The following is a 115,343-nucleotide window of genomic DNA, read 5'->3' as shown; positions in this document are numbered from 1 at the left end:
AGTAAAGCCGTGTTTTTTTCAAGATTCTCAATAAATCCGATCCGCGGTCCTCTTACAAGAACTTCAGATTGCGGCTCTTCTACTTCTCTAAATTGAAAAAGATTCGTATGGAGCGCAAGCGCTTGAGCCGCTCCATCTACAAATAAAATAGCCCTGCCGCTATATAACTGCTCGATGGCAAGGTTCATATCATCCAGCACATCACTTTGAATGCCAAAGAACGTTTTTGAAAGGGAGGAAAGTGTAGCAGAACCAACCTCGGTGATGTCGAGTTCCTTTTGCATAGGTGAAATGATTTGCTTAGAAAGCATCTCAAATTCTGTGAGTCCTTCAACGTACACGAGACATGCAGAAATAGTGGAAGGACCAAATGAAAAAGAGTGGAACACGATATCATCACTTCTTCCGGCAAAGCTTTTGACACGCTTAATGACGGACGCTATATCTTGTTCAATACGACTTTTCATAATACCTCACCCTCATCACATGTTTTTTATAGAGTGACTCGGAAGGTGGAGAATTATGCAAATAGAAAAAAGAGAATCCCCTAATAGGAATTCTCTCGTATATTTATCTTGCAAGCCAGCCGCCATCAACAGCTAAAATGTGGCCGTTCATATAATCAGAAGCTGGTGAGCTAAGGAAAACAGCCGCACCGGCTAGATCCTCAGGTTTTCCCCAGCGCCCGGCTGGAATTCGTTTCAGAATCTCTTCATTTCGATTTTCGTCGTCACGAATGGCTTGTGTGTTATTGGTCGCAATATACCCAGGCGCAATCGCATTCACTTGAATATGCTGGCTCGCCCATTCGTTGGCAAAAGCTTTCGTCAGCCCTGCGACAGCATGCTTACTTGCTGTATAAGCAGGGACAAAGACGCCGCCTTGAAACGATAGAAGGGAGGCGATATTGACGATTTTCCCTTGCCCATTTTTCAGCATCTGCTGTCCAATCTTTTGTGTGAGGAAAAAGAGACTGTTGATATTCACATCCATGACCGTATGCCAATCTTCCTCTGAATAGTGAGCCGCCTGCTCTCTTTTGATCGTTCCAGCATTATTGATTAAAATATCAATCGTATGCTTCTTTAATATGGCGTCGACAGCCTGCTTTGCAGACTGAGGGTTAGAAAAGTCAACCTGAACCGCATGAAATGATCGGCCTGCCTGTTCGACAAGTGCCTTTGTTTCTTCAAGCGGTGTATGGTGATATGTGCCGATGATATCTGCTCCTGATTTGGCAAGCGCCACGGCAATGCCTTGCCCAATACCGGTTCCAGGGCCTGTCACAAGGGCTGTTTTTCCTTCAAGGGAAAAGAGGGACGCTGCATATGAAGTTGTCATCACTTTCGTTACCTCAGCTGATCCATTGGAACAAAGTCCATATCTTTGAATGTATAGTTTTCTCCCGCCATTGCCCAAATAAATGAGTAATTCGCTGTACCTGAGCCTGAATGAATGGACCAGGCAGGTGAAATGACTGCTTCCTCATTTCCCACAACAAGATGTCTTGTTTCAGATGGCTCCCCCATAAAATGAAAGACCCGTGCATCCTCTTCGATATCAAGATATAAGTACACTTCCATCCGGCGATCATGAATGTGAGCGGGCATCGTGTTCCATGTGTTATTGGTTTCAAGCTGAGTGATGCCCATCATGAGCTGACAGCTTTGGATGCCGTCTGCATGGATGACTTGATACAGGTTTCGAACGTTGGAAGCAGCTGCTTCCCCTAAGTGGTTTGGTGTTAATTCTGCGATGGCTGCTTTTTGCGTAGGATACGCCCTGTGAGCCGTGGCTGATACTAAATAGAACTTGGCCTGCTCGCCTGATGAACTAGCGAACTGTACATCTTCGTGACCAAGACCAATATATAAGAAATCTTTATGCTCCAGCACAAAGGCCTCACCATCAACAGTGACCGTTCCTTGTCCGCCGACATTTACAATCCCGATTTCTCGTCTTTCAAGAAAATACTCCGTCCGTAAAAAGTCTCCGGCATCTAGTGTGATCGGCTCTGCTGCCGGCATGGCTCCGCCAATCACCACGCGGTCCTCATGCGAGTAATAGAGCTTTAATTCACCACTGACAAACAGCGTAGGAATATGAAAATGACGACGAAGTTCCTCTGTTGTAAAACGTTTGACCTGCTCAGGATGTACAGCATAACGATTTTCCATTTGGATAAGCCTCCCTTTCCATCTGAAACAAATATTGATATTTATTTGGTATCGGTTTCAAGGAAAATTCTAGAGGAAAAAGAGAGCGCCGTCAACCGTTAATTTGAAATCGCTTTCTTTTTCTCTGGTTAGACAAATTTTTGCCATCATCATGCAAAAAAATCTTCTGAAATGCATTCAATTATGATATGCTTTTTTTAAGTTTATTTGAAATCGGTTTCGAACCAAATGAGAAGATCAATTGTGGGAGTTTTTTTGAATGAAAGAGAAAAAGCAAACGAAAGTCACCATTAATGAAGTTGCAGCTTATGCAGGGGTCTCAAAATCAACTGTATCCAGATATATCAATGGCAGAACAAATGAAATTTCTTCAGAAAAGGTAAAAAAAATCAAGAAAGCCATTGAGGAACTCCATTATCGTCCGAGTCAGCTTGCTCAAGGATTGAAAGTCAGAAAAAGCAAGGTCATTGGGTTTATTGTAGCCGACATTACGAATCCATTCTCTGTGGCAACACTTCGCGGGGTCGAAGAGATTTGTGATGAATATGGATACAGCATTATGGTGTGCAACACAGATAATCGTCCAGAAAAAGAACGGGAAATGCTCCTAAAGCTGAATGCACATTATATTGAAGGGCTCATCATCAATACGACAGGACAGAACAATGACATTCTGGAGGATTTTCAGAAAAATGGTGTGCCGATTGTTCTTGTGGACCGGAAGCTGCCTGAACTGAAAGTCGACACAGTGACCACGAATAACCGTGATATCACCATCCGGCTGCTTCAACAAATGTATGAGAAAGGCTATGATCATATCGCTTTCTTTACTGAGCCTGTCGATGGAATCAGCCCTCGTGAAGAACGAAAGGAAGCATATGAACAGACAGCTTTGAGTAAACAGAAGAAGCCGATCATTGCAGAGATTGATTTAAAGCAAAAGGAACAAATGCGCGAAGAGATTGTCCGTTTTTTACAATCAAACGAACAGAAAAAAGCGATTTTAGCCGGTAATGGATTACTCATGCTGAAGCTGATTAGTGAACTTGTAGAGCTTGGGGTGAAGATTCCTAAAGAGATAGGCATTGCAGGGTTTGATGATACAGAATGGTATAAGCTGATTGGACCTGGAATCACAACGGTTGCCCAGCCATCTCATGAAATGGGGAAAGCAGCCATGCAAAAAATCAAGACACGGCTAGAAGGGGATGAAAGTGCGCCCCAAACCATTCAGCTTGATGGAGAAATCATTGTGAGGAAATCTTTATAAACGATAGGCAGAGAAGAGTATACATACGTGCATGCTCTCTCTTTTTCAACTGATTTGAAACCGGTACCGAGGAAGGGGAGAAATGAGTGAAAGCATTGGATGCGGTCACATTTGGGGAATCAATGGCGATGTTTTATGCAGAGGAAGCCGGAGAGCTTCATCAAGTGCATACATTCCAAAAGGCGCTTGCTGGTGCAGAGAGTAACGTGGCTGTCGGCTTGGCGAGGCTGGGCTTTCATGTGGGATGGATGAGCAAAGTTGGAGCAGATTCACTTGGCACATTTATTTTAGAAGAGCTTCAAAAAGAGGGAGTCGATACAAGTGCAGTACTCCGTTCAAATGATGGGTCTCAAACGGGAATCTTACTTAAATCAAAAGTGATGGATGGAGATCCTGACGTCACGTATTATCGAAAAGGCTCTGCTGCGAGCACAATGAGTCCAAGCGACTTTCCCGCCGCCTATTTCAAACAGGCAGGCCATCTTCATATGACTGGTATTCCACCTGCCCTATCCAGTGGAATGAGAGCGTTTTCTTTTCGTGTCCTTCAAGAAATGAAAGAAGCGGGCAAAACCATTTCATTTGATCCAAATCTTCGGCTTCAGCTGTGGGAAGAGGAGGAAGATATGATTCATACGGTGAATCATATCGCTTCGCAAGTGGATTGGTTTTTTCCAGGGCTTGCAGAAGGGCAAAGGCTCACGGGTTATCAAGAGCCAGAAGAGATTGCAGATGTTTATTTGCAAAAAGGTGTCAAGCTAGTGGTCATTAAGCTAGGGGCAGAAGGCGCCTTTTATAAAAGTGCAGCCGGTCAGGGAATTGTGAATGGCTTTTATGTGCAGGATGTCGTAGACACAGTTGGAGCTGGTGATGGATTTGCAGTGGGGGTCATCAGCGGCTTGCTTGACGGCTTATCAGATGAAAAATCTGTGACAAGAGGCAATGCGGTTGGGGCACTTGCAGTGATGTCACCGGGCGATAAGGATGGACTGCCTACCCGGGAGGAGCTTCAGGCTTTTATGAAAGAAGCCAAGCGATATCAAAGGCGGGAGTACATGAAAGGGGATGAGAGATATGGGAAAGTCAGCAAGTTTGAGCGTTAAAAAGCAGCTAGCGTCTTGTAAATTGATCGCAGTGGTGAGAGCGGATAGTGAAGCAGAAGGTATTGAAATGATTGAGCGTTTAAAGAAAAAAGGAGTCCGTGCCATTGAAGTGACGTATACCACGCCAAATGCTGAACGCATCATCGCATCCTTCCAAGAGGAGCAGGACATCATTGTAGGAGCGGGAACAATTACGACGCTGGAGCAGGCACAATCAGCCATTGAGGCAGGCTCACAGTTTATCGTTAGTCCAGGATATCTTCCTATGATTGGTGAACATCTCTCATTTTACGACACACTCTATGTACCAGGTGTCCTCACCCCAAGTGAAATCATGCAGGCGAAAGCAGATGGCTACTGCTTGCTCAAGCTATTTCCAAGCGGCTCCTTCGGTTTATCCTATATGAAAAACCTGCAAGGTCCATTTCCAGAGATTGAATTTATTCCTACGGGCGGCATTCATCCAGCTGATGTTCCAAAGTGGCTCAAAGCAGGCGCGGTGGCTGTCGGTGTCGGAAGTCAGCTTGAAAGCAGTACAGCAGAGGAATTACAAGCAGTTCTTTCTTCATAAATACTTGTCAAACGAACAAACAACTGGCTCGTTGATGCCGGTTGTTTGTTCGTTTATCTGACATAACAGCAGATGAAATTTCAACTCTTCACGTACAATGTTCGTGAAGGAGTGATTGAAAATGTATATTCTACAAGATGAACTTACAGATGGACGAATTGACCAGCTGATCACCGCACATATAGAAGAGATGAAGGAGCATTCGCCGCCAGAAAGCATTCATGCCCTTCCATTAACTGATTTAAAAAAACAGGATGTCACCGTGTGGAGTGTGCGGGATGGAGAGGAGCTTCTTGGCTGCGGAGCGTTAAAGGAACTGTCAAGTAAACATGGGGAAATCAAATCGATGAGAACCGCAGCCCTCCATATGCGAAAAGGTGTAGCGAGGTATATGCTGAATCATCTTCTCCAAGAGGCAAAACGGCGCGGGTATACACGTGTCAGCTTAGAGACAGGGGCAATGGCTTTCTTTGAACCAGCAAGAAAACTATATGAGAGCGCTGGATTTCAGTATTGTCCGCCTTTTGGTACATATCAAGAAGATCCAAACAGTTTATTTATGACAAAGGAATTATAGAGGTCGAGAGAGTATGCTTATAAGCAGCTCTTTTTTTTATGCGGAAATAGTGGGAAGGAGGAGGACACGGTGAAATTATCTAAGTGGATCGGAATGAGCGCATTTCTCACATTTTGTGTGGTATCTGTCATCTTCTTAACGTTATTAGGTCAAGATTTATTTAAAATTGAAAGCGCTTCCGATGAAACGGCGTCAACGTATCAATACCATTTTGTTCTTGTACCGGAGGAACTTGATAACGAATATTGGCAGCTTGTACAAAAGGGAGCTGCGGATGCGGCAGACGTTCATCACGTATATCTAGAATATTTGGGCCCAAAACAGGCGGATGTAGACGATCATCTGAAAACCATTGATATGGCGATCGCTGGGCATGTTGATGGCATTATGACGCAGGGACTTGATGCTAAGAAATACAAACCGCTTTTTCAGAAGGCGAGGGAAAAAGGCATTGATGTCGTCACCGTCGATACGGATGCAGAGGGGAGCAAGCGTCAAGTGTATGTAGGGACGGACAATTATTATTCAGGTTTTATCGCAGGACAGGCACTCATCGCAGATACAAAAGGTGAACAGTATGTAGGAATTGTCACAGGCAGGCTGGATGCCATTCATCAAAAGCTGCGCGTCAAGGGCTTTCGAGATGCCGTCTCTGCTGAAAAACGCATTCATATTGCTGGAATAGAAGAATCAGCCATTACGAAGTCAGGTGCCTCAGGTGCCGCTTATAAACTATTAAACGATCATGCAAAGCTCACCTCATTTTATGGCACAAGTGCATTAGATGGTGCAGGCATCATCCAAGCAATTGCACAGTATCGATCATCCACTGATTTTTATGTGCTTGCATTTGACACATTGCCTGATACGATTCAGGCGCTTGATGATGGGACAATTGATGCCGTCGTCGTGCAGCATCCTTATGAAATGGGCTATCAAGCGGTTGAATCGCTTGTTCGTTTGCAGAAAGGTGAAAAAGAAGAACCGCTCCAGTACACGGGAACGAGTGTGATCCGGCGCGGGGATCTGCCTCTTCAGCAAACAGACAGAAAGCAGGGGATGCAGCCATGAGAAAGATTCGAAGTAAGCTGTTATTAGCATTTTTAATCCTTGTGCTTCTTGGCAACGTAGCCGCTTTTTTTGTCTACTGGAGCAGTTCAAAAATCACATCAGAATATAGCCGGAGCTTCCGTTCTTTTCTCTTGCTCAATGATATATCAACAGAGGCGAAAACGATGTATGAAAAGGTCAATGCCTATGCCATTGAAAAGGATCGGAAGTTTGCCAAAGAATATCTTACGTCAAAACAGAAAATGAAATCATACGATCAAGCGCTGCGAAAGGATGCCGGTCTTCATGCGGCAATTCCTTCTATTGAAAAATATCAATATATGATGCGGACGCTCATCAATGAAAGTGATGCGACCATGACACATGTGAAAGCAGGGAAAATCGAAGAATATGCTGCAAGTGTGAAGGAAGTGAGAACCGTCTCCTCCTATATACAAGAGCAGACGATGACCCTGCTTGATGATGAATTATCTGAGTATCAGATACTCTATCAATCTCTTCAAAAAAGGCATCAAACCTATGCGCTCTTTACCTTATGCCTGTTTACGTTATCAATCGGGGTCGCCTTATGGATGGCGTATATGATTGCTGGCGGGATCTCAAGACCCATCGTTCATCTGTCCCGAAGTGTAAAAGAAGTATCAGAAGGAAATTTTGATGGAGCGAATTTGCATGTTACCACAAAGGATGAAATCTCTGTTTTAAATGAAGCCTTTCAGCGAATGCGGCAAGAGATGAAAATGATGATTGAAGAGATCAAACAAAAGGCAGCATTAGATCAAAAAATCAAAGACATGAAGCTAAAAACGCTGCAAAACCAAATGAACCCGCATTTTTTATTTAACACATTAAACATCGTTTCACGGATGGCTTACTTAGAATCAGCAGAAGCCACATCGAGGTTGATTCAATCCGTTTCCACGCTGATGCGGTATTCGCTGTCTGCTCTAAGTACATCCGTTACATTGGAACAAGAAGTGAAAGTGGTGAAAGAATATTTTCATATACAAGAAACGAGATTTGCCGATCGTATTACGTGCAAAACCTCCATCGATGAATCATGTTTATCTGTGCATATCCCAAGTCTTACCTTACAGCCGCTTGTCGAAAATGCCTTCATTCATGGCGTTGAACCAAAGGAGGAAGAGGGACTTGTTGAGCTCTCGATCTATCAAGAAGGCGGCTATGTGATGATTCAGATTCAGGACAATGGAATGGGCATCAATGAACAGGAGAAAAGAAGATTGCTGTCAGAAAAAGAAGAGGAAGATCCGAACATACTGAGTAAAGGCCACTCGACAGGAATCGGTCTTCGAAATGTAATGTCAAGACTGCGCTTGTTTTACGGGGTGCAAGATGCCCTTCAAATTGATTCAAAGCCAAACGAAGGCACCACCATACAATTGGCTATTCCGATAAAGGAGGGACCGGCATGCTGAACGTGCTGATTGTCGATGATGAAAAAATAGAACGGCTAGCGATGCGGAAGTTCTTAACCGAATGGCTTCCAGAGTGTCATATAGCAGGAGAAGCGGAAAATGGAAAGAAGGCGGTTGAATTCGTGCGGTCTGAGCCCATTCATCTTGTGCTCATGGATATTCAGATGCCTGGCATGGATGGACTGACAGCGATCAAACAGATCAAAGCAAGCAGTCCTCATACAAAATTCATTATGCTGACAGCCTACGATACATTCGATTACGCCAAGCAAGCGATGCAGGAAGGGGTGAAACAATACCTCGTCAAACCAGCTGACAAGGATGAAACCATCGCAGCCATTCGATTTGTAGCAGCAGAGATTCAGCAGGAGGCGTCTCTACGGCAGGAGGCAGCGGCCGATCAGCAGTCAAAGTGGCTTGAAGCGCATGTCATGAACGGTCAATCTTATACCGAAATGGAGTTTCAACAACTATTTTCCGAATATGAAGCAGGTCTTATCATTGCTGTGCAACGGACAGAAGGAGATCAGCTGTTGATCGATTTACAGAAATCTGCACGATTTCATACGGTGCCGATTCAGATGGGGGGAGAACTGTTTACATGTCTCATTTATAGTCAGCAGGGACCAGGTCAGCTAAAGGCAGAGGTGCTGCAAGCCATTCGAGCTGCCATGACAAACGGTCAGCCTTCACCTGTCGTTGGCATAGGGCATCCAGTCTCAAACCCGCTTCATCTTCAGAAAAGTGCAGCAGAGGCGAAGCTTTCCTATTATCAGCGAAAAAAGAGTGGCGGCGTTGTTCGTTATGGCTTTTACCAAACAGAAGTGAAGCCCCGCCCATTGATTCATCTGCCGGAGCTTGCAGACAGCATGATGCAGGCGCTCGAGGAAGGGAGAAGAGAGGATGCGCTGGCTTTATTTGATGCCTTTGAATTAGAGGGGGCGGCGATTTCGCAGGTAAAAGAACTGCTGATTCTCTTCAAATCACGCCTCCGTACAGACCTATCGATATTGACAATCAGCACCGCTGCTGAATGCCGCCAGTGCTGTGAACACCTATTTGACGTGTATGAAGCGAGAACACAGACCATCAATGACATCGAGCGGGCAAAACGTTACATCAAAACGCATTATTGTGAACAAATCACACTTGAGCAAACGGCCGCTTATGTTGATTTAAGTCCAACCTATTTCACAAAACGATTTAAAGACGAGACGGGTCTGACATTTAAAGAGTATGTGACAGCCTGCCGGCTGGATAAAATCAAAAAGCTCCTCAAAGACAGTACGCTTAGCTTAAAAGAAATTACTTTTCAGGCAGGATATACAGATCCTAATTACGTCAGCCGTGTGTTTAAGAAGATGGTCGGCTGTTCACCGAAGGAATATCGAAAACAGGCCGTAAAAAAATGAAGAATTTCATAAAAAAGTGAAGAAGTTTGCCTGAAAATAAGCAAGGATCTGCCATTATACTTATTTTGATAACGCTTACAAAATAGGGATAGGGGGATCAATTATGAAGTTCAAATTAGGCTTTACACTGCTGGCACTCTGTATGCTTATCGTCACTGCCTGCAGCTCATCGACGAACTCAGAGGCAAAAAAAGAAGGCGGAGCGGAGAAGCTCGAAATTTTCTCTTGGTGGACAGGAGCGGGTGAGGAAGACGGGCTGAAGGCACTCATTCAATTGTTTGAAGAGGAGAATAAAGACATTCCAATTGAAAATGCAGCCGTCGCAGGTGGTGCTGGTACAAATGCAAAGGCTGTCCTGACTAGCCGGATGCAGGGAAATGATCCGCCTGCTACGTTTCAAGTGCATGGCGGGGCGGAGCTGAATGAGAGCTGGGTCGCGGCAGGCAAAATGGAGCCTCTGGATGATTTATATGAAAAAGAAGGCTGGAAAGACAAATTTCCAAAATCACTGATTGATCTTGTCAGCAAAGATGGGAAAATCTATTCCGTGCCAGTGAACATTCACAGGGGCAATGTGCTTTGGTATAACAAGAAAGTATTTGATGATGCAGGCTTAGAGCCGCCAACGACATTTGATGAATTTTTCAAAACAGCAGATGCATTAAAGAAAAAAGGAATCACACCACTTGCACTTGGAGATAAGGAGCCTTGGGCAGCGACTCATTTGTTTGAAAGTGTTTTGCTGGGTGTATTAGGGGCAGATGGTTATCAAAAACTTTGGGCTGGCGAGATGAAAATGGATGACCCGAAAGTGAAGGAAGCGGCAGACATCTTTGGACGTATGCTCGAATACGTCAATGACGATCACAGTTCACGTAACTGGCAGGATGCCTCACAGCTCGTGGCAAAAGGAGAAGCGGCAATGAATGTCATGGGCGACTGGGCGAAGGGGTACTTTGTGAATGATCTTGATTTGAAGGTGAATCAAGACTTTGGATACGCGGCGACTCCTGGAACGGAAGGAAGCTTTATGGTGATCACCGATACATTTGGACTGCCAAAGGGTGTGAAACAGCCAGAAAACGTGAAGAAATTCTTATCTGTTTTAGGATCTGTTGAAGGACAGGATGCGTTTAATCCGCTAAAAGGATCGATTCCAGCACGTGTGGATGCAGATGTATCAAAATATGATGAATACGGAAAATCGGCGATGAAGGCATTTAAAGAGTCAAAACTGGCGCCGTCTCTTGCTCATGGCTCAGCTGCTGAAGAAGGGTTTGTGACAAAAGCGAATCAAGCCGTCAATATCTTCGTGACACAAAAAGACAGCAGTCAGTTTGTTTCATCATTAAAAGATGCAATGAAATAAAGACGAAGGAGGCGGCGGCTAGGCACCGCCTCTTTTTTAAAAAGGAGTGTAGCTTCATGCGCATAGACACATCGCCGATGGCAAAAACACCTGTGCCCAAAGTTAAACGTATGCGGAAAAAACGGAATGGAGACCAGCTGCTGGCGCTGCTCTTTTTAGCCCCGTCAGCAGTATTATTATTCATCTTTGTTTACGGTTTTATCGGCTGGACAGGATATGTGTCATTATCAAACTGGACCACGCTTGTTCCTGATTTCTCTTTCGCAGGTCTTCGCAATTATGTCATGCTGTTTCAAGATTTCCGCTTTCAATCAGATCTTCGAAACACGGTCTTTTTCACTTTATTTTTTATTGGGGCTGTCATTATCTCTGGTCTTGCACTTGCGATTTTACTAGATCAGAAGATCAAGGGGGAATCTCTTTTTCGGAATTTATTCTTCTTTCCGATGGCCCTTTCCTTCGTTGTCACAGGAGTCGTATGGCAATGGATTTTAAACCCGTCAACTGGGGTAAATTTATTTTTGAAAACGCTTGGTATCCAGCCTAAGTGGTATACGGATACGAATATATTGGCCGGATTTGTCTGGGGGAAAATTGAGTTTGGTGTACCTGCGGCCATGATTGCTGTTGTGATTGCAGCTGTTTGGCAAATGACAGGCTTCTCTCTGGCGATGTATTTGGCGGGTCTGCGAGGAATTCCAGAGGAAGTAAGAGAGGCTGCTAGAATGGATGGTGCAACGGAGTGGCAGATTTACTGGAAAATCATTTTCCCTCTTTTAAAACCGATTACTGCAAGTGTTGTCATCATCATGGCTCACATTTCTTTAAAGATCTTCGATTTGATTTACTCGATGACAGGGCCGGGTGCGAACTTTGTCACGGATGTTCCGGGCGTGTATATGTTTGAAATGACCTTTAGAGGAAACCATTATGCAGGCGGTGCCGCCATTGCGGTTGTCATGCTGATCTCTGTTGCGGTCTTTATCGTGCCATATCTCCTGTCGAGCCGGAAGGGGGCTTCATCATGACAGCCAGATGGTTTGTCCGTCCAGTTCTTTATGCTTTATTGATTTTGTGCAGTCTCTTTTTTCTGATGCCTGTTTATGTCATGCTCGTCACAAGCTTGAAGCCATTAGGTGAAGTCACCCTTGAGCGAATGTGGTCGCTGCCATCTACTTTTGATTTTTCAAGCTATCAAATCGCGTTTGAAAAGCTGGCGCCCAATTTAATGAATTCTCTTTATCTTGTCATTCCTGCTACTTTATTGTCAGCTGTATTAGGTGCAATGAATGGCTATGTATTATCAAAATGGCGTTTCAAAGGATCAGAAGTCGTCTTTACGCTGATGCTGTTTGGGATGTTTATTCCATATCAAAGTATTCTGATCCCGCTCATTCAATTTTTGCGTGAAGTCGGATTGTATAATTCAATTCCAGGGCTTGTGCTTGTCCATGTCGTATATGGGCTTCCGATCACAACACTCATGTTCCGAAATTTCTATGTGAGCATCCCAGATGAAATGATTGAATCGGCGAAAATGGATGGCGCAGGGTTTATCGGGATTTTCAGACATATGATTCTGCCGCTTTCGATCACAGGATTTGTTGTGGTGGCCATTTGGCAGTTCACAAATGTGTGGAATGAATTCTTATTTGCAGTCACGATGACCACTGCGGAGCATCAGCCGGTGATGGTTGCCTTGCAAAATCTATCAGGCAGTCAAATTGTGCAATGGAACGTCCAAATGGCAGGGGCGATATTGGCTGCGCTGCCGACCCTGCTCGTCTATATACTTCTTGGAAAATACTTTGTCAAAGGGCTTCTCGCAGGCTCTGTCAAAGGGTAAAATATTTTTTGTGTTATCGTTTTCATTCGGTGTACTGAAAGGATTGACTTCTCTTTAGATAGCGTCATAATAAAAGTTGAGACTTACTAGTTTTCATCAAGCTAGGTAAGGATTATCAAAGGGTAGCAAAGGGAGGAGTCATCCTGAATGAAGCAGTCACCAATTTTTTTACTGCCTGAATTGAAGGAGAGAATATGGGGAGGTACAGCCTTAAGGGATCAATTTGGCTATGATATTCCTTCTGATCAAACGGGAGAATGCTGGGCAATTTCTGCTCATCCAAACGGGCCAAGTGTCGTGCAAGACGGTCCATATAAAGGGAAAACGCTGATCGAACTCTGGGACAATCATAGAGAATTGTTCGGGGGGATAGAAGGCGACCGCTTCCCGCTGTTAACCAAAATTTTAGATGCAAACCAAGACTTGTCCGTGCAAGTACATCCAGATGATGATTATGCGGAAAGACATGAAAATGGCGAGCTTGGAAAAACAGAGTGCTGGTATATCATTGACTGCAAAGAAGGAGCAGAAATGATCTATGGGCACAATGCAAGAACAAGAACTGAGCTTGTCACCATGATGAATAGTGGAGATTGGGAAGGTCTTTTGCGGCGGGTGAAGATTAAGCCTGGTGATTTTTATTATGTGCCAAGCGGTACCATTCATGCGCTTTGCGAAGGAACGCTTGTCCTTGAAACGCAGCAAAGCTCAGATACAACTTATCGCGTATATGATTATGAACGAAAAGATCAGGATGGCAATGAACGTGAACTTCATTTTGCGCAAGCGATTGATGTCACAACGGTTCCTCATGTAGACGGGTATGCAGATGAATCAGTTGAAACACGCCGGGGAGTGACCATTCGTACATTTGTCGAAGCAGAATATTTCTCTGTGTATAAATGGGAAATTGATCAAAAAGTAGAGCTTTCGCAGGATTATCCGTTTTTGCTATGCAGTGTGATTCATGGAGAAGGGTCTTTAGAGCATGACGGACACACATATCCACTGCCAAAGGGCGCTCATTTTATTCTGCCGGCTGAAACAGGAAGCTTCTCAATTGAAGGATCTTGTGAACTGATTGTGTCGCATATATAAGGAAAAGAGGACTTCGAGGGGGTCCTCTATTTTTCTATTGCATAAATGACTTGAAAGAGTACTTGTTTTTGTCGATAAAGAGATTAGTAGACTATTATGCAAAGTTAAGAGAGGGACAGGGAACGTGAAAAAAACCATCAAGATTATGTTACTCGCAGCTGCCTTTGGTATGACATTACACACGGGTAAAGAAGCGCAAGCAGCCTCCTATGTCGATCAATCCATTTATACGATGAACACCTCAAAAGTATTTACAACAGAAGCAGAAGTGAAAAAAGCAGTGGAAACACTGAAGAAAGACAAAAAGTGGACAGCCACTTATCAAACCTCAGGAAATACGTCGACCTATCAGCTCACTGCTTCAGGATATGATTCGCAAGCAGCAGCGAATGCAAGTGCAGCTGCATTAAAAAAAGAAGTAGGCATGAGCGGTACGGTGTCTCCAGTAGGTGACCGCCTTCCTTTACAAAAGGTCGTATCTGATCCAGTTAATGATGAAAGTCAGGCGAAAAAGCTTTCACTCGAACTAACGAAAACATCAGGGCTCAATAGCTCCTATGAAGTCATCAATCAAAGCAAACCTTCTTATCAGGTCATATCAGGAGCCATTGATTCTGAAACGAAAGTGAAAAATATTCAAACCGAGCTGCAAAAGCAGGCAGGCGTCACCAGTACATACCAAACCGAAACGAAAGCTGGCACTGTGTATCAGCTGATTTCAAGCGGTATTGTTGGACAAAGTAAGGCGAATACCATTCTGCAAGGCTTTCAAAAGGCATCCGGCTTAACAGCAGTGCTTCAAACGGTGACAGCAGGTAAGCCGTATTACATCGTCACATCCGCTGCACAAGCGAACCAGTCGAAAGCACAGACGCTTCTTACTCAACTGCAAAAGGAAGCAAAGATCAGCGGGAAGATTCAAAAGACAGGTGCTTTAAAAAATGTCTACAGCTTGGAATCAGGCTATTTTAAAGACAACAAACAAGCAGCTTCAGCTGCAGCTCAGATTAAGAAACAAACCGGTGCTGCAGGTACTGTGCAGCGCGTGGGAAAAACAAAAAATTATATCGTGAAGCTCAATCAATTGAACGATACAGCTTACGCCAAAACGGTAGCCTTTTTCAAGAAAAAGAAATGGCGCTACACGTCCAAAAAGATTTCTTCTACACAGCCATATCAAGTCGTGACGGGAAACCTTTTAGGAGATGACCAAGTCAAAAAAGCAGCGGCTTTCTTCCAAAAGAAAAAAGTATCTGCGACAACGAAAAAAACTGGCAAGGTATCAGACAGCACGTATCGACTCGTCGTCAATCAAGCAGTGGACCAAGCGAAAGTGAATAAAGGGGCCGCCTACTTAAAAACGCAGAAGCTGACAAGCAGCATAACCACAAGTAAGGGACAGGCTGTCAGCAAAACGTATAGTCTCAAAACAACACCTGTATTTGAACAAAGTAAAGTGAAACAGGCTCAAGAGATTATCAAAAAAAATGGCGTTGCCAGCAGTACAAAAATGCTGACAGAAGCGGTCAAGCAATACCGTATCACGACAGAGCCGACAGTGAATCAGACAAAACTGAATCAAGCACTCAGCTATTTGACGAAACAAAAAATGAAGGCCGCTGCTCAAAAAACAGGCGCAGCCGATTATGCTCAATATCAGATCAAAACAGGTGCCATCTCAACCGCTGCACTGCGTGACCAAGGCTTGGCATTTTTCAAAAAACGGAATGAAACCGCTGCGTATACAACCACAACGAAACCAGCTTACAAAATCAACATTACGCAGCAATTTACAGGATTAACAACTGTAAATGAAGCCATTGCTTTTGTGAAAAGCCAATATGGCTGGACCGCCACAGCCGTAAAAATTAAAAATGGCCCAATGGTTATGCAAACGAACTACAACCTTACTGTCAATGAGATGGTCAACAAACAAATGAAGGTGTCGCCACAGACAGATGGTGCGGCCTATGTCTATGCAGCATATGTAGACCAAGCAACATCGACAGTGAATACGGATGGCTTAAATGTCCGTTCTACACCTGATTCGAGCTCTGCAAGCAACATTGTGGCACAGCTCAATAAAGGAGCAAAAGTAAAACAGCTTGGGAAAGAAGGGAACTGGATCAGGATCAACCTCGGCTGGAGAAATGCAAGTGCAGCAGAGGTGCAAAAATATGTAGATCCAGCTAATATTGCAGAAGGCACGCAATCTTATTTTCAATTTCTGAAACTCTCTGAAGCTGCGAATCTCAATCCAGCAGAGGTCAATTCAAAGATTTTAGCAGGAAAAGGGATTCTTGCGGGTAAAGGACAGGCCTTTATTACAGCAGCAAAAACGTATCATATCAACGAAATTTATCTTATTTCTCATGCGTTGCTTGAAACGGGTAACGGAAGTTCCATTTTAGCGAATGGTACAATGTATAATGGAAAGAAAGTTTATAACATGTATGGCATTGGCGCATATGACAGCAATCCGAATTATCTTGGTGCAAAGTATGCGTATGAACAGCAATGGTTCACGCCAGAGGCTGCCATTATTGGCGGAGCAAAATTCATTGGCAACAGCTATATCAATAATGCCACATACAAGCAAGATACAATTTATAAAATGCGCTGGTCGGCTGCAGCGACTCATCAATATGCAACAGATATTGGCTGGGCTTCTAAGCAAGTCACTCGCATGTATAGTTTGTATAACCTGCTTGATGACTATACGCTGTATTACGATATCCCGGTGTATAACAAATAAAAAAACGTCCGTGCTTCCTAATGAGAAGCCGGACGTTTTTTGTGTAGGAGCAGCTGCTGTTCAATAAATGAGAGGAGCTGCTGACTTGATTGTCCCTTTGAATATTGGTTCCATTCCTCAGCAAAGGTTTTGATTCGTTCTTTATTGTTTAATGCGTTTAGGTGCAAAAGCTCCTGCAAGAGCATGTCTTGAGTGACGCAAGCCTTACCAGGAATGATGTCTTCATACCGGTCGACTAAGCCGCGTTTCTCCCGATAAGTGTCTAAGTCATAAGTGAAGAACAAGACAGGCTTTTCGAGCAGTGCATACTCAAACACAATGGACGAATAATCTGTCACCAGGACATCACAAGCACAAAGCAATGGATAGAGCGGCTGATCGGACACATCAAATATCCATTCACCGTCTGTTTCTGCTTTCGCTAAATGTTTGACCGCAGGATGAAGCTTGATGAGCAGAATGTAATCGCCATTCAGCTCAGTTTGCAGCTGCTCTTTTGAAAAAGGCAGCACAAGACCGTCCATTGCAAAGTCTCGATAGGTCGGTGCATAGAGCAGGATCTTTTTCCCTTTTGGAACATCATTCAGCTTCAAGGAAGGCTGGTGCTGTTCATAGTACACATCCGTCAGTGGTACACCAGTTGGTAAAAAGCGTTCATCTTTGACCCCAAACGAGGTCTTGAAAATCTCACGCATGTGATCTGAGCCTGTCACGATGTAATCGAAAGACGCATAAACACGTTTGAAGCGTTCGATGTCACGTGGACTCCGGCCAGAATTTGAAGCATCTTCAAGCCCGAACTTTTTCAAAGCCCCATTGGCATGCCAAACTTGAATACAGGTGGTAGAAGGCCGTTTTCTGAGTACACTCGTCATGAGAAAGTAATTATCCGTCACGACAACCTTGCTTTTAAACATCGTATACATACATTGAATGAGATGGAGAGGATTTTTTTCATGAAAATAGCGAAATGACAGATGAGGCCCGTCCTTTTCTATCGCAGAAGCATGCTTCGTATAGAGGATAGTGAGCTTCATTGTCATGTTCGCCTGTTGTTGATAAGTATGAATGAGAGCAGCCGCATTCTCTTGGAATGAAACAAGCAGCGTCACCTGGTTTTCACGAGGTTTCACGCCGCTCATCAGCCATCCAATGAAAGAAATAAAAGCTGCGTAACATGAAATCATCATTGAGCGTATATTCATCATTTATCAGTCTCTCACAGCTGCTTCGTCTGATCCTTTACCTGCTCAGGATAGTAACGTTTTTTTCCTTTGTTTTCTTTCAATACGGCAAAAGCGTACTTAGGAATATTGAGCATTCGTTTCCATCTCCATGGATTCACAATCAATCTGTACAGCCATTCTGTATTTGTTTTAATCATCCAGCGTGGTGCACGCTTCACCGTTCCGCTAAATACATCAAAGCTTCCGCCTAAACCGATGCAAACAGCCTGCGGGAATAAATGGCGGTATTCGTAAATAAAGTTCTCTTGATTTGGATAACCTAATGCAACGAACACCATATCAGGTTTCGAGCGCGCGATTTGCTTCGCTACGAAACGTTTATCGGCTTGATAGCCGTCACAGCTTCCGGCGAGGACCACATTTGGATATTCCGTATCAATTCGCTGTTTCACAGCCTCAAGCACTTCTTTTTTCGCACCATATAAAAAGATTCTTTTAGACTGCTTGTTTGCTAGGTCAAGCATAGACATGAAGACATCAAAGCCGGCAATTCTTGACTTAAGCGGACTTTGGGTCATGCGGGACATCAATACGACGCCTACGCCATCCGGCAGTACATAATCCGCAGATGAGACGACTTGATGGTACGCATGATCCTTCATGACGGCATAGCCTATCTCTGGATTGACAGTCGCAATCATGGCGCCTCTTCTCTGAGAAATATGATGCTGGTTCATATAGCTGATAAATTCATCTAAGTCGCCGTTTACATAAGAAAGGTTAGAGACCACTTCTGTTTGCATTGTTTAGACCTCCTTTTTATCTTGTTATCTATGAACGTTCATTGTAAATTCATTCTTCGCCTACTCATCATTTTATCACAGATGCTCCATGAAATATTAACAATAACTTTACAAACCTTTAAATTTCATGACATTTTCATCATTTCATCTCGACGATCCTTTGTGAAACATTGATTCCTCGGACTTTTCCTCCTGCGCCCAATAAATTGGAAATAGTTTGTCTTTACATCCGCTTAACGTTTGGTGGGCGCTGTGATATAATGAGGTTCCGAAGAGCGAATCGAATATCACAGAATTACGGATAAATTACTGCACGAATGCAGTCGAATAAGGATTGAAGAAAGGAGTTTATGTTTGCAATGAAGAAAGTTATTACTTACGGTACATTTGATTTATTACACTGGGGGCACATTAAGCTGCTAGAACGTGCAAAGCAGCTCGGAGATTACTTAGTGGTGGCCATCTCTACAGACGAGTTTAACTTACAAAAATCTAAAAAAGCTTATCACAGCTACGAGCATAGAAAGCTGATTCTTGAAACCATTCGTTATGTAGACGAAGTCATTCCAGAAAACAGCTGGGATCAAAAAGTCCGTGACGTGCAAGAGCACGATATCGATGTGTTTGTCATGGGAGATGACTGGGAAGGTAAATTCGATTTCTTAAAAGAACATTGCGAAGTCGTATACTTGAAGAGAACAGAAGGCATCTCGACAACACAAATTAAGGAAGAAATTGCGGGACTTTAATAGATCGAAAAAAAGTACTTCTTATCTTTTGGTGAGAAGTACTTTTTCATGTAAAATACAATGAGCAAGTCATCATTATTTTTAAGGAGAGCTTCCTTTGTTTCAAAATTGGATGAAGAAAAAAGTTGAAGACACATTGGATCAATCTGAACAACATGAAACAATGGCATCAATGGACGTGCCTGATATGGATTATTACTTTATTATGGGTGATGTGCCAAAACAGGATGAGAGCTTAACGAAATCTTTAAAGGCAAGAATTAAGCCTTTGGCTGATCAGCATAAACGTACTGCAGTTTTAACTTTAAATTACGATGCAAATGTGAAAGAACGTATTCACAGCTTGGAGGAGACATTTCCTAACCAAGTGGACATCTTGAATGTATTTGAACACTATATCTTACCGGAAAGCGGAAGTAAAAGACGTTACTCAGAATTTATTGCCGGTGAATCATCACATCAGATCAATGAAGCTACTTTTCCAGAAGGTGCATCCACGATTCAAGTGACGAGATATGAATTGCCTTCTTCTCCCATTTGTTATATTGATCAATATAATGAAGAGCAGCAATTAGTGAAGAGGGAAGAATACAATTGGCAGGGCATTTTGTGCAGAGTACAAAGCTTTGTTCCACATTCAGGTGCTCTATACTTAGAGGAATTAATCAATGACGACGGCAGCATCTATATGGAGATCATTTATCCTGGTGATGCAAAAAAGAATCCAGTTCGGCATATTAATTGGTATAAAAAAACAGGAATTCAAACATTTACAAAGAAGACGGATATTAAACAATTATGGCTATCCAGCATTCAATCACAAAATGACCGTTTGAAACTGATGATCACAGAGGACCGTGATCAAGACCGCCACCTGTTTAAAATCGATCAGCCTGAAACAACCTATTACGCTGCATTTGTGCATCACGCGCATTATAAGGAAGATCTGCATCAATTCAATTCTCAATATGGAGAATTATTTAAACAAATAAGAAAACAGCAAGTGGATGCTGTCTTTTTTGGGGATACTAAACATAAAGAAGATGTCGAAAATCTATTGGGAGAACAAGCCTATTTTTATCTTGTTCCTTCTGACGAAGAAACTGTTTGGAATACGGCGATTCATCATATGCTCGAAAATCGTGAGCATAAAGATGAACTGAGAGGGATCGTTGACAGCATGAAATGGGTCTTGCGTGATCTAAGCTCTGAGCATCATGTTCTTCACCTTCAACTCGAGTTAAAAGATGAAATGAGTCATGCGGATCATGTGCAAATTGATTTCGCAGGATATGATCGAGTGAATGGAGCTGAAATCATCTATCAAACAATCGATGAGAACCATCAAGTCAGCTTCCCAATCGGCCATTTTCAAACAAAGAAAAACATTGAAATCAACCAAACGAAATTTGTGGATTTTTACATTCGTTTTAAAACAGAAGAACTTCAAGAGGTTTTGCAAAGGGTAGAAGTAGAAGGAGAATTGCTTACAAATAAACCATCGTCCATCGATGGATGGTCATATCAAACGAAAAACGGATATTATTCATGGAAGATAGGTTGAAGAATTTTGAAAGCATGTGAAATTAAATTGAAAAAAATTCTAACGATTATGTATATAAGTATTTTTAAGTTCTTATTCAGGCTTGTCAGTAAGCTGCCTCATAATCAAAAAACGGTTGTTTTTGAAAGTTTTAACGGAAAACAATTCAGTTGTAACCCGCGTGGGATTTATGAGTATATGAAGGAACATCATCCTGAATATACGCTGATCTGGAGCGTTAAAAAGGGTCATGAAGCACCGTTTAAGGAAAAAGGCATCTACTATATCAATCGTCTGTCATTGAAATGGATCTTTGCGATGGCAAGAGCTGAGTATTGGGTTGTAAACAGCCGTTTGCCGCTATGGGTTCCAAAGCCAGATCACACAACATACTTGCAGACTTGGCACGGTACGCCGTTAAAACGGCTGGCAATGGACATGGACGAGGTGCATATGCCTGGAACAAACACGAAGAAATACAAAAAGAATTTCACAAAAGAAGCATCGAATTGGGATTATCTCATTTCTCCAAATGCCTACTCGACTGAAATCTTTACACGTGCGTTCCAATTCCAAAAGACCATGATTGAGTCAGGATATCCGAGAAATGACTTCCTTCACAATCAAAACAATGAAGAAACGATGAGAGCACTGAAACAAAAAATGAACCTGCCGTTCGATAAAAAATTGATCTTATACGCACCGACATGGAGAGACGATCAATTTTATAAAAAAGGACAGTACAAATTTGATTTAGACCTTGATCTGCATGAGCTGAGAGCTGCAATCGGAGATGAATATATCATCATTCTGCGTATGCACTATCTAGTTGCTGAAAACTTTGATTTAGGGCCGTATGAAGGCTTTGCCTATGACTTCTCTCATTACGAAGACATTAGAGACCTTTATATGATTTCTGACCTGCTCATCACAGATTACTCATCTGTGTTCTTTGATTATGCAAACCTCAAACGTCCGATGCTGTTCTATGTGCCAGACATTGAAACATATCGTGACAAGCTCAGAGGCTTCTACTTCGACTTTGAACAAGAAGCACCTGGACCACTTGTGAAAGAGACAGCAAGTGTCATTGACTGGGTGAGAGAAACAGAACAGCCAGACTTTACACTACCAGCTTCATTTGCACCGTTTTATGAGAAATTCTGTTACTTAGAGAGCGGGGAGTCGTCGAAACGGGTGGTTGAAGTGGTATTTGAATAAATAAAATAATAGGATAAAGGCTTACAGCTAACGGCTTGTAAGCCTTTTATCATGATATAAAGTGAAATATTCCTCAACATCTGTTACAATTATGAGCGGTGCTTTTTAAAAAAAGTAATTCCAAAAACTTATATCTAAGGAAGATTAGAATGAACGCAATGTTGACGATACTAAAGGAGCAAATCAGTTCATTTCCGCTGATTATGCGACTTGCTGTTTATGAAACAAAATCAAAATATCAGATGAATTATTTAGGTGTTTTATGGCAGTTTTTAAATCCATTGATTCAAATGCTGGCTTACTGGTTTGTTTTTGGTATGGGCATTCGCGGTGGGCAGCCAATTGTCATTGGCGGCGTTGAAATCCCATTTATCATCTGGATGCTTGCCGGGTTAATCCCGTGGTTTTTTATTAGTCCGACAATTCTTGATGGGTCAAACAGTGTGTTTAAACGCATTAATATGGTATCGAAAATGAATTTTCCGATTAGTGCGCTGCCGTCTGTGGTGATTATGTCCAACTTGTTCAGCTACTTTGTCATGATGGGTGTCTATCTGATTGTGCTGATTTCCTATGGCATCTACCCTGACGCGCATTGGCTGCAATATATATACTATTTTATTTGTATGATCGCGTTTATGTTCTCGTTTAGTTTGTTTAATTCCACGATTAGCGTACTCGTGAGAGACTATCAATTTCTTTTACAATCCGTGACACGATTACTTTTCTTTTTGCTACCGATCTTTTGGAATATTTCGGAAAAACTTACTGGAGATAAGGCGTGGATTGGAGATATTTTAAGACTGAATCCCCTTTTCTACATTATTGATGGTTTCAGAAATAGTTTGTTAAAGGGAGAATGGTTCTTCCATGATGTGAAATACACACTTTATTTTTGGCTGATCACGCTTCTTCTTTTAACAGTCGGTTCATTGCTTCATATGAAATTTAGGGATAAATTTGTCGATTTTCTTTAAAAAGTAAGGAGATTATACGATGAAACTAAAGGTTTCGTTTCGAAACGTATCCAAGCAGTACGTCCTATATAAAAAACAGTCGGATAAGATTAAAGGGCTGTTTTTACCTAATAAAAATGAAAAAGGTTTTTTTGCTGTTCGTGATGTGTCCTTTGATGTATATGAAGGCGAGACGATTGGTTTTGTAGGAATTAACGGGTCTGGAAAATCGACAATGTCGAACCTTCTAGCGAAAATCATTCCACCGACAAGTGGTGAAATTGATATGGACGGCCAGCCTTCGTTAATTGCCATTGCTGCAGGGCTGAACAACCAATTAAGCGGGAAAGATAACATTCGCCTAAAGTGCTTAATGATGGGGCTGACGAATAAAGAGATAGATGAGCTTTATGAAAAAATCGTAGAGTTTGCGGATATTGGCGACTTTATTGACCAGCCGGTTAAGAGCTATTCAAGTGGAATGAAATCACGTCTTGGCTTTGCTATTTCAGCGCATATCGATCCAGATATCCTCATTATTGATGAAGCACTGTCTGTTGGAGACCAAACCTTCTATCAAAAATGTGTGGACCGCATTACAGAATTCAAGGAACAAGGAAAGACGATCTTTTTTGTCAGTCACTCCATTAGCCAAATTCAAAAAATCTGTGATCGGGTGGCTTGGATGCATTATGGTGAGCTTCGTATGTTTGATGATACGAAAAAGGTCGTGAAGGAATATAAGGAGTTTGTTGATTGGTTTAACAAGCTTTCCAAGAAAGAGAAACAAAAATACCAAATGGAACATAAAGAAGGTAGAAAAGGTGTACAAAAGACGGAAAAGGTGTCTCGTTATCAAGAGAACGGAAAACGCCGCTCATTGTTCGGACCCGTATTTCAAGTGACAGTTTTAGCGGTCTTAACGATATTGCTAGCCTTATCAATGTTTTCAGATCGCCCGCTTCGTACACTGGCGACATTTGGTGCAATCCCATCAGATAAGACAGAAGCGCCTCAGTCGAAGCATCAGCAGACCAAGGGAGCGCCCGATATGAAAAAGGTGGATCAACAGCTGATAGTCACGGCAGATCCACTTACGGTTTACAAAGACCAAGCCATGAAAAAAAAGGCCGATATCACTTTGGTATTTGGACAAGAAGTACAGGCTGTGGCTGAAAATAAACAAACCGTTCAAATTAAAACTGCGTCAGAAACGTATTTTGTTAAACCTGCTGCGCTTCAAAATGCAGAGGATTTAAAGTCATTATCCATTGGACCAGGACAGTTTAATTCCTATGTATCACCTGCATCGGCAGGTTCGTATGAGTATTTACTGTCTTTCCTTGGAAAAGAAGAATCTGTGCTGAAACAGAGAATGCAAACGCTGAGTTCAGTGAAAAATGATCAAGGAGATACGATTGAGCGATTGACCACAGAGAAAACCGACTATGTCATTCAAAATGGTCAGGCAAACACGATTGTGTTTCGCGATATTATGCCAATCTCTCCTTCCACACTTGGGCTGACAGAACAAAATGTCTGGATGAATGAGAAACGAACAAAGTTCGCAGTGAAGGGCGAAAACAACCTGTTTGTCATTGATAATGAACAGCATACACTGACTATTTCAGTCATTAAATAAAAAAGCTGCCGATGCCGGCAGCTTTTTTTAATTCACTTCCTCTTTTTCGAGAAGCTGTTTCATAAATGGAATGAGTTTCTTTTTCAATTCTTCATCCTGAAGAGCAAACTCAAGCGTCGTTTCGATGAAGCCTTGCTTCTCGCCGACATCGTATCGTTTCCCTTCGAAATCATAGGCGAATACGCGCTGGATGTCATTTAGCTTTTGAATGGCATCTGTCAGCTGAATTTCTCCGCCTGCACCAATCTCTTGTTGATCTAGGTACATAAAAATCTCTGGTGTGAAAATGTAGCGCCCTAAGATGGCTAGGTTTGATGGTGCTGTTCCTTGCGGCGGCTTTTCAACAAAGTTTTTGACTTGGTAGCGGCGTCCTTCTTGTGTAAGAGGGTCGATGATCCCATAGCGATGTGTATCGCTGTCAGCTACTTGCTGAACACCGATGACAGAGGAAAGAGTTTTTTCGTATTCGTCCATCAGCTGGCGAAGGCCAGGCGTTTCGGCTTGAACAATGTCATCACCTAATAAAACAGCAAAAGGCTCATCACCGATAAAGTTGCGTGCGCACCAAACGGCGTGTCCAAGTCCTTTCGGCTCTTTTTGACGTATGTAATGAATGTCAGCAATGTTAGAGGACTTTCTCACTTTTTCTAAAAGCTCGCTCTTTCCCTTTTCCTCAAGATTGCGCTCTAACTCTGGTGCAAAATCAAAATGATCCTCAATGGCTCTTTTCCCTTTTCCAGTGACGATAATAATGTCTTCGATTCCTGATTCAACAGCTTCTTCAATAATATATTGAATGGTTGGTTTATCAACGATTGGAAGCATTTCTTTAGGCATTGCTTTTGTTGCAGGGAGGAAACGTGTTCCGAGACCTGCAGCTGGTATAATGGCTTTACGTACTTTTTTCAATGAACTTTGCACCTTCCTTACATATAGAAAAAATGATTTGACTTCATTTTTCATCTTTCATAAAGTGTAACTTACAAATGATAGAAATGACAAATGATTTACGATAAATGTATGAGCTGATTCAATTCTATTGTAATGAGTCTGTGTAAATTTTTATGTTGAAAAGAGTAAAGGCGATGTAAAAATTGAAAACAGAATGATTAGGATTCGTTTCTATTCTTTTGTATAATACACTTATAAATGAGAAGGAAAGAGGCATCGACTATTGAAAACATTACATGTAATGACTGTATTCGGGACGAGGCCTGAAGCGATTAAAATGGCACCCCTTGTCCTTGAGCTGAAAAAACATCCGCAAATCAAATCCTCAGTCACTGTGACTGCACAGCATCGGCAAATGCTTGATCAAGTGTTGAAAGCCTTTAACATTCAACCGGATCATGATTTAAATATTATGAAAGAACGTCAGACATTATCTGAAATCACATCAAATGCACTATTGAAACTAGATCAATTATTCCAAGAGGAGAAACCTGATATTGTCCTTGTTCATGGAGACACCACTACAACCTTTGCAGGAAGCTTGGCCGCATTCTATCACCAAATTTCAGTCGGTCATGTTGAAGCGGGTTTAAGAACACATAATAAGTACTCACCGTTTCCAGAAGAATTAAACCGTCAAATGACAGGAAGCATTGCAGATATTCATTTTGCGCCTACACATGAGGCTAAGCAGAATCTTTTAGTTGAAAATAAAAAAGCAGAATCTATTTTTGTAACAGGTAATACAGCAATTGATGCATTGCAAACAACGGTTACAGATCAGTATCAACACCCTATTTTAGAGAAAATAGGCACAGATAAAATGATCTTGTTAACGGCCCATCGCAGGGAGAATCTCGGCCAGCCGATGAAGAACATGTTTAGAGCGATTAGGCGTATTGTAGAAGAGTTTGAAGATGTTCAGGTTGTATATCCTGTACATTTAAACCCTGCTGTTCGTGATGCGGCTCAGACAGAATTCAGTGATCTTGACCGTGTGCACTTAATTGAGCCGCTCGAAGTCGTTGATTTCCATAACTTCGCTGCTGCCTCATACTTTATATTAACGGACTCCGGCGGTGTACAAGAGGAGGCGCCTTCTTTAGGGAAGCCAGTATTAGTGCTTCGCGATACAACAGAGCGCCCTGAAGGCGTGGAAGCTGGCACGCTTAAGCTCGCAGGTACTGATGAAGAGACCATTTACAAGATGGCAAAACAGTTGCTAGTCGATCAAAAAGAGTACGACAATATGTCGAAGGCATCTAACCCTTATGGTGATGGACGAGCTTCGAAACGAATTGCTGAGATGCTTCTTTACCAATATGGCTTAACGGATGTCAAGCCACTCTCATTTCTAAAAACTGATCGTTCTACCAGCTAGAGGACAATTTTCGACAGGTGTTACATTTTCTAAATCAAAATGTGGTATTATAATGGCATATATTAAGATATGAGTGGTTTTTTTGTAATATAATTTACAATCCATTCATATTGAAATATTGCCATTTTTTTATTTGACATGATTGAAAGGGGTATTAAGTATGATTTATGCAGAAATATTAGCTGGTGGGAAAGGCTCTAGAATGGGTAATGTAAATATGCCAAAACAGTTCTTGCCATTAAATAATCGCCCTATCATAATTCACACTGTTGAAAAATTCCTATTAAATGATCGTTTTGAAAAAATTATCATTGTAACTCCCAAAGAATGGATCAACCATACGAAGAATATACTAGAAAAATACATACATGCTGATGATAGACTAGTAGTAATAGAGGGCGGAATTGATCGAAACGAATCGATTATGAGTGGGGTTCGTTTTATTGAAAAAGAGTATGGACTAAATGACGACGATGTTATTGTGACACATGATTCAGTGCGCCCATTTTTAACCCATAGAATTATTGAGGAAAATATCAATGCCGTTCTAGAACATGATGCTGTTGATACTGTTATACCTGCTATAGATACCATTGTGACTTCAGAAGATGGAACAAATATCACTGATATTCCAGTACGTGATGTTATGTATCAAGGTCAAACACCTCAAAGCTTTAAGATATCGCTCTTAAAAAGGCTTTATAGCGAGTTGACAGAAGAACAGAAAAAGGTACTTTCAGATGCTTGTAAAATTTGTATTTTAGCAGGGCAGAAAGTGAATTTAGTCCGAGGCGAGGTATTTAATATAAAAGTAACGACACCATACGATTTAAAAGTTGCGAATGCTATTTTACAGGAGAACATAAAAAATGATTAATCAAACATATCGATTGGTTTCTGCTAGACAATTTGAAGTGACTTATAAGGATAAGGAGTTTACATCTGGACAAGTCGTTATTAGACCAACCCATCTGTCAATATGTGCTGCGGATCAACGCTATTTTACAGGAACAAGAGGTAAGGAAGCAATGGACAAAAAGCTTCCAATGGCGCTGATTCATGAGGGTGTAGGAAAAGTAATGTATGACCCTACTGGAACGTTCAAAGTCGGAACACATGTAGTGATGGTTCCAAATATCCCAAATGAAGAAAACGAATTTATTGCAGAGAACTACTTGCGCTCTAGCTATTTTAGATCAAGTGGTTTTGATGGATTCATGCAGGATTATATGTTCATGAATCCGGATCGTCTTGTAGCTTTACCAGAGCAAATGAATCTTCATGTTGCGGCTTTTATTGAATTGATCACCATTGCAGTTCATGCAATGAGTCGATTCGAAAGAGTGGCTCACCAAAAGCGAGATGTTTTTGGGGTTTGGGGTGATGGTAATCTAGGATTTATCACCTCTTTAATACTAAAAAAACGTTATCCATCTTGTAAGGTGTACGTTTTTGGAAAGAACCAATATAAACTAGAGCATTTCTCTTTTGTTGATGAAGTTTACCAAATTAATGACATTCCAAAAGAAGTTCGTGTTGATCATGCATTTGAATGCGTCGGTGGACGTGGCAGTGAAAGTGCGATTGAACAAATCATTGATTTCACTCAACCAGAGGCTTCTGTGGCATTATTAGGTGTTTCAGAATATCCCTTGAAGGTTTCCACAAGGATGGTTCTAGAGAAAGGAATTATTCTCATAGGAAGCAGTAGAAGCGGCAGCAAAGACTTTGCCAATACAGTAAATCTATTAAATGAATTTCCTGAGATTACAGATTATTTGGAGACATTGATTGGCACAGTCCATATTGTGAGAAGTATAGAGGACATTGGAAAGGCATTTGAAGAAGATCTGACTTCTTCTTGGGGAAAAACAATAATGAAATGGGAAATCTAACAACGATGCACATGACAAAAATGGTGAAAATTTTTTTCCGAATAGTCTATAAGATTTTTTCTAAATTGTTTCAAGTGAGCCAGCAAAAAATCGTGATCGCTTCTTATAGAGACAATGAAATAAACGATAATTTCAAAAATGTTTATAAAGAATTAAGAAGTCAATCCAATTTGAAGATTATTCTCTTATTTAGAAAATCGGAAAGTGGCTTTCTAGGAAAACTTTTCTATATCATTTATTTATTAAAATCTCTTTATCACATTTCTACTTGTAAGGTGCTCTTATTAGATGATTACTATTATCCTCTTTATTTAATTAAAAAGCGGCCGGAAACAAAGGTAGTTCAAATTTGGCATGCCTGTGGTGCATTTAAAAAATTTGGGCACAGTATTAAAGACAAACAGGGAGGACCTTCATCAGAATATTTAAAAGTAGTGCCTGTTCATTCAAATTATGATTATGCAATTGTGAGCTCTGAAGAAGCAATTGGTCCATTTTCTGAAGCGTTCGATATGCCCAAGGAAAAAATATTAGCAACAGGTGTTCCAAGAACTGATTTTTTCTATTCTGAAGATCAAATATATGAAGTGAAAAAGAGGTTTGACAAGGAATATCCCGAATTGAAGAATAAAGTGAAAATATTGTACGCTCCAACTTATAGAGGAGGAGTAAATAAGCAATATGGCGAGCAATTTCTATTGAATCAAGAAACACTTTTCAAACATTTGAGCCGGGAGCATTATGAGTTGCTCATTAATGTGCACCCTTATATGCGAAAAAGTGTTTTTGGAGATATAGATTTATCTAAAAAGTTTTCTTTGTATGAACTAATGATTATTTCTGATGTATTGATTACAGATTATTCTTCAGTCATTTTTGAATATAGTCTTTTGAATAAACCAATGTTTTTCTATTGTCCAGACTTAGAGAACTATATGCAGGAGAGAGATTTTTATTATTCATTTCCAGAGTTTGCGCCAGGACCTATAAGAACGAAAATAGAGCCTCTCATTGAGGATTTGAAGAATATAAGGTTGAATAAAAAACAAATCAATTACCATTCATTTTCAAATCGGTTTATGAATCGTTGTGATGGAAATTCTACAGAGCGAGTTGTTTCACTAATACTAAGCTTAATAAATGAAACAATGAATGAAGGAGAGAGAGTTTTTGAAATTTAAACTAGGGACACTATTTAGGAAACGGAGTGTTCAAAAAAATCTTGACCATGTAGATGAAGTAAGTGAAGAAAAATTATTCTCACTTTTCGATAAAGCAGAAGATGTCATCGTGAATAAAAATATTCCCCAAAGAGAAATAACACAATTTCAATGGAACGAATCATTTTTAACGATCGAGGGGTATATGTACATTGATGGTATCCCCTTGCAAAGAGAAGATACGGTAAGAAGAAAGTTATTGATCGTTCAAAAAGGGGCTATTATAAAATCTATTCCTCTAAAGAATCAAAGGTTAAACGAAACAAATAGACAACAACTAGGGCTTTCTGAACAATATGAATGGGCTGGTTTTTATCAGGAAATAAACTTCTCAAAGGTAAATGGTGGCAAGCCATTACCACAAGGAAACTTTCATTTATATTTAGAATTAGAAGTATTAGATGGGAATAATCTCAAGTACCATGAGACTCATACGCTGGGCAATATAAACAATTTCCTGAAGCAGGATATCTATGCAACGAAAATGGAACATTTTTCAGCTAAGAAAAGAGTGAAATATAATTTCATTGTCACATACGATGAAGAGGAAAAAACTGCACATGTATCATCACACAAACTCCAAGAAATTGACCAGGGTGCAATAGAGACTACTATGAAAAATGAAAATCGAATCATACGTAAAATGAAGCGTGTTATGTTTCAAATCTTATATCAACTATTTTGTTTCCTGCCAGTAAAACAGAAAAAAATTACTTTCGCATCAGATAGTCGCACTGACTTATCAGGGAATTTTGAATTTGTCTATCAAGAGCTTTTAAATAGAGAAGAAACGTTTGATTTTCAATTTTTCTTAAAAGAAAGCATTAATACGAAAAAAAGTATAGCAGAATATGTACGAATGGCCTATCATTTTGCTACAAGTAGGCATATTTTAATTGATGATTTCTATCCGATCATCTATCCATTGAAAATTCGTAAAAATGCGGATCTTGTCCAGCTGTGGCATGCAGTGGGCGCATTTAAGACGTTTGGTTATAGCCGTATTGGTCTGCCAGGTGGACCGTCACCAACATCCAAAAATCATAAGAATTATACGAAGGTCATTGTCAGTTCTGATCATATCCGGAAGCATTATGCTGAAGGCTTTGGAGTAGATATTGAAAATGTCATTTCCACAGGAATACCTAGAACAGACTTCTTTTTCGATGAATCAAAAAAAGAAGAAGTCAGATCAAGGTTGTATGAAGAATTTCCTTTTTTAAGAGGGAAAAAAGTGATTTTATTTGCCCCGACATTTAGGGGAAATGGTCAGCAGTCCGCTCATTACCCGTTTGAAGTATTAAATTATGATCAGCTTTATCAAGAGCTGAGTGATGAATATATCTTTTTGTTCAAGATACATCCATTTGTTAAGAATCAAATAAATATTCCTTATCAATATAGTGAATTTTTCTATGATTTTTCTGATTTTAGAGAGATTAATGAGCTGCTTTTAATTGCGGACGTTCTTGTAACTGACTATTCATCTGTTTGTTTCGAATTTGCACTTTTGCAAAAACCAATGATTTTCTTTAGCTATGATGTGGACGAGTATATTCGGACTCGTGATTTTTATTATGAGTATTTCTCCTTTATTCCGGGACCACTTGCTAAAACATGTAATGAGCTGGTGTCAATTGTTAAAAATAATCAATACGAATTTGAAAAATTAGATGCGTTTGTACAGTATTTCTTTGATGATTTGGATGGTCTTTCGAGTAAAAGAGTAGTAGATGCCATCTTATTAGAGCAAAGTGAAGATGATAAAAAAGAAATTCAGTAAAAAACACCTTTCATGGAGAAAGGTGTTTTTTTATTAAGAGGCTTCCAAACTTTCCTTCAATTCCTTCTTCACATTCGCAAGACTGCTGTCATCAAGCTGGTAGTAATAAATGTTATTGATACGTGTGCCTGATCCTTTCAGCTCGTGCTGCTCCACATGCTGTCTTGCATCACGATAATCATTCATCATCATCCACATATCGTCAAATGACATGTTTGTCTTCATATTATTTTCCACGACTTTGAACATATCGCCGAATTTCGTAATAGATGAAATGTTGGCACCTTTTGCAATGATGCCTTCAATGACCTGGCGCTGTCTTTGCTGACGTCCGAAGTCACCCTTTGGATCTTGCTTTCTCATTCTTGTGTAGGCAAGGGCTTGATCGCCATTCAGGTTAATTTCTCCTGTACCAAATGAATGGCCGTCATAACTAAATGCAAACGTGCTATTTACTGTAATACCGCCAAGTGTATCAACAATATCCTTGAAGCTTTCCATATTGACTTTAACGAAGTAATCAACAGGTACATCAAGCAGTTCCTCTACAGTATCTGCTGCCATTTGTGTACCGCCAAATGCATAGGAGTGGTTGATTTTATCCATTGTGCCTTTTCCGACAATCTTCGTATACGTATCACGCGGGATGCTCACCATCTCGGTCGTTTTTGTTTTCGGATTTACTGTCATGTATATTAATGTATCTGCACGGCCTCGGTCATTTTTTCGTTCATCGACACCCATGACTAAAATAGAAATCGGGTCTTTCTTACTTAAATCGACATCTTTGTCACGCTTATCTGACTTCTTTAAATTTTCTTGAATGCCTGCGACGGTCGATGCTGCTGTGTTCCAAAGATGATATGCGTATCCGCCAGTTGCTAATACGAATAAGCCAATAATCGATAAAACAATCCAAAGAACCTTTTTCTTCTTTCTTTTTCTTTCAGCTCTCATAATGTCCCTCACCTTTTCTATGATTCTTCCATGATTATAGGTTTACGAATCTTGATAAACAAGTTATTTTTTTACTCTGAACCTAGATATAGACGTTGTAACAAAAAAAAGGTTTCAAAAAACCTTAAATTTACCTTAAAATAATAACTTATAAGACGATACAAAGACATGAGGTGAAAAAAATGAAGAAAATCGTCGTTTTACCGTTCTTAATACTGCTACTAGGTATCGTGCTCACAGCATGTGGAACGGCCGAGCAGTCCTCAGGAGAAAACAAGACAAGCAGTTCAACTCCTCAGGTACTGGAAGAGAAAGCTGAATTTATTGGAATGGCTGATGCACATACAGTCGAAGTGAAAAAAGTGAATACGACCCTAAGCTATGAATTTACGGATAATTTTAAAGATGTGTTAAATGAATTTAAACCAGGAGACACAGTAGAAATCTCTTACTTTATTAATGACAGTGGTCAAAAGGAAATCCAGAAGATTGAAAAACAGAAGTAAAAAAGATGGGCGGGATGAACAAAATTGAAGAAAACAGGCGTTACACTAATCGTTCTCATGATACTGACTCTACTAGTTGCACCCTTTCAGTCTGCCATGGCAAGCTCGGCAATTTCAGTGAAATTGTCTAATTATATCGGAAACAAAACAAGTATGGATATCTCAACAACTGGGGAATACAAGCTATCAGGATCAAATGTTGCTGTGACGAAAAGATATGACGGCAAAAATAGATACGAAGTAGCCAACAGTATTGCAACTGCAGGGTGGAAAAATCCATCAACTATCGTCGTTGTAAATAAAGATGCTTTTGACCATGCAATGACCGTTTCTCCATTGGCTTACAAGCTAAATGCACCTATTCTTTACTCTGGTGCTGCTAAGCTAACAAAAGCAACTGAGACCCAAATTAAGAAAATGAAACCCGATAACATTCTAATCATTGGAAATACACAGAGTATCTCATCTACAACTGAAAAAGCTTTAAAAAAGTACGGAAAGATTAAAAGAATTAGTGGGAAAGATAAATTTGAAATTTCCCAAAAAATAGCTAAAGAGATGGGGAGCTATAAGCAGGCAATTGTTGCTGGTGGGGCTTCTTTTATGAATGGAACATCCATGATCTCTTATGCAGCTAGAAAAGGATATCCAATCTTATTAACAAAAAAAAGCTCACTTCCGTCTTATAAGATTCCTAGTAAGGTCATTGTTGTAGGAAGTACAAAAAGTATTAGTGAAAAAGTTGAGAAACAATTAAAAAAGACATCACAGGTGACAAGAATCAGTGGTGAAAATCGTTATGAACTTTCAGTAAATATCATTAAAAAATTGAAATTAAATGTTGATAAAGTTTACATTGCTAAAGGTTCAAGCTTTAAATATGCAATTCCTATGTCACTTTTAGCTGCGAAAAACAATCGTACTATGATTTATGTGAAAAAAGACTCTATCTCTTCTTCTTTAAAGAAGCTTTTGAAAGATAACGGCACACATACATATCATATTGCAGGCAGCTCAAGTGTGCTTTCAGATACACTAAAAAATTCATTAGCCAAACAAGTTTATCTGAAAAAAAATCAAAACTACCAATTGAATATTTCTAACGGAAAAATTTCATTAAAAGGCATAAAGACGTATAACACAGTAAGAGTTGTTCCTGAGAAATATTCAACAAAAAATGTCCTTCAAATTGCAGGAAAGCCGTATTTAGGCAGCGTAAACTTTGCAATTGAATCAGGGTATATCAGGCCGACTCTCGAAAATATTCCATTTGAAGACTATTTAAAAGGTGTAGTGCCAAATGAAATGCCTGCAAGCTGGAATGTCGAAGCGTTAAAAGCACAGGCGGTTGCTGCTAGAACGTATTCGGTGAAAAGTATTGGAAAAGTCGTCCCTGATACAACAGCCTTCCAAGTATATGGAGGATATAACTGGTATACAAATTCGACAAAAGCTGTCGATGCCACAAAAGGAAAGGTTCTGAAATATAACAATCAGCTCATTTCAGCAACCTATTACTCTAGCAATGGCGGTTATACAGAGGCAAGTGAAGAAGTATGGGGAAATGCACTGCCATACTTAGTGGCCAAAAAGGATCCAAAAGATCCAGTCAATCCATGGACACTGAAACTCTCTAAAAAACAACTAGGCACGACATGGACTGCTAGCACAGCAGCATCTGAGTGGTCTAAAGCAAAAGAGACAAATGCAGCTGACCTTGCCGGCTTGAAATCATGGCTGCTCAAAAACAAAGAAACTGCTGCATCTGATATGAAAATCGCATCGATCTCAAGCCTGACGTTCTCAGGGAAAACAAAAGGACAGCGTGCGAAGACGGTATCGATCAAACTGACATACCATCTGAAAAACAAAACAGGCACATATTCGGTAAACAAAAGCACAACGGCAAGTATGAAGATGACCGAGTTTCGATCAGTCATGGGCGCAACAAAGGTGAAAAGCACGTTTGCGTCAGTCAAAAACAATACAAATGACTTCACGATTTCAGGAAAAGGATATGGCCACGGCATTGGTATGAGCCAATACGGAGCAAAAGCGAGAGCTGAATCTGGAAACTCATATTCTTCCATACTCTCGTTCTACTATCCAGGTACAAAACTAACAAACTATTAAAGGGTAAAAGGAGGACATAGAAGATGCGCTCAATGATGAAAACAGCCATCCTCAGCCTCATCGCCATATTCATTATTGTTCCAACAGCTTCAGCGGACAATTCTGTATCACGAATAGATGGGGGCAATCGATATTCTTTATCTGTCAATGTGGCGAAAAAAGGTTGGGGAACAGCTAATACAGTTGTGTTAATAGGAAAGAAAGCGTATGCTGATGCAACAGCAGCTGTCCCATTAGCATATCAACATAATGCCCCGGTTCTTTTTACAAATAGTAAAAACCTTTCGTCAGAAACGAAGAAAGGATTAACGTCTTTAAAAGCGAAAAATGTGATTGCAATTGGTACGACAGCAAGTGTTTCAAATAATGTAATCAATCAAGTGAAAAAACTAGGTATTTCAACAAAACGAATTACCGGAAAAAACAGATATGAAATTTCTACGAATATTGCAAAGCAAATGAAAAGTCCTGCTGGTGTAGTGGTTGTAGAAGGTCATTCATATGCGCATGGGATTGCGATTGCGCCGTATGCGGCACAGAAAGGTTTCCCAATTCTATATACAGATAAAAAGGGACTTCGTTCTGAAATTTCATCTTTCGCAAGATCTAGTAATATTAAGCAAACAATTGTGATTGGCGGCGAATCATATGTCACCAAAGCCGCATACAGCAAGCTAAAGTCACCAACGAGAATTAAGGGTGCCAACCGCTATGATATTGCTGCAAAAATCGTGAATAAGTATAAACTGAGTACGAGCAATACGTATGTTGCTAGAGGCTTTGGTTATGCCTCTGCCCCTGCAGCTGCTGGAATCGCAGCTAAAGAAAAGAAAGCTCTTTTATTAACAAATGAGAAAACCTTACCAGTTCATACTAGATCCATTATTGGCAGCAAAAACATTTCGAAGTTTACAGTGGTAGGAAATTCTACAACGGTCACCAATACTGTAGCATCTCAATTAAAGAACCCGGTTGTAGGAAAAAACATATTCATTGATCCAGGACACGGTGCTCATGATTCTGGTGCTGTAGGATATGGTCTTTATGAGAAAAATTTAAACTTAGATGTAGCGAAGAGACTCAACACTAAACTGAAAAATGCAGGTGCACTCACTACTATGTCAAGAACATCAGACACATTTGATAGTCTTCAAACACGAGTGAGCAAAGGTGCCTCAGCGAATGCAGATATCTTTATCAGTGTCCATGCGAACTCAAATGATAACAGCAGTGCAAATGGAACAGAAACGTATTATGACAAAACCTATGCGGCTGCAAACAGCCTGAAGCTGGCGCAAAACATCCAGCCTAAAATGGTCAGCGCACTAGGTACAAGAGACCGTGGTGTGAAAACAGCTGGCTTCTACGTCATTAAATATTCTAAGATGCCGAGCGTTCTTTTAGAAACTGGTTTTGTTTCCAGTCCAGTTGATTCAAACATCTTGAAATCTGCTACGTATAAAGATCGATTAGCGTCAGGCATTTCAAGCGGTGTGTCAGGTTATTTTAGATAAGAAAACACAAACCTGAGGGGTGCCTCAGATACTCCTCTTAGGCTGCTCGAGAACGTACTCGGCAGCCTTTTTTCAAAAGTTCATGAAGCTCCTGGGTGAAGAAGGGTTCAAACCAAGGAGGTTGACTTCATGCGTTTTGATATCAAATGTATGTTACTGATTGCTGTTTCACTATGTTTATATACACCATCCGTTTTTGCCCAGCACGCTGTAACGAGGATAGAAGGAAGCAATCGATATGAGGTGGCTGTAAATACCGCGAAAAGGGGCTGGCAGGAAGCGCCTGCCGTTGTTCTTGTGGGCGGTGATGCTTATGCAGATGCCCTGAGTGCTGTGCCTTATGCTTACCAGCAAGGGGCCCCAGTCCTGTTAACGAATGCTGGCAGTCTTTCAGGTGCTGTAAAGACAGGGTTGCAGCAGCTGAAAACGAAGCGTGTAACGATTCTTGGCGGGACTGCGAGTATTTCTGAAAACATCGTGAAGCAGCTAAAAGCGATGAATCTATCCGTTTCCCGTATTCAAGGAAAGAACCGCTATGAATTGGCGGCAAATGTGGCTAAGCACATGAAGAGTGCTAGTGCAGCTGTCGTCGTGAATGGTTCTGCTTATGCTGATGCTGTCGCGATTGCTCCGTACACTGCCAAACAAGGCTATCCCATTTTATTAACAGATGAAAAAGGATTGCGCCAAGAAACAGCCAATCTATTAAAAAACAAAGCGGTCAAGCGGACCATTGTGATCGGCGGAGAAGCAAGTATCAATAAAACTGCTTTTCAAAAGCTTCCCTCACCAGTCAGAATAAGCGGAGCCAATCGGTATGAGGTGGCTGCCCAAATTGCTAAAACGTATCCAATGAAGACAAGTCACACATTTATGAGTCATGGGTATGCCTATGCAGATGCAGCCGCTGCGGCAAGTATAGCAGCGAAACAGGGACAAACCCTTCTTCTCACAGATGCTCAAACGGTGCCGGATGCTATCAGAAAAGTCATTGGGGCCAAACAGATGTCAGCATTTTCTGTGGTAGGCGGAACATCAACCATTCAATCAAATGTCATCACACAGTTGAAAAATGCGGTGTTAGGCGAAACAATTTTTATTGATCCAGGTCATGGTGCGCAAGATGCTGGAGCGATAGGGAATGGGCTGCTTGAAAAGAACATCAATTTAGAAGTAGCATTAAAGCTGCGGTCGAGACTTCACCAAGCGGGTGCCCTTACTGTCATGTCAAGAACTTCTGATACATTTGACTCCTTGCAGACTCGTGTCAGTAAAGGAGCCCAGGCAAGTGCTGATATATTCATCAGTATCCACGCCAACGCAAATGATAACAGCGGTGCGAATGGGACAGAGACGTATTATGATACGACATATGAGGTTGCTAATAGTATCAAACTGGCACAACAGGTTCAGCCCCGGATGGTCAGTGCCCTTGGAACGAGGGATCGAGGAGTGAAAACAGCAGGGTTCTACGTCATCAAATATTCTAGAATGCCGAGTATTTTGCTAGAAACCGGCTTTGTAACAAGTCCAATCGATGCGAGTATTTTAAAATCTACCACTGCAAAGGATCGGCTGGCTTCTGGAATTACAACGGGTGTGTCCAATTACTTTGACGCAAAATGAACCGATAAAAGAAGTGTCAAGTTAAAAATACATTTCATTTTTGGTTATGTTTGTTATAATTGAAACATAGAAGGTGAATGGTTTACACATAAATCTTCAAACGACAGCAAACCGACAAATCATGAAGAGGTGACGATTTTGAAAAAATTAATCACAATGCCGTTTCTAGTATTGCTTCTAGGAGTATTGCTCACAGCGTGCGGCACAACAAATCAATCAAGCGATAACAAAAAGGATGACAGCAAAAAAGAAACAACTGAAGCAGCCGATCAAAACAAAGATAAGGCTGCGGACGAAAAATCAGAAGATCAATCATCAAATGAAAAAGCAGATGATCAAAGTAAAGAAACAGCTGCTCAAAAAGAAGAGCCGGCAAGTCAATCTGATGAAGAGGCAAAAGACAGCTCAAGCAAAGAAATTACAAAAGAAGAACCTGCTAAAGACCAATCAAAAGCTGACTCAAAAGGTGACTCTAAAACAAAGAAAGAATCAACGACTAGTAAGAAAAATGAAATCACCAAAGAAGGCACATATGTCGGTTTGGCTGATGGACATACAATTGCTGTCAACATTGATGGAAAAGAAGTAGCTATTCAATTCGGAAATACATTTTCTAAACAAGTGAACAGCTTAAAAGAAGAATCAAAAGTAAAAGTAACCTATACAAAAGATGCAAACGGAACACTTCGATTAAAAACGATCGAATCTGTAAAAGCAAAATAAAGAAAAGACCCGGAGACCCGCAGAATTGCGGGTCTTTTTTACGTTCAAAAGGGCATAACTTGATATAAGTGCACATTCTTAACACAGTTTTACAAGACTTAACAGCGCATTTACATTTGCTTAATGTTGCTCTGCTAAACTGACTTTCATAGAACATCTCTTTACACAACAACTACTTTGAATGGTGAGGTGCAGGTCAGTGAGTGCAGAGAAAGCGATGAATCTTTACAGAGAATATGAAGTGAGACGAAATCACTCTTTTGCCTTAACAGAACATATGGTTCGTTATTTATTTGCAAAACGTTTCATAGATTTAATGTTCTCGTTCATCGGATTGATGTTGAGTACGCCAATCATTTTGCTGTTTGCTCTTTTGATTAAGCTGGAAACACCAGGGCCAGCCTTTTATATGCAGGAAAGGGTCGGGAAAGACGGTGTTTACTTTAAATTATGGAAGCTCAGATCGATGAGAATTGACGCAGAAAGCGGAGGAGCGAAATGGGCGCAAAAAAATGACCCGCGTATCACCAAAGTGGGGGCATTCATCCGTAAAACAAGAATTGATGAACTTCCGCAATTTATCAACGTGTTAAAAGGAGAAATGAGTATCGTAGGTCCTCGTCCAGAAAGACCGATGTTTACCGCAGAATTTAATCGGACGATTCCAGGCTTCACAAAAAGATTGGCTGTAAAGCCGGGGCTGACAGGTCTTGCTCAAGTAAATGGCGGATATGAAATGAGTCCAAGTGAAAAATTAACACACGACTTACAGTATATTCAAAACTTGACATTTTCTCTCGACACGAAGATTATGGTAAAAACGTTAAAAGTCATCATGACTGGTGACGGAGCCAGATAAGTAAAGTAGGGAAGAGAAATGGCAAGTATGAAAAAACGCATGCTAGGCGGGGCAAAATGGACAAGCTTGTCCGCATTGATCATCACCATTATCCAAATCGCACAGTTCGCCTTTTTAGGGAACGTGATGTCACTCAAGGAGTTTGGACTTGTTGGCATGATCACAACTGTCACAATATTTACGCAGATTTTGCTTGATCTAGGAATTGGGGCAGCAATCATTCAAAAGGAACAAACGACAGAACGTCAATTATCTACATTATATTGGATTAACCTGCTCACAGGGATTATCTTGTTTTGTCTGCTCATTCTGCTAAGCCCAATGATAGCCGCTTTTTATAACCGGCCAGAGCTAGAAGGTCTGCTCAAGCTATTATCGATCATGTTTCTGATCGCACCGATTGGCCAGCAGTACCAGTATATGATGCAAAAAGACTTAGCCTTTAAAACATTAAGCACCATTGAAACCATTGCAACCATCATATCGCTGCTCGTTTTACTCGTTTTCGCCTTCTTCATGAATCCGATTATCGCCTATGTCATTTCTCAAGTGCTGCTGCAATCAGGAAAAGGTCTCATGTATGCAGCGGCTTATTGGAAGAAGTGGCGTCCAGCACCTGTTTTTGCATTAGGAGAGGTGAAGGAATTTTTCTCATTCGGTGCATTCCAGCTCGCATCCAGACTGGTCAACCGAGCAGGATCGAATATCGACATGATTTTAATCGGCCGGTTTCTTGGAGCGGAAGCGTTAGGTATTTACAGCTTGGCGTATCAAATTGTAACAATACCCGTGCTGAAGATAAATCCGATTGTGACGAGAGTGGCTTTCCCAGTTTTCGCAAAAAGTCAGCGGGATCACTCCATGCTGCGAGAGGGCTTCCTAAGTATGACGAATATGCTCGCATTGGTTAGTTTTCCATTATTAATCGGCCTTGCTGCCGTATCAGACAGCTTTATAGAAGTCGTGTTTGGAGAGAAATGGCTAGTAGCGGTTCCGGTTCTAAATATATTGTGCATTGTCGGCTTGCTGCGTGTGCTGATGAATCCAAACGGTTCAATACTTCTTGCAAAAGGGAGAGCGGACTTAGCCTTTTATTGGGATACGGGAATGCTCATCGTGTATGGCTGCGCATTATATGCAGGTGTGACTACAGGCAGTCTGCTCACAGTAGCTTGGATCTACTCAGGTGTCAGCCTGCTCAACTTTATTGTCGGCAGATGGCTCATGGCATATGTCATTCAGCTTGATATGAAGGTGTATTTAAAATCACTTGGAAAACCTGCTGTCATGACGCTGCTCATGGCTGTCTGTGCGGTAGCTTTACATCAAGGGATGAAGCTGACGACAGCAGATATTTCACTTCAATTACTACTGACTGTTTGTGTCAGTGCTGCATTGTATGGCTTGCTGCTCATCAAAATGTATCCGCAGGCTGCAGGCAAATTATTGAGAAGAGGTCGTTCGTCATGAAGGTGCTATGGCTGACAAGTGTATATCCTAGTGAAAAACATCCGAGTGAGGGCGTGTTTCATGAAACGCAAGTGCAGGAGCTGCTCAAACAAGGAATAGAAGTGACTGTCATTTGCCCAAATCCAGTGAATCCGCCGGTTTTACGGATGCTGAAGGCATCCTATCGGCAGAAAAGGGATCTGCCTGAACAGGAAGTGAGAAGCGGAGTGACGGTTTACAGACCGCCTTATCCAGCGCTCCCAGGACAGCTGAAATGGGCGCAGCCGAGTAAACGAATAGCGGCTTCCGTTCTCAGAGCAATGCAGCGTCATCAACTGTCACCAGATTTTATCCATGCGCACTTTGCCATGCCGTCTGGCGGAGCGGCGGCTGTTATTCAGAAAGAAACGAAAATCCCTTATCTTCTGACCTTGCACGGCAGTGATGTGAACGTATATCCGAGCTATAGCAAAGGGGCGAAGGCAGCCTTTGAAACGGCGGTGAGGCAGGCATCTGCTGTTCTGACAGTGAGTGAGGAGCTGGCTAAAAAGACAAATGAGATGACGAAGGTAGAAGCAAAATGTCTTCCGCTTGGTATTCCGCTCCGATCATTTTCCAGAACGGAAGAAGGTCAAGAAGGCATCAGAAAGCACTTAGGTTTACCGCTTCAAGATAAGCTCGTTGTTTTCGTCGGGCGTTTAGTGAAAGAGAAGGGCTTGCTTGAATTAGCTGATGCTGTCAGCAGCATGGATGGAGTGAAAGCAGTCTTTGTTGGAAAAGGCCCCCTTGCAATGGAGCTCACAGAACGGGCGGGAGCATCTATTATACTCCCAGGCCAGGTGCCGAATGAGCAGGTGAGAGACTACTTAATGGCAGCTGATCTGTTTGCACTCCCTTCCTACAGTGAAGGAATGCCAACCGTCGTTCTAGAAGCGCTCGCTTTAAAGGTACCTGTCATTGCAACAAGGGTTGGTGGTCTCCCATCCTTATTTTCAACCTATCAACACCTGCTCGTTGAACCGCGTTCGACGCGTCAGCTGAAAGAGGCGATTCACGCCTGCCTTTATGAAAACAGCTGGAATGAAGAAGTGAAGAACGTTCTTCATGAAATAGTTCATACAGAATATTCATCAGAACATAATACGAAGCATCTCATTCAGCAATATGAGAAGGTGCTCAATCAATCAACATCCATCGTTTAAACAAGATGAAATGTGCAAAGAATGATAGATAGATAAACAGCTTGGAACGGACAATATGCTTTTACTGAGAGGATGAAAAATGTTGAAGAAAATTGCTGTGATTGGAACAGGTTATGTCGGGTTAGTATCGGGTACTTGTTTTGCTGATATCGGAAATCGTGTCATCTGCTGTGACATTGATGAATCAAAAATCAACAGCTTAAAAAGTGGTGTCGTTCCCATTTATGAACCAGGTTTAAAGGAATTGATTGAAAAGAATACAGAAGAAGGAAGACTGTTTTTTACAACGAATATTCCTGCAGCTATTAGGGAATCAGAGATTATCTATATTGCCGTAGGGACACCGATGACACCACAGGGGGAAGCAGATTTAACGTATGTGAAGGCTGTCGCTCAAACGATCGGTGAACACATGAATGGATATAAAATCATCGTCAATAAAAGCACAGTTCCCGTTGGAACAGGCCGTCTCGTTCAAGCCATTGTGGAAAAGGCATCGCGCAGCAAATATCCTTTTGACGTCGTATCCAATCCAGAGTTTCTCCGAGAAGGCTCAGCGATTCAAGACACGATGAATATGGAGCGGGCGGTCATTGGTTCGACTAGCACTCATGCCTCTACCATCATCAAAAGACTGCATGATCCGTTTCAAACAGAGGTTGTAGAGACCAACTTAGAAAGTGCTGAAATGATTAAGTATGCTGCAAATGCCATGCTTGCCACAAAAATCTCATTTATTAATGACATTGCAAATATTTGCGAAAGGGTAGGTGCTGACGTTGAAAAAGTCAGTGAAGGAGTTGGATTAGACAGCCGAATCGGGCATAAATTTTTAAAAGCAGGCATTGGATTTGGAGGTTCTTGTTTCCCGAAAGACACGATGGCTCTTCTCAAAATTGCCGAAACATCCGGATACCGGTTCAAGCTGATCGAATCTGTCATTGAAACGAACAACAACCAAAGAGCCCACCTTGTCAGCAAATTGATGAGTGTGTTCGGTGATATTAAAGGAAAAACCATTTCTGTCTTAGGCCTCGCCTTTAAACCGAATACGAATGATATGCGTTCAGCGCCTGCACTAGATATTATCCCAATGCTGAGAGAGCTGGGGGCTTTTGTGAAAGCCTATGATCCGATTGCTTATGTAGAAGCTGAACGTGAGCTTGGTCCGCAGGCGATCTTCAGCAATGATCTGTATGAAACAGTAAAAGATACGGATGCCTGTCTCATCCTAACAGAATGGGATGACGTACAGAAGATGGATAAAGACCAGATCAAGCAGCTGCTTCGTTCACCGATTGTAATTGATGGAAGGAATTTGTTTGATCCAGCAGAAATGAAAGAGAGAGGATTTATTTACCAATCTATCGGCCGCCCGAGTGTATGGGAAGCAGAATTGGTATCGAAGGCACAATAACAGGGGGAGCTTGGATGAAGAAAGTATTGGTTACTGGGGGAAGCGGATTTATTGGATCACATACGGTCGAGGCTTTACTAGAAAAAGGCTATGAGCCCATCGTTCTTGATAACTTTTCAACTGGATCTCGAGAAAATATTGCCCATCTTTCCGTGCAATGCATGGAGGCAGATGTTACAAAGCCAGCGACGATTGATTTGATCAAACAAATCGCACCGGATTATATCATTCACCTTGCAGCACAAGTAAGTGTAGCCGTTTCCGTTCAGGATTTCGTATATGACGAAGAAGTTAATATAAAAGGATCTCTGCACGTCATAAAAGCCGCGGCTGAAGCAGGAGTGGAGAAAGTGATCTTTGCCTCATCAGCAGCTGTCTATGGAGACCCGGTGTATCTGCCAGTGGACACCGCTCACCGGCTGAAGCCTGGTTCACCATATGGCTTAGCAAAACTGACAGTAGAGCGCTATTTAGAAATGGCAAAATCACTCTATGATGTGGACTATTGTATTCTCAGATACAGCAATGTATATGGTCCGCGCCAAGACGCACTTGGAGAAGGCGGTGTTGTCTCTATTTTCTCTGATAAGTTTGCAAAGGATGAGGCCCCTTTTATCTTTGGAGATGGGGAACAAACAAGAGACTTCATCTATGTGGGTGATCTAGCGGCAGCGAATGTTGCGGCTTTAACAGCCCAATCAAACGTTTGTTTAAATATCTCGTGTGGTGATTCCATCACTGTAAATAAACTGTTTCAAACGATGAAACGGGTAACGAGATCACAGCTTGAACCGATTTACAAGCCGCAGCGTGCAGGAGATATCGTGCATAGTACATTGGCAAATGGGGAAACGAAACAAGTCTTAGCATGGGAGCCTGTTGTGAGTTTACAGGAAGGTTTGGCTCGTACCATTTCCTACTATAAACAGGAAGTCAAGGCTTAATCCCTCAAATCGGATGGGTTGCTTAGGAGGAAAATGGGTATGAGTGTGAAACAAACAGCATGGCAAATCATGATCGGTTGTATATTATTTGCAGCAGGGCTAGGACTTGTACAAATGGCGTCTGCGCAGCCCGCCGGGTTAAAAAAGATCGTCGCCATTCCGGTCCTGCTTTTGGTTCTGACAGCTTTTCTCGTGTTAATGAAGCTATACATGAACGGTGAGCAAGTGTTCATGTCAGCCATATATCTTTTAATTGCATTGACCTTTCTCAACAACGCTTTCTTTTCAATTAGTGCCGGGTTCTTTAGTCTTTTTCTCTACCGTATCATGCTCATTGCCGCCTTTGCTTTATTTATATGGCGGATGAGAGATAAGGGAACGTACATATCGCAGTGGCAGCAGATTCGTGTAAAAGGCATTCTTGGTTTTTTCGCTGCATGGTTTCTTTACGGGCTCATCTCACTGCTGTGGGCTCACTCGGTGACAGACGGTCTCAAATATATGTCCCTGCTTGCTATGGGGATGGGATTTGTCTTTCTTGTGGTCATGTACATTCAGCGAATGGATCAAGTGATCACCTTTTACAGCATTTGGCTCGTCATGACTGTATTTGTCATGGGGATAGGGTTTTATAATCACTTTACTTTGAACCATTTACCGAATACTTCACTGTATCTTGGGCCGGCGTATAAACAGCACTATCCTACAGCTGTCTTTTTTAATCAAAATGACTTTGCGACGTTTTTATCGATTAGCTTTTTCTTGTATTTAGCGTGTATGCGGCAAATGAAAAATGGTTATATCAAAGCATTTGGATTATTTGGCGCCATCGCAGCACTGTATCTCATTTTGTTAACAGAATCCCGCGCGAGCCTGCTTGGCATATTTGCAGGAGCGGCCATCTATGTGTGGCTGCTCATGCCGCGCTTTCTCAAAAAGTGGTCACTCATCGCAGCAGGCGGACTTGGTGTCATCTGTATCGCTGTTTTTTCAGCCAAGATTTATTCAGTCTTTTATGACTTGTTTCTCGCTTCTCAGGTCGCGCATTCTTTTAGTGAACCACTCCCATCCAACATTGCGAGAGCGAATTTGATCAAAAATGCATGGCATTTCTTTACGGATTCATACGGGTTTGGTGTCGGAGCGGGTAATGTGTCTTACTACTTAGCCCACTTTTCGATCTTTGATACAGATCAAGTCGTTGAAGTGCACAATTGGCTGCTGGAAGTGATGACGAACTTTGGATTTGCGGTCATGCTGGGCTATATCTCCGTCTACGCTTATCTCATGTTCACGCTGTATAAACAATACCAATGGGCGGACACAAGATCAGCAAAAATGATCATTGAAGGTTTGTTTGCTGCCATGCTGAGCTTTCTCGTTTCAAGTATCAGTCCTAGTTCGGTCTCGAATTTATATTTCCACTGGGTCTTTTTAGGACTCGTAATCGCAGCGGTGAATATGTTGAAAAACAAACAGCTCTTGGTAAACCGTGTGTGATGCTGCGCTGGTATGGCTACACTAATGAAAAAGCAAATACGTCAATGTTGGGAGAATGAACATGTCTGGTTTCATATCTAGAATAGGGAATCGAATCAAAAAGTATATCGTATGGCTCGTGCTGCTGCCTGTCGTATTAGGCGCTTTTGGATTCTTTTTTGCCAAAGGAACAGCGCAGCAGTCTAGTTACACAGCTGCCGTTACCCTCACACTTGGTAAATATGATGACGGAGTGTATAACAATATCGCAGAAGTGACATCTCTATTAAAAAGCGATGCATTTTTGAATGAAGCGCTCAGTGATGTTAAAGAAGAAGAAAGGCAGGATGTGAAAAGCCGCATCATCCTCACCAATCAATCAGATACACAATTACAGCTGTCTTTCACAGATGCTGATAAGGCTCATGCTTTAGCTGTCGTGAAGCAGGTGTCGGATACATTTCTGAAGCAAGACAAAGCATTATTTACAAAAAGGCAGCAGGTGATTGAAAGTAGACTATCTGCTCTAGAAGATGAATCTGTCAGCAACGATTCCAAAGTAGATAAAGAACGATTTTTATATGAATTGGAGTCTACAAAGCTTGGAATGAAGCAGGCGAAGATTGTTGATCCTGCCCAAGTTCTTGATGAAGGCAATAAAGGCATGTCAGCGAAAAAGCGGACACTGCTTGGACTTGTCATTGGCTTTAGCATCTCGCTCATGTTTGTGGTCTTACCCGAAGTGTTCAAAGAATCTTAATGATGAACTGGAGATGAGTCTTAGGTGAACAATCAACCGTTAGTATCAATCATTACACCGGCCTATAATGCGGAACGTTATTTAACGGATACAGTTCATTCCGTCCTTGCCCAAACCTATTCTAATTGGGAACTGATCATCGCAGATGATTGTTCAACAGATGGAACAAGGAAGCTGCTTGGGGACTTAAGTGAAGCAGACGACAGAATCAACGTCATTTATTTAGAGCAAAATGGGGGAGCTGCCATCGCCAGAAACGCAGCCATCAAACAGGCAAAAGGCCGCTTTATCGCTTTTTTAGACAGTGATGATAAGTGGAAAGAGACGAAACTCGAAAAGCAGGTAGACTTCATGCTGACAAACGATTATGCCTTTACATTCACGGCATATGACATCATTGCAGAAAATGGAGAACCGTTAGAAAAAACCGTCACTGCACCAACAAGATTAACTTATGATGAAGCTTTGAAAAATACCATTATCGGCTGTTTAACGGTGATGCTTGATGTACAGAAGATAGGACATATAGAAATGCCGAACATCCGCACAAGACAGGATTTAGCTACATGGCTGTCCATATTAAAAAGAGGATTTACAGCCTATGGAATGAGTGAACCGCTCAGTGAATACCGCATCGTTGGAAACTCGATCTCTAGTAACAAGTGGAAAGCAGCGAAAAAAACGTGGTTCGTCTACAGAGAAATTGAGCAGCTTCATTTTGTCAAAGCATCTTGGTGTTTTATGCACTATGCGACAAATGCTGTGAAGAAGCGCTTATAAACAGAAGGGAAAAAAGGTGATAAAGGTGAAAGCAGACTCGATCATACATGTTATCGTAGCGACGGGAGAATGGGGACAGGACGGCCTGAGGTACAGACGGCATCGACTGGCGGAATTTCTAGCATCTGATCCAGAAACGAAAGAGGTCATCTGGGTATGTCCATCTGCATCCCGTCACACAGCTCCCTTTCAGCCCATAACCGATCGAATGAAGCAATTGACCATTCCTGATGTGCTCAAGAGCAAATTTTTCCGCTTTGGCCGATATCAAGACATGTTCTATATTCATAAATTGTCCCCTCTTCTTGAGCATTTGCGGCAGGAGGAAAAGAAGGGAATCGCTGTTTGCTTATGGTATACGTTTCCGGGTTTTCCGCTCTTATCTTCTTTATTTGAATGGAAACATATTGTCTATGATTGCAGTGACCTGTGGGGAGAGCCGATAAGCGGCAAAAATAATTTGCTTTCTTATATGAGGCAGCGTGTCATTGTGAAAGCAGAAAATCGAATCATCAAATACGCACACAGCATTACATGTTCTTCTCAATACTTACACGATCAAATCAAAAAGCGTCTCATGGGTGAACCGAAAGATGTCTTTACAGTTGAAAATGGCGTCGAGTACGATGTGTTTGCAAAAAGCAATCTTCCATGTAAGGAGGATGTGCTGCAAGGTAGAGAAGGAACTGTTCTTGGTTTTATTGGAGGCATCAAGCCGAAGCTCGATTTTGACATGATAGCAGAAGCTGCCCGCATGCAGCCTGATTGGACATTTTTATTTGTCGGTCCGGATGGAACAAATGGTGATCCATCTTTTCAGCATGCACTTAAACTGCCGAATGTGATTTGGACAGGTGCTGTTGCACCAGAAGAAGTGCCTGCGTATATGAAGCTGATTGATGTAGGCATGATGCCATACAAACAATCTCCTTACAATCAAGCCGTGTTTCCGCTCAAGCTATATGAATTTTTAGCCGCAGGAATACCGGTTGTAGGTTTAAATCTTCCGTCAACGGAAAGGCTAAAAGAGAATGATGTGTATGAATATTTAGAAGGCGAGGATCCTGCGCTCTTCGTAGAAGCCTGCCAAAAAGTGATCAGCAAAAAAGACGACATGACCTATAGACATCTAAGACAAAGCCGTGCGAAGAAAAAAGATTGGCACGCGCTGTTCACAAACATGGTGGAACTAACGAATATTAAAGAAAACGCATAATTCATCAGGGATTGTGCGTTTTTATTTGTTTCTTCTTCACAGGGGGAGCTTGTGATCATCCTCTATTCAATTGTATAATGGAAAGAGCGGCCAATATACAAAATACAGATTTCAATTTAGAAGGAGACTGACCTATGGATTACGAACGCGCCTTATTAGCGTTTTTTGTCTCTCTGGCTACAGTTTTAATTGTGACACCAATCGTCAAAAAGTTTGCAATTAAGATTGGTGCAGTGGACCAGCCGAATAAACGAAAAGTTCATGATAAAGTAATGCCTCGAATGGGCGGTTTGGCAATTTTTATTGGGGTAGCGGCTGGAGCATTAGCAGGCGGGCTGTTTCTACATAATAAAATTACAGCAATTTCAGTTGGTGCCGTACTTATCGTCATTCTAGGTATATTTGATGATAAATATAATTTAAGTGCAAGATTTAAATTTCTCGTACAAGTTCTTGTTGCTTGTCTGATTGTAAGCACAGGCTTAAAAATGGACTTTTTCTCTGTTCCTTTCTTAACAGATCGAATTGAGTTAGGCTGGATGGCATATCCCCTAACCGTGTTATGGATTGTCGGAATCACAAATGCCATTAATTTAATTGACGGCCTTGATGGACTGGCTGCCGGTATTTCTGTCATCGGTTTATCAACTATTGCCGTGATGGCATTTTCAGCTGATAAAATTTTGATTCTTTCATTATCCCTTGTTGTCATTGGCAGTACCATCGGCTTTCTCTTTTACAACTTTCATCCAGCGAAGATTTTTATGGGTGACACCGGTTCGCTTTTTTTAGGCTATATGATTTCGGTACTGTCACTATTAGGGCTGTACAAAAGTGTCACTTTGTTTAGTGTTGTTGTCCCAGTGATCATCTTAGGTGTCCCTATTTTCGATACCACTTTTGCCATCATTAGACGAATATTAAACAAACAGCCGATTTCAGCACCTGACAAATCTCATATTCATCATAGACTGATGGCCTTTGGCTTGTCACATCGCATGGCTGTCATCGTGATTTATATGATTGGCTTAGTCTTTAGCTTAAGTGCGATTTTGCTGACGAGCGCCACCATATGGTTATCACTGATTATTATCTTTTTACTGGTCATGTTCATGCAAGTGATTGCGGAAGTCACAGGCTTGGTGAATGAAGAGTTTAAACCATTTACGAAATTTTATAAACGAATGGTCAAAAGACAGTAAAAAACAGCCCGTTCCTAGGAACTGGGCTGTTTTTATTATTGTCCAGGTGTGCTGGTCGAAGAGTTAGGTGTATCACTTGTCCCCGTTTCACCAGAGGACGGATTGGTTTGTGAATCTGTTTCAGTTGAAGATTCAGCAGGCAGCTTTAAATGCGTGCGTAATTCATTTTGTACGTTAGCTAAATTGGTCGGATCTGGCTCAAAGTAATACGTGCGATTTGGCCCTAAATAAAGGTCTGATCCCTTAATAGAAAGAGTTTCTGTGTCGTCTCCTTTAAATCCGCTGTAGATTTGCTGAAGCGCAAGACCTTCTGTGATACGGAAATTGGTCGTAATGTGATCACTGACTTCTTTCGCAATGTTATCGACGTTCGCAATGTTATTTGGCTTCGCCATTTGATCAATCATTGCACGTAAAATTTGTTTCTGACGATCGTTACGTCCGAAATCACCGCGTGGATCTTGTTTTCTCATCCGTGCGTAAGCAAGTGCTTCTTCCCCGTTTAAATGCATATTGCCTTTTTTGAAGTAAATCTTTTTCGATTTTTTAACATCACTTTTTTCATTGAAGTCAAATGGAACATCGATATCAATTCCGCCGACTTCATCAATGACATCCTTGAATCCGTCAAAATCAACGGTTGCATACTTATCAATCGGAATATGCAAGAATTGTTCGACAGTTTCGATCGTTTCGTCTTTACCACCTTTAGCAAATGCTGCATTGATCTTTTCTTTACTTCCTGTTGTATCACTTGCAAGCTGTACGCGTGTGTCACGAGGAATACTAACCATTTTCATCGTTTTGTCTTGAGGGTTAATCGTTGCGACAATGAGTGAATCTGAACGGCCATGATCACCCTTTGTGGCATAATCCTCAATTCCGACAAATAGTACAGAGAAAGGTTTTTTCTTAATATCAATGACAGCATCACGAAGATTCGATTTCTCTCCACGGTTTAGTTCATCATATGTTTTGTCAGCAGCTTGAAGAGTATTGACGATTTTATATACTGCAAATCCGCCCATGCAGATGATAAGAAGCAAAAATAAGACCAGAATACGTTTGATAATTCTCTTCTTCTTACTCTTTTTCTTTCGTACACGCACTTTTACTCGTTGTGCCATTCATCTGTCTCCTTTATCGGACCAATGTCCTTTTCTAAATAAATAAGTTCGCCTTCTTTTGTAACACTCTTTCCATTTGTCAGCTCAGTCATCCACTCAATGAACTGCTCTGTTTGTGTTTCTTCGACATATGTCTCAAAAATAACATCTTCTGCATAATGGATTTCTTTTAGCTGAAAAGATGAGGCTCTAAGCTCATTCTCTACCTTTCCAAGCCATGTATAATCTATTGTTGTGTGCATTGTACGCATTAAACAGCGCTCTACCATTCCAACATGGTTGATAGCTTCTGATACAGATTTTCCATAGGCACGAATCAATCCACCGGCACCAAGCTTGATACCGCCGAAATAACGAGTGACCACAACGACTGTATCTTTCAGCTTCCGTTTTTTTAGCACTTCAAGCATTGGCACACCTGCTGTACCGCTTGGTTCACCATCATCATTCGCCTTTTGAATCAGGTCATGTTCACCAATGAGATAGGCTGAACAATTATGTGTGGCATTCCAATGTTGTTTTTTAATGGATTGTATAAATGCTTGTGCTTCTTCTTCTGAGACAGCACGCTGTATATGACAAATAAAACGTGATTTTTCAATGACGATCTCATGCTCGCCACGACTTTTTACTGTAAGATAGCGATTCAGCAAAAGACATACCCTCCTGACAAGCAAATTGTAAGACTAGTGAAAATTTGCATTGGTTTTAGAATTTTACAGCGTATTTTGTTATGATGATAGGAGCGGAAAAAGGGTCGTCATAAAAACTTCATGATTATACGCATTCTTTCATTATAATTCGACATAAAATGCAGATCAATGACATTTATAATAAAAAAAGATGACATCACTGTTACGGGAGGGAAAAGCCATGACAACACCCAAAATGGATCCGAAATTATTGGATTCAATCATCATGAAAATGCTAAGTACAGTTGATGGCAGCAAGGACGAAGTATTTAGAATAGGCGAACAGTCCCGTCAACAATATGAAAGCCTAGTAGAAGAGCTGAAGCAAATCAAACAGCAAGTAAACGAAGTAATTGATTTTGGGGATAAGCTGGAAGTCCATACAAGACATGCTAGAAACCGCTTATCTGAGGTCAGCAGAAACTTCAACAAATTCAGCGAAGAAGAAATACGTGAGGCCTACGAAAAAGCACATAACTTGCAAGTGGAACTCACCATGATCCAGCAGCGTGAGAAGCAGCTGAGAGAAAGAAGAGACGATCTGGAAAGACGATTATTAAGCTTACAAGACGTCATTGAACGTTCTGAAACGCTTGTGAGTCAGATTACAGTGGTTCTCAACTATCTCAACCAGGATTTACGCCAGGTCGGCGTTTTACTTGAAGATGCTCAGGCAAAACAAGATTTTGGTCTCAGAATTATTGAAGCCCAAGAAGAAGAACGCAAAAGAGTGTCTCGGGAAATTCATGACGGCCCTGCTCAAATGCTGGCAAACGTGATGATGCGTTCCGAATTAATTGAACGGATTTTTAGAGACCGCGGTACAGAAGAAGGCTTTAAAGAAATTAGAAGTCTCAGACAGAATGTGCGAAATGCACTGTACGAAGTGAGAAGAATCATTTATGATTTAAGACCGATGGCTTTAGATGATTTGGGACTGATTCCGACACTGAGAAAATACTTAAACACAATTGAAGAATATGATGGAAAAACCAAAATTACGTTCCAATGCCTAGGTGATACAGAAAGCGAAAGAATTGCTTCTCAATTTGAAGTAGCACTGTTTAGACTAGCCCAAGAAGCTGTCACAAATTCATTAAAGCATTCTGAAGCTGAAGAAATCTCTGTCAAAGTAGAAGTAACGAAAGACTTTGTGACCTTAATTATTAAAGATGATGGAAAAGGCTTTGATATGAAAGATGTGAAAACAAACAAAAACAAATCCTTCGGTTTACTTGGCATGAAAGAACGCGTAGACTTACTGGAAGGTAAAATGACCATAGACTCAAAAATAGGTCTAGGGACATTCATCATGATTCGCGTGCCATTAACATTGCAAAATAAAATTGTAAAATAGAGTCAAAAGACATATTGACCATAAAGTTCAGGTGTAGAACAATAAACATGGGGAGGCGTAGCTTGTGACTAAAGTAAATATTGTAATTATTGATGACCACCAATTATTCCGTGAAGGTGTCAAACGGATTTTAGATTTTGAACCTACTTTTGAAGTAGTTGCAGAAGGAGACGACGGTGACGAAGCTGCACGTATCGTAGAACACTATCATCCGGATGTTGTCATTATGGACATTAATATGCCGAATGTAAATGGTGTTGAGGCTACAAAGCAGCTTGTTGAGCTTTATCCCGAATCAAAAGTCATTATTCTATCTATTCATGACGATGAAAACTATGTAACACATGCATTGAAAACAGGGGCGAGAGGCTACCTGTTAAAAGAAATGGATGCAGACACACTCATCGAAGCAGTGAAAGTTGTAGCTGACGGAGGCTCTTATTTACACCCGAAAGTCACTCATAACTTAGTAAATGAATTCCGACGCCTAGCGACTAGCGGCGTTTCAGCACATCCACAGCACGAGGTATATCCTGAAATTCGCAGACCACTTCATATCTTAACTAGACGTGAATGTGAAGTTCTTCAAATGTTAGCTGACGGAAAGAGCAACAGAGGAATCGGTGAATCGCTCTTTATTAGTGAGAAAACAGTCAAAAATCACGTGAGTAACATTTTGCAAAAAATGAATGTAAACGACCGTACACAAGCTGTTGTTGTAGCTATTAAAAATGGCTGGGTAGAAATGAGATAGTGTTCCGGACAAGTACTCCTTTTTCGCCTGTTTTTATTCTCTCACATTTTAAGTGAAGGGAAATGATAGACAGGGGAAGGATTCTTTTTCGGATATAGAGGGCTTGCCTATTGATTAGGCAGGCTTTTTTGATTACTATTATAAATCTAATGAAAAAATGATCATTCTTTTAAAATAAAAAAGAGTAACTTAACGAATAAGGAAGGTATTTAAGAATGAAAATAGCCGTTGTAACAGACAGTACTGCTTATCTACCACAAGAGCTGCGTGATAAACATAATATTCATATGATCCCCCTTAACGTCATCTTCGGCAGTGAATCATACCGTGAAGAAATAGAAATGGACTGGAAGACATATTATGAAGAAATCAAAAAACATAAAGATCTTCCAACAACCTCTCAGCCTGCTTTCGGTGAATTAATAGCCTTATATGAAAAACTAAGTGAAACATACGACGCCGTGATTAGTATCCACCTTTCAAGTGGAATTAGTGGAACGTATAATAGTGCGGTCTCAGCGAATGATCTAGTTGACGGGATTGATATTTACCCGTTTGATACAGAAACAAGCTGTATGGCACAAGGTTTTTATGTGTTAGAAGCTGCTGAAAAAATCCAAGAAGGTGCTTCTTTAGAAGAAGTGTTAGCGCATCTAAATTACCTGAAAGAAAGTCAGCGGGCGTATTTTATGGTAGACGATTTAACTCATTTGCAAAGAGGCGGCAGATTAAATGGTGCTCAGGCTTTTATTGGAAGCCTCTTAAAGGTAAAGCCCATTTTGCATTTTGACAACAAGCTAATTGTTCCTTTTGAGAAGATTCGCACACGTAAAAAAGCCATTTCACGTATTTTTGAATTATTTGATGAAGATGCATCACGTGGTGTTCCGATGAGAGCAACACTGATACATGGTAATAGAGAAGAAGAAGCAGAAGAATTAATTGCGCACTTATCAGAAAAATATCCTCATGTTGAATTTTATAAAAGCTACTTTGGTGCCGTGATCGGCACCCATCTAGGTGAAGGCTCTTTAGCCCTTGGCTGGGTGATTAGATAATTCCTAAAAAACCTCTTTTCGTATGGAAAAGAGGTTTTGTTTTTTGATTTTACCTGTTGGACGAAAGGTCATGTCTTTGCGCATAATAGCCAAACATCAATTGAAAGGTGTTTGGTGAAGATGAATATGGACAAAGCAATGGAACTAATGCGGCAGCTGCATTCACGCCATCTGCTCACCGTTGAAACAAAGTGCCCGCAGTCCAATTTAGATTGGCTGGAGGAGAAGGGCTTAGTCAATCGGTCTCCAGCCATTGAGAGGAAAGCAAATGGTTTTACATGCTGCCGGTGCGGTGTATCACACAAGCGGTATTTCGCTCATTCTCCATGTGAAGTGTGTCAAAAGGATTGTGTGTACTGTAGATCATGCATCATGATGGGAAAAGCAGCAGAATGTGGGTTTCTCTATGAATGGACAGGTCCACAAATGGTAGAAACAGGTCGAGCCGAATTAACATGGCAGGGAGAGCTGTCTAAAGGACAAAAAAGAGCGTCAGAAAGAATGATTGAAGCTATTAAAAACAAATTTGATCTACTTGTTTGGGCGGTTTGCGGAGCAGGGAAAACGGAAGTGCTTTTTCACGGAATCGAATATGCATTAAATCAAGGAATGAGTGTCTGTATTGCGACACCTAGAACAGATGTTGTGCTTGAACTCGAACCGCGGCTTAGAAAAGCATTTCAAGGGGTGATAATTACCGTACTTTATGGAGGCAGTTCTCAAAGGTTTCAAATAGCACCGCTTGTGATCACCACAACCCACCAGCTGATGAGATACAAAAATGCTTTTGATGTGCTCATTGTAGATGAAGTCGATGCCTTCCCTTATTCAATGGATGAGCGACTCCAATTTGCTGTTCTAAAGGCGATGAGAAAGAACGGAGGGGTTAGGATTTATTTAAGTGCGACACCCTCTAAAAAAATGACGAGAGAGGTTTCTCGCGGAAAACTGGAAGCGATAAAAATTCCTTTGCGTTTTCACGAGCACCCATTACCCGTACCGACCTTTCATTGGATCGGACATTGGAAAAAGAAATTAAAAAAGAACCAGCTGCCCCCTAAAGTGATGAATTGGATGCAGAGACATATTGCAAATAAGAGAAGAATATTACTTTTTGTTCCTTCAATTGCTGTCATGAAGAAGGTAACGAAGATTCTTCGAGAACAATCCTTAAACGTGGAGGGAGTATCTGCCGATGATCCGGATAGGAAACAAAAGGTTCAGCACTTTAGAGATTACGTATACGATGTACTAGTTACAACCACTATTCTAGAAAGAGGCGTAACCATTCCAAATGTTCAAGTGGGGGTACTAGGTTCGGAATCTACTATTTTTACAGAGAGTGCACTTGTTCAAATTTCTGGACGGGTAGGCAGACATCCGGATTATTGTACAGGAGATGTTTTCCTTTTTCATTTTGGTTTAACGAGAAGTATGAAACAAGCAAAGAAGCATATCGCAAAAATGAATGATACGGCTGCAAAAGAGTTTTCTGAAAAACAGTGTGGGTTCAACTAAATCATGGTACATTATATTCACAATACACAAATGGCAGGAGAGACAAATATGCTACTCAATGCAAAAGAAATACTACTCAAGGAAATTCTCAATCAATATCTCAACCAATTAAACATGATTTGTCATTGTGAAAAGTGTATGGAAGATGTATTAGCGATTTCACTGAATCAAGTGAAACCACAATATATAACAGATATCGATAAAATATCTTACAGTAAATCTGAGATGGTGGATAAACAGAAGAATACTGCGATGCTGGTCATTCTGACAGAAGCAGCTTCCAAGGTTTCCGCATTTCCAAGGTGTGAAAATCGTCTGCTGCTGAACAAGGAAACCAATTGATTTGTCAAATTTGCGAGGGACATTTTGTGCCTGCTTTTACATGGAAATCATTCCTACTATTAAATGATGATCGTCTTTGTGTAGCATGTAAGAATCACTTAGTAAAGATTGAGCGTCCTATTTGTCCAACATGCGGAAGGGCGCAGTCAAATGACCAATTATGCCAGGACTGTAATAGTTGGAATGAACGCTCTGATTCTATTAAAGTCCTTGTAAAAAATAGGTCAGTTTATACTTACAGCGAGTTGATGAAAGATGTCCTTGCCCGCTTTAAATTTCGGGGTGATACGGCTTTAGCTGAGCTGTTTAAAAGAGATGTACAAGCAGCATTTAAACATTCCTTCTGCATAAAAGACCCATTGCTGATACCGATCCCTTTAAGTCATGAAAGACTAAAAGAAAGAGGATTTAATCAGTCCGTGATAATCGCTTCTTTGCTAGATAAGCCAATATTGCAGCCACTCGTGAAAATACATCAAAGTAAGCAGTCTAAAAAAAAGAAAAATGAACGCCTAGATCAAAAAGGATTGTTTCAAATCAAGCAAACAGATGCGATTGTTCAAAGGGATATTATATTAGTTGATGATATCTATACAACGGGAGCAACCATCTATGATGCGGCAAGAATTTTGAAAGACGCAGGTGCTAAAAGTGTTTCTTCTTTTACGTTGATACGTAGTTAAAAATCATGATAATTAACCGATAATAAGAAAAGAAAATAACGTAAGGGGTTTTGGTTATGAATCAATTGGCAAACTGTCCACAATGTAATCAGCTATTTTTAAAAACCACCATCCAAACGGTTTGTAACAAATGCTTTGAAGAAGAAGAACGTTCTTTTGATATCGTATATAAATTCTTGAGAAAACAAAGTAATAGACAATCAACGATCGCTGAAATAGTAGAAGCAACAGACGTTGATGAAGAATTAATCTTGAAATTTATTCGTTTGAAAAGACTGCAAATTAGTCAATTTCCAAATATTAATTATCCTTGTGAAAGATGTGGCAAAGCGATCAGGAAAAACAAGCTATGCAGCCAATGTGAACAGGATATTCATTCGCAAATCAGCCAAATGAACCAAGAAGAGGAGCGTAAAAGGGAGATTGAATCTAGGAAAAAAGACACCTATTATGCCATTAATCCTAAAAACGACTGATTCCCTAAACTAAGTTGCAGTTTGGTCGATAAAATGGATAGAATCAAGACAGACTGTAACGGAAAGCGAGAGGAATCCCGTGAAAATTAATCGATATGGAACACAACCAGTAAATCCTTACAAGAAAACATATGAGAAACAAACGTTGCAATCGAATCAAGCTAAATCAACTGATAAAGTCGAAATTTCTAAAAAGGCAATCGAAATGCAAAAGGTGCCGAATATTATGAGAGAACGCCAAGATAAAATTGACCAAATTAAAAAAAGCATTGAAGCCGGAACATATCAAGTAGATACAAAAGGCATTGCAGATAAAATGCTGAATTTTTATAAACAACAATAACAAAAGGGAGCAGCGTGAATGTCAGTTAAAATAATTATTGAAGAACTGCATCGTCTCTATGGATTGCATGAACAGCTTTTAAAGTTGTCTAAGGATAAAACAGAAATGCTGAAAAGCAATGAGATTGATGCTCTTTCAGAGGTCCTGAATTTAGAGCAAAAGTATATTCAGGCCATTTCTCAATTAGAAGAAAAACGAATTGAAGCGACCGTTCAATTTTTACAAAGTGATCAATCACCAACCATCACTGCATGTATCGAAAAGGCTGAAGGTACAGATCAAGAAGAGCTCATTTCATTATATGAGAAACTAAATGACATCATGGTGGAACTAAAAGATGTAAATGAACTGAACAAGCAGCTTATTCAGCAGTCACTTCAATTTATTTCACTGACATTCGATCTCGTTAACCCTAATAAAGAAAATATGAATTACGGACAAAATGGTCTTGAGAGTTCAAAGCCTAAACAGCAAAGGGCTTTGTTTGATTCAAAGGCGTAAACAAGGAGGATACCAATGGGTTCTACATTCATGGGACTAGAAACGGCAAAAAGAGGCATCACAGCCCAGCGTGCAGGGCTTTATGTCACATCAAACAACGTCTCCAATGCAAATACGGAGGGCTACTCAAGACAAAGAGTGACCTTTAAAGCAGAAAATCCTTATCCAGTCATTTCTGTTTATGACGGCAAGACGTATGGCCAAATGGGGACAGGTGTACAAGTTGGAACGGTTGAAAGAATTCGAGACAGCTTTTTAGATCTACAATATAGAGATCATAACAACAACTTGTCTTACTACTCAACGAAGTCAGATGCCCTTTCACAGATGGAAGGGGTTATGAATGATTTGACGGATGAAGGCTTGAACAGAGCTTTTGATAACCTATGGAAATCATTACAGGTCTTATCGGAATCAAAAAATGCTGATACGGCTTCTGCACGTACAGTTGTTAAAACAAGTGCACAGGCTTTAGTAGACCAATTCCGTCTGCTCAATTCCTCTTTAACAACGATACAAAAGAATTTAAAAACGGAACTCGATTCAACAGCCAAAGATGTAAACACTCTTTTATCTCAAATAGATGAAGTGAACAAACAAATTGCAGCAGTTGAGCCAAATGGATATCTTCCAAATGATCTTTATGATACACGTGATACTTTGGTCGACCAATTATCCTCACTTGTTGATATTAAGGTCAGCTACAATCCACCTGGCGGTAATGCACTCAAAATTGCTGAAGGAACTGTCAACATCGACATTATCGGTGCAAATGGACAATCTGCTGGAAACATTTTGAATGGTATTACGAACGAAAAGTCTGAACTGCAAATCTCTTACGATAATACAACGGGACTTGTTAACTCACTTCAATTCGGAACAACAACAATTGCAGCGGATCAATTACAAGTGAACGGTAAAGTAAAAGCACTTGTTGAGGCTTATGGCTACATGTCAAACGGTGCTGAAAAAGGCATGTATCCAGATATGCTTGCAGAGCTGGATGAAGTAGCAAAAGTATTCATGGATACATTTAACGATGTACATAAGCAGGGGTACACGTTAAATGGTGCAAGTGGACAAGACTTTTTTGATATCGAAAATAACAATGAGTTGAATAAAGGTTTGGCAGCTCGTATTAAAGTGAGCGATGTCATTTTAGCATCAACAGATAATATTGCTGCATCTCTCAATCAAACACAAGGTGACGGTTCGAATGCTACGAAATTAGCTAATATACAAGACTTAAAGTTACCAATCGGTGGAAATACAACGACAATTCAGGATTATTACCAAAATGTGATTGCTGAGATGGGGGTACAAGGGAAAAAGAACATGACGCTTGAAAGCAGTTCAGCTGCTCTTGTCAATTCAGCCAATGAACGTAGAATGTCGACTAGCGCTGTCTCCATTGATGAAGAAATGACGAATATGATCCAATTTCAGCATGCATATAACGCGGCTGCGAGAATTATGACATTACAAGATGAAGTATTGGATAAGGTCATAAACGGCATGGGTGTCGTAGGAAGGTAGGGATAACAGATGCGAGTCACACAAGGTATGATTTCTCAAAACTCACTTCGAAATATTAGTAAAAGTTATGAAAAACTTTCTAAAATTAATGAGCAGGCACAAACAGGCAAACGTTTTACAAAAACGTCTGATGATCCTGTTGCAGCAGTAAAAAGCCTTCAATATAGTACTGCCTTGTTCCGAAATGAACAATATAAAAATAACTTAAATGAAGCACAAAACTGGATTGATACATCTGAAACAAGTGTCACTGAAATCATTGATATTATGTCAAATATACGAGATAAAGTGCTTGATGCGGCAAATGGAACAAAGCAGCCCGAAGATTTAGCAGCTATCGGAGTGGAAATTGGCCAGATGAAGAATCAAATCATTGATGCAATGAACACTCAAATGCTAGGTAAGTTCGTATTTAATGGGACAAATACAAATGTTAAACCAGTTGTTGAGAATGCAGACGGAACGTATACATTTAACTTCGAAAATTATACAGATGCGAATGCTGTTCAAGCGAATATTTCTGATGGTATCACTTTAAATGTAAACTCAAATCCAATCTCAGCGTTTGGCGGACAGGCTAACGGTCAAAATGTCATTGAAATGCTGACTGATTTAGAAAACTCATTGAAAAATGGAACGTTTGCGAATTCTGATGATGCATTAGGAAGTATCGATCAGTTTAAAGAAGTAATGAGTGCTGAGCGATCTGACCTAGGAGCGCGTTCGAATCGTGTTGACTTAGTAGGAAGTCGTTTGACTTCACAATTTCAAGTACTGAAAAATGCTAAATCAGATAATGAAGATGTTGAAAGTGAAAAGGCAATTCTTGATCTTCTTCAACAAGAGACGGTGAATAGAGCTGCTTTAGCGACAACAGCGAAAGTCATTCAGCCATCCCTTGTAGATTTCTTAAGATAATAAAAAGCATCCGATGGGTGCTTTTTTGCATCATGGAGGTGAACATATGCAAATCCCTAGATTGTTAATGCAGCAAACCTATGCAAAGCTTCAAATGTCGACAACTCCTTCCCGGCAAGAAGTAGAGCAGCCACAAGCTGATCTTGAGATTCAGCAGCCACGAGCTGTCATGAATATCAAAAGGACACCGTCGAAATTAACCATTGATCAAACCGAGGCATTTGCCGATATGGACATCAAGTCAATTTTTAGACGTTCTGAGGAATGGGCAGCTGAGGGGAAGCGTGCTGTTGGAGAAGGAATGGGTCGAAGAGCGGAAGAAGGAAGTGAACTCATCAAGATCGAGAATGGTGGGAATGCGATTACTGAGTTTGCCAAAATCAATGGCAGTCCCCCAGCAAAACAATTCACCATTGGTGTGATACCTTCATTCTTTAGTGTGAAAATTCACTATCAGCCTTCTGAGCTTCAAATTGATGTGGAGCCGCAAAAAGCTATCATAGAGGCCACACCTCATAAACCAATCGTTAACTACCAGCCAGGTAAGGTCAATATTGATATGTTACAATACCCAGAATTAAAAATAGAAGTTGACGAAACGGGCCAAAATGGTGATAAGGTATAGTTAAGAAAAATGAAAAAGGTCGTGAATTATGATCATTCAAACAAAATACCATGGTGAAGTGACAATCAAAGAGGAGCAAATCATTCACTTCTCTAACGGGATACCAGGATTTCTGGATCAAAAACAGTTTGTCATTTTGCCTTTATCAGAAGAGTCTCCATTTTTAGTTCTTCAATCATTAAATAACTCGGCATTAGGTTTTATCGTCAGCAGCCCGTTTTTATTCTTCAATCAATACGAATTTGATTTAGACGAAACGGTTGTAGACATTCTGGAAGTAGAAGATGCTAATGATGTGGAAGTAATGGTTATTTTAACAATGGAATCATCTATTGAAAAAACAACAGCCAATTTAAGAGCGCCTATTATTGTGAACCGGAAAAACATGAAAGCCAAGCAGGTGATTTTGCATGATTCAGCCTATCATACAAAACATTTGTTAGAGGTGGCATCCTCATGTTAGTGCTGTCTCGTAAATTAAACCAGTCGATTCAAATAGGCGATGATATTGAAGTCAAGATTATTTCAATCGAAGGCGATCAAGTGAAAGTCGGGATTGAGGCTCCTAAGCACATCGATATTCACAGGAAAGAAGTGTACCTGTCAATTCAAGAAGAGAACAATCGTGCTGCTAGTTTATCCTTAGATCTCCTCTCTCAATTATCCTCACAAAAAAAGTGAGGATTTTTTTATCGCATTCAGCTGTCCTTCTCCGTGTGAAAGCGTTTCGATACAGATGTTCATGATCTATAGGAAACTTTAACAAATCGGTCCATCTATATTTAATTTGCAAATTCAAAGCCGATATAAAAGATAGATTAAAGCACAGGAGCTGAATAACTATGTCTGTTGGTAAGTTGACATCGCTAGAGCCAATTATCGATGCATTTCAAACCCGTGTTTCTAATAGCCAGAATGACAATGTAAACTCTGACTCACAAGCAAATGGCAGGGCTGTTTCAAAAGAAGAAATTGAAAAAACGCTTCAAGGGGCAAACAAGCTGATTGAACCTACTCAATTTCATCTTCAATTTGAATTACATGAAAAACTCAACGAATATTATGTCAAAGTCGTAGATAACCAAACAGATGAAGTCATTAGAGAAATTCCTTCCAAGGAATGGCTTGATTTCTATGCAGCAATGACAGAAATTGTCGGTTTATTTGTAGATAAAAGAATGTAAATGAAGGGAGAACATAAATAATGGTCAATCGTATTACTGGATTTTCAAATGTGTTCGATATTGATGAAATCGTATCAAAGCTGATGAAAACGGAGCAAGCACCACTTGATACAATGACGCGTCAGAAACAAACACTTGAATGGCAAAGAGACAGCTATCGCGAGGTTAACTCGAAAATTAAAGAATTAGATGATTTGATTAACAGTTTAAACTTAACGCGTCCAAGTACATATGGCGCCAAAAAGGTGACAAGCTCTAATGAATCTGCTGTCACAGCAACTGGATCAACAAATGCGACCTCTGGCTCTATTCATGTCACTCAGCTAGCGACAGCTTCAGTCTTCAAATCCTCTGGTACATCTGGATTTACACCAACAAACGGAACGTTTACGTTTGAAGTGACGACACCAGATTCGACAAAACCAAAAACGGTGACAATCAATACTTCTGATACCGATACAATTGATGACATCGTGAAAAAGCTGAACAGCGCGCAATTAGGTGTGACGGCTTACAAAGGCCAAATCTCTGATGGCACTAACTACGTGGATACCATCGCTCTTACTTCTCGAACAACGGGTGAAGGCGTCAGTATTAAAGCAGCTGATGGCAATTCGGCTTCATTTTTAACGCAATTAGGCTTCCAAGTAGATGGAGATAACAAATTAGTTGCGACCACTCAAGGACAGAAGGCGCAATACGAGATTAATGGTCTGAAAATGGAAAATAACAACAATACATTCACGCAGGCTGATATTACGTACGAGCTTAAAGCAACCACAGATAAGCCCGTCAGCTTAAACGTTTCAACAGATGTGGATGCAATATATGATAAAATTAAACAATTTGTTGATAAATATAATGAACTCGTTGAGCAGATTAATGGAAAAGTCAATGAAAAGAAAAACAGAGACTATCATCCATTAACGGCTGAAGAGAAAAAAGCGATGTCTGAAAAAGAAATAGAGCTATGGGAAACGACCGCGAAGTCTGGCTTGCTGAGAAGTGATTCCATTTTACGATCTGGTGCCTCTAAAATAAGAAGTGATTTGTATGCTAATATTACGACAAGTGATGGGAATAAAATTCACCTCACACAAATCGGTATTGAGACATCATCCAAGTATAAAGATGGCGGAAAGCTGGAATTTAGTAAGGATATAAATGGAGTAGAGAAATTAAGAAAAGCCATTGAAGAAGACCCAGAGAAGGTCAGACAAATGTTCATATCGGGTAGTTTAAATGTGGATTCAAAGGATAAAGACAAAGCGCAGCAGCAATATCAAGAACAAGGAATTATCTATCGTGTCAAAAATTCCTTATCAGACTTTTCGAAGAGCATTCAAAAAAAGGCTGGCAGCACAACTATGGAATTAAAGGAATATGGACTTGGTAAGGACCTTGACTCTTTGACAAAACGAATGAGTACATTCCAAGATCGTTTAAAAATGGTTGAAGCCCGTTACTATACGAAGTTTAACGCCATGGATAGTGCGATTCAAAAGCTAAACAACCAATCTGGCTACCTTTCTCAACTGCTTGGACAATAATTGGAGGTTTATAACATATGGCAATACAGAACCCTTATGCCGCCTATCAGAAAAATTCTATTGAGACCGCAACACCTGCCGAGTTGACGCTTATGCTTTATGAAGGTTGCTTAAAGTTCATCAGAATAGCGAAGCATGCCATTCAAAAAGAGGATGCAGAAACGAGAAATGTGAACCTGAAAAAGGCTCAAAACATCATTCAAGAATTAAATGTCACCTTAAATCGTTCCTATGACGTATCAAAGAGTATGGCAAGTATGTATGATTACATTTATCGCAGACTGATAGAAGCCAATCTTCAAAATGACGAAGAGATATTGAATGAAGTAGAAGAGTACGTAACTGATTTTCGTGATGCGTGGAAGGAAGTCATTCAAACCGATCGAAAAGGCCGTCACCACTCTATCGGGGGCTCTCTATGAGTATTGTGGACCAGCTGCACGATCAAACATTAAAAATGGCAGCCGAAATAGCGGAAAATCCGCAAAGTGAGACACTTGTTGAAGACTTTGATGCCTTTTTAATTGAGAGAGACGAATTAATGAGAGATATACAGCATGAATTGACGGATCAAGAAAAAGAGAAAATCCGCGAAATCATCCAAACAGATCAACAGATGGCGAAGCAATTAACGGTTATCCAAAATGGAATAAAGGCAGATATTCAAGCCATACAAAAAAAGAAAACAAAACAGCTGAATTATCAAAATCCATACCAGCCCATAACAAGTGACGGCGTATACTACGATAAACGGAAATAAATAGGTGAGACCTGTGGCGTATCGTTCAAATGACTATATTTTATTAACCACATATTATGAACTTCTATACACGATAGAAGAGAGTCTAAACTATTTAGATGAAATTGAGAAGGATTTTGACAAAACAGAAGGGGATCGGATCTTTAATGATCTGATCCATGCCTTCTTTCATTTAGACACAACACATCCCCTTCTGCTTTCAATTATTGAAAATGATCACTTTGCCAAAACGATTCGTTCGTTTGATCAAATATTTTTAAGTTTTGATGTACTAGCTTTCTATACATTCCCTTCAAATCACTTCCAATCATTCCTGAAAACATACTTTATACCTGAATATAGAAAGTGGATGGATGAAATACATGCCTGTATGAGGCCGTATGTCATTCATTAATTTTTGTCCAATTCAGACCATTCGGAGGAAATTATGAGACTAAAAAATCAATTTTTATTTGGGCTTATTGTCATATGTGTATTGTTTGTCAGTATGTTAGGATTCTCAAGCTTTCTCTATTACAAAACAGATCAATCCTATAAAGCGCTATTAAGCAAGGAAGTGAAGCTTTATCAGACATCGCTGGAATTAGAAACCCTTCTGCAAAAGCAGGAAGCACAGATTAAAACATATGTCGTCGTGCAAGATGCTGAAAATTTGCAGAAAATTGAGCAAACATATGAAGATATTAATAAGAAAACAGCAGAAGCTTCTAAAATGAGTACGGTCAAACAAGCAAAAAATCTATTAGATCAAATCTCAGAAAAAAATTATCTCTACTACACCTCAACAAATCGATTATTTAATTCATTAAATATGCAAAATCAAAAAGAATTCAACACCCGCCTCAGTCAAGAATTACAACCTATCGAACAAGAAATACATACCTTTACAAAAGAATTCGCTCAAAATCAGCTAAAACAACGTGATCAAAAAATCAATCAACTCAATCAAGATAGTAATCAATTATTGCTTACACTCATTTTGGTCAGTGCAGCGATTATTGTTGGCCTTTTGGTGATTGGGATCAGATTTGTTCATCGCATGACAAAACCAATTGTTTCTGTCACAAATGCCGCAAAAAGGATGGCAGATGGTGATCTTACCCTTGAAGAGATTGAAGTGACCTCTAAAAATGAGATTGGTCAACTCGGCACAGCCTTTAATCAAATGACGGCTCATTTGCGTCAGCTTATTTTGCAGGTGCAAAGCGGATCAAGACAGCTTGCTGATTCTGCTGCTCAATTTGAGGAAACCATCAGTCAAACGATATCGGCTAGTGAGCAGACATCCAGCTCGATTGAACAGGTCAGTGAAGCTTCACGTGAACAATCAGATGCGGTCGGAAAAGTGGCATCCGCCATTCAGGAAGTGTCGACTGGCATGCAAAATGCAGCTGTACACACGTCCGATGTTTCGGGTCACTCAATTTCAGTGACTGAAAAGGCTGAAGAGGGTGCCGCCCTTATTCAACAATTTGTGCAACAAATGAGTTCTATTAAAGAGTCTGTGAATGAACACCATTCCACAATGGCCCATGTGCAAGCGCAGTTTACAGGCATTCAAGATCTGTTAGGTCATATCCATGCCATTGCTGACCAGACGAATTTGCTTGCTTTAAACGCAGCTATAGAAGCAGCAAGAGCGGGAGAACATGGAAGAGGCTTTGCAGTTGTAGCAGATGAAGTGAGGAAACTGGCAGAAGAATCTAGTCAGTTGACAGATCAAATTAGTCAATTACTCGAGAATGTGAACAAAGATACAGAAAGGTCATCACAATCAATGACGAAGGTTGAGCGGGATGTAGCAGAGGGTGTAAAAGTATCACAATTATCTGAACAAAGCTTCCATGAAATATTGGAATCTATTCGTGATATTTCAATGAAAGCAGAAGAGCTGTCAGCCACTGCAGAACAAATTTCTGTTAGTACAGAGGAAATTTCTCAAACGGTTGGTTTCATTGAAGAAGGTGCGAAACGAAACTCAGAAGAAACAGAGTACATGTCTGCTGCTGTTGAAGAATCATTAGCGGCCAATGAAGAGATGAAAGCGGCTGCGGAGGATCTAAAATCCTTATCTCAATCGCTGAAAACATCGATTTCATCTTTTACCATTTAATGTACGCTGGTCTTTTTCAAGAATTAGCCGAATATATATTCATCACCTATCAAGCAACAGTTGAAGCACCGTAAAATTCGACAAATTTCAATAAATATTCACATTTTTTTTACGTTTGAGCAGGAGAAAAGGAGGGAAAAGTAGAAATAGGTTTACATATCCTTAATTTTAAAGGAGGCGTTCTTTACATGAATTACAATGTCAGAGGAGAAAACATCGACGTAACACCTGCACTAAGAGATCATGTCGAGAAAAAAATTGGAAAGCTGGAGCGTTATTTTGAGACAGATGTAGATGCTTCAGTCAACGTGAACTTGAAGTTTTACAACGATCAAGAATCTAAAGTTGAGGTTACCATTCCAATGACTGATCTAGCACTTCGAGCTGAGGTGCATAATGAGGATATGTACAATGCAGTAGACCTAGCAGCCAGTAAATTAGAACGTCAAATTAGAAAGCACAAAACAAAAGTAAACCGTAAATTCCGCGAGCAAGGTGCCAAAAAGCACTTATTTGCTGGAGGAAATGGTACGGCTGAAGTAGCAGTTCAAGATGACGAAGAGATTGATGAAACAGAAATCGTCAGACAAAAACGTTTCAACTTAAAGCCGATGGATAGTGAAGAGGCCATTCTCCAAATGAACATGTTAGGTCATAGTTTCTTCGTTTTCACAAATGCTGAGACTAATTTGACCAATGTGGTTTATCGCCGAAATGACGGTAAATATGGACTCATTGAGCCAAACGCTTAAATATCAGTTGATGCTGATTCAAAAACAACCTAAATAAAGTAAACCCGTTCCCTTCATAAGGGGCGGGTTTTTTGTGCGAAATTATGGCAAATTCTTTGGAAATGAAAGAAGGTATGGTATGATAAATGCAGGTAAATATGGACCTGTCAAACTTTTGGACATGCCGAAAAATTGCATGAAATAGAGGAGCGTTATTATATGCTTGGAATCTTAAACAAAGTGTTTGATCCTACGAAACGTACGATCAGCCGATATGAAAAAAAGGCAAATGAAATCGAAGCTCTCGCTCAAGATTTTGAAAAATTATCTGACGAGGCTTTACGAAATAAAACGATTGAATTTAAAGAAAAACTTGAAAAAGGACAATCGGTGGATGACCTGCTGGTTGAAGCGTTTGCAACGGTTCGCGAGGCATCCCGCCGCGTAACAGGAATGTTCCCGTTTAAGGTGCAGCTCATGGGGGGGATCGCGCTTCATGAAGGTAACATCGCTGAAATGAAAACAGGTGAAGGTAAAACATTGACATCAACAATGCCTGTTTATTTAAATGCTCTTTCTGGAAAAGGCGTCCACATCGTGACAGTCAACGAATACTTGGCAAGCCGTGATGCGCAGGAAATGGGCAAAATTTTTGAGTTTCTTGGTTTAACAGTCGGCTTAAACTTAAACAGCTTAGACAAAGATGAAAAAAGAGAAGCGTACGCCGCTGATATCACGTATTCAACAAACAATGAACTCGGCTTTGACTATTTACGGGATAACATGGTGCTTTACAAAGAGCAAATGGTTCAGAGACCGCTTCATTATGCCGTGATCGATGAGGTTGACTCCATTTTAATTGATGAAGCGAGAACACCTCTTATTATTTCTGGACAAGCTGCGAAATCAACAAAGCTTTATGTACAAGCCAATGCATTTGTCCGCACATTAAAAATCGAAGATGATTTCACGTATGATATTAAAACAAAAAGTGTGCAGCTGACTGAAAGCGGAATGACGAAGGCGGAAAAAGCATTCGGCATTGAGAACCTGTTTGATGTCAAACATGTCGCGCTGAACCATCACATCGCTCAGGCGCTGAAGGCACATGTTGCGATGCAAAAAGACGTGGATTATGTAGTAGAAGAAGGCCAAGTAGTCATCGTTGACTCCTTCACAGGACGTTTAATGAAAGGACGCCGTTATAGTGAAGGTCTGCATCAAGCCATCGAGGCAAAAGAAGGTCTTGAAGTGCAGAACGAAAGCATGACACTAGCAACAATTACGTTCCAGAACTACTTCCGTATGTATGAAAAATTATCTGGTATGACTGGTACAGCAAAAACGGAAGAAGAAGAATTCCGTAACATTTACAACATGCAGGTTGTCTCAATCCCGACCAACCAGCCAGTTGTTCGTGATGACAGACCTGATTTAATTTACCGCACAATGGATGGTAAATTTAAAGCAGTGGCTGAGGATGTTGCGCAGCGCTATATGACAGGGCAGCCAGTTCTTGTCGGAACAGTTGCAGTTGAGACATCTGAGCTTATTTCTAAGCTGCTTAAAAATAAAGGCATTCCTCATCAAGTGTTAAACGCAAAAAACCATGAGCGTGAAGCACAAATTATTGAAGAGGCTGGTCAAAAAGGTGCTGTGACCATTGCGACAAACATGGCAGGGCGTGGTACAGACATCAAGCTTGGCGAAGGTGTAAAAGAACTTGGAGGTCTGGCTGTTATCGGGACAGAGCGTCATGAATCCCGTCGTATTGATAACCAGCTTCGCGGACGTTCTGGACGTCAAGGAGACCCAGGGATTACCCAATTCTATCTCTCCATGGAAGATGAATTGATGCGCCGATTTGGTGCAGAGCGGACGATGGCGATGCTTGACCGCTTTGGCATGGATGACTCTACACCAATCCAAAGTAAAATGGTGTCTAAAGCCGTTGAATCATCTCAAAAACGTGTAGAGGGGAACAACTTTGATTCCCGTAAGCAGCTTCTGCAATATGACGATGTGCTTCGTCAACAGCGTGAAGTAATCTACAAACAGCGTTTTGAAGTCATCGATTCTGACAACTTAAAATCAATTGTCATCAATATGATCCAATCTTCAATTGAGCGTGCGGTGGGATCTTATACGCCAAAAGAAGAGCTGCCTGAAGAATGGAAACTAGATGGTCTTGTTGAATTAATCAACACGAACTATTTAGACGAAGGTGCCATTACGGTCAAAGATATCTTCGGTAAAGAAGCAGATGAAATCACAACCTTCATCATGGATCGTATTAAAGAAAAATATGATGCAAAAGAAGAAACATTTGGCGAAGAACAAATGCGTGAATTTGAAAAAGTCATCGTTCTTCGTGCGGTGGATTCGAAGTGGATGGACCATATCGATGCAATGGATCAGCTGCGTCAAGGTATTCATTTACGTGCGTACGCACAAACGAATCCGCTTCGTGAATACCAAATGGAAGGATTTGCGATGTTTGAGCATATGGTTGCTTCAATTGAAGATGATGTGGCCAAGTATGTCTTGAAATCAGAAATCCAAAACAACCTAGAACGTGAAGAAGTGGTTCAAGGTCAAACAACGGCTCATCAGCCGCAAGAGGGTGATGAGGAGAAGACAGTGAAGAAGAAGCCGGTACGTAAAGTCGTAGACATTGGACGAAACTCCCCATGTCATTGCGGAAGCGGCAAGAAATATAAAAATTGTCATGGGAAGACAGAATAAGTAATGGAAAGAGGTGAAAACCTCTTTCTATTCATGTCAGCCCCCATACATCTATGAGGTGAAGGATATGGAATTAGTAGAAATTAGACAAGAGCTTGAAAATATGGCTAGCAGGCTAGCTGATTTTAGGGGGTCTCTTTGACTTAGAAACAAAAGAGGCCAAAATCGCAGAGCTTGAAGCGACGATGTCAGAGGCTGATTTTTGGAATGATCAGCAAAAGGCTCAAGGCGTTATCAATGAAGCCAATGCACTGAAGGATTCTGTGAATTCCTATCATGAGCTCAGTGAATCGCATGAAGAGCTGCAAATGACGCATGACTTATTAAAGGAAGATTATGACGAGGAGCTTCATGCAGAGCTTGAAAAAGAGCTGAAGAACTTAACGAAGCAGTTTAACGAATTTGAGCTGCAGCTTCTCTTAAGCGAACCTTATGATAAAAACAATGCCATTCTGGAGCTTCACCCAGGTGCAGGCGGTACTGAATCACAGGACTGGGGTTCTATGCTTCTGCGAATGTACACTCGCTGGGCAGAGCGCAGAGGCTTTAAGGTCGAAACGCTTGATTACCTTCCAGGTGATGAGGCAGGGATTAAGTCTGTGACTTTGCTCATCAAAGGGCATAACGCGTACGGTTACTTAAAAGCTGAAAAAGGTGTCCATCGTTTGGTTCGTATTTCTCCTTTTGATTCTTCTGGCCGCAGACATACATCCTTCGTTTCCTGTGATGTCATGCCGGAATTCAATGAAGAAATTGATATTGATATTCGGACAGAGGATATCAAGGTAGATACGTACCGTGCAAGCGGAGCAGGTGGCCAGCACGTTAATACGACGGACTCTGCTGTTCGTATCACACACATTCCAACGAATGTCGTCGTGACGTGCCAAACAGAAAGATCACAAATTAAAAACAGAGAACGTGCGATGAAAATGCTGAAATCGAAACTTTATCAAAAACGGATCGAAGAACAGCAGGCAGAATTGGATGAAATCAGAGGAGAGCAGAAAGAAATTGGCTGGGGAAGCCAAATCCGCTCTTATGTATTCCACCCTTATTCTCTTGTGAAAGACCATCGAACCAATACGGAGATGGGAAATGTTCAAGCGGTGATGGATGGAGATTTAGATTCATTTATCGATGCGTACCTACGTTCGAAATTATCATAAAAACTCGGCTTCTTGCCGGGTTTTTTTAATTGTGAGAAAATATAATGAATATAAAGGTATATATACGACATACTGATTCTATATCCTTTGTATGATGAAATTAGCAAATAAAGGGGGAAATATTTTGGGATTAACACCATTGCAAGAAACGTGGGATTTAGATGCCTTTTTTAAAGGAGGCAGTTCTTCACCAGAATTTAAGACATACCTGCAAAACATTCAGCAGCTACTAGATGAATTACGACAAAAGGTGGATGCCTTTTCAAAAGAAGATACACACATTGAAAGCCAATTAACGTCTGTCCTTGACGCGTATGAAACTACATATAAAAAATTGTCTCAAGCAGGTTCATTTGTATCCTGCCTACAAGCTCAAAATACGAAGGATATGAAGGCAGGCAGCCTTCGAGGTACGATTGCCAACCTAGAAGCTGATTTAGGAACCATCCTTGCACTGTTTGATCAAGCGCTAGCTGCTATCCCTGCAAACAAGTGGGAAGAATTGATGAATTCAGCAGCCTTTTCAGATGTCCGCTACATATTAAATGAGCGAAGAGACCGTGTGAAGGATCAATTACCTGTTGAACAAGAAACGCTGATTCAAAAGCTGGCTGTAGATGGGTACCATGCGTGGGATGAGCTTTATTCCAGCTTAGTCAATAAAATTACCATTCCGTTTGAACAGCATGGAGAAACGCAGATGATCTCTGTAGGCCAAGCAGAAAATGCTATGGATGATTCAGATCGTGAAGTCAGAAAGGCCGTTTATCACAACCTAGAGCATGCATGGAAGCAGGATGAACATTTATTTGCTAGTACGCTCAATCACCTTGCTGGTTTTCGTTTGCAAGTGTATGAAGCAAGGGGCTGGGATCACATTTTAAAAGAACCGCTTGAAATTTGCCGGATGAAACAAGAAACCCTTGATGCAATGTGGTCTGTGATTGATGAACATAAGCAGCCATTCATTGATTATTTACACCGAAAAGCTGACATGCTTGGAGTGGATAAACTGAGCTGGTTCGATGTTGGGGCTCCTATCGGCAGTGAGACCAAAATCTATCCTTATCAAGAAGCAGCTGCTTTTATTGTGAAACATTTCGCAGGATTTGGAGAAGAGCTCGCTGCTTTTACAGAAAAAGCCTTTAATGAACGCTGGGTAGAAGCTGAGGACCGTCCAAACAAACGGGTAGGCGGCTTTTGTACAAATTTCCCTGACAGCGGAGAATCACGTATTTTTATGACTTTCTCAGGAAGTCCATCCAATGTGGCGACACTAGCGCATGAGCTTGGTCATTCGTTTCATCAGGAAGTGATGCAGGATGTTCGCATACTGAATCGCAAATACGCAATGAATGTAGCTGAAACAGCGTCGACATTCGCAGAAATGATTGTAGCTGATGCCTCATTAAAAGAAGCCGCAAATGAAGAGGAGCGGCTCAGCCTGTTAGAGGATAAGCTGCAGCGCAGTGTAGCTTTCTTCATGAACATTCAATCTCGTTTCTTATTTGAACAGCGCTTTTATGAAGAGCGTAAACAAGGAGAAGTGCCGGCTGACAGATTGAATGAATTGATGGTCGAAGCGCAGAAGGAAGCGTTCGGTGACTCATTAGATGAATACCATCCGCATTTCTGGGCTTCTAAGCTGCATTTCCATATCACGAATGTTCCATTTTATAATTTTCCATACACCTTTGGATACATGTTCTCGTTAGGAATTTACGCAAAAGCATTGCAGGCTGGTACATCGTTTGAAGAGAAATACATTGCATTATTAAAGGATACTGCTTCAATGACAGTAGAAGATTTAGCCAAAAAGCATCTAGGCGTTGACCTTACCCAAAAAGCATTTTGGGAAGAAGCCATTCGTTTGGCTGTAGCAGATGCTGAAGAATTTTTAGAGGTGACAAAAAAATAAAAAATGAAAAGCTCCTATTATGGGAGCTTTTTTGCTGGCTTCAGCCAGTCAAGCATTGTCTGGATGAGATCATTTTGCTGCGACAGGGCTGGAATGTCCGCTGGCTGATCCCCTTTTTGTTTGCCATACATGCCAAACTGCGCATGATTTCCGCCTTTTATTTCATGAAAAACGGTTTGAGACGGCAGATTTGTTTTCGATTTTTTGATTTTTTCTTGTGTTGCCAGCCCATCCTTTTCACCTGAAATAGAGAGGATTTTTAGTGACGATTGTTTCAGGTCATCTGATGCTGGATAAGATGCTAGGAAAAAGAGTCCATCGAGCTTGCTCTGATTTTTTTCTGCAAACATAGCGGCAGCTGCCCCGCCAAGTGAATGTCCGCCAATATACCAGTGTTTGATCGATTGGTGATCTTTGATGATGTCCTGCGCTTTGTTTGGATTGAAGATCGCAAAGGAAAATGGCATGTCAGGGATAAAGACAGAGTAGCCTTTTTTCATCAGCGTATCCCCGATATAGGCATACGCAAGTGGTTCCACCTTTGCCCCAGGATAGAGAATGATGCCAGTATCACTTTTTGATGCTTCAAATGTATAAACATTGTTTTTATGTTCCACTTGCTCCATGTTTACTTGTTTTTTTAATGCTTCTGATGGTCCATATGTAAAGCGGCTCCATGTATAGAAAGCACCAAAAGCTAAGATGATCAGTGCAAGTAATGTCATACCTGTTATCTTCAGTATTTTCTTCATCGCATGCCCCTTCTTTCTCATGTACATATTAAATATACCATCAATTCATCCTATGCCAACCGGCAAGTACGCTATTCCGTCTGTGTGATAAAGTATTAATCCATTAGCACTGCATTTGGCTGTTATTTACAATCGTTTTAAGAGGGATTAAAATAGGTGTGCATTCAGAAGTAACGGAGGAAGAAAGACATGAAGCAGGGACATTCACAATTTTGGATCGAAGTGAAAAATTATTTGTTCATTTTAATCGGATCTGCCGTCGTGGCGATTGGTTTTAATACGTTATTATTACCGAATCAGATTGCAGCAGGCGGTGTGAGCGGCATTAGTACCATTATGCAGTCATTCGGCTTTGAAGCGGCGTATGTGCAATGGGGGCTTAATATTCCCCTGTTTATCGCTGGCTTTTATTTATTAGGCGGTACATTTGGAGTGAAAACACTCGTTGGCTCGATTTTTTTACCTTTCATGGTGTTTGTCACAAGACATATTGCACCTGTCACACATGAAGCACTGCTGGCGGCTATATTTGGCGGTGTGGTCATTGGGATCGGAATAGGGCTCGTGTTCCTTGGGAATGGATCAACGGGTGGAACAGCACTCGCTGCCAAAATCATCAATAAGTACACAGGACTCACGCTAGGCACCTGTTTAGCGATGATGGACGGCTTGATTGTTCTGGCTGCGATGACGGTCTTTGGAATCGAAGAGGGGCTGTACGCGGTCATTGGTGTGTTTATTTCTAGTAAAACGATTGATGTGGTACAGGCTGGCTTCAGTCATTCAAAAATGGCAATGATCATTACAGGGCATGAAGATGAGGTCAGACAGGCGGTTTTTGATCAAATTGACCGCGGTGTGACGAAGATCTCAGCAGTCGGAGGATATACCGATCATGACCGCCCAATTTTGATGTGTGTCGTTGGGCAGTCACAATTCACAAAGTTGAAACAAGTGGTGAAAGCAATCGATGCATCAGCATTTGTCATTGTGATGGATGCAAAAGAGGTGCTTGGTGAGGGTTTTAAAAGGGCATAAACAAGGATATAATAGCGTTGACCAAATGATTGTAAGGGAGGGAAATAGATGAAAAAAAGCGGATTAACGATGCTGTTTGCAGCGATGCTTCTTGTTCTCGCGGCTTGTGGAGGAAATTCAAGCAGCAGCGACAAAGAAGGCAGCAAAAGTGCATCATCTGTGAGCAGTGGTGAGGAGATCTATCAGCAAAACTGTATTGGCTGTCATGGGAAAGACCTATCTGGCGGAGGCGGTCCAAGCCTGAAGGAAGTAGGGAAGAAATATAATGAAAGCCAAATCGCAGATATTGCGCAAAACGGTAAAGGCTCTATGCCAAGCGGTATGGTAGATGAGAAGCAGGCAAAAGAAGTAGCAAAATGGCTTGCAGAGAAAAAATAAAACCTTTGTCTAATCGACAAGGTTTTTTTGTTTTTTTATATGTAGAAAAAGACTTTTGGATAGTATGAAAACGCATTATATTAAATTTTATTTAAAAAATAAGGGTATAAAGGCATGTTTTTTGGTTTTGGTTGTTCTATTTACCTTTTATTTATAAGTTTTGAAATATAAATGTAATACCATTGCGTCGATTCATGACGTATAATTGGAGTTGTTGAAATTTAGACGATTCAATTTTTTCATCTTTTTGGATGAAAAGGACATAAATTGTTAGTAAGTATCGAAGGGTATGTGCGTGACCATACATAACGTTTTTTGACGAGAAGTGTCAAAACATCATGATAAGCTGTTAGTCAGCGAATAAGAAAAGATTAGGTGATTACATGATTCAAATGAAGGAAGTCTACAAGATCTATCCTAATGGCGTAAAGGCGATCAATGGAATCAATGTCTCTATCCATCCAGGAGAGTTTGTGTATGTTGTTGGTCCCAGTGGTGCTGGTAAATCCACTTTCATCAAAATGATGTATCGTGAAGAGAAGCCAACCAAAGGGCAAATCTTAATTAATAACAAAGATTTAGGCTCAATGAAGGAAAAAGAAATACCTTACGTAAGAAGAGAAATTGGCGTAGTATTCCAAGATTTCAAGCTGCTCCCAACTCTTACTGTGTTTGAGAACGTAGCATTTGCTCTTGAAGTGATTGGTGAACAGCCTCATATCATTAAGAAAAAAGTGCTTGATGTTCTCGATCTGGTTCAGCTAAAGCACAGAGCGCGTCAATTTCCTGACCAGCTGTCCGGCGGTGAACAGCAGCGTGTGTCTATCGCCCGCTCGATTGTTAATAGCCCTGAGGTCGTCATTGCAGATGAGCCGACAGGAAACCTTGATCCAGACACTTCTTGGGAAATCATGAAGACGCTCGAAGAGATTAATAACCGCGGAACAACAGTGGTTATGGCGACACACAACAAAGAAATTGTAAACACCATGAAGAAACGCGTCATCGCAATCGAAGATGGAATGATTGTGCGTGACGAAGCAAGAGGGGAGTACGGAATTTATGATTAAAACTCTCTCGCGGCATTTACGTGAGAGCTTCCGTTCACTTGGAAGAAACACGTGGATGACATTTGCATCAATTAGTGCGGTTACTGTCACATTGATTTTAGTTGGGGTTTTCCTTGTGATTATGCTCAACTTGAATAACATGGCATCGAACGCTGAAAAAGAAGTAGAAGTAAAAGTATTAATCGAATTAACGGCGAATCAAAAGCAGCAGGATGAATTAAAAGCAGAAATTGAAAAGATTCCTGAAATCAGTAATGTGAAGTACTCATCTAAAGATGACGAACTGAAAGCACTGATTAAAAGCTTCGGAGAAAATGGACAATCCATGGGACTTGTTGATCAAGAAAATCCATTAAACGATGCGTTTATTGTGAAAACAACAGATCCTCACGATACACCAAAAGTAGCAAAGAAATTAGAAAACCTAAAGGGTACATATAAAGTAACCTATGGAAAAGAAGAGGTCAGCCGACTCTTCAATGTAGTTGGAGTAGCGCGTAATGTCGGCATTGTGCTCATTATTGGGCTGTTATTTACAGCTATGTTCTTAATCTCCAATACGATCAAAATTACGATTTTTGCTAGACGTAAAGAAATTGAGATTATGAAGCTGGTAGGTGCAACGAACTGGTTTATCCGCTGGCCATTCTTCATTGAAGGATTATTGCTTGGTGTATTTGGTTCCATTATACCAATTGCCCTATTGCTTGGCACGTATCAATATGCAGTTGGCTGGGTCGCACCGAGAGTACAAGGCTCATTTATTTCAATGCTTCCATACAATCCGTTTGTCTATCAAGTATCACTGGTCCTGCTAGTGATCGGTGCAATCATTGGTGTATGGGGAAGCTTAACGTCTATCCGTAAATTCTTAAAAGTATAAATATATTTTGATGGCAGCATTCGAGGATTCTATAGAAGATGTGACCGGTTGACCCGATTCATCCGGTCGGCTCTTCATGTCGACAGTTGTCATGGGAGGGGAATATCGTTTTGAAAAGAAAGCTGATGATGGCTGGAATGGCAGCGTTTATTGGAACAACGTGGCTATACATTCCAGGGAACGAGAATCGTGCATTCGCATACGAAGACCTAGATCAAAAACGTCAACAAATCGAAGAGAAAACATCGAAGACTGAATCAAGCTTGAAGAAGAAGCAGTCAGAGCTGGCAAAGCTTGAAAAGAAAGAATCAAAGCTCAAGAAAGAAATTGAACAAATTGACCAAAAGGTAAGTACTGCAACTGAAAAAGTCGCTGAAAAAGAGAAAGAAGTTAAAAAAACGAAGCAAGAAATCAAGAAGCTAAAAAAAGACATTCAAGTCATCAATGAGCGAATTGAAAAAAGAAAAGCCATTTTCAAAGACCGAATTCGTTCAATGCAAAAAAGCGGCGGTACGATCAACTATTTAGATGTGCTGCTAGGTGCTCGCAGCTTTAGTGATTTTGTCGGTCGTGTTGGGGCTGTCACAACGATTGTCGAAGCAGACAAAGACATGATTACAGAACATGAAAATGATTTAAAGCTGGTGGAGCAAAAAGAAGCAGAGCTAAATAATCAGCTAAGCGGACTTGAAACATCTCTGAAAGAGCTAGAAGCACTGAAAAAAGATTTATCTAAGAAGCACAAAGAAAAAGAACACATTTTAGGTGATGTGACAGATAAAAAAAATCATGCGCATGATGAACTAGGCAAGCTTGAGAATGAACAAGAAATCCTAGCGAATCAAAAAGCGGCTGTGAAATCTGAGGAAGCACACCGACAAAAGGAAGAAGCGAAGAAAGCAAAACAAGCAGCTGAAAAAAATGCACCTGCACCTCACAGCGGCGGCTCAGATCAAGTATCTGATACACCAGCAAGCAGCTCTGGCTTTATTAAACCAGCTGCAGGGCGTTTCTCATCTGGCTTTGGCGGACGTTCTGGCGGAAACCACTTCGGATTAGATATTGCAGCAAAAGGCACAGTTCCTGTCTATGCAGCAGCATCTGGAACAGTCACGAACTCCAGCTACTCATCGAGCTACGGAAATGTTGTGTTCATTACGCACAATATCAATGGACAGACATATCAAACTGTATACGCCCACCTGTCTACAAGAAGTGTGTCAACAGGACAGAGAGTCGAACAAGGACAATTCCTTGGATATATGGGAAATACCGGCCAATCGCATGGTCAGCATCTTCACTTTGAAATTCATAAAGGATTATGGAATGGCGCAAAATCAAATGCAGTCAATCCAGCGCAATATATCCGCTAATCAAAAAGCCGATAACATGATGTTATCGGCTTTTTTGACCTAGATAGAATTAAAATAAAAGCAGTAATCCAGCAATAATAGGTGTTAACAGAACAGCTGATTTCAATAAGAGCTTAGGTGCAAGGCGTGTGAATTTCGCGCCGATAAATGCGCCTAATACGGTGCCAATTAATATTTGGATCAGCAGGATAAAATCAACATAGCCCTCTGAAATATATCCAATTCCACCGCCGATGGAAATCGGAATAATGACAAGCATGGTCGTGCCAACGGCTTGCCTTATCGACAGCTTCAGTAAAATCAAAAGTCCTACTTGAATGAATGGTGCAGACCCGATACCAAACATGCCTGACAGCATCCCAGACACAAGGCCTAAAATAATGCCTCTTGTCATCAGCTGACGAGAAGAAAGCGGCTGCTGCTCAGCCTCTTCATTAAGAACAAATAGTTTGATCATCATAAAAACAGCGGATAAAAAAAGCATCCCTGCTGTTAAATAGTGCAGACTCTCTTCTGGAATAAAAGGAGCAACCTTAGCCCCAGCAAAAGAAGCGATACAAGCAAGTGCCCCGACAATCAAACCAGATTTCAGCTGAATGTTCCCTTCCCGGTAGTGGCTGTATGCACCTGATAGTGTCGTAAATGCCATAGCGGCTAATGACGTCCCGAGTGCGGTATGAATAGGGATATCAAAAATTAATGTAAGCAATGCGATGACAAATCCTGCCCCGCCTGCTCCTACAAAACCTAATAAAATTCCTAATAAAAGCATCGTCAAGATAATATACATAGCGAAGACTCCTTCTCAATCATAACAAAATAAAAATTACACCTAATAAAATGATTCGTCAAGCCTTCACGGGAGAATGTCTTTACATGAAATCCCTTCTTCTGGCATATAATAACTCAGGTCATCAGGAAGAGTTGAAGAAGGAGGCCAAATATGAAAAAACAAATCGCATCTATTATGGCAAGTGTCGTTCTCTTAATAAGTGCAGGTGTGATGACGCATAAAGAGGGAACTCATGCGGAGTCACCGCAAGCAGCAGCTGCAATGGCTGGACAAGCTCAATCAAGTGATAAGGCAAAAGAGAATGGGATGGAAAAGATCGAGAAAGCCTATGACCTTATTTCAAATGAATATGTAGAGGAAGTGGATCGGCAAAAGCTGCTTGAAGGCGCGATCCAAGGAATGCTTTCGACGTTAAACGATCCGTATTCAGTATACATGGACAAGCAAACCGCAAAGCAATTTTCTGATTCGCTTGATTCTTCCTTTGAGGGAATTGGGGCAGAAGTGGGGATGGATGAAGGAAAGATCATTATCGTCTCCGCCTTTAAAAAATCCCCTGCGGCAAAAGCAGGTCTAAAGCCGAAAGATGAAGTCATCAGCATAGACGGTGAGCCGATGAAAGAAAAAAGCTTAAACGATGCTGTACTGAAAATAAGAGGAAAAAAAGGAACGTCTGTCGCCTTAACAATCAAACGAAACGGGATTGAAAAAGAGCTAACGTTCCATATCAAACGAGAAGAAATCCCGCTTGAAACAGTGACTTCCTCTGTAAAAGAGGTAAATGGTCATAAAACAGGCTATATTGCGATCTCCAGCTTCTCTGAAGATACGGCGAAGGATTTCACTTCAAGCTTGAAACAGCTCGAGAAAAAGGGCATAGAAGGCCTTGTACTGGATGTGAGAGGAAACCCTGGCGGCTATCTGCAAAGTGTGGAAGATATTTTGAAGCATTTTATTACGAAGGATCAGCCTTATATTCAAATCGCAGAACGGAATGGCGACCGGAAACGATATTTTTCAAAACTGAAAGAAAAAAAGCCTTACCCAGTCAATGTCTTAATTGATAAAGGCAGTGCTTCCGCTTCGGAAATACTTGCTGGAGCCATGAAAGAAGCTGGAAAGTATGAAGTCGTCGGTGATGTCTCCTTTGGAAAAGGAACTGTGCAGCAGGCGGTTCCGATGGGAGATGGAAGTAATATTAAATTAACGCTGTATAAATGGCTCACGCCAAAAGGCAATTGGATTCACAAAAAAGGCGTCGTACCGACAATTGCGATTCATCAGCCGGATTACTTTACCGCAGGTCCGCTTCAGCTAAAAGAACCGCTTCAGCGTGATATGAACAATGAAGAAGTGAGACAAGCGCAGACGCTGTTAAAGGGATTGTCATTTGACCCTGGCAGAGTAGATGGATACTTTGATGAAGAAACGAAAAAGGCCGTACTTGCCTTCCAAAGCACATACAATCTCGATAAATCAGGTGTCATTGATTTGAAAACAGCGGAAATGATGAACAAAATGGTGGATGAAGTGAAATCATACGAAAAAAATGACCTTCAATTACAGACTGCACTAAAAGCACTATATCTTAAAAAATAAAGAGGCGAATAATAGCCTCTTTTTTTTGGTTCATAAGTGTCATGAACATGTAATAATTTATGATTAAAAATAAATTATATCGAGAAATATATTCATTTATTTTACAAAAAACATAACATTCCTTCAATTTTACCCGATAACATATGTATATAAGAGACTTTCTGTTGATTTAAACATGTCATGAAAATGAAACTTTTGAAAGTTGTATGTTACATAAATAATTCTTACAATAAAAAGTAGCACTCATTTTAAATATTTTATTTTTTGCGGATATTCAGCTTGAGCATGAAGCTGTACCGAGGTTTGCGCTTTTCTTAAAAGAACTAGTAAATGGGGGTACACAATTGAAAAGGGCAAGTATTGTGAGAGAGAAAAAATATTACGAGTTGGTAGAGGAACTTAAGAGTCGTACGAAAGATGTGACGTTTTCCGCTACAAAGGCATTAAGTCTGCTCATGCTGTTAAGCAGGTACTTGGTCAATTACACAACGGTAGAATCAGTCGACGAAATCGATGAAGACTGTGCTGAGATATACTTCAATTATTTAATGGATAATCATAAGAGACTTGGTATAAACTTAACCGACATCAAGAGGTCGATGCAGCTGCTCGGCGGCATACTAGATGTAGATGTCAATCACTACTTAAAAGATTTTTCACTGTCGAATGTCACACTTTGGATGAATCAGGAGAAATAAACCTGATGTCAAGCATCGATTTATTTGATAGAATAAGAGAAAATGCTTGACTTGGGCGGTGAACGATAATGAGCTCGGAGTGGATGGGAGCTGGATTAAAAGCGGTCGGTCTGTTTTTAATCCATCCTCTTTTTTATTTCATGATATTAATCAGCCTATTGCATGGCTACATCCGCGTAAAGCGGGAGAGAAAAGCGTTTCAAACAAGAATAGAAGATGTATACGATGAACTTAAATTTACATATTCAAAGGGATGGATTCTAGGGATTTGCCTATCCGTTATTTCAGTAGGCTTAGGGATTGCCCTCCCCCCTGGATTCATCGTGCTGATTGCAGCGATGACCATCGTTTTCTCTTTATTCTTTAAGGCGAGTGCGCTTTCGTCTGCATACACACTCGGTTTCAGTTTTATTGCGGCACTTGGACTGATGCATTTCCAAGTGAGTCATTCTTGGCTGCCGCAGCTCTCAATGATGAATGCATCAGCCGTTGTCATTCTGCTAGGACTTCTATTAATGACGGAGGGGATTCTAGCCTATCGAACGGCGCATTTACGTACATCGCCTGCTATGGTGATGAGTGCGAGAGGACTTTTAATTGGTCAGCAGCGGGCAAACCGTCTGTGGCTTTTACCGCTTGTTTTGCTGATGCCGGCAGGTGAATTCACTTCTTCTCTGCCATGGTGGCCGGTGCTTCAAGTACATGATCAAAGCTTTTCATTTATTTTGATTCCATATATCATCGGATTCGGTCAGAGAATTCAAGGCTCACTGCCAATTGTTAGTATTCAAATTACAGCGCGGCGTATTCTCATGCTCGGACTCGCTGTCGCCTTATTAGGTGCTGCAAGTATTTGGTTTGAACCGATTGCTTGGGGAGCTGTATTGATTGCGGTGATAGGAAGAGCCTTTCTCTCATGGAAACAGAGGGTCAATGACAATGCTGCTCCGTTCTACTTCTCTAAGCGTAATCAAGGGCTGATGGTGCTGGGGATTATTCCAAATACACCAGCGGCTGATTTAAAGCTTGAGATCGGAGAAGTCATCACAAAAGTGAATGGAATTGAAGTCAAAACCGTTTCGGAATTTTATGAAGCCCTTCAAACCAATCGTGCTCTAACAAAGCTCGAGATCATTGGCTTAAATGGTCAGACAAGATTTGAGAAACGTGCTTCTTACGAAGGGGAGCATCATCAGCTTGGCATCCTGTTTGTAAAGGATGATCCACAGCAAGAGCCAACGGCAATTTCATCTTAAAAAAAGCTGCTAGAGATGGCAGCTTTTTTCTTTTGGGCGCGCTTCTCTCCCATAGGATTCGCCCCATTCACGCATGGCGAAGATGATAGGCTTTAATGTATTTCCGAGAGAAGTGAGTGAATATTCGACACGAGGGGGGACCTCCTCATAGACTTCTCTATGAACAATGCCGTCTTGTTCAAGCTCACGCAATTGCAGTGTGAGGACACGCTGAGAAATTCTTGGCAGCAGCCGGCGCAATTCATTGTAGCGTTTTGGTCCGCAAGTCAAATGATAAAGGATGACTCCTTTCCATTTCCCTCCGATGACACTTGTCGTCACTGAAACGGGACAGCCATGATTGACAATACTGACTGGATTGGATGGTGCACTCATCTTAACACTCCTTTCTAAGACAAATTTGGTGATACACGAACAAGATGGTACCTAACGAACAAAAATGTGCGTACTTGAATCACTCGAAGCTTTTCTTATACCATAGGGATATCACATCACACATTCGGGCTGTTGTTTTTTTATCATAACAATTTCTATATGGGAATGGAAAGAAATTGGATTGATGAAACTAACGCCCTAATTGGTTAATAGAAAGGATGAATACAATGCAAGACAAAGAGCAATTAAAAAAAGAAATCATTGAGGCGTATGAGTTCCGCCATGCGACAAAAGAGTTTGATCCAACGAAAAAAATATCAGAGGATGATTTTGCATTTATTTTAGAAACAGGAAGACTTTCCCCAAGCTCTGTAGGATTTGAGCCTTGGAAGTTCCTCGTTGTTCAAAATGAAGCATTTAGAGAAAAATTAAAAGAGTATACATGGGGAGCGCAAAAGCAGCTTCCTACTGCCAGCCATTTTGTGATCATCTTGGCAAGAACAGACGCCCGTTATGATTCAGCATATGCAGAATACATCAACAAGCAAATCAAAGGAATGTCAGACGAAACGTTCGAGATGGTGAAGGGACGCTACCAAGAATTCCAAGAGAATGATCTTCATTTGTTAGAAAATGAACGTACGCTCTTTGACTGGGCTTCAAAACAAACGTATATTGCCCTTGGAAACATGATGACAGCTGCTGCACAAATTGGTATTGATTCATGCCCGGTCGAGGGATTCAGCTACGATGAGATTCATCGCATTCTAGATGAAGAAGGGCTGCTTGAGGATGGTCAGTATGATATTTCTGTCATGGCAGCCTTTGGTTATCGTGTCACCGAGCCAAAGCGCGGCAAAACGCGCCGTCCGATGGATGAAGTAGCTGTTTGGATTCGTTAAAAGAGAATGTCTGAAAAAGGATGTTGACAATTGCGTGGTTAGTCAGTATATTTAAAAAATAAAATCTTTGATGAATATACAAATTGACTATAAACGCTTTGACTTGAGAATAGTAGATGAACATCCGTTTTTTTAAGAGAGCTGCGGGTTGGTGCAACGCAGTAAAACGAATCATTGAACTCGCTCAAAGAGCGGTAAGACTGAATGAATAGTAAGTCTTTACGTGTGACCTCCGTTAACGGGTTTTAAGTTGGATTCAGCTATGGCTGAATCAATTAGAGTGGTAACGCGGTTGCAAGGTCAGTCGTCTCTTCAAGGAGATGACTGGCCTTTTTATATGTTTTTATCCTATATTTGTCTGAAGATTCAAATTTAAAGGAGCTATAGAAAATGGAAAAGGAACATGTGCAGTTAAAACGAACAATGACGTCAAGGCATATTATGATGCTCGCACTTGGTGGTGCAATAGGTGCTGGTCTGTTTAAAGGAAGCAGCTCTGCTATTGATATCGCAGGTCCTGCTGTCATTTTGGCATATATGATTGGTGGTCTTATTTTATTATTTATTATGCAAGGACTTGCCGAAATGACAGTTGCACGACCTGGCGCAAGAACATTCCGTGATTTAATTGAACCGGTGTTAGGGAAATATCCGGCTTATTTCTTAGACTGGATATACTGGAAAATGTGGGTGCTGAACATTGCAGCAGAAGCAATCGTATCTGCGATCTTTATTCAGTACTGGTTCCCACAGGTGCCGATTTGGATACTTGTGTTAATCATTTCACTTGTTGTGACATTGATCAATGTTTGTTCTGTTAAAATGTTTGCTGAGACGGAGTACTGGTTAGCTTCTATTAAAATTGCTGTCATTATTTTATTTATTATCATTGGGTTAACCATGCTGTTTGTCTCATTTGGTCAGCATGCTGCACCGGGATTATCCAACTTAACCGACCACGGAGGATTTTTCCCGAATGGAACAGGCGGCTTAATTGCGGCCATGCTTGTGGTGGTGTATTCATATGGCGGGACTGAAATGATCGGGGTCACATTAGCAGAAACAAAAAACCCTGAAAAAGTCATCCCAAAGGCCATTCAAAGTACATTTGTACGAATCATCGGTTTCTATGTACTGCCGTTCTTCATCATCGTCAGCTTGATTCCCTGGAATCAAGTAAACAATGAGCAAGTGAGTCCATTCGTCACCGTGTTTGCAACGATTGGCGTGCCATACGCAAGTGACATCATGAACGGTATCATTTTATTAGCGATCTTGTCTTCTATGAACTCTGGGCTGTACGCATCCTCAAGGGTACTTTATACGCAAGCGATGGATGGGCGTGTATGGAAGGGCTTCTCAAAGCTATCAAAACAGCAGGTGCCTGTCAGAGCGATCCTAGTGTGTACATCTACATTGTATGCCGCTGTGTTGATTTCTCTTTTTGTAGGAAGTCAAACCTTTAATTATTTAATGGGATCTTTAAGCTATACGGTCTTATTCATTTGGTTTATTATTGCTGTCGGGCATTTGAAATCTCGAAGTGTAGCAGAACCAGGAGGATATCGTGTGAAGCTGTATCCTTTCACAACATGGTTTTCTGTGATTGCGATCATTGCCATTTTCATCGGCGTTGTGTCAACAACTCCAATTGTCCAAACGATGGTCACAATGGGCATTTATCTGATTATTACTCTTTCTTTCTTCATCAACAGAAAGCGGTTTGAAACAGCTGTTTGATTTAAAAGCGTGCAGGACGTTCTCAAGAAGGTCTTGCACGCTTTTTTTGTGATAGTATTTCGTGAATGAAGCATTCAGCTCTCCCTTTTGAAAAATAGAATATGTTATGAAAAAGGGATTAAAAATAGTGGTTGTTAAGAAGACTGTTCAAATGTAGACAGCTGATTCTCATAGATAGTCTTCATCTCATTTGTTATTTGGTTGGCACGTCTTCAGTGAAAGGAGTATTTGGCAGCTGAATGATGGCTGTCGTACCAATGCCAGGCTCAGATTGAATGTCGAATGTTCCATGATGTTTTTTGATGATTTGATAGACAACGGCTAGTCCAAGGCCAGAGCCGCCATCCTTTCTTGTTCGTGCTTTATTTACACGATAAAATCGCTCAGAAACATGTGGAAGATCTTCTTTTGGAATACCGCTGCCTTCGTCGGTCACTTTCAATTCAGCAACACCTTGGTGAACTTGTAATTCAATCGATATTGATTTCCCAGATGGCGTGTAATGAATGGCATTGTCCAGTAAATTACGTATCACTTGTTGGAGACGGTCGCTATCACCATAAACAATACAATCCTCTTCTAGCGTTCGTTTGAAAATAATGCTTTTTTTGTCAGCGATGAATGCCATTTGATCAAGAACATCGTGGATGAGCTGTGCAAAGACGACTGGCTCCATCGTAAGTGGATAAGAGTCACCTTCTAACTGTGCAAGATCTAAAAGGTCGTGCACAAGCCGGCTTAAACGTGTGGCCTCATCTTGGATGATTTGCATCCCCTTTTTTTGATCAATGACCCCTTCTTCAATTCCTTCTGCATAGCCTTTCATATAACTTAAAGGCGTTCTAAGTTCGTGAGAGACATTCGCAAGAAATTCCCTGCGGTGCTGCTCAACTTTTTCGAGGGTTGAAGACAGTTTATTAAAGGAGCGGCTAAGCTGGTTTAACTCGTCTCCTTTTTTAGTTACGGCCATTCGTTTTGAGAAATCGCCAGATTCCATTTCCATTGCAATTTTTTTCATTTTATTTATTGTCTGTACAATGTGATTGGAGCTCTTATATCCGATTAAAAATATCAGGAGCAGAATCAATGAGATGGATATACCCAGCGTCAATCTAATTTGGACAAAGGGTTCATATACATCTGATAATGGCATGGAGAGGAAAATAGTTCCCGATAGATCATCATTGCTTGAGAAAACAGGGATGGCGATGCCAAGAATATCTTGGTGAAACTGTGGGTGTTCTCTAATTAACACGACGGTTTCACCTTGAAGGAGCTTTTGGCGTTCCTTGAACGTAATGAGATTATCATTTGTGTTCGTATCAAAAGGAAGACCACTTGAAAGCTCCATTGGATCATCTGTAAAAATAACGTTCGCCTGACTTGAGTCATTTGCCCATTTCATTCTGTCGGTAAAATACTTGTCTTTCCCGTGTGTGTGATAGATTTCTGCAAGCTTCTTACCTTGCAAACTTAAGGAATCAATCTGTTTATCAATATATAAGTGCTGGTATAAGTAAAAGGTAAGGGCAAGCGCTGAGGCTGCAACGATTCCGATCACTGCAAGAATTAAGAAGAGTACTTTCTTTTTAATCGATAATGGCTTCATTCTTCCTCCTCAAACTTATAGCCGACACCCCAAACGGTTTTAATATATCGTTCTGCTTCCTTTAACTTTAGTCGCAGCGTTTTGATATGTGTATCGACTGTTCTTAAAGAGCCGCTCATTGAATGTGATTCCCACAATTTTTGATAAAGGTGTTCTCGTGAAAACACTTGTCCTTGGTTGAGCAAAAGAAACATGAGTAAATCAAATTCTCTTCTTGTTAAATTAACGGGCTGTTGATGGAGGTAAACTTGTCTGCCATCTTGATCAATCTCCATGTCACCAATCTGTATTCGGTTGCGCTTTAGCGAAAGACCTCTAATTCGTCTCAGGGTTGTTTCAATTCTTGCTGCAAGCTCACGCAGACTGAAAGGCTTCATGATGTAGTCATCCGCTCCAATTTCAAGTCCTCTAATACGGTCCTCTTCATAACTCCTCGCTGTTAAAAATAAAATCGGTATTTGAGATGTTTGTCGAATACGCTGACAGACTTCAAATCCATCCATGTCAGGCATCATGATATCTAATACAACAAGATCAACAGATTCCTTTTCAAGCTGATGCAAGGCATCTTTTCCATTATTCGCAGTGATAATGTGAAAGCCATGTCTCTTTAAAAAAGATCCGATTAACTCAAGCATATCAAGCTCATCATCTACGATTAAAATACGCATTTGTTCCTTCATTTCTTTTCCTCCAACACGATAGCGTAAGGTCCTGATGGGACATTCAGTTGATTTTTCATGATAAATGAGTGTTTATCGATGATGGATACTGAATTGTCATCCAAGTTACTCACATAAATTGATGACGTATCAGCAGTGATATAATTCGGATTTTGACCAGTTTCAACAGAAGCAAGCTGTTTATTTGTTTTGGTATCTACTTTGTATAGCGTATGATCTCCATGACATAGTACATATAAAGTAGAAGAATTTTTCTCTGGAAAAAATGCAACAGGCATAACGCCTAGCTTTATTTCTCGCTGTTTCTTGCCTGTTTTAGGGTCATAAGCAAAAATACTCTTATTTAAGGTGCCTTGTTTACCATGACCGCCGATCCAAATGGACTGTCCATCAAAATGAATCCCAGAAGGCCGTTCAAGTACAGAAAACGTACGTATATTTTTTTCCTTTTCAATATCTATGACGGAGACAGTATGACTTTCTGCATTTAAAACAAATAAAATACCTGACGAAGAAAGAGTCATAGAAGAAGGTGATTTTCCAGTTTTTACAGTCGATTTTATTTTTTTGCGCTCCGTATCAATAAAATAAACGACATTTTTCTGTGAGTTGGCAGCGATTAATGTATGAGAAGCTGCATCATATGTAAGGGAAGTCAGTCCTTTATCCACATTCATATAATCTGCTGCTGTCCCGTGTTTTAGATTAATTTCGATAAGGGATTCTCCCTCTTTACTAGTAGCGATGATGACGTCTTTATTGATTTGAATAAGATCAGTGAGTGGGTGTTTTAAATCCACAGAAGAGAGCATTTTATTTTTTTGTATATCAACTATTGAAAAGGAGGCTTTTTTTAATTGAGAGATGACAGCGATGGATTGAGAGCTGCCTGGCGGCGTAAATTGCTGTTCTTTTCCACAGCCTGTAACGAATAAAAGTAGAGCTGATAAACAGATCAAAACATATTTCACACGTACCATTCTTCCGCTCCTTTGCGTTCTCTATTTTCAAAATCATACCACAAAAATTGTGAAAAAAAATTGAAGTTATCTATGCTGAAAGAATGAAAAAAAGCTTTTAGGTAAGTGAGGGAGACCATTTGTACCTGAAGTTCCTTTTTTGTCTGGATCATATGCCATTTTTTCTTTCTTAAAAGATGATTTTCAGGATTTGATGGATGCACTCGCTATAGTTTACAGTGATACAAATGACGAAAACTCCCCGCTCTAAAGAAACATAGAGCAAGGGAGTCATTAGGCGGAATGTTCGGATGATGGGGAGGTGGATTTGGTTCTTACACGTTGAGATAAAAAGAAACCAAGAATGCCTGCACCCATTAATACAATAAATAAAGATTGAAAACCACTCATGATCCCAATCAATGTAGACGAAATGATACTGCCAAAATATCGAAAGGTAGAGAAAATACCAGATGCTGAACCAGATAAGCTTTGATCAACAGACGTTAAAGAAGCCATCTGCATACTGGTCATCCCAATACCTGATGAAATTCCACCTGCGACAAGTGTCACGATAAGCAGAGGTAAGGTAGGGTACTGACTCAGTGTGATTAACATGATGCCTGATAAAGTGAGGCAGAGAAATGAAAAGCGAATCATTTTTTTCGCGCCTTTTTTCGGATGGAGTCTTGCCCCTAACAAGCCGCTAATAGACATGCAAAGAGAAAATACTGATAGAATAATACCGCTTTGTGTATGAGAAAGTGCAAGTTGTTGCTCCATAAACAGCGGCATAATTAGAAGAATGGCATACATCACAAAATTACTCAGCATGATCGACAGGTTTGCATTTGTAAATGAACTGTTTTTAAAAAGCGACAAATCGATGATCGGATTCTTTACTTTTCGTACATGTTTAAAGAATAAAGGAATGACGATCAACGCTAGAATTCCATAAATCAAGTATTCATTTAGCAATTGGCTTTTAGTGCATAGAATGAGTGTGGCAATCCCGATGGTTAAGTATATTGAACCAGTGATGTCTACACTTGCTTGTAAGCGTGTATGCTTTGTTTTCGGAATGAGTAATACGCCGGTAACAAGTGTAAGGAACAAGAATGGGATATTGACAAAGAATATAGAGTGCCAATCAAAACTCTGAATAAGAATCGAACCAATAAAAGGTCCAAGTGCGGCACCAATACCGGCTCCAAATCCAAAATAACCCATTGTTTTAGAAAGTTTTTCGGGGGATACTGTTGCACGAATCAATGCAATGCTATTCGGTGTTAAAATAGCACCGCCAGCTGCTTGAATGGAACGAAAAGTGATGAGAAAAGCTAGATTAGGAGCTAAAGCACATCCAATTGAGCCAATTAAAAAGAGCATGACCCCAATTAAATACATTCGCCTGTGTCCGTATATATCTCCTAACTTACCAGCGATAGGTTGAGTGACTGCCATGACAATAAGATAAATTGTGACAACCCAAGTGATGTTTGCAAGAGATTGATCATAATAAGTTGATATGGATGATAGAGCGACAGCGATCATCGTTGAATTGACGGGAACTAGTATAGCTCCAAGCAACAAAGAATAGATGACGAAACTCTCTTTTTTTAACCTCAATGTGTATACCACCTTTTGTAAAAAAGAAGAATTCCACCCTTTAAGCGGGAGAAATTCCTCTCATGAAAATGTGTGTGCATATTTCAATAAAATCTTCTTTTTGTGTGAGAACGAGTTGAAAATCTTGCTCTAGCTGCTGAATGAAAAATCCGAAATACGTACTAATGAAGATGTCTGCATAAATGTCTTCATTTCCTTTTAATACATGATGCTGGGCACCCATCTTTTTGAAATATTGTATGAGCATTTCTCTCAGTTCTTGAGGGTAAATCTTTTCATGACTGGTTAAATCCTTAAACATAGCCGGTTCTCGCATGCTGATATAAATAAATTCTTTTTTGGAAGTCAAATCTTCAAGGAAATAGGTACCGAGAAACTTCAAATCGGTGTATAGATCGCCTTTGAATTCTGCTTCTAGGATTTTTGTCGGTGTTGATTTCATTTTCATAATGGCAGCAATGACGCCGCGTTTGTTTTTAAAGTTGCGAAAAATAGTTGCTTCACTTACATTCGCTTTTGTCGCTATTTCTTTGGTTGTTGTTTTTTGATAGCCCTTTTCAGTTAATAAATCCATTGTTGCGCGAATGATTCGTTGATTTGTAGATTTTAACAAGCATACTCACCTCAGGTTATGAATGTGTTTGCAACAAAGTAAGTATACCGATAAAACCTATGACCGCCAATATCATCCAAAATGATAAGTTTATACACGCGAATGCTGCTTTAAAATCTGAATGCGTCCATTGCTGCCATCTACTGTCACAAGGTCACCGGATTGAAGTGTTTCAGTTGCTATTCTTGTACCTAAGACAGCTGGCATCATATACTCTCTTGCGATAATAGCTGAATGAGATAAAATGCCTCCAGCATCGGTGATGACTGCTTTTGCATCTCTAAATAAGCTCGTCCATAAAGGTGTGGTCGTTTTACAAACTAAAATATCATCCTTTTGAAATTGTGAGAATTCGTCAGCACATGTAATGACTTTTACTCTTCCAGAAACAATACCGCTGGATGCGCCAATTCCATGGATCACATCGTGTGTGTTGTTTTCATTTTCTCTTAATGAACCAAGCATTCTTTCTACTTGCTGCAGTTCAGCTTCAGTTGGTGTGCCAATGTAAGCCGGTGGTTGAATGTCTTCATTTTCCTTCATTTCTATCTTTCTTTGCTGGATAACCGAATTAAATGAGATAGACGTTGTGAGCGCTTTTTGTACCTCTTCATCGTAGAGATACCAAAGATCTTCTTGATGAGGAATGGCTCCTTTTTGTACAAGAAGTTCACCAATTTTTAATAGATATACCCGGGCCTTTGCATCTAACATGGCATCAATGTAGAAGTGGTGGTCATCTCGGATATTCGCTGCTTGAAGGGCAAATTGATACAGCGTCTCAAATTTTGTTTTAAACGATTCATCCTTCACTTGATTCATAAAATGTTTATACGTCTCTTGTCTTTTGATAACTGCTTTTGCAAATTCTTCATCAAAATCACAATGGCAATGGATATTATTTCTGATGATATCTAATATAAACTCTGGGTTTTCTGCCCAAGTCTCATCTGTAAGGTCATGACTTTTAATAGATCGCCAGCCGTAAACTTGGAGAAAACCCTCCAATTTCGAAATGAAATGCCTTCCTTTTTCCGAGTGATTGAGCGCATGTAACAGCTCCGAGTTCTTTTCATGATGAATAAATGCTTGGTGAAGTTCTGGATCTTGAAGGACATCCTTTGCGATATCAGATAGCACCTTGTCTGTTTCAAGAGATTTGTTCATCACACCTATCATCATTTCATGAAGCAAGACGACTTGGGTTTGGTCACCAGTATACGTGACAAGCATGTCTTCAATGATGGCTGATAGAATGACTTGTGGTATGACGATATCAAAATGATCATCATATGCTTGGATATAAAAATCCTTTAATTCTTCAAAGCCAATGATGGCTTTTTCAATGGTCATAGGTTCATTCATTTGGCGATCGAGTTTTTCGTAAAATGGAAAGAAATTTTTCTCTAGAATCTCATACATCCGTTCACTTAAATGTGGAAATAACTCAAATATACTTTCATCAAAAACGGGAGCAGCTCCCTCTTCCGCTTGTGGCAGATCCGGTGCTGAGTATAGGTGGCCTCTGTAAAGCTTAATATCTTTGATGTTCATATCAGGTACTTGATACTTTTCTCCATTTTTCTTCATCCCGCTTTTTAAGGCTGGTATGATCAGACTTGAGAAAAGAGGGCTCGTTGGACCAGGCATATGATCATCCATTGAAATCCAGAAATCCTGAAGCTCTTCTGGTTTCATTTGAAAAGAAGCACCTGCTGTTTCATTTACTGCTTTTGGAAGAGCTGTAGTAATCGGCCTTGCTTGAAGTAAATAAAACAACCCACCTGCAATTCCGAATTCGATATCGACTCCATGTCCGTAAAGTTCTTCTACTTGTTTCGTGATTTGTGTGATTTCTTTCAATTGATCATCGTTCAGGCAAAACTGGCCAGCCATTTCCTCCGATACTGGCTCCTCGATGACACCCTCTTGGAAAGGAACAATTTGCAGCTCTTTCGCCCCAAGTGTTTTTTCAATCGAAAAGTTCTCTTTATCTACAATAAACGTGTCTGGTGTCACAAGACCGGAGACAATTGCTTCTCCCAATCCGTAGCTTGCGGTCAGCATCATTTCATTTGTTTTCCCCGATACGGGATTCTCACTAAAGATGACACCGGAGACGTCAGAATGGATCAATCCTTGAACGACAACGGCCATGAGCGGCATCTCTTCCTCGTTTTCATTCATCTCTTCCTTATATTCTGTGACCCTCGCTGCAAAATAAGAAGACCAGCATTCTTTGACTGCCTGTAAAAACTCTTCATTTGTTTTGATATTTAAATAGGTCTCGTACTGTCCTGCAAATGAGGCGCCTTCGAGATCTTCAGCAACAGAAGAGGATCTGACTGCAACTGAGGGGTAAGTCTTCCGCAAGGATTGAAAGGACGAAAGCAGCTCTGCTTCCATTTGTAAAGGAAACGATGCTTCTTTGATTTTTTGAGAAAGGTTTTGTTCTGCTGGCTGCAGATTGTGATATGAAAGAAAGCTTGCAAAGCTGTTGGTTTTGATAATAAATCCATCTGGGACTGGCAGGCCGTGATTGTTTAATTTGATTAAATTCAGGCCTTTTGCCCCTGCGAGTGATGCGGATTCTTCAGCCGCATGAAATAAAACTGAATACATGGGAATGCCCCCTTATCCAAATAGCCAATGGTTTGTATGTCTCTCTATTTTTCAAAATGATAGTGCGCACTATCATTTTAATCATAGAATTGATTGGATGTTATTGTCAAAGACGGAAAGACCTATCTTTACAAAGGGGACAATCTCACTAATTTCCTTCTTCTTCTACAACAAAAGTCTCCGAACATGAAGAAAAAAGGCGAAATTGAAAACTGTGAATTGTTCAATATGCCAATCTTTACTATAATCAAGGAAGTAGACCATGAAGAGGGAGGGTTTTTGTGATTACAAAAGCCATATTTGCACTAGTTTTTCCTTTCCTGCTCGTTATTTTATTTTCAAAGGTTACTTACAATCATTACGTGGGCATTGCGTTAACAGCAGCGCTTTTATTTGCTTCGTACATGAAGGGATATACAGAAACCTACTTTATTGTGGGATTAGATATTATTTCTTTAGTAGCTGGGGCTTTGTTTATGGCTAAGAAAGAAATCGAAAAAAGAGAGAAAGCTGAAAAAAATCAATGATGTCATCGCCATCAAGAGCATGATGGCTGAAAAATGACATGTTTTAAACAAGAGCTGTGCTTACGATTTCTAGTAAGCGCAGCTTTCTTTTTCTGCTCATCGAATATCTCACTCCAAAATGTTCCATACTGAAAGGAAGGTTTTCTTAAGAGGGTTATTTGCCATGGGAGAGAGGGTATGACTGTATTGGAAATAAAAATCAAGTAAGAGCCGAACTTTAGTTCGTATTTTTGTGTTCTTTTATGATAATATATTCATTAGATAGATTTCGTAAACGAAACGGAGGCTTTGATGTGAGTGACCGCTTTGAATTAGTTTCTAACTATCAGCCCCAAGGAGATCAGCCAAAGGCGATTGAAAAGCTTGTTGAGGGGATCCATCAGGGGAAACAGCATCAAACGCTGTTAGGTGCTACAGGTACGGGAAAGACCTTTACTGTCTCCAACCTGATCAAAGAAGTGAACAAACCGACACTTGTCATTGCGCATAATAAGACACTTGCCGGTCAGTTATACAGCGAATTCAAGGAATTTTTCCCTAATAACGCTGTTGAATATTTTGTGAGTTACTATGATTATTATCAGCCAGAGGCATATGTGCCTCAGACCGATACATTTATTGAGAAGGATGCCAGCATCAATGATGAGATTGATAAGCTGAGACACTCGGCTACGTCCTCGTTATTTGAGAGAAGAGATGTCATCATCATTGCCAGTGTGTCCTGTATTTATGGCTTAGGTTCGCCAGAGGAATACAGAGAGCTTGTGCTGTCTTTGCGTACTGAAATGGAGATTGAACGCAATCAGCTTCTTCGTAAGCTGGTGGATATTCAGTATTCTCGTAATGATATAGATTTTCAGCGCGGAACCTTCCGAGTTCGAGGAGACGTCGTTGAGATTTTTCCTGCTTCACGAGATGAGCATTGTATCAGAGTGGAGTTTTTCGGTGATGAAATTGAACGTATTCGTGAAGTGGATGCGCTGACTGGAGAAATACTTGGTGATCGTGATCATGTGGCGATTTTCCCAGCATCTCACTTCGTCACAAGAGAAGAAAAAATGGAAAAAGCCATTATCAATATTGAACAAGAGCTAGAAGAACAGCTTGAAAAGCTTCGTGAAAATGGAAAATTGCTTGAAGCGCAGCGCCTTGAGCAGCGGACAAGATATGACCTTGAGATGATGAGAGAGATGGGCTTTTGTTCAGGAATTGAGAACTATTCAAGACATCTGACCTTGCGTCCTCCTGGTTCAACACCTTACACACTGCTTGATTATTTCCCAGATGATTTTATGATTGTTGTCGATGAGTCGCATGTGACGATTCCGCAAATCCGCGCCATGTACAACGGTGACCAAGCTAGAAAGCAAGTGTTGGTTGATCACGGATTCCGCCTGCCATCAGCACTTGATAACAGACCGCTCACCTTTGATGAGTTTGAAAAGCATATCAATCATATTGTCCATGTATCAGCAACGCCTGGTCCGTATGAGCTTGAGAAAACACCAGAGGTTGTGGAACAAATTATCCGTCCAACAGGATTACTTGATCCAATTATTGAAGTTCGTCCGATTGAAGGACAAATTGATGACTTAATTGGAGAAATTCATGCACGAGTTGAGAAAAATGAGCGTGTGCTCGTGACCACACTGACGAAGAAAATGTCTGAGGATCTCACAGATTACTTAAAAGAAATCGGAATCAAGGTGAATTACCTGCATTCAGAGATTAAGACCCTTGAGCGGATTGAGATTATCCGTGATCTGCGTCTCGGTAAATATGATGTGCTTGTTGGAATCAACCTTCTTCGTGAAGGACTGGATATTCCAGAAGTGTCGCTTGTGGCCATTTTAGATGCGGATAAAGAAGGCTTTTTACGCTCTGAAAGATCCCTCATCCAGACGATTGGCCGTGCAGCGAGAAATGCAGAAGGCCGGGTCATTATGTATGCAGACAATATGACGAAATCGATGGACATTGCGATTCAAGAAACGAAGCGAAGACGAGAACAGCAAGAAGCATATAACGAGAAATTCGGGATTACACCGCAAACGATCCATAAGAAAATTCGAGATGTCATTAAGGCAACAAAGATACATGAGGATTCAGAAGAATACGAAACAAAAGCAGCACCAAAGCTGTCGAAAATGAGCAAAAAAGAACGAGAAAAAGTGATCGAAAAAGTCGAGATGGAAATGAAAGATGCAGCAAAAGCGCTTGATTTTGAAAAAGCAGCAGAATTAAGAGATCTATTGCTAGAGCTAAAAGCGGAAGGATGATTGCCTGATGGCTATGGAACGAATAGAGGTGAAAGGTGCTAGAGCCCACAACCTTAAAAATATTGATGTGAATATCCCGCGTGACCAGCTAGTGGTCATTACGGGATTATCTGGTTCAGGAAAATCGTCGCTTGCCTTTGATACGATTTATGCAGAAGGTCAGCGCAGGTACGTTGAATCTCTTTCAGCGTATGCACGCCAATTTCTTGGGCAGATGGATAAACCGGATGTAGATGCCATTGAAGGTCTTTCTCCGGCGATTAGTATTGACCAGAAAACGACGAGCCGAAACCCTAGATCAACAGTTGGTACTGTCACTGAAATTTATGATTACTTGCGTCTTTTGTATGCTCGAGTCGGAAAACCTATTTGTCCTATACATGGGATTGAAATTACGTCACAAACGATTGAGCAGATGACAGATCGTATTTTAGAGTATCCTGAAAGAACGAAATTACAAGTGCTTGCGCCAGTTGTATCCGGCCGCAAAGGAACACATGTGAAAGTGCTTGATCAAATTCGGAAGCAGGGCTATGTACGAGTGAGAGTCGATGGAGAGATGGAAGACCTTTCAGAAGATATCGAGCTTGAAAAGAACAAGAAGCATTCCATTGAAGTAGTCATTGATCGAATTGTCGTGAAGGAAGGCGTTGCTGCTCGGCTGTCTGACTCCCTTGAAACGGCTCTGCGGCTGGGCGAAGGCCGAGTGATGATTGATGTGATTGGACAAGAAGAGCTGTTATTCAGCGAACATCATGCTTGTCCGCATTGCGGGTTCTCTATTGGTGAGCTTGAGCCGAGAATGTTTTCATTTAATAGTCCTTTTGGTGCCTGCCCGAGCTGTGATGGGCTCGGTTCAAAACTGGAAGTCGACCCTGAGCTTGTCATTCCTAATAAGGATCTGACTTTACGGCAGCATGCCATTGCACCATGGGAGCCGCAAAGCTCGCAATACTATCCGCAGCTTCTTGAGGCTGTTTGTACACATTATGGCATCGACATGGACATTCCAGTGAAAGATATCCCATCGCATTTATTTGATAAAATTTTATATGGAAGCGGATCTGAACGGATTTATTTTAAATATGAAAATGATTTTGGTCAGGTACGTGAAAATGAAATTGAGTTTGAAGGCGTTCTTCGTAATATTGAACGGCGTTATAAGGAAACCAGCTCTGATTATATTCGTGAACAAATGGAAAAATATATGGCCAATCAGCCATGTCCGACATGTAAAGGATATCGTCTGAAAAAAGAAACGCTGGCGGTTCTCATCAATGGCAAGCATATCGGAGAAATCACCGATTTGTCTGTCTCTGATGCCCTTGATTTCTATGAAAAAATTGAGTTGTCTGAGAAAGATTTGCAGATTGCCCAGCTCATTTTACGTGAAATCAAAGAGCGTTTGTCCTTCTTAAATAATGTGGGATTAGATTATCTGAATTTGAGCCGGTCCGCTGGCACACTATCAGGCGGAGAGGCGCAGCGGATTCGCCTGGCGACTCAAATCGGGTCAAGGCTGACAGGTGTTCTTTATATATTAGATGAACCATCCATTGGTCTGCATCAGCGCGATAATGACCGGTTGATCGGGACGTTGAAAAACATGCGCGACATCGGGAACACACTAATTGTCGTGGAGCATGATGAAGATACTATGCTAGCCGCTGATTATTTAATAGATATTGGACCTGGAGCAGGAGTTCATGGGGGAGAAGTGATTTCAGCTGGAACGCCAGAAGAAGTCATGAAGGACCCGAAATCCTTAACAGGACAATATTTATCTGGTGAGAAATTTATCCCGCTGCCAATTGAGAGAAGAAAGCCTGACGGCCGCTATATTGAGATAAAAGGTGCAAAAGAAAACAACCTGAAAAACGTGAATGCGAAGTTTCCTCTTGGCGTTTTTACAGCTGTGACCGGAGTATCCGGCTCAGGGAAAAGTACGCTTGTGAATGAAATTCTATTAAAATCACTTTCGCAAAAATTGCACAGAGCGAAAGCGAAGCCAGGGCAGCACAAAGAAATTAAAGGAATGGATCATTTAGATAAGGTCATTGATATTGATCAATCTCCAATTGGCCGTACACCAAGATCCAACCCTGCCACGTATACAGGTGTCTTTGATGATGTGCGGGATGTGTTTGCACAAACCAACGAAGCAAAGGTACGAGGCTATAAAAAAGGCAGATTCAGCTTTAACGTCAAAGGCGGCCGCTGTGAGGCGTGCCGCGGGGATGGCATCATTAAAATTGAAATGCACTTTTTGCCAGATGTGTATGTGCCTTGTGAAGTGTGTCACGGGAAACGTTATAACCGCGAAACACTCGAGGTCACATATAAAGGAAAAAACATTGCTGATGTGCTTGAAATGACCGTGGAGGATGCACTCCAATTTTTCGAGAATATCCCGAAAATTAAGCGGAAGCTTCAAACGATTTATGATGTGGGGCTAGGATACATTACACTTGGACAGCCTGCAACGACATTGTCCGGAGGAGAGGCGCAGCGCGTGAAATTGGCATCTGAGCTTCACCGCCGTTCAAACGGAAGGTCTCTTTATATTTTGGACGAGCCGACAACAGGTTTGCATGTGGATGATATTGCCCGTTTATTAAAAGTGCTTCAGCGTTTGGTTGAAAATGGAGATACGGTGTTGGTCATTGAGCACAACCTTGATATTATCAAGGCTGCTGATTACCTTGTTGATCTCGGACCAGAAGGCGGTGCAGGCGGCGGAACGATCATTGCCTCTGGCACTCCTGAGCACATTGCAAAAGAAGAAGCATCTTACACAGGAAAATACTTGAAGCCTATTTTAGAGCGTGACCGTAAACGCATGAAACAACTGGTTAAAGAAACGGAAAGTGTAACTTCTTCATAAAGAAAACCCCTCGATAAGAGGGGTTTTCTTTTATTGCACATCTTCCTTCGGCATTAAATTACTGAGGTGCGTTAAATCCTTTAAAATATGGGTGCTGCTGCTGTCGAGCAGTACCTTTAAATAACGGATATCACCATACTTTGGATGAGACGGATGAATGGTCTCAAGCTCCTTGATCATATCGCTGTTCATGCTTTTTTGTTTCTGTATAAGGTCTAAAAGCGTTTGAGCCGTGTGGTTTGAATTATGATGATCTGTCAAAATAATTACCCCCTATAATGATAATCACCATCTTTTCAACATATTTTAAAGGGTAATCTGTGAAGAATCTACTCTTAGGTGCAAAAAGAAATAATTTGTGTCTAAGGTCATATGTAAATCGAATGATTTTGAAACTTTTTATACGCAATAAACGTATGAGTTAGAAAGGAATTTTCGTTATGAAGGAGCGAATATATATGAATAGAGATCAGTCGATTATTGCTTCTATTTGTTATTTTAGTGTATTGTTTATGCCGTTTATCGTACCGATCGTGGCGTTTTTTGTAGTAGATCAAAAGGAAACGAAGCGGCACGCATTGCGGGCATTATGGTCACATCTTTTGCCGGTCGCAGCGTGCATTCTGTTGATTTTTGGGTCTATCCCATTTTTATTGACGACCCAGGCAGGTGACTCGCTCATTCCAGTCATGACGGTGTTCATCTTGTCTTTTTTAGTAGTCATTGGCTTTTTGATCTCTGTCATTTGGAATATCATTCAAGGGATTAAAGTACTTCAATCCATCAAATCTTAGGGGGGCTTTGTATGAATGAAAAAGAACGAATTTTAAAATTAGTAGAAGACGGAGTATTATCAGCAAAAGAAGCAATTACGCTGCTGGAAAAACTAGAAGAAGGTCAGTCAGTCTCATTAGAAAAGTCTACGGCTGATCACAGCTTTCATGAAGAAAAAGCTGGAGCAGATAGCAAAGGAAATGGTACCGAAAATCTTGGTGCAAAGCTGTTTGGCTGGTTAGATTCTGCGGTGAAAAAGGTAAAAGACGTGGATCTTGATTTGAACTTTGGACAGTCAGTTGATGTTGAGCACATTTTTCAGTTCAAAGATGCATCGCTTTCTCATTTAGATATTCAATTGGCGAACGGCAGCCTCAACGTGATGCCTTGGGACGATCGAGATATTCGAGCAGAGTGTCATGCAAAGATTTACCGTGCAGAGGATGGGGAGCAGGCAAGACAGCAATTTCTCAATCAATTGGACTGCGGGCTTGAAGGAGATAAATTTTTTATTCGAACCGAAAAGAAGACGATGAAAGTCAATGTTACATTATACGTACCGCGTATCCAATACGATAAGATTAAGGTCAAGCTGTTTAATGGACCGATTCGCGGGGAAAAGCTAAAGACAAAAGAACTTGCCGCGAAAACGACAAATGGGGTTGTCTCTTTTGCTTCGTTACAAGCAGAAAAAGTCGGAATTGAAACAGCAAACGGACAAATCAAACTGGCAGATCATGAGTGTGGTATGATTGAAGTAGAAACCATCAATGGGCTCATAGACCTGCGCGGGAAAAGTGAATCAATTGATGCCCAAAGCTTTAATGGAAATATTGCTGTTCAGCTGTCAGATGAAAAGTGCCGTTCCATCTATGCGAAAACGACAACAGGCAGTGTGGACGTTCAAATCCCGCGTGCTTGTGCAGTGACCGCTGAGCTGAAAAGCAATCTCGGGTCTATCTCTCACGATTTACTTGATGCAGAGATGATTAAAGAGAAAAATGAAACATTACAAAAAGAGAAAATGATCAAAGCCAATCAACAAGCGGTGCACAGTATATCCATTTTTGCAGAAACAAAAACAGGCTCAATACAAGTAAAGCACCAATCAGACAAGGAGTGATTCTACATGAAGAAGCTTTATCGTTCAGCAACAGATAAAAAAATAGCGGGTGTTGTTGGTGGACTTGCGGAATATTTAAGTGTGGATGCATCCCTGCTTCGCATTTTAACCGTCATCATCGGATTTTTGACAGCATTTATGCCGATCTTCCTGATCTACTTCATCTGGTATTTTGTTGTTCCGGAAGAAGGCACTAAATAAATGCTTAGATGGATCGTCAGTATTTTAGTAAATGCATTACTTTTAATCGTCATTGCTGGATATTTTGATTCGGGCATTCTGCCTGGGCTCGGGAGCGTGTATATTGAAGGTTTTGGCGCAGCCATTGTGGCAAGTATCATTTTGTCTTTGCTCAATATTTTAGTGAAGCCGTTTTTGATCATTTTAACGCTTCCAGTGACCGTTCTTTCACTAGGATTGTTCTTATTTGTCATCAATGCGATTACACTCATGATGACATCGAGCTTTATGGGAGATAGCTTTAACATTGATGGATTCGGAACGGCCATTTGGATGGCTGTCATTTTATCCATTTTCCATCTGTTGATACAAAAAGGAATTGTAGAGCCGTTAGCGAAAAAAAGCTAACGGTTTTTTTGTGCAAATTTGCATCGTTTCTCCGTTCCATCTGACATAAAAACGACCTTCAGGAGACACAATATCCGAAGGGAGGCGGTGCAAGATGGTGAACGTGAGCAGACAAATCATGCTTTTATGTTTTTTTATCATTCTTTTTTGTTTCAGTCAGCCTGCTTCAGCAGGACCTTTTCTTCAAACAGAAGTGAATGTACCGGACAAGCCTTTTTCGCCTTTTATCTTTGACCAATTTCATGTGGACGTCCGCCCGGTTCTAGGAAAAAGCCATGATCTACAGTTTCGTGCGTCCATTAGTGACCAAGAACAGATTTTGTCTGCGAACTTGTATTATAAACAAAGTGATGAACTGGGGTATCGCTTGATTCCAATGGAACGGCTGCCAGGGATGAAGCCAGAATTTACAGCGAAAATTCCGCCAGATCAATTATGGAATCCAACCGTTCGTTACTATACAGAGTTCCTTACGCAAAAATCAGTCATCAAAACGGCTGAGAAATCGGTTCATTTAAATGGATTTGAAGAAGATCTTTCACATATTCCGGATTTATTCATCACAGAAATTGTCGTCAATTCAAAAAACCGAAAAGGCAAAGATGCTTTTGAGTTTATTGAAGTGTATAACACGACACATGCGCCTATCTCTCTTAAACATTATCAGCTCCGCTACCGCAATCCTGCACAGGGAAGTGAAATGGATGATGTATATTCCTTTCACACAAATCCAGTCACCATTTCACCTGGAAAACCTTATGTATTCTGGCTGAGAAAAAAAGGGCAGGAGCATTTAACGGCAGCGGACTTTAATGCCATGTACAAAAGCCAATTAAAAGAGGGCGAGCATCTATCCATTATCGAGAGCAAAGGGCTGTCCAACTCAAAATCTCGTCTTGTTTCGATCACAACAAATATAGGTGAAGAGATTTCTTCTGCCGCATTTCGTTTGAAGCCATCATGGTTTAGCGAGCATAAATCCTTGCTGTTTAAGTATCCAATGGATGGTACTACGCAGACGAAGCTGATTTCGAAAATTGAGGAAGAACCCACTCCAGGTAAAGTGCTAAAAGCACAAATTCCATCTGAAAAAAAGGAAATTTCTCAAGATATCCATAAACCTGTGATTGAAGATATGACGGTAAGGAAACCGGTGAAACCCACTGAAAGTGTAGAGATTAAAGCAGATGTCCAAGATGATCAGGCCGTAAAAACCGTCAAGCTGCGCTATCGAACGAATCGAAAAGATCCGTTTAAGGAAATCCTGCTGCAAAAAGACCATAATGACCGGCTATTTCATCATATTATTTATTCACCTGAGTTGATTGGGAAAGAACAATTGGAATATCAGCTTGAAGCGTCAGACGGCGAAAATGAAGCCAAGACGTTGAAAAAAACGATTGATGTGGAGCAGGTCAGTAAAGCCCACGGTCTGCGATTCAATGTAGAAGAGGGAGATACGGTATCAGGTTTATTTTCATTAAAGGCAACGTCTGATCAGAAAAAAAGCATCGAATTACGGATAGATGGAAAACGGAATCAGCAAGTATCCTCTGCCCTTGAAGCAGATCCATATATCGCATTTGATGTCAAAGGAACAAATTTATATTTTAAAAATGGTGTGTATATAGGTAGGCGTTTACTTTCTATTTTTGATGATTCGACAAAAGTGTACCGTACCTATACAATGCCAATACCCGAAGAAGAGATAAAAAAGGCAGGTCTCCAAACGATCTCTTTTCACGCTGGTACAAAGTCTTCTCCGGTGGACCGGCTGCCTGGAGAGAATCATGATGATTTTGAATTGAAAAACGTCAGGATGATTTTATCAAATGGAACACAAATTCCGCCAATCAATGCGAAGCCGCTAAAAGAATGGAGAATGGGAGACAGCGGGAACGCAAAAAAGGTGAGAACGTTTCAATTTGAGATTCCAAAAGAGGCGTATGTCTCAATCTATATAAAGTGGGACACAAAAAGGCTGAAAGAAGGGCCGCACCTGATTGAGGCCAAAACCTCAGACGAGTACGCTTCAGTACGTGTGAAAGTTGATAACACTGGGCCGAGAATTAAGACCAACGTACAAGCAAAGGATCAATATAAAGGCGCCTTTACATTAAAAGCAAAAGTAACGGATCGCTGGAGTGACATAGAGGAGTTGAAGGCATATGTAGATGGCAAACCAGTTTCTTTGCCATATCAGACGTCCTCTAGTGAATTAAAGCCTGGAAAGCACACGTTTACAATTAAAGCAAAAGACGCTGCCGGGAACATGTCGACGTTGAAAAAAGAGTTCAAGACGGTACATGAGCATCCTGAAACACCAGAGCGGGTGGCAGATAAGACGAAAATGAAATCATCAAAACAAACTGTGCTAACCAAGGATCCAACGAATGATAAGTTAGATTACTCTTTTTATCGTGCCTATCAATATACATCGCTGCATCCTTCAATGAAGATTTTTAAGTATGCAGCAGAGACAGAACCGCCTAAGAGTTATCTCCAAAAAGGAGAAATGATTTTTTCTGATCAAGAAAGGAACCGCATTGCATTTGTTGATGGGAAGTCAGTTGAAACGAAGGATTTACAGCGCTTTCCTTATCATCGTTTTCAAATTAAGGTTCATCATGATGTACGTGAAAAGGATGTCGTCGAAGCTGTATGGAAAGGGAGTTCCTTGTCAGGGAGAAAGGTGACAATGTACGCGTGGAATCACCAGCAGGAAAAGTGGGATAAAATCACTCATCACTTTGCCAAGGATCAAAAGGAATTTTACCTGAAAGGGCTGCTGTCAGTGAGACAGTACATGAAGAATCAAACGTTTGATTTGCTAGTACAGGATGAAATCAGCAAATCGCAAAAGCCATATAAGATGATATGGATGTCTGATACTCAATATTATGCAAAGAGCTATCCTCATATCTTTAAACAAATGGTCGAATGGATCAGAGATCAAAGGGAAAAATTAAACATTCAATATGTGTTCCATACAGGCGATATTGTGGATGATTCAAAGGATAAGCAATGGCACCGTGCTGATACGTTTATGCGTGTATTAGATGAGAATCACATTCCCTATGGTGTTTTAGCAGGAAATCATGATGTTAGACACAAGGATGGTTTATATGCGGAATACGGAAAATATTTCGGGGAAAAACGCTTTGCGGATAAGCCTTACTATGGTGAATCCTATCGAAACAATAAAGGTCATTATGATCTCATCTCTGCCGGCGGCAATGATTATATGATGGTGTACATGGGCTGGGGGATTAAGCAAGATGAAATTGATTGGTTAAACCGTGTCATTTCTGAGCATCCAGATCGTATCGTCATTTTAAATTTCCATGAGTATTTGTTAGTGAGCGGCAACCGAAGCCCGATTGGCGACCTCATCTTCCATCAAGTGGTGAAACGCCATCCTAATATTGTGGCCGTATTTAGCGGCCATTACCATGGAGCAAGCAGGAAAGTAGATGAGCTTGATGATGACCATGATGGAAAAGTAGACAGGAAAGTATATCAAATACTCGCCGATTATCAGTCAGGACCTGAAGGTGGTCAAGGGTTTATGAGGGTAATAACAGCCGATCAAGAAAAAAATCAGCTTCATTTTACGACATACTCACCTTACTTGAATCAAGAGCATTTTTATGATCCTAAAACGTATGGAGATCAAGATGAATTTTCAATCGATGTGGATTTGACACCGAAAATGAAATCTGTCAAAACCAATTATTTTGAACTCAATGTGTATACGAATGTTCTTCTAGGAGAGGCTCGAGGCATAAAAAGCGGCAAAAAAGCGAGCTTTGAGTGGAAGGGCTTAAAGCCAAATGAAGATTATTATTGGTACACTGTAGCAAAAGATCGTTTTCAAGGAAAAGCCATTTCTCCAATATGGAAAATTCATACAAAAGATGATGACGAAATAAAATTTCTTAGGAAATAAAAAAACAGTGCTCCGTGTCAGGGGCACTGTTTATCTTTCCATTGTATGAATGAGCTTGTAACGATCCCCTCTATAAACGGAAACAACATACTCAAATGGAATGTCTTTTTGAAAAAAAGTCGTTCTTGTTATGGACAGCACAGGGTCTCCTGCTAGAATAGACAGCAAGTGTGCTTCTTCCTTTGAGGCAACATTGGCTTCAAGCTCCTGTTTGGCATGAGCAATGACATGGCCAGTGTGAGTTTCAATATATTCATATAAAGAGCCAGTTAAATGTTCCTTTGTTAAATCTCCTGCAAATCTTTCAGGTATATAGCTCGTTTCAATCGCCATCGGTTCATCATTTGCAAGGCGTATCCGTTTTAGTTCAAATACAGCATCACTATTAGTCAGCTGTAAGACGGGCAGCAAGTGCTCTGGACATGCGGTTTTTTTAAAGTCAATCAGCTGGCTTGATGCTTTGAGCCCACGCTGGCGCATATCCTCTGAAAAGCTTGTTAAGCCTTGAAGCGGCTGTTCAAATTTTTTCCGGCTAACAAAGGTGCCTTTTCCTTTTTGACGATACAAATATCCTTCGTTCACAAGATTCGATAAGGCTTGTCTGACAGTCATTCGACTAATACCAAAGCGTTCGGCATATTCTCTTTCAGAAGGAATGAGTGTATCAGGTGCTAATGTTCCATCCTCAATCTGCTTTTTCAAGTTCTCCATAATCTGATGGTACATCGGAATAGGTGACTGCTTATCAATAAACATGTGAAAATCCTCTCGTTTTTAGCGTAGTGATCCAGCTTCTCGATCAATCATAACCGTTACATCTTCATGAAGTTTCAGTGCAGACGCTGGGAAGTCCGGATGAATCTCTGCCCGTTCTAAATATTGTATCACTTTCGCTTTTGATTTTCCCGAAGCAAGAAGGAGAATCTTTTTACTTGAAAGAATGCTCGCGATTCCCATTGTGATGGCATGTGTAGGTACCTCATCAATAGAAGAAAAGTATCTTGCGTTAGCCTGTCTCGTGTTTTCATCTAACTGCACGACATGAGTCTTTGAGTTGAAAGGGGTACCTGGTTCGTTAAAACCGATATGCCCATTTTGACCGATTCCAAGGAGCTGAAGATCGATGCCGCCTACATCCTCAATGAGCTGGTCATATCTTAAGCATTCCTTTTCTAAATGAGCTGCTTTGCCATTTGGAAGAAAATACTGATCCTGAGGGAGATCAATATGGTCAAATAAATGACGTTTCATGTAGGTCATATAACTATTTTCGTGTTCTGGATTGAGTCCTGCATATTCATCTAAATTGATTGTTTTTGTTTGCTTGAAAGACAGTTGATTCGCTTGATGAAGTTGAATTAACTCTTTGTAAGTTTCAATAGGTGTACCGCCCGTTGCTAGGCCGAGTACGGCATCGGGTTTAGCAGCTATTGTCCTTGCAATAATGGCAGCTGCTTCTTTTCCTAATTGATCTTTGTTTTCAAATTCGATGATGTTCATGAGTGGTTGGCCTCCTTTTTTTCAAAGGCGATTTGTCCACGGCAGATCGTCATGATCAGTTCACCAGATTCATCCCAAATCACCAAATCTGCTAATTTTCCAATTTCGATGGAACCGAGCTGTTGGTCAAGACCCAGTTGAGCGGCTGCATTGGTTGAGGTCATCTTCGCAATCTCTGTCCATTCACAATTTGTGAGCTGTTTCATCCGTTTGACGCCATCTTTCATTCGCAAAATTGATCCTGCAAGTGTCCCATCGTCCAGCAATGCTTTTTCGCCGCTGACTGTGACCGTCTGACCGCCAAATTCGTATGTTCCATTCCCAAGACCTTTTGCACGCATTGAGTCTGTGATCATGATCAAACGATCACTTCCTTTTGCCAAATACGCAAGCTTGATGGAAAGAGGGTGGGAGTGAATCCCATCTGTGATCAGCTCGGTATAAAGGTTCTCATTCGTAAGAGCAGCACCTACAGCATTCGGTTCACGATGCTGAAACGAACTCAGTGCATTATAAAGGTGTGTTACATGGCGTGCACCATGCTTAGCTGCTAAATTCATCATGTCATGATGGGCATTCGTATGTCCAATAGAAGGGATCATGTTCATTTCCTGTAACATGGAAAGGAAAGCAAAATCTGTGTCTTCCTCAGGCGCAAACGTGACAATTCGAATGAGCTGTTCAGAAGCATCCAGCCATTTTTTAAAAAGCGGAATATCGGGCTGTTTAATCCATTGAACAGGCTGTGCCCCTGCCTTATCTTTAGAAATAAATGGACCTTCTAGGTGGATTCCTATACATTGTGCCTGACTTCCTGCATGTTCTTCATTACTTTGTTTCCACTGAGCGACATTTTTAAGTGCCTGCTCAATCTCATGATGGTTTTGTGTGATGGTTGTCGCTAAAAAACTTGTCGTTCCTTCGGACGGAAGGTTGTCAGCGAGTGTATTCATTGCTTCTGCTGTCGCATCCATCATGTCTGCACCATATCCGCCATGGATGTGAATATCAATCATTCCAGGGAGTAAATAAAAGTTTTCCCGGGAAATATATACTTTTTCATAATTTCCTGTCGGTGGAGATGTTGAAATATAGTCAATCTTGCCATCGCGTAAACCGACAAAACCGTTTTCAATGATCTTTGTCTTTGTCACAATATGAATATTGGAGAGCAATAAAGAACCGCTCATGTTTGAGCCCCCTTATTCGTTATCTTTACTTTAAGTTTACTCTTTTTAAGTATAGTTGTCTATACCAGTTAGGGCGGTCAAACAGGAACAGGATAAAATACTGTTTTGGGTTCATCATTGAAAGTGATAAAATAGAGCTGTATTTCTGAATCGCCTGTGATAAAAGGAGGAAGAAGCGTGCCGAAAGTTCGTACGAAGGACATAATGGAACAATTTCATCTTGAACTGGTAAGTGGGGAAGAAGGGATTAATCGTCCCATTACAATCAGTGATCTTTCCAGACCAGGTATTGAAATGGCTGGTTATTTTACATATTACCCAAAAGAAAGAGTTCAACTTTTAGGGAAAACAGAGCTTTCTTTTTTTGAACAGCTCCCAGAACGCGAACGAAAGCAGAGAATGATGTCTCTTTGTACAGATATTACCCCTGCCATTATTTTGTCACGAGATCGTGATGTCCCGAAGGAATTAATCGAAGCATCAAATGAAAATGGCGTGCCCGTTTTACGATCTAGCCTAAAAACGACAAGACTTTCGAGTCGATTGACCAACTTTTTAGAAAGTAAGCTTGCACCAACGACTGCTATTCATGGTGTGCTCGTAGATGTATATGGTGTAGGTGTATTATTAATTGGGAAAAGCGGAGTAGGAAAAAGTGAAACAGCCTTAGAATTAGTGAAGAGGGGACATCGGCTGGTCGCAGACGATTGCGTGGAAATCCGTCAAGAGGATCAGGATACATTAGTCGGGAGCGCACCAGAGCTGATTGAACATCTTTTGGAAATCCGCGGGTTAGGTATTATTAATGTGATGACCTTATTTGGAGCAGGCGCTGTTAGAAGCTATAAGAGAATTACGATTGTAATGAACCTTGAGCTTTGGGAACAAGGCAAACAGTATGATCGTTTAGGACTTGAAGAAGAGAAAATGCGCATCATCGATACAGATGTGCCGAAGCTGACGATCCCTGTACGGCCAGGTCGAAACTTAGCTGTCATCATTGAGGTGGCTGCGATGAACTTCAGGCTGAAACGTATGGGACATAATGCAGCAGAACAATTTACAAGTAAACTTGCCGATGTCATTGAAGACAATGGCCAGGATGAATAGGAGTTGACTATATGAACGAAGCAATTCAGCCAATTGATCCGATCGCTTTTCAGCTTGGACCTATTTCGGTTCATTGGTATGGTGTGATTATTGGGATCGGGGCCTTGCTTGGACTCTGGCTCGCACTGAGAGAATGTGAAAAAAGAGGAATCAATAAAGATATGTTTATTGACTTAATCTTATTTGCCATTCCAATAGCAATTATTTGTGCACGAATTTATTATGTATCTTTCGAATGGGATTACTATCAGCAGCACCCAAACGAAATCATTAAAATTTGGAATGGTGGAATTGCGATTCACGGCGGGCTGATCGGTGCCGTGCTGACAGCCATCGTTTTTACAAAAGTGAGAAAGGTATCCTTTTGGAAAATAGCTGACGTCGCAGCACCTAGTATTTTACTAGCGCAGGCAATTGGGCGCTGGGGGAACTTTATTAACCAAGAAGCGCACGGTGAGGCGGTTTCAAGAACCTTTTTAGAAAATTTGCATCTGCCTGAGTTTATCATTAATCAAATGTATATTGATGGGACCTATTATCACCCGACGTTTTTATACGAATCATTATGGAATCTTGCCGGTGTTGTCATATTGATTTTACTACGCAGAACATCGCTGAGAAGAGGCGAAATCTTCTTGTCTTATTTAATTTGGTATTCAATCGGCCGTTTCTTCATAGAAGGGATGAGAACAGACAGTTTAATGCTGACAGAGCATCTTCGAATCGCACAGATGATTTCGATTGCGATATTCGTAGTGGCTGTTCTACTGATTTTCTTTAGAAGAATGAAAGGATACGCATCGATTCCGTATAAAGAGAACAACTCATCGAATTAAGCAGGGGGGATCATAAGAGATGGGAGAGACATGGAAAAACGGCTTGAAGGCAGGGCTATCGACAACTTGGACACTTGGCAAAGTCATCTTTCCAGTTACCATTCTCGTCAGTATCTTGCAGCATACACCTGTAATGGGTTGGATCATACAATTCATTCGGCCATTTATGGGGGTGTTTGGTCTTTCGGGAGAAGCGGCTATTCCGCTTGTATTAGGAAATATGCTGAACTTGTATGCGGGGATTGCAGCCATTTTGACATTAGAGCTTCCTGTGAAGGAAGTGTTTATTTTGGCAGTGATGCTGTCCTTTTGCCATAACCTGATCATCGAATCGACAGTGGCAGCAAAGGTTGGACTGAGAGTGTCTGTGATTTTGTTGGTCAGAATCAGTCTTGCTGTTATTTCGGCTATTGTCATTCATCTCGTTTGGCAGGGAGGCGAGGAGCCGGCGCAATATGGACTACTGACGGCAGCTCAGGCGGCTGATGTGCCTTCCAGCTGGTACATGATCGTCCTGCTTGCTTTACAAAAAGCTGTACTCGGTGTGCTCCAGCTCGCCTGTATCGTCATCCCTCTCATGATCATCATTCAATTCATGAGAGATTTAGGGTGGCTTCATACACTGTCTAAGTGGCTGTCACCTTTTACTAGAATGCTTGGAATGAAAGAAAATACATCTATGACGATGGTGGCTGGATTAACGATTGGTCTGGCGTACGGAGCCGGCGTGATGATGAAGGCAGTGGAAGAGGACGGTGTGAGTAAAAAGGACTTAACTCTTGCCTTTATTTTCCTCGTTGCCTGCCATGCGGTGGTCGAAGATACGCTGATTTTTATACCACTTGGTATTCCAGTATGGCCGCTTCTTGTCATCCGCCTGATTTCTGCAATTTTATTGACAGCTGCTATTAGCTATATTTGGCGGAAGCGGGAACTTGCAGCTGTTAGAAAGGAAGCCATATGAACGAATCGACGATCAACACAGTGCTATTTGATTTAGATGGCACATTAATCAATACAAATGAATTAATTATTGCTTCATTTCAGCATACGCTGGATCATTATTACCCTGGTCAGTACAGCCGTGAGGATATTCTTCATTTCATTGGTCCGTCCTTGTTTGATACATTCTCTGCGATGGACCCTGATTTGACGGATGATATGATTCAGATGTACCGCACGTTTAATCATAAGCAGCATGATCTGCTTGTGACTGAATATGAGACCGTTATAGACACATTGAAAGTCCTGCAGGATCGAGGATTTAAGCTCGGTATTGTCACAACGAAGATACGGGATACGGTTTTAATGGGATTGAAGCTGACCGGTTTAGAGCCGTTCTTTGAGGTCATTGTGACGCTCGATGATGTGCAAAATGAGAAGCCGCATCCGGAGCCTGTTCAGCTGGCATTATCAAAGCTTGGCAGTGATCCGCATGAAGCGGTGATGGTCGGTGATAATTATCACGATATTTTGTCTGGTCAAGCGGCCGGAACAAAAACGGCAGGTGTTGCTTGGTCTATTAAGGGAGAAGAGGCGCTTTTAAAGCATCGCCCTGATTTCATGCTGAAGAAAATGAGTGATCTCCTGGCGATTGTTGGAGCTGATTAAGTTGAGAAAAACAGATCGTTATCCTGTAAAAGGGGTCAATTCACTGCGGCAAGTCTATCGGACAGTTCCCTTTTTCAAAGTGGTGAAAAACTTCATTTTTATTCAAATGGCAAGGTACACGCCTTTTATGGGAATGAAAAATTGGATATACCGAACCTTTCTTCGTATGAAGGTCGGCGAGGATACGGCGTTCGCCTTAATGGTGATGGTTGATCTGATGTTTCCTGAGAAAATCACTGTCGGTCGAAATAGTGTGATCGGCTATAATACGACCATCTTGTCCCATGAGTATTTGATTAAAGAGTACAGACTTGGGGAAGTCTATATTGGTGATGAAGTTTTAATTGGAGCTAATTCAACTATTTTACCTGGTGTGACCATTGGGGATGGTGCGATCGTATCGGCTGGTACACTTGTTCATAAGGATGTGCCAGCAGGCTCATTTGTTGGAGGAAATCCAATGCGCATGATTTATACGAAAGAAGAAATGGAAGCACGTCAATCTACGTCTGCTGAGTAGCTCGGCAGACTTTTTTGTTGACAATGTGACATGGTGTAACTATAATGATTACAACAGAGGTGAGAAAACATGAAAATCAGCAGCAGATTTACTGTCGCTGTCCATATTCTGGCCTTGCTATCACTTGAAAAAGGATCATTACAGACATCGGAGGATATCGCAGGAAGTGTGAATACAAACCCAGTGGTCATCCGCCGCATTATGAGTAAATTAAAAAAAGCTGGCCTAATCTCAACGAGTCTTGGCAAAGGCGGTTCTCAGCTGAACCGCAGTGAAGACGACATCACACTGCTCGATGTGTATAAAGCGGTTGAAGTCGTGGATGAGGGAGAATTGTTTCAAATTCATGAAAGCCCAAATCCTGACTGTCCGATCGGTGCAAATATTCAAGCGGTGCTTGAATTAATTTTATGCCGCGCTCAAAGTGCGATGGAGCAAGTACTTGCTGAGATCAAATTAAGTGAACTAACGCATGTGCTAATCAAAAAAATTGGATGATCTATTCAATTTTTTTTACCTCTGTTGTAACCGTATTAGTTACACCTTTCTTTATCAACATAAAACCATATTGCAGGAGGAGTTAACATGAAAATT

General features: G+C 40.8%; 107 protein-coding genes, 1 pseudogene and 1 other annotated feature (2 of these 109 running past the window's edge). Of the genes and pseudogenes, 86 read left to right on the top strand and 22 right to left on the bottom strand.

What is annotated here, in order from left to right; genetic code table 11:
• The 3 genes from NSQ25_RS16550 to kduI all read right to left on the bottom strand — a co-directional run.
• Positions 1 to 467 carry the 5' end (the start) of a spore germination protein gene (locus NSQ25_RS16550; protein WP_034281156.1) on the bottom strand. The gene continues 1,000 nt to the left of window position 1, outside the view, so the window shows 467 of its 1,467 coding nt (coding positions 1-467); the start codon lies at positions 465 to 467; the stop codon falls past the left edge of the window.
• Positions 468 to 570: 103 nt separating this feature from the next.
• Entirely contained in the window at positions 571 to 1,341 is a 771-nt protein-coding gene (gene kduD / locus NSQ25_RS16545; RefSeq protein ID WP_046313029.1) for a 2-dehydro-3-deoxy-D-gluconate 5-dehydrogenase KduD, read from the bottom strand.
• 8 nt (positions 1,342 to 1,349) lie between these two features.
• Positions 1,350 to 2,177, bottom strand: coding sequence for a 5-dehydro-4-deoxy-D-glucuronate isomerase (gene kduI, locus NSQ25_RS16540; RefSeq protein ID WP_046313033.1), 828 nt, complete (start codon positions 2,175 to 2,177; stop codon positions 1,350 to 1,352).
• A 259-nt stretch (positions 2,178 to 2,436) separates the two neighbouring features.
• Between kduI and NSQ25_RS16535 the strand changes: the two genes are divergently transcribed.
• From NSQ25_RS16535 to NSQ25_RS16480, 12 genes are all read left to right on the top strand, one after another.
• Complete coding sequence (locus NSQ25_RS16535; protein WP_041115553.1) at positions 2,437 to 3,447, top strand: LacI family DNA-binding transcriptional regulator; 1,011 nt, start codon at positions 2,437 to 2,439, stop codon at positions 3,445 to 3,447.
• Positions 3,448 to 3,533: 86 nt separating this feature from the next.
• Positions 3,534 to 4,550 carry a sugar kinase gene (locus NSQ25_RS16530; RefSeq protein WP_211043573.1) on the top strand — a complete coding sequence of 339 codons (1,017 nt, stop codon included), beginning with the start codon at positions 3,534 to 3,536 and terminating at the stop codon, positions 4,548 to 4,550.
• Positions 4,522 to 5,121, top strand: a complete 600-nt coding sequence (locus tag NSQ25_RS16525; protein WP_041115555.1) for a bifunctional 4-hydroxy-2-oxoglutarate aldolase/2-dehydro-3-deoxy-phosphogluconate aldolase — start codon at positions 4,522 to 4,524, stop codon at positions 5,119 to 5,121. Before NSQ25_RS16530 ends, NSQ25_RS16525 begins: the two co-directional genes overlap by 29 nt.
• A gap of 121 nt (positions 5,122 to 5,242) precedes the next feature.
• Complete coding sequence (locus NSQ25_RS16520) at positions 5,243 to 5,698, top strand: GNAT family N-acetyltransferase (protein ID WP_120207835.1); 456 nt, start codon at positions 5,243 to 5,245, stop codon at positions 5,696 to 5,698.
• Between the two features lie 69 nt (positions 5,699 to 5,767).
• Positions 5,768 to 6,769, top strand: coding sequence for a sugar-binding protein (locus NSQ25_RS16515; protein WP_034281148.1), 1,002 nt, complete (start codon positions 5,768 to 5,770; stop codon positions 6,767 to 6,769).
• Positions 6,766 to 8,208 carry a sensor histidine kinase gene (locus NSQ25_RS16510; RefSeq protein WP_268412554.1) on the top strand — a complete coding sequence of 481 codons (1,443 nt, stop codon included), beginning with the start codon at positions 6,766 to 6,768 and terminating at the stop codon, positions 8,206 to 8,208. Before NSQ25_RS16515 ends, NSQ25_RS16510 begins: the two co-directional genes overlap by 4 nt.
• Complete coding sequence (locus tag NSQ25_RS16505) at positions 8,202 to 9,620, top strand: response regulator (RefSeq protein ID WP_326135252.1); 1,419 nt, start codon at positions 8,202 to 8,204, stop codon at positions 9,618 to 9,620. The genes NSQ25_RS16510 and NSQ25_RS16505 overlap by 7 nt, the downstream gene beginning before the upstream one ends.
• A gap of 103 nt (positions 9,621 to 9,723) precedes the next feature.
• A complete protein-coding gene (locus NSQ25_RS16500) occupies positions 9,724 to 10,989 on the top strand; it encodes an ABC transporter substrate-binding protein (protein WP_326135866.1) in 1,266 nt (421 codons plus the stop codon).
• A 56-nt stretch (positions 10,990 to 11,045) separates the two neighbouring features.
• The gene (locus NSQ25_RS16495) at positions 11,046 to 12,017 is read left to right on the top strand and encodes a sugar ABC transporter permease (RefSeq protein WP_326135865.1); all 972 of its coding nucleotides are present in this window, start codon (positions 11,046 to 11,048) and stop codon (positions 12,015 to 12,017) included.
• Positions 12,014 to 12,835, top strand: a complete 822-nt coding sequence (locus tag NSQ25_RS16490; RefSeq protein WP_065214843.1) for a carbohydrate ABC transporter permease — start codon at positions 12,014 to 12,016, stop codon at positions 12,833 to 12,835. The genes NSQ25_RS16495 and NSQ25_RS16490 overlap by 4 nt, the downstream gene beginning before the upstream one ends.
• 147 nt (positions 12,836 to 12,982) lie before the next feature.
• Complete coding sequence (manA, locus tag NSQ25_RS16485; RefSeq protein WP_024426280.1) at positions 12,983 to 13,933, top strand: mannose-6-phosphate isomerase, class I; 951 nt, start codon at positions 12,983 to 12,985, stop codon at positions 13,931 to 13,933.
• Positions 13,934 to 14,057: 124 nt separating this feature from the next.
• The gene (locus NSQ25_RS16480) at positions 14,058 to 16,688 is read left to right on the top strand and encodes an N-acetylglucosaminidase (RefSeq protein WP_326135864.1); all 2,631 of its coding nucleotides are present in this window, start codon (positions 14,058 to 14,060) and stop codon (positions 16,686 to 16,688) included.
• Positions 16,689 to 16,705: 17 nt separating this feature from the next.
• On the opposite strand, the gene NSQ25_RS16475 is transcribed toward NSQ25_RS16480, so the two are convergent.
• Positions 16,706 to 17,896 carry a CDP-glycerol glycerophosphotransferase family protein gene (locus NSQ25_RS16475; RefSeq protein WP_081124910.1) on the bottom strand — a complete coding sequence of 397 codons (1,191 nt, stop codon included), beginning with the start codon at positions 17,894 to 17,896 and terminating at the stop codon, positions 16,706 to 16,708.
• A gap of 11 nt (positions 17,897 to 17,907) precedes the next feature.
• The gene (locus tag NSQ25_RS16470) at positions 17,908 to 18,678 is read right to left on the bottom strand and encodes a WecB/TagA/CpsF family glycosyltransferase (protein WP_176967165.1); all 771 of its coding nucleotides are present in this window, start codon (positions 18,676 to 18,678) and stop codon (positions 17,908 to 17,910) included.
• A 359-nt stretch (positions 18,679 to 19,037) separates the two neighbouring features.
• On the opposite strand from NSQ25_RS16470, the gene tagD reads away from it, so the two are divergent.
• The 5 genes and pseudogenes from tagD (at position 19,038) to tagH (ending at position 24,789) form a co-directional block, all read left to right on the top strand.
• Positions 19,038 to 19,427 (top strand): glycerol-3-phosphate cytidylyltransferase, encoded by a 390-nt coding sequence (gene tagD, locus NSQ25_RS16465; protein ID WP_008343212.1) that lies wholly within the window; start codon positions 19,038 to 19,040, stop codon positions 19,425 to 19,427.
• Positions 19,428 to 19,524: 97 nt separating this feature from the next.
• On the top strand, positions 19,525 to 20,991 hold the full coding sequence (locus NSQ25_RS16460; RefSeq protein ID WP_326135863.1) for an alpha-glucosyltransferase N-terminal domain-containing protein: 1,467 nt from the start codon (positions 19,525 to 19,527) through the stop codon (positions 20,989 to 20,991).
• A gap of 63 nt (positions 20,992 to 21,054) precedes the next feature.
• Positions 21,055 to 22,191, top strand: a pseudogene (locus NSQ25_RS16455) (CDP-glycerol glycerophosphotransferase family protein); the annotation flags it as partial.
• Positions 22,192 to 22,340: 149 nt separating this feature from the next.
• Positions 22,341 to 23,168 carry an ABC transporter permease gene (locus NSQ25_RS16450; protein WP_024426273.1) on the top strand — a complete coding sequence of 276 codons (828 nt, stop codon included), beginning with the start codon at positions 22,341 to 22,343 and terminating at the stop codon, positions 23,166 to 23,168.
• Positions 23,169 to 23,187: 19 nt separating this feature from the next.
• Positions 23,188 to 24,789 carry a teichoic acids export ABC transporter ATP-binding subunit TagH gene (gene tagH, locus NSQ25_RS16445; RefSeq protein WP_326135862.1) on the top strand — a complete coding sequence of 534 codons (1,602 nt, stop codon included), beginning with the start codon at positions 23,188 to 23,190 and terminating at the stop codon, positions 24,787 to 24,789.
• 27 nt (positions 24,790 to 24,816) lie between these two features.
• On the opposite strand, the gene galU is transcribed toward tagH, so the two are convergent.
• Positions 24,817 to 25,698 carry a UTP--glucose-1-phosphate uridylyltransferase GalU gene (gene galU, locus NSQ25_RS16440; RefSeq protein ID WP_008343198.1) on the bottom strand — a complete coding sequence of 294 codons (882 nt, stop codon included), beginning with the start codon at positions 25,696 to 25,698 and terminating at the stop codon, positions 24,817 to 24,819.
• A 265-nt stretch (positions 25,699 to 25,963) separates the two neighbouring features.
• Here galU and wecB point away from each other — a divergent pair, with 265 nt between their 5' ends.
• From wecB to NSQ25_RS16415, 5 genes are all read left to right on the top strand, one after another.
• Positions 25,964 to 27,121, top strand: a complete 1,158-nt coding sequence (gene wecB / locus NSQ25_RS16435; RefSeq protein WP_025093947.1) for a UDP-N-acetylglucosamine 2-epimerase (non-hydrolyzing) — start codon at positions 25,964 to 25,966, stop codon at positions 27,119 to 27,121.
• A 160-nt stretch (positions 27,122 to 27,281) separates the two neighbouring features.
• Positions 27,282 to 27,998 (top strand): 2-C-methyl-D-erythritol 4-phosphate cytidylyltransferase, encoded by a 717-nt coding sequence (locus NSQ25_RS16430; RefSeq protein ID WP_025093948.1) that lies wholly within the window; start codon positions 27,282 to 27,284, stop codon positions 27,996 to 27,998.
• On the top strand, positions 27,991 to 29,016 hold the full coding sequence (locus NSQ25_RS16425) for a ribitol-5-phosphate dehydrogenase (protein WP_326135861.1): 1,026 nt from the start codon (positions 27,991 to 27,993) through the stop codon (positions 29,014 to 29,016). The genes NSQ25_RS16430 and NSQ25_RS16425 overlap by 8 nt, the downstream gene beginning before the upstream one ends.
• A complete protein-coding gene (locus tag NSQ25_RS16420) occupies positions 28,983 to 30,197 on the top strand; it encodes a CDP-glycerol glycerophosphotransferase family protein (RefSeq protein WP_267527859.1) in 1,215 nt (404 codons plus the stop codon). Before NSQ25_RS16425 ends, NSQ25_RS16420 begins: the two co-directional genes overlap by 34 nt.
• Positions 30,187 to 32,019 carry a CDP-glycerol glycerophosphotransferase family protein gene (locus NSQ25_RS16415; RefSeq protein ID WP_259455912.1) on the top strand — a complete coding sequence of 611 codons (1,833 nt, stop codon included), beginning with the start codon at positions 30,187 to 30,189 and terminating at the stop codon, positions 32,017 to 32,019. Before NSQ25_RS16420 ends, NSQ25_RS16415 begins: the two co-directional genes overlap by 11 nt.
• A 33-nt stretch (positions 32,020 to 32,052) precedes the next feature.
• Here NSQ25_RS16415 and NSQ25_RS16410 read toward each other — a convergent pair whose 3' ends face one another.
• Positions 32,053 to 32,976, bottom strand: a complete 924-nt coding sequence (locus NSQ25_RS16410) for a LytR family transcriptional regulator (protein ID WP_326135860.1) — start codon at positions 32,974 to 32,976, stop codon at positions 32,053 to 32,055.
• Positions 32,977 to 33,158: 182 nt separating this feature from the next.
• Here NSQ25_RS16410 and NSQ25_RS16405 point away from each other — a divergent pair, with 182 nt between their 5' ends.
• The 15 genes from NSQ25_RS16405 to NSQ25_RS16335 all read left to right on the top strand — a co-directional run bounded on the left by NSQ25_RS16405 (position 33,159) and on the right by NSQ25_RS16335 (position 50,786).
• On the top strand, positions 33,159 to 33,482 hold the full coding sequence (locus tag NSQ25_RS16405) for a hypothetical protein (RefSeq protein ID WP_024423640.1): 324 nt from the start codon (positions 33,159 to 33,161) through the stop codon (positions 33,480 to 33,482).
• 24 nt (positions 33,483 to 33,506) lie between these two features.
• The gene (locus tag NSQ25_RS16400; RefSeq protein ID WP_326135859.1) at positions 33,507 to 35,615 is read left to right on the top strand and encodes a SpoIID/LytB domain-containing protein; all 2,109 of its coding nucleotides are present in this window, start codon (positions 33,507 to 33,509) and stop codon (positions 35,613 to 35,615) included.
• Positions 35,616 to 35,638: 23 nt separating this feature from the next.
• Complete coding sequence (locus tag NSQ25_RS16395; RefSeq protein ID WP_326135858.1) at positions 35,639 to 37,129, top strand: N-acetylmuramoyl-L-alanine amidase; 1,491 nt, start codon at positions 35,639 to 35,641, stop codon at positions 37,127 to 37,129.
• Between the two features lie 129 nt (positions 37,130 to 37,258).
• Positions 37,259 to 38,755 carry a cell wall-binding repeat-containing protein gene (locus NSQ25_RS16390; protein ID WP_326135857.1) on the top strand — a complete coding sequence of 499 codons (1,497 nt, stop codon included), beginning with the start codon at positions 37,259 to 37,261 and terminating at the stop codon, positions 38,753 to 38,755.
• 129 nt (positions 38,756 to 38,884) lie between these two features.
• Entirely contained in the window at positions 38,885 to 39,478 is a 594-nt protein-coding gene (locus tag NSQ25_RS16385; protein WP_241218530.1) for a hypothetical protein, read from the top strand.
• A gap of 199 nt (positions 39,479 to 39,677) precedes the next feature.
• Positions 39,678 to 40,337: an exopolysaccharide biosynthesis polyprenyl glycosylphosphotransferase gene (locus NSQ25_RS16380; protein ID WP_024423636.1), complete on the top strand. Its 660-nt coding sequence runs from the start codon at positions 39,678 to 39,680 to the stop codon at positions 40,335 to 40,337.
• Between the two features lie 18 nt (positions 40,338 to 40,355).
• Positions 40,356 to 41,807, top strand: a complete 1,452-nt coding sequence (locus tag NSQ25_RS16375) for an MOP flippase family protein (protein ID WP_081124908.1) — start codon at positions 40,356 to 40,358, stop codon at positions 41,805 to 41,807.
• The gene (locus NSQ25_RS16370; protein ID WP_034281113.1) at positions 41,804 to 42,988 is read left to right on the top strand and encodes a glycosyltransferase; all 1,185 of its coding nucleotides are present in this window, start codon (positions 41,804 to 41,806) and stop codon (positions 42,986 to 42,988) included. The genes NSQ25_RS16375 and NSQ25_RS16370 overlap by 4 nt, the downstream gene beginning before the upstream one ends.
• 79 nt (positions 42,989 to 43,067) lie before the next feature.
• Positions 43,068 to 44,405 carry a UDP-glucose/GDP-mannose dehydrogenase family protein gene (locus NSQ25_RS16365; RefSeq protein WP_034281112.1) on the top strand — a complete coding sequence of 446 codons (1,338 nt, stop codon included), beginning with the start codon at positions 43,068 to 43,070 and terminating at the stop codon, positions 44,403 to 44,405.
• A 14-nt stretch (positions 44,406 to 44,419) separates the two neighbouring features.
• A complete protein-coding gene (locus NSQ25_RS16360) occupies positions 44,420 to 45,349 on the top strand; it encodes an NAD-dependent epimerase/dehydratase family protein (RefSeq protein WP_326135856.1) in 930 nt (309 codons plus the stop codon).
• A gap of 39 nt (positions 45,350 to 45,388) precedes the next feature.
• On the top strand, positions 45,389 to 46,849 hold the full coding sequence (locus NSQ25_RS16355; RefSeq protein WP_065214831.1) for an O-antigen ligase family protein: 1,461 nt from the start codon (positions 45,389 to 45,391) through the stop codon (positions 46,847 to 46,849).
• A 61-nt stretch (positions 46,850 to 46,910) separates the two neighbouring features.
• Positions 46,911 to 47,588, top strand: coding sequence for a hypothetical protein (locus NSQ25_RS16350; protein ID WP_326135855.1), 678 nt, complete (start codon positions 46,911 to 46,913; stop codon positions 47,586 to 47,588).
• A gap of 24 nt (positions 47,589 to 47,612) precedes the next feature.
• On the top strand, positions 47,613 to 48,368 hold the full coding sequence (locus tag NSQ25_RS16345; protein WP_214755358.1) for a glycosyltransferase family 2 protein: 756 nt from the start codon (positions 47,613 to 47,615) through the stop codon (positions 48,366 to 48,368).
• A 19-nt stretch (positions 48,369 to 48,387) separates the two neighbouring features.
• A complete protein-coding gene (locus NSQ25_RS16340) occupies positions 48,388 to 49,584 on the top strand; it encodes a glycosyltransferase (protein WP_041108506.1) in 1,197 nt (398 codons plus the stop codon).
• A gap of 134 nt (positions 49,585 to 49,718) precedes the next feature.
• A complete protein-coding gene (locus tag NSQ25_RS16335; RefSeq protein ID WP_024423627.1) occupies positions 49,719 to 50,786 on the top strand; it encodes an MraY family glycosyltransferase in 1,068 nt (355 codons plus the stop codon).
• 35 nt (positions 50,787 to 50,821) lie between these two features.
• On the opposite strand, the gene NSQ25_RS16330 is transcribed toward NSQ25_RS16335, so the two are convergent.
• Both NSQ25_RS16330 and NSQ25_RS16325 read right to left on the bottom strand, forming a co-directional pair.
• Positions 50,822 to 51,913: an LCP family protein gene (locus tag NSQ25_RS16330; protein ID WP_034281103.1), complete on the bottom strand. Its 1,092-nt coding sequence runs from the start codon at positions 51,911 to 51,913 to the stop codon at positions 50,822 to 50,824.
• Positions 51,898 to 52,566: a YigZ family protein gene (locus tag NSQ25_RS16325; RefSeq protein WP_012011434.1), complete on the bottom strand. Its 669-nt coding sequence runs from the start codon at positions 52,564 to 52,566 to the stop codon at positions 51,898 to 51,900. Before NSQ25_RS16325 ends, NSQ25_RS16330 begins: the two co-directional genes overlap by 16 nt.
• A gap of 220 nt (positions 52,567 to 52,786) precedes the next feature.
• On the opposite strand from NSQ25_RS16325, the gene NSQ25_RS16320 reads away from it, so the two are divergent.
• From NSQ25_RS16320 to NSQ25_RS16205, 24 genes are all read left to right on the top strand, one after another.
• A complete protein-coding gene (locus tag NSQ25_RS16320) occupies positions 52,787 to 53,962 on the top strand; it encodes a sensor histidine kinase (RefSeq protein WP_003213166.1) in 1,176 nt (391 codons plus the stop codon).
• A 64-nt stretch (positions 53,963 to 54,026) separates the two neighbouring features.
• A complete protein-coding gene (degU, locus tag NSQ25_RS16315) occupies positions 54,027 to 54,716 on the top strand; it encodes a two-component system response regulator DegU (RefSeq protein WP_008348273.1) in 690 nt (229 codons plus the stop codon).
• A 215-nt stretch (positions 54,717 to 54,931) separates the two neighbouring features.
• The gene (locus tag NSQ25_RS16310; protein WP_024423625.1) at positions 54,932 to 55,774 is read left to right on the top strand and encodes a DegV family protein; all 843 of its coding nucleotides are present in this window, start codon (positions 54,932 to 54,934) and stop codon (positions 55,772 to 55,774) included.
• Positions 55,775 to 55,894: 120 nt separating this feature from the next.
• A complete protein-coding gene (locus tag NSQ25_RS16305) occupies positions 55,895 to 57,292 on the top strand; it encodes a DEAD/DEAH box helicase (protein WP_326135854.1) in 1,398 nt (465 codons plus the stop codon).
• A gap of 48 nt (positions 57,293 to 57,340) precedes the next feature.
• A complete protein-coding gene (locus tag NSQ25_RS16300; protein WP_024423623.1) occupies positions 57,341 to 57,634 on the top strand; it encodes a competence protein ComFB in 294 nt (97 codons plus the stop codon).
• Between the two features lie 26 nt (positions 57,635 to 57,660).
• Entirely contained in the window at positions 57,661 to 58,317 is a 657-nt protein-coding gene (locus tag NSQ25_RS16295; RefSeq protein ID WP_326135853.1) for a ComF family protein, read from the top strand.
• Positions 58,318 to 58,373: 56 nt separating this feature from the next.
• Complete coding sequence (locus NSQ25_RS16290) at positions 58,374 to 58,793, top strand: TIGR03826 family flagellar region protein (RefSeq protein WP_034281098.1); 420 nt, start codon at positions 58,374 to 58,376, stop codon at positions 58,791 to 58,793.
• A gap of 79 nt (positions 58,794 to 58,872) precedes the next feature.
• A complete protein-coding gene (flgM, locus tag NSQ25_RS16285) occupies positions 58,873 to 59,136 on the top strand; it encodes a flagellar biosynthesis anti-sigma factor FlgM (protein ID WP_024423620.1) in 264 nt (87 codons plus the stop codon).
• 18 nt (positions 59,137 to 59,154) lie between these two features.
• Positions 59,155 to 59,637, top strand: coding sequence for a flagellar protein FlgN (locus NSQ25_RS16280; RefSeq protein ID WP_024423619.1), 483 nt, complete (start codon positions 59,155 to 59,157; stop codon positions 59,635 to 59,637).
• Positions 59,638 to 59,652: 15 nt separating this feature from the next.
• Positions 59,653 to 61,173: a flagellar hook-associated protein FlgK gene (gene flgK, locus NSQ25_RS16275; protein WP_024423618.1), complete on the top strand. Its 1,521-nt coding sequence runs from the start codon at positions 59,653 to 59,655 to the stop codon at positions 61,171 to 61,173.
• Positions 61,174 to 61,182: 9 nt separating this feature from the next.
• On the top strand, positions 61,183 to 62,091 hold the full coding sequence (gene flgL / locus NSQ25_RS16270) for a flagellar hook-associated protein FlgL (RefSeq protein WP_034281095.1): 909 nt from the start codon (positions 61,183 to 61,185) through the stop codon (positions 62,089 to 62,091).
• Between the two features lie 46 nt (positions 62,092 to 62,137).
• Positions 62,138 to 62,716 (top strand): DUF6470 family protein, encoded by a 579-nt coding sequence (locus tag NSQ25_RS16265; RefSeq protein ID WP_326135852.1) that lies wholly within the window; start codon positions 62,138 to 62,140, stop codon positions 62,714 to 62,716.
• Positions 62,717 to 62,744: 28 nt separating this feature from the next.
• Positions 62,745 to 63,179 carry a flagellar assembly protein FliW gene (gene fliW / locus NSQ25_RS16260; protein WP_024423615.1) on the top strand — a complete coding sequence of 145 codons (435 nt, stop codon included), beginning with the start codon at positions 62,745 to 62,747 and terminating at the stop codon, positions 63,177 to 63,179.
• Positions 63,173 to 63,397, top strand: coding sequence for a carbon storage regulator CsrA (csrA, locus tag NSQ25_RS16255; protein ID WP_008360181.1), 225 nt, complete (start codon positions 63,173 to 63,175; stop codon positions 63,395 to 63,397). Before fliW ends, csrA begins: the two co-directional genes overlap by 7 nt.
• Positions 63,398 to 63,558: 161 nt before the next feature.
• Positions 63,559 to 63,900, top strand: coding sequence for a flagellar protein FlaG (gene flaG, locus NSQ25_RS16250; RefSeq protein WP_326135851.1), 342 nt, complete (start codon positions 63,559 to 63,561; stop codon positions 63,898 to 63,900).
• 20 nt (positions 63,901 to 63,920) lie between these two features.
• Positions 63,921 to 65,450, top strand: a complete 1,530-nt coding sequence (locus tag NSQ25_RS16245; RefSeq protein ID WP_326135850.1) for a flagellar hook-associated protein 2 — start codon at positions 63,921 to 63,923, stop codon at positions 65,448 to 65,450.
• Positions 65,451 to 65,467: 17 nt separating this feature from the next.
• Entirely contained in the window at positions 65,468 to 65,872 is a 405-nt protein-coding gene (gene fliS / locus NSQ25_RS16240) for a flagellar export chaperone FliS (protein WP_041115574.1), read from the top strand.
• Positions 65,869 to 66,210 (top strand): flagella biosynthesis regulatory protein FliT, encoded by a 342-nt coding sequence (gene fliT / locus NSQ25_RS16235; protein ID WP_041115575.1) that lies wholly within the window; start codon positions 65,869 to 65,871, stop codon positions 66,208 to 66,210. The genes fliS and fliT overlap by 4 nt, the downstream gene beginning before the upstream one ends.
• Before the next feature lie 13 nt (positions 66,211 to 66,223).
• A complete protein-coding gene (locus tag NSQ25_RS16230) occupies positions 66,224 to 66,604 on the top strand; it encodes a hypothetical protein (RefSeq protein ID WP_046313067.1) in 381 nt (126 codons plus the stop codon).
• 33 nt (positions 66,605 to 66,637) lie between these two features.
• A complete protein-coding gene (locus NSQ25_RS16225; RefSeq protein WP_326135849.1) occupies positions 66,638 to 68,323 on the top strand; it encodes a methyl-accepting chemotaxis protein in 1,686 nt (561 codons plus the stop codon).
• A gap of 188 nt (positions 68,324 to 68,511) precedes the next feature.
• Positions 68,512 to 69,075, top strand: coding sequence for a ribosome-associated translation inhibitor RaiA (gene raiA, locus NSQ25_RS16220; RefSeq protein ID WP_024423608.1), 564 nt, complete (start codon positions 68,512 to 68,514; stop codon positions 69,073 to 69,075).
• A 198-nt stretch (positions 69,076 to 69,273) separates the two neighbouring features.
• The gene (secA, locus tag NSQ25_RS16215; protein WP_034281086.1) at positions 69,274 to 71,799 is read left to right on the top strand and encodes a preprotein translocase subunit SecA; all 2,526 of its coding nucleotides are present in this window, start codon (positions 69,274 to 69,276) and stop codon (positions 71,797 to 71,799) included.
• A gap of 67 nt (positions 71,800 to 71,866) precedes the next feature.
• A protein-coding gene (prfB, locus tag NSQ25_RS16210) for a peptide chain release factor 2 (RefSeq protein ID WP_098677688.1) occupies positions 71,867 to 72,968 on the top strand; the annotation gives its coding sequence in 2 pieces (ribosomal slippage) (positions 71,867 to 71,938 and positions 71,940 to 72,968; 1,101 coding nt in all).
• A gap of 124 nt (positions 72,969 to 73,092) precedes the next feature.
• Positions 73,093 to 74,886: a M3 family oligoendopeptidase gene (locus NSQ25_RS16205; RefSeq protein WP_081124900.1), complete on the top strand. Its 1,794-nt coding sequence runs from the start codon at positions 73,093 to 73,095 to the stop codon at positions 74,884 to 74,886.
• Between the two features lie 17 nt (positions 74,887 to 74,903).
• Here NSQ25_RS16205 and NSQ25_RS16200 read toward each other — a convergent pair whose 3' ends face one another.
• Positions 74,904 to 75,638 (bottom strand): alpha/beta fold hydrolase, encoded by a 735-nt coding sequence (locus tag NSQ25_RS16200; RefSeq protein ID WP_326135848.1) that lies wholly within the window; start codon positions 75,636 to 75,638, stop codon positions 74,904 to 74,906.
• Positions 75,639 to 75,827: 189 nt separating this feature from the next.
• Here NSQ25_RS16200 and NSQ25_RS16195 point away from each other — a divergent pair, with 189 nt between their 5' ends.
• From NSQ25_RS16195 to NSQ25_RS16175, 5 genes are all read left to right on the top strand, one after another.
• Entirely contained in the window at positions 75,828 to 76,676 is an 849-nt protein-coding gene (locus tag NSQ25_RS16195) for a YitT family protein (RefSeq protein ID WP_326135847.1), read from the top strand.
• A 48-nt stretch (positions 76,677 to 76,724) separates the two neighbouring features.
• Positions 76,725 to 77,054 (top strand): cytochrome c551, encoded by a 330-nt coding sequence (gene cccB, locus NSQ25_RS16190; protein ID WP_024423602.1) that lies wholly within the window; start codon positions 76,725 to 76,727, stop codon positions 77,052 to 77,054.
• A gap of 383 nt (positions 77,055 to 77,437) precedes the next feature.
• Positions 77,438 to 78,124 (top strand): cell division ATP-binding protein FtsE, encoded by a 687-nt coding sequence (gene ftsE / locus NSQ25_RS16185; RefSeq protein ID WP_024423601.1) that lies wholly within the window; start codon positions 77,438 to 77,440, stop codon positions 78,122 to 78,124.
• On the top strand, positions 78,117 to 79,007 hold the full coding sequence (ftsX, locus tag NSQ25_RS16180; protein WP_034281079.1) for a permease-like cell division protein FtsX: 891 nt from the start codon (positions 78,117 to 78,119) through the stop codon (positions 79,005 to 79,007). The genes ftsE and ftsX overlap by 8 nt, the downstream gene beginning before the upstream one ends.
• Before the next feature lie 110 nt (positions 79,008 to 79,117).
• Positions 79,118 to 80,380: a peptidoglycan DD-metalloendopeptidase family protein gene (locus NSQ25_RS16175; protein ID WP_326135846.1), complete on the top strand. Its 1,263-nt coding sequence runs from the start codon at positions 79,118 to 79,120 to the stop codon at positions 80,378 to 80,380.
• Between the two features lie 49 nt (positions 80,381 to 80,429).
• Here the strand turns inward: NSQ25_RS16175 and NSQ25_RS16170 are convergent, their stop codons facing one another.
• Positions 80,430 to 81,170, bottom strand: coding sequence for a sulfite exporter TauE/SafE family protein (locus NSQ25_RS16170; RefSeq protein WP_024423598.1), 741 nt, complete (start codon positions 81,168 to 81,170; stop codon positions 80,430 to 80,432).
• Positions 81,171 to 81,323: 153 nt separating this feature from the next.
• Between NSQ25_RS16170 and NSQ25_RS16165 the strand changes: the two genes are divergently transcribed.
• The 3 genes from NSQ25_RS16165 to NSQ25_RS16155 all read left to right on the top strand — a co-directional run bounded on the left by NSQ25_RS16165 (position 81,324) and on the right by NSQ25_RS16155 (position 84,726).
• Positions 81,324 to 82,772 carry a S41 family peptidase gene (locus NSQ25_RS16165; protein WP_034281075.1) on the top strand — a complete coding sequence of 483 codons (1,449 nt, stop codon included), beginning with the start codon at positions 81,324 to 81,326 and terminating at the stop codon, positions 82,770 to 82,772.
• A 344-nt stretch (positions 82,773 to 83,116) separates the two neighbouring features.
• The gene (locus NSQ25_RS16160) at positions 83,117 to 83,470 is read left to right on the top strand and encodes a swarming motility protein SwrAA (RefSeq protein WP_007500014.1); all 354 of its coding nucleotides are present in this window, start codon (positions 83,117 to 83,119) and stop codon (positions 83,468 to 83,470) included.
• A 68-nt stretch (positions 83,471 to 83,538) separates the two neighbouring features.
• Positions 83,539 to 84,726, top strand: a complete 1,188-nt coding sequence (locus NSQ25_RS16155) for a PDZ domain-containing protein (protein WP_024426241.1) — start codon at positions 83,539 to 83,541, stop codon at positions 84,724 to 84,726.
• A 9-nt stretch (positions 84,727 to 84,735) separates the two neighbouring features.
• On the opposite strand, the gene NSQ25_RS16150 is transcribed toward NSQ25_RS16155, so the two are convergent.
• Positions 84,736 to 85,101 (bottom strand): winged helix-turn-helix transcriptional regulator, encoded by a 366-nt coding sequence (locus tag NSQ25_RS16150; RefSeq protein ID WP_046313076.1) that lies wholly within the window; start codon positions 85,099 to 85,101, stop codon positions 84,736 to 84,738.
• A 227-nt stretch (positions 85,102 to 85,328) separates the two neighbouring features.
• Between NSQ25_RS16150 and NSQ25_RS16145 the strand changes: the two genes are divergently transcribed.
• Together NSQ25_RS16145 and NSQ25_RS16140 are read left to right on the top strand one after the other, a co-directional pair.
• Entirely contained in the window at positions 85,329 to 86,003 is a 675-nt protein-coding gene (locus tag NSQ25_RS16145; RefSeq protein WP_034281073.1) for an NAD(P)H-dependent oxidoreductase, read from the top strand.
• A gap of 89 nt (positions 86,004 to 86,092) precedes the next feature.
• Positions 86,093 to 86,318: a binding site (T-box leader), on the top strand.
• Positions 86,319 to 86,393: 75 nt separating this feature from the next.
• Positions 86,394 to 87,743, top strand: a complete 1,350-nt coding sequence (locus NSQ25_RS16140; protein ID WP_034281072.1) for an amino acid permease — start codon at positions 86,394 to 86,396, stop codon at positions 87,741 to 87,743.
• A 193-nt stretch (positions 87,744 to 87,936) separates the two neighbouring features.
• Here the strand turns inward: NSQ25_RS16140 and NSQ25_RS16135 are convergent, their stop codons facing one another.
• The 6 genes from NSQ25_RS16135 to NSQ25_RS16110 form a co-directional block, all read right to left on the bottom strand.
• Positions 87,937 to 89,352, bottom strand: a complete 1,416-nt coding sequence (locus tag NSQ25_RS16135; protein ID WP_098677683.1) for a HAMP domain-containing sensor histidine kinase — start codon at positions 89,350 to 89,352, stop codon at positions 87,937 to 87,939.
• Positions 89,349 to 90,035, bottom strand: coding sequence for a response regulator transcription factor (locus NSQ25_RS16130; protein WP_101676518.1), 687 nt, complete (start codon positions 90,033 to 90,035; stop codon positions 89,349 to 89,351). Before NSQ25_RS16130 ends, NSQ25_RS16135 begins: the two co-directional genes overlap by 4 nt.
• Positions 90,032 to 91,015, bottom strand: a complete 984-nt coding sequence (locus tag NSQ25_RS16125) for a YncE family protein (protein ID WP_326135845.1) — start codon at positions 91,013 to 91,015, stop codon at positions 90,032 to 90,034. The genes NSQ25_RS16130 and NSQ25_RS16125 overlap by 4 nt, the downstream gene beginning before the upstream one ends.
• Before the next feature lie 273 nt (positions 91,016 to 91,288).
• A complete protein-coding gene (locus NSQ25_RS16120) occupies positions 91,289 to 92,623 on the bottom strand; it encodes an MFS transporter (RefSeq protein WP_070326070.1) in 1,335 nt (444 codons plus the stop codon).
• A gap of 40 nt (positions 92,624 to 92,663) precedes the next feature.
• A complete protein-coding gene (locus NSQ25_RS16115; RefSeq protein WP_070326069.1) occupies positions 92,664 to 93,236 on the bottom strand; it encodes a TetR/AcrR family transcriptional regulator in 573 nt (190 codons plus the stop codon).
• 90 nt (positions 93,237 to 93,326) lie between these two features.
• Positions 93,327 to 95,858: a PEP/pyruvate-binding domain-containing protein gene (locus tag NSQ25_RS16110; RefSeq protein WP_326135844.1), complete on the bottom strand. Its 2,532-nt coding sequence runs from the start codon at positions 95,856 to 95,858 to the stop codon at positions 93,327 to 93,329.
• A gap of 281 nt (positions 95,859 to 96,139) precedes the next feature.
• Between NSQ25_RS16110 and NSQ25_RS16105 the strand changes: the two genes are divergently transcribed.
• The 3 genes from NSQ25_RS16105 to uvrA all read left to right on the top strand — a co-directional run bounded on the left by NSQ25_RS16105 (position 96,140) and on the right by uvrA (position 101,548).
• Entirely contained in the window at positions 96,140 to 96,385 is a 246-nt protein-coding gene (locus NSQ25_RS16105; RefSeq protein ID WP_034281059.1) for a CsbA family protein, read from the top strand.
• Between the two features lie 293 nt (positions 96,386 to 96,678).
• Positions 96,679 to 98,664: an excinuclease ABC subunit UvrB gene (gene uvrB / locus NSQ25_RS16100; RefSeq protein WP_024423583.1), complete on the top strand. Its 1,986-nt coding sequence runs from the start codon at positions 96,679 to 96,681 to the stop codon at positions 98,662 to 98,664.
• Between the two features lie 7 nt (positions 98,665 to 98,671).
• Positions 98,672 to 101,548 carry an excinuclease ABC subunit UvrA gene (uvrA, locus tag NSQ25_RS16095; RefSeq protein WP_025093988.1) on the top strand — a complete coding sequence of 959 codons (2,877 nt, stop codon included), beginning with the start codon at positions 98,672 to 98,674 and terminating at the stop codon, positions 101,546 to 101,548.
• Positions 101,549 to 101,578: 30 nt separating this feature from the next.
• On the opposite strand, the gene NSQ25_RS16090 is transcribed toward uvrA, so the two are convergent.
• Positions 101,579 to 101,809, bottom strand: a complete 231-nt coding sequence (locus NSQ25_RS16090) for a hypothetical protein (RefSeq protein WP_034281058.1) — start codon at positions 101,807 to 101,809, stop codon at positions 101,579 to 101,581.
• Positions 101,810 to 102,006: 197 nt separating this feature from the next.
• Here NSQ25_RS16090 and NSQ25_RS16085 point away from each other — a divergent pair, with 197 nt between their 5' ends.
• The 5 genes from NSQ25_RS16085 (at position 102,007) to NSQ25_RS16065 (ending at position 107,982) form a co-directional block, all read left to right on the top strand.
• Positions 102,007 to 102,342: a hypothetical protein gene (locus NSQ25_RS16085; RefSeq protein WP_024427655.1), complete on the top strand. Its 336-nt coding sequence runs from the start codon at positions 102,007 to 102,009 to the stop codon at positions 102,340 to 102,342.
• Between the two features lie 11 nt (positions 102,343 to 102,353).
• Entirely contained in the window at positions 102,354 to 103,445 is a 1,092-nt protein-coding gene (locus NSQ25_RS16080; RefSeq protein ID WP_070326065.1) for a DUF4097 domain-containing protein, read from the top strand.
• Between the two features lie 6 nt (positions 103,446 to 103,451).
• Positions 103,452 to 103,646, top strand: a complete 195-nt coding sequence (locus NSQ25_RS16075; RefSeq protein WP_024423578.1) for a PspC domain-containing protein — start codon at positions 103,452 to 103,454, stop codon at positions 103,644 to 103,646.
• Positions 103,647 to 104,033, top strand: a complete 387-nt coding sequence (locus tag NSQ25_RS16070; RefSeq protein ID WP_024423577.1) for a phage holin family protein — start codon at positions 103,647 to 103,649, stop codon at positions 104,031 to 104,033.
• A 94-nt stretch (positions 104,034 to 104,127) separates the two neighbouring features.
• A complete protein-coding gene (locus NSQ25_RS16065; RefSeq protein WP_070326064.1) occupies positions 104,128 to 107,982 on the top strand; it encodes a metallophosphoesterase in 3,855 nt (1,284 codons plus the stop codon).
• A 30-nt stretch (positions 107,983 to 108,012) separates the two neighbouring features.
• Here NSQ25_RS16065 and NSQ25_RS16060 read toward each other — a convergent pair whose 3' ends face one another.
• From NSQ25_RS16060 to nagA, 3 genes are read right to left on the bottom strand one after another with little or no spacing between them, the layout of a single operon-like run.
• Positions 108,013 to 108,738: a GntR family transcriptional regulator gene (locus NSQ25_RS16060; protein ID WP_065214814.1), complete on the bottom strand. Its 726-nt coding sequence runs from the start codon at positions 108,736 to 108,738 to the stop codon at positions 108,013 to 108,015.
• Positions 108,739 to 108,756: 18 nt separating this feature from the next.
• Entirely contained in the window at positions 108,757 to 109,482 is a 726-nt protein-coding gene (gene nagB / locus NSQ25_RS16055) for a glucosamine-6-phosphate deaminase (protein ID WP_326135843.1), read from the bottom strand.
• On the bottom strand, positions 109,479 to 110,672 hold the full coding sequence (gene nagA / locus NSQ25_RS16050; RefSeq protein WP_326135842.1) for an N-acetylglucosamine-6-phosphate deacetylase: 1,194 nt from the start codon (positions 110,670 to 110,672) through the stop codon (positions 109,479 to 109,481). The genes nagB and nagA overlap by 4 nt, the downstream gene beginning before the upstream one ends.
• Positions 110,673 to 110,849: 177 nt before the next feature.
• Between nagA and hprK the strand changes: the two genes are divergently transcribed.
• The 7 genes from hprK to NSQ25_RS16015 all read left to right on the top strand — a co-directional run.
• The gene (hprK, locus tag NSQ25_RS16045; protein ID WP_024423572.1) at positions 110,850 to 111,782 is read left to right on the top strand and encodes an HPr(Ser) kinase/phosphatase; all 933 of its coding nucleotides are present in this window, start codon (positions 110,850 to 110,852) and stop codon (positions 111,780 to 111,782) included.
• An 11-nt stretch (positions 111,783 to 111,793) separates the two neighbouring features.
• Positions 111,794 to 112,618: a prolipoprotein diacylglyceryl transferase gene (gene lgt, locus NSQ25_RS16040; RefSeq protein ID WP_098677515.1), complete on the top strand. Its 825-nt coding sequence runs from the start codon at positions 111,794 to 111,796 to the stop codon at positions 112,616 to 112,618.
• Between the two features lie 19 nt (positions 112,619 to 112,637).
• Positions 112,638 to 113,582 carry a nucleoside recognition domain-containing protein gene (locus NSQ25_RS16035; protein WP_070326061.1) on the top strand — a complete coding sequence of 315 codons (945 nt, stop codon included), beginning with the start codon at positions 112,638 to 112,640 and terminating at the stop codon, positions 113,580 to 113,582.
• Positions 113,579 to 114,229: a pyrophosphatase PpaX gene (gene ppaX, locus NSQ25_RS16030; protein WP_024423569.1), complete on the top strand. Its 651-nt coding sequence runs from the start codon at positions 113,579 to 113,581 to the stop codon at positions 114,227 to 114,229. Before NSQ25_RS16035 ends, ppaX begins: the two co-directional genes overlap by 4 nt.
• Before the next feature lies 1 nt (position 114,230).
• Positions 114,231 to 114,749 (top strand): acyltransferase, encoded by a 519-nt coding sequence (locus NSQ25_RS16025; RefSeq protein ID WP_024423568.1) that lies wholly within the window; start codon positions 114,231 to 114,233, stop codon positions 114,747 to 114,749.
• Between the two features lie 69 nt (positions 114,750 to 114,818).
• Positions 114,819 to 115,247, top strand: a complete 429-nt coding sequence (locus tag NSQ25_RS16020; RefSeq protein WP_024423567.1) for an Rrf2 family transcriptional regulator — start codon at positions 114,819 to 114,821, stop codon at positions 115,245 to 115,247.
• 87 nt (positions 115,248 to 115,334) lie between these two features.
• Positions 115,335 to 115,343, top strand: partial view of an NAD(P)-dependent oxidoreductase gene (locus NSQ25_RS16015; protein WP_061110127.1) — the 5' end (the start) only. The gene runs 633 nt beyond the window's last position; 9 of the gene's 642 nt are visible here — the first part of the coding sequence; the start codon lies at positions 115,335 to 115,337; the stop codon falls past the right edge of the window.

The organism is Bacillus sp. FSL R5-0512 (assembly GCF_038593295.1).
Taxonomy (GTDB): domain Bacteria; phylum Bacillota; class Bacilli; order Bacillales; family Bacillaceae; genus Bacillus; species Bacillus safensis.
The sequence above is the reverse complement of the archived record's forward strand: the minus strand, read 5'-3'. Positions and strand labels throughout refer to the sequence as shown.

Coding starts and splice junctions, on each gene's coding strand:
- kduD (WP_046313029.1), bottom strand. CDS start 1,341: ATGACAACTTCATATGCAGCGTCCCTCTTTTCCCTTGAAGGAAAAACA.
- kduI (WP_046313033.1), bottom strand. CDS start 2,177: ATGGAAAATCGTTATGCTGTACATCCTGAGCAGGTCAAACGTTTTACA.
- NSQ25_RS16535 (WP_041115553.1), top strand. CDS start 2,437: ATGAAAGAGAAAAAGCAAACGAAAGTCACCATTAATGAAGTTGCAGCT.
- NSQ25_RS16525 (WP_041115555.1), top strand. CDS start 4,522: ATGGGAAAGTCAGCAAGTTTGAGCGTTAAAAAGCAGCTAGCGTCTTGT.
- NSQ25_RS16520 (WP_120207835.1), top strand. CDS start 5,243: ATGTATATTCTACAAGATGAACTTACAGATGGACGAATTGACCAGCTG.
- NSQ25_RS16510 (WP_268412554.1), top strand. CDS start 6,766: ATGAGAAAGATTCGAAGTAAGCTGTTATTAGCATTTTTAATCCTTGTG.
- NSQ25_RS16505 (WP_326135252.1), top strand. CDS start 8,202: ATGCTGAACGTGCTGATTGTCGATGATGAAAAAATAGAACGGCTAGCG.
- NSQ25_RS16500 (WP_326135866.1), top strand. CDS start 9,724: ATGAAGTTCAAATTAGGCTTTACACTGCTGGCACTCTGTATGCTTATC.
- NSQ25_RS16495 (WP_326135865.1), top strand. CDS start 11,046: ATGCGCATAGACACATCGCCGATGGCAAAAACACCTGTGCCCAAAGTT.
- NSQ25_RS16490 (WP_065214843.1), top strand. CDS start 12,014: ATGACAGCCAGATGGTTTGTCCGTCCAGTTCTTTATGCTTTATTGATT.
- manA (WP_024426280.1), top strand. CDS start 12,983: ATGAAGCAGTCACCAATTTTTTTACTGCCTGAATTGAAGGAGAGAATA.
- NSQ25_RS16475 (WP_081124910.1), bottom strand. CDS start 17,896: ATGATGAATATACGCTCAATGATGATTTCATGTTACGCAGCTTTTATT.
- NSQ25_RS16470 (WP_176967165.1), bottom strand. CDS start 18,678: ATGCAAACAGAAGTGGTCTCTAACCTTTCTTATGTAAACGGCGACTTA.
- tagD (WP_008343212.1), top strand. CDS start 19,038: ATGAAGAAAGTTATTACTTACGGTACATTTGATTTATTACACTGGGGG.
- NSQ25_RS16450 (WP_024426273.1), top strand. CDS start 22,341: ATGAACGCAATGTTGACGATACTAAAGGAGCAAATCAGTTCATTTCCG.
- tagH (WP_326135862.1), top strand. CDS start 23,188: ATGAAACTAAAGGTTTCGTTTCGAAACGTATCCAAGCAGTACGTCCTA.
- NSQ25_RS16430 (WP_025093948.1), top strand. CDS start 27,282: ATGATTTATGCAGAAATATTAGCTGGTGGGAAAGGCTCTAGAATGGGT.
- NSQ25_RS16425 (WP_326135861.1), top strand. CDS start 27,991: ATGATTAATCAAACATATCGATTGGTTTCTGCTAGACAATTTGAAGTG.
- NSQ25_RS16410 (WP_326135860.1), bottom strand. CDS start 32,976: ATGAGAGCTGAAAGAAAAAGAAAGAAGAAAAAGGTTCTTTGGATTGTT.
- NSQ25_RS16405 (WP_024423640.1), top strand. CDS start 33,159: ATGAAGAAAATCGTCGTTTTACCGTTCTTAATACTGCTACTAGGTATC.
- NSQ25_RS16395 (WP_326135858.1), top strand. CDS start 35,639: ATGCGCTCAATGATGAAAACAGCCATCCTCAGCCTCATCGCCATATTC.
- NSQ25_RS16390 (WP_326135857.1), top strand. CDS start 37,259: ATGCGTTTTGATATCAAATGTATGTTACTGATTGCTGTTTCACTATGT.
- NSQ25_RS16375 (WP_081124908.1), top strand. CDS start 40,356: ATGGCAAGTATGAAAAAACGCATGCTAGGCGGGGCAAAATGGACAAGC.
- NSQ25_RS16370 (WP_034281113.1), top strand. CDS start 41,804: ATGAAGGTGCTATGGCTGACAAGTGTATATCCTAGTGAAAAACATCCG.
- NSQ25_RS16365 (WP_034281112.1), top strand. CDS start 43,068: ATGTTGAAGAAAATTGCTGTGATTGGAACAGGTTATGTCGGGTTAGTA.
- NSQ25_RS16360 (WP_326135856.1), top strand. CDS start 44,420: ATGAAGAAAGTATTGGTTACTGGGGGAAGCGGATTTATTGGATCACAT.
- NSQ25_RS16355 (WP_065214831.1), top strand. CDS start 45,389: ATGAGTGTGAAACAAACAGCATGGCAAATCATGATCGGTTGTATATTA.
- NSQ25_RS16350 (WP_326135855.1), top strand. CDS start 46,911: ATGTCTGGTTTCATATCTAGAATAGGGAATCGAATCAAAAAGTATATC.
- NSQ25_RS16335 (WP_024423627.1), top strand. CDS start 49,719: ATGGATTACGAACGCGCCTTATTAGCGTTTTTTGTCTCTCTGGCTACA.
- NSQ25_RS16330 (WP_034281103.1), bottom strand. CDS start 51,913: ATGGCACAACGAGTAAAAGTGCGTGTACGAAAGAAAAAGAGTAAGAAG.
- NSQ25_RS16320 (WP_003213166.1), top strand. CDS start 52,787: ATGACAACACCCAAAATGGATCCGAAATTATTGGATTCAATCATCATG.
- NSQ25_RS16310 (WP_024423625.1), top strand. CDS start 54,932: ATGAAAATAGCCGTTGTAACAGACAGTACTGCTTATCTACCACAAGAG.
- NSQ25_RS16305 (WP_326135854.1), top strand. CDS start 55,895: ATGAATATGGACAAAGCAATGGAACTAATGCGGCAGCTGCATTCACGC.
- NSQ25_RS16300 (WP_024423623.1), top strand. CDS start 57,341: ATGCTACTCAATGCAAAAGAAATACTACTCAAGGAAATTCTCAATCAA.
- NSQ25_RS16290 (WP_034281098.1), top strand. CDS start 58,374: ATGAATCAATTGGCAAACTGTCCACAATGTAATCAGCTATTTTTAAAA.
- NSQ25_RS16280 (WP_024423619.1), top strand. CDS start 59,155: ATGTCAGTTAAAATAATTATTGAAGAACTGCATCGTCTCTATGGATTG.
- flgK (WP_024423618.1), top strand. CDS start 59,653: ATGGGTTCTACATTCATGGGACTAGAAACGGCAAAAAGAGGCATCACA.
- flgL (WP_034281095.1), top strand. CDS start 61,183: ATGCGAGTCACACAAGGTATGATTTCTCAAAACTCACTTCGAAATATT.
- NSQ25_RS16265 (WP_326135852.1), top strand. CDS start 62,138: ATGCAAATCCCTAGATTGTTAATGCAGCAAACCTATGCAAAGCTTCAA.
- fliW (WP_024423615.1), top strand. CDS start 62,745: ATGATCATTCAAACAAAATACCATGGTGAAGTGACAATCAAAGAGGAG.
- csrA (WP_008360181.1), top strand. CDS start 63,173: ATGTTAGTGCTGTCTCGTAAATTAAACCAGTCGATTCAAATAGGCGAT.
- flaG (WP_326135851.1), top strand. CDS start 63,559: ATGTCTGTTGGTAAGTTGACATCGCTAGAGCCAATTATCGATGCATTT.
- NSQ25_RS16245 (WP_326135850.1), top strand. CDS start 63,921: ATGGTCAATCGTATTACTGGATTTTCAAATGTGTTCGATATTGATGAA.
- fliS (WP_041115574.1), top strand. CDS start 65,468: ATGGCAATACAGAACCCTTATGCCGCCTATCAGAAAAATTCTATTGAG.
- fliT (WP_041115575.1), top strand. CDS start 65,869: ATGAGTATTGTGGACCAGCTGCACGATCAAACATTAAAAATGGCAGCC.
- NSQ25_RS16225 (WP_326135849.1), top strand. CDS start 66,638: ATGAGACTAAAAAATCAATTTTTATTTGGGCTTATTGTCATATGTGTA.
- raiA (WP_024423608.1), top strand. CDS start 68,512: ATGAATTACAATGTCAGAGGAGAAAACATCGACGTAACACCTGCACTA.
- secA (WP_034281086.1), top strand. CDS start 69,274: ATGCTTGGAATCTTAAACAAAGTGTTTGATCCTACGAAACGTACGATC.
- NSQ25_RS16200 (WP_326135848.1), bottom strand. CDS start 75,638: ATGAAGAAAATACTGAAGATAACAGGTATGACATTACTTGCACTGATC.
- NSQ25_RS16195 (WP_326135847.1), top strand. CDS start 75,828: ATGAAGCAGGGACATTCACAATTTTGGATCGAAGTGAAAAATTATTTG.
- cccB (WP_024423602.1), top strand. CDS start 76,725: ATGAAAAAAAGCGGATTAACGATGCTGTTTGCAGCGATGCTTCTTGTT.
- ftsE (WP_024423601.1), top strand. CDS start 77,438: ATGATTCAAATGAAGGAAGTCTACAAGATCTATCCTAATGGCGTAAAG.
- ftsX (WP_034281079.1), top strand. CDS start 78,117: ATGATTAAAACTCTCTCGCGGCATTTACGTGAGAGCTTCCGTTCACTT.
- NSQ25_RS16170 (WP_024423598.1), bottom strand. CDS start 81,170: ATGTATATTATCTTGACGATGCTTTTATTAGGAATTTTATTAGGTTTT.
- NSQ25_RS16165 (WP_034281075.1), top strand. CDS start 81,324: ATGAAAAAACAAATCGCATCTATTATGGCAAGTGTCGTTCTCTTAATA.
- NSQ25_RS16155 (WP_024426241.1), top strand. CDS start 83,539: ATGAGCTCGGAGTGGATGGGAGCTGGATTAAAAGCGGTCGGTCTGTTT.
- NSQ25_RS16150 (WP_046313076.1), bottom strand. CDS start 85,101: ATGAGTGCACCATCCAATCCAGTCAGTATTGTCAATCATGGCTGTCCC.
- NSQ25_RS16145 (WP_034281073.1), top strand. CDS start 85,329: ATGCAAGACAAAGAGCAATTAAAAAAAGAAATCATTGAGGCGTATGAG.
- NSQ25_RS16140 (WP_034281072.1), top strand. CDS start 86,394: ATGGAAAAGGAACATGTGCAGTTAAAACGAACAATGACGTCAAGGCAT.
- NSQ25_RS16135 (WP_098677683.1), bottom strand. CDS start 89,352: ATGAAGCCATTATCGATTAAAAAGAAAGTACTCTTCTTAATTCTTGCA.
- NSQ25_RS16130 (WP_101676518.1), bottom strand. CDS start 90,035: ATGAAGGAACAAATGCGTATTTTAATCGTAGATGATGAGCTTGATATG.
- NSQ25_RS16125 (WP_326135845.1), bottom strand. CDS start 91,015: ATGGTACGTGTGAAATATGTTTTGATCTGTTTATCAGCTCTACTTTTA.
- NSQ25_RS16110 (WP_326135844.1), bottom strand. CDS start 95,858: ATGTATTCAGTTTTATTTCATGCGGCTGAAGAATCCGCATCACTCGCA.
- uvrA (WP_025093988.1), top strand. CDS start 98,672: ATGGCTATGGAACGAATAGAGGTGAAAGGTGCTAGAGCCCACAACCTT.
- NSQ25_RS16085 (WP_024427655.1), top strand. CDS start 102,007: ATGAATAGAGATCAGTCGATTATTGCTTCTATTTGTTATTTTAGTGTA.
- NSQ25_RS16080 (WP_070326065.1), top strand. CDS start 102,354: ATGAATGAAAAAGAACGAATTTTAAAATTAGTAGAAGACGGAGTATTA.
- NSQ25_RS16075 (WP_024423578.1), top strand. CDS start 103,452: ATGAAGAAGCTTTATCGTTCAGCAACAGATAAAAAAATAGCGGGTGTT.
- NSQ25_RS16070 (WP_024423577.1), top strand. CDS start 103,647: ATGCTTAGATGGATCGTCAGTATTTTAGTAAATGCATTACTTTTAATC.
- NSQ25_RS16065 (WP_070326064.1), top strand. CDS start 104,128: ATGGTGAACGTGAGCAGACAAATCATGCTTTTATGTTTTTTTATCATT.
- NSQ25_RS16060 (WP_065214814.1), bottom strand. CDS start 108,738: ATGTTTATTGATAAGCAGTCACCTATTCCGATGTACCATCAGATTATG.
- nagB (WP_326135843.1), bottom strand. CDS start 109,482: ATGAACATCATCGAATTTGAAAACAAAGATCAATTAGGAAAAGAAGCA.
- nagA (WP_326135842.1), bottom strand. CDS start 110,672: ATGAGCGGTTCTTTATTGCTCTCCAATATTCATATTGTGACAAAGACA.
- lgt (WP_098677515.1), top strand. CDS start 111,794: ATGAACGAAGCAATTCAGCCAATTGATCCGATCGCTTTTCAGCTTGGA.
- NSQ25_RS16035 (WP_070326061.1), top strand. CDS start 112,638: ATGGGAGAGACATGGAAAAACGGCTTGAAGGCAGGGCTATCGACAACT.
- ppaX (WP_024423569.1), top strand. CDS start 113,579: ATGAACGAATCGACGATCAACACAGTGCTATTTGATTTAGATGGCACA.
- NSQ25_RS16020 (WP_024423567.1), top strand. CDS start 114,819: ATGAAAATCAGCAGCAGATTTACTGTCGCTGTCCATATTCTGGCCTTG.